The organism is Polynucleobacter sp. UK-Gri1-W3 (assembly GCF_018881595.1).
In the GTDB taxonomy this organism is placed as follows: Bacteria; Pseudomonadota; Gammaproteobacteria; order Burkholderiales; family Burkholderiaceae; genus Polynucleobacter.
Window position 1 is genome coordinate 57,672 of record NZ_JACVQA010000006.1, and the last position, 111,182, is coordinate 168,853.

Annotated in this window: 128 protein-coding genes, 1 tRNA gene and 1 riboswitch (2 of these 130 cut by a window edge); of the genes, 96 read left to right on the forward strand and 33 right to left on the reverse strand. The window is 43.3% G+C overall.

Features of this window, described 5'->3' with window-relative positions:
• Positions 1 to 387: the end of an RNA polymerase sigma factor RpoD gene (gene rpoD, locus ICN36_RS05505; RefSeq protein WP_216227381.1), read on the forward strand. It extends 2,214 nt beyond the left edge of the window; 387 of the gene's 2,601 nt are visible here — the last part of the coding sequence; its start codon lies off the left edge, out of view; its stop codon occupies positions 385 to 387.
• Between the two features lie 29 nt (positions 388 to 416).
• On the opposite strand, the gene ICN36_RS05510 is transcribed toward rpoD, so the two are convergent.
• The 3 genes from ICN36_RS05510 to ICN36_RS05520 form a co-directional block, all read right to left on the reverse strand.
• Entirely contained in the window at positions 417 to 821 is a 405-nt protein-coding gene (locus ICN36_RS05510; RefSeq protein ID WP_072582870.1) for a PIN domain-containing protein, read from the reverse strand.
• On the reverse strand, positions 811 to 1,041 hold the full coding sequence (locus ICN36_RS05515; RefSeq protein ID WP_072582921.1) for an AbrB/MazE/SpoVT family DNA-binding domain-containing protein: 231 nt from the start codon (positions 1,039 to 1,041) through the stop codon (positions 811 to 813). The genes ICN36_RS05510 and ICN36_RS05515 overlap by 11 nt, the downstream gene beginning before the upstream one ends.
• A 693-nt stretch (positions 1,042 to 1,734) precedes the next feature.
• The gene (locus ICN36_RS05520; RefSeq protein WP_216227382.1) at positions 1,735 to 2,649 is read right to left on the reverse strand and encodes a LysR family transcriptional regulator; all 915 of its coding nucleotides are present in this window, start codon (positions 2,647 to 2,649) and stop codon (positions 1,735 to 1,737) included.
• A gap of 100 nt (positions 2,650 to 2,749) precedes the next feature.
• Between ICN36_RS05520 and ICN36_RS05525 the strand changes: the two genes are divergently transcribed.
• From ICN36_RS05525 to ICN36_RS05595, 15 genes are all read left to right on the forward strand, one after another.
• On the forward strand, positions 2,750 to 3,895 hold the full coding sequence (locus ICN36_RS05525; protein WP_216227383.1) for a muconate/chloromuconate family cycloisomerase: 1,146 nt from the start codon (positions 2,750 to 2,752) through the stop codon (positions 3,893 to 3,895).
• A 12-nt stretch (positions 3,896 to 3,907) separates the two neighbouring features.
• On the forward strand, positions 3,908 to 4,198 hold the full coding sequence (gene catC, locus ICN36_RS05530) for a muconolactone Delta-isomerase (RefSeq protein ID WP_216227384.1): 291 nt from the start codon (positions 3,908 to 3,910) through the stop codon (positions 4,196 to 4,198).
• A gap of 66 nt (positions 4,199 to 4,264) precedes the next feature.
• A complete protein-coding gene (gene catA / locus ICN36_RS05535; RefSeq protein ID WP_216227385.1) occupies positions 4,265 to 5,185 on the forward strand; it encodes a catechol 1,2-dioxygenase in 921 nt (306 codons plus the stop codon).
• A gap of 44 nt (positions 5,186 to 5,229) precedes the next feature.
• Complete coding sequence (gene benA / locus ICN36_RS05540; protein WP_216227386.1) at positions 5,230 to 6,600, forward strand: benzoate 1,2-dioxygenase large subunit; 1,371 nt, start codon at positions 5,230 to 5,232, stop codon at positions 6,598 to 6,600.
• Positions 6,597 to 7,088, forward strand: coding sequence for a benzoate 1,2-dioxygenase small subunit (gene benB, locus ICN36_RS05545; protein WP_071466649.1), 492 nt, complete (start codon positions 6,597 to 6,599; stop codon positions 7,086 to 7,088). Before benA ends, benB begins: the two co-directional genes overlap by 4 nt.
• A gap of 17 nt (positions 7,089 to 7,105) precedes the next feature.
• Entirely contained in the window at positions 7,106 to 8,128 is a 1,023-nt protein-coding gene (gene benC, locus ICN36_RS05550) for a benzoate 1,2-dioxygenase electron transfer component BenC (protein ID WP_216227387.1), read from the forward strand.
• Positions 8,128 to 8,913, forward strand: a complete 786-nt coding sequence (locus tag ICN36_RS05555) for a 1,6-dihydroxycyclohexa-2,4-diene-1-carboxylate dehydrogenase (RefSeq protein WP_216227388.1) — start codon at positions 8,128 to 8,130, stop codon at positions 8,911 to 8,913. Before benC ends, ICN36_RS05555 begins: the two co-directional genes overlap by 1 nt.
• The gene (locus ICN36_RS05560) at positions 8,913 to 10,112 is read left to right on the forward strand and encodes a benzoate/H(+) symporter BenE family transporter (protein ID WP_216227389.1); all 1,200 of its coding nucleotides are present in this window, start codon (positions 8,913 to 8,915) and stop codon (positions 10,110 to 10,112) included. The genes ICN36_RS05555 and ICN36_RS05560 overlap by 1 nt, the downstream gene beginning before the upstream one ends.
• Positions 10,105 to 10,773, forward strand: a complete 669-nt coding sequence (locus ICN36_RS05565) for a 3-oxoacid CoA-transferase subunit A (RefSeq protein WP_216227390.1) — start codon at positions 10,105 to 10,107, stop codon at positions 10,771 to 10,773. The genes ICN36_RS05560 and ICN36_RS05565 overlap by 8 nt, the downstream gene beginning before the upstream one ends.
• Before the next feature lie 2 nt (positions 10,774 to 10,775).
• The gene (locus ICN36_RS05570) at positions 10,776 to 11,423 is read left to right on the forward strand and encodes a 3-oxoacid CoA-transferase subunit B (RefSeq protein ID WP_216227391.1); all 648 of its coding nucleotides are present in this window, start codon (positions 10,776 to 10,778) and stop codon (positions 11,421 to 11,423) included.
• A complete protein-coding gene (gene pcaF / locus ICN36_RS05575) occupies positions 11,423 to 12,631 on the forward strand; it encodes a 3-oxoadipyl-CoA thiolase (RefSeq protein WP_215320798.1) in 1,209 nt (402 codons plus the stop codon). Before ICN36_RS05570 ends, pcaF begins: the two co-directional genes overlap by 1 nt.
• Positions 12,632 to 12,639: 8 nt before the next feature.
• Positions 12,640 to 13,443, forward strand: coding sequence for a 3-oxoadipate enol-lactonase (pcaD, locus tag ICN36_RS05580; protein WP_215320796.1), 804 nt, complete (start codon positions 12,640 to 12,642; stop codon positions 13,441 to 13,443).
• Between the two features lie 2 nt (positions 13,444 to 13,445).
• Positions 13,446 to 14,756: an aromatic acid/H+ symport family MFS transporter gene (locus tag ICN36_RS05585; RefSeq protein ID WP_216227392.1), complete on the forward strand. Its 1,311-nt coding sequence runs from the start codon at positions 13,446 to 13,448 to the stop codon at positions 14,754 to 14,756.
• Positions 14,746 to 15,732: a tripartite tricarboxylate transporter substrate binding protein gene (locus ICN36_RS05590; protein WP_215322349.1), complete on the forward strand. Its 987-nt coding sequence runs from the start codon at positions 14,746 to 14,748 to the stop codon at positions 15,730 to 15,732. The genes ICN36_RS05585 and ICN36_RS05590 overlap by 11 nt, the downstream gene beginning before the upstream one ends.
• A 180-nt stretch (positions 15,733 to 15,912) precedes the next feature.
• Positions 15,913 to 17,154, forward strand: a complete 1,242-nt coding sequence (locus ICN36_RS05595) for a porin (RefSeq protein WP_216227393.1) — start codon at positions 15,913 to 15,915, stop codon at positions 17,152 to 17,154.
• Positions 17,155 to 17,205: 51 nt separating this feature from the next.
• On the opposite strand, the gene ICN36_RS05600 is transcribed toward ICN36_RS05595, so the two are convergent.
• On the reverse strand, positions 17,206 to 18,117 hold the full coding sequence (locus ICN36_RS05600) for a LysR family transcriptional regulator (protein ID WP_216227394.1): 912 nt from the start codon (positions 18,115 to 18,117) through the stop codon (positions 17,206 to 17,208).
• A gap of 112 nt (positions 18,118 to 18,229) precedes the next feature.
• On the opposite strand from ICN36_RS05600, the gene ICN36_RS05605 reads away from it, so the two are divergent.
• The 3 genes from ICN36_RS05605 to ICN36_RS05615 all read left to right on the forward strand — a co-directional run bounded on the left by ICN36_RS05605 (position 18,230) and on the right by ICN36_RS05615 (position 21,925).
• Positions 18,230 to 19,216, forward strand: coding sequence for a tripartite tricarboxylate transporter substrate binding protein (locus ICN36_RS05605; protein WP_215320788.1), 987 nt, complete (start codon positions 18,230 to 18,232; stop codon positions 19,214 to 19,216).
• A 12-nt stretch (positions 19,217 to 19,228) separates the two neighbouring features.
• The gene (locus tag ICN36_RS05610) at positions 19,229 to 20,398 is read left to right on the forward strand and encodes a M20 aminoacylase family protein (protein WP_216227395.1); all 1,170 of its coding nucleotides are present in this window, start codon (positions 19,229 to 19,231) and stop codon (positions 20,396 to 20,398) included.
• Positions 20,399 to 20,427: 29 nt separating this feature from the next.
• Positions 20,428 to 20,516: riboswitch (glycine riboswitch) on the forward strand.
• A gap of 149 nt (positions 20,517 to 20,665) precedes the next feature.
• The gene (locus ICN36_RS05615) at positions 20,666 to 21,925 is read left to right on the forward strand and encodes a D-amino acid dehydrogenase (protein WP_215320783.1); all 1,260 of its coding nucleotides are present in this window, start codon (positions 20,666 to 20,668) and stop codon (positions 21,923 to 21,925) included.
• Positions 21,926 to 21,943: 18 nt separating this feature from the next.
• On the opposite strand, the gene ICN36_RS12020 is transcribed toward ICN36_RS05615, so the two are convergent.
• Positions 21,944 to 22,069, reverse strand: coding sequence for a hypothetical protein (locus ICN36_RS12020; RefSeq protein ID WP_255531254.1), 126 nt, complete (start codon positions 22,067 to 22,069; stop codon positions 21,944 to 21,946).
• Positions 22,070 to 22,239: 170 nt separating this feature from the next.
• A complete protein-coding gene (locus ICN36_RS05620; protein ID WP_216227396.1) occupies positions 22,240 to 22,896 on the reverse strand; it encodes a DsbA family oxidoreductase in 657 nt (218 codons plus the stop codon).
• A gap of 519 nt (positions 22,897 to 23,415) precedes the next feature.
• Here ICN36_RS05620 and ICN36_RS05625 point away from each other — a divergent pair.
• Positions 23,416 to 23,625, forward strand: coding sequence for a hypothetical protein (locus ICN36_RS05625; RefSeq protein WP_112209613.1), 210 nt, complete (start codon positions 23,416 to 23,418; stop codon positions 23,623 to 23,625).
• On the forward strand, positions 23,625 to 23,903 hold the full coding sequence (locus ICN36_RS05630) for a type II toxin-antitoxin system RelE/ParE family toxin (protein ID WP_068949142.1): 279 nt from the start codon (positions 23,625 to 23,627) through the stop codon (positions 23,901 to 23,903). The genes ICN36_RS05625 and ICN36_RS05630 overlap by 1 nt, the downstream gene beginning before the upstream one ends.
• A gap of 335 nt (positions 23,904 to 24,238) precedes the next feature.
• On the opposite strand, the gene ICN36_RS05635 is transcribed toward ICN36_RS05630, so the two are convergent.
• A complete protein-coding gene (locus ICN36_RS05635) occupies positions 24,239 to 24,739 on the reverse strand; it encodes a hypothetical protein (RefSeq protein ID WP_216227397.1) in 501 nt (166 codons plus the stop codon).
• 515 nt (positions 24,740 to 25,254) lie between these two features.
• Here ICN36_RS05635 and ICN36_RS05640 point away from each other — a divergent pair.
• On the forward strand, positions 25,255 to 26,295 hold the full coding sequence (locus tag ICN36_RS05640) for an STAS-like domain-containing protein (protein WP_216227398.1): 1,041 nt from the start codon (positions 25,255 to 25,257) through the stop codon (positions 26,293 to 26,295).
• Between the two features lie 230 nt (positions 26,296 to 26,525).
• Here ICN36_RS05640 and ICN36_RS05645 read toward each other — a convergent pair whose 3' ends face one another.
• Positions 26,526 to 27,593, reverse strand: a complete 1,068-nt coding sequence (locus ICN36_RS05645; RefSeq protein WP_216227399.1) for an esterase — start codon at positions 27,591 to 27,593, stop codon at positions 26,526 to 26,528.
• A 232-nt stretch (positions 27,594 to 27,825) separates the two neighbouring features.
• Here ICN36_RS05645 and ICN36_RS05650 point away from each other — a divergent pair, with 232 nt between their 5' ends.
• The 7 genes from ICN36_RS05650 to ICN36_RS05680 all read left to right on the forward strand — a co-directional run bounded on the left by ICN36_RS05650 (position 27,826) and on the right by ICN36_RS05680 (position 35,816).
• Positions 27,826 to 29,139 (forward strand): serine hydrolase, encoded by a 1,314-nt coding sequence (locus ICN36_RS05650; protein WP_216227400.1) that lies wholly within the window; start codon positions 27,826 to 27,828, stop codon positions 29,137 to 29,139.
• Between the two features lie 489 nt (positions 29,140 to 29,628).
• Positions 29,629 to 30,981: a cytochrome ubiquinol oxidase subunit I gene (locus ICN36_RS05655; protein WP_216227401.1), complete on the forward strand. Its 1,353-nt coding sequence runs from the start codon at positions 29,629 to 29,631 to the stop codon at positions 30,979 to 30,981.
• Positions 30,982 to 30,983: 2 nt separating this feature from the next.
• Positions 30,984 to 31,997: a cytochrome d ubiquinol oxidase subunit II gene (cydB, locus tag ICN36_RS05660; RefSeq protein WP_216227402.1), complete on the forward strand. Its 1,014-nt coding sequence runs from the start codon at positions 30,984 to 30,986 to the stop codon at positions 31,995 to 31,997.
• A gap of 316 nt (positions 31,998 to 32,313) precedes the next feature.
• Entirely contained in the window at positions 32,314 to 32,943 is a 630-nt protein-coding gene (locus ICN36_RS05665) for a paraquat-inducible protein A (protein ID WP_216227403.1), read from the forward strand.
• A 101-nt stretch (positions 32,944 to 33,044) separates the two neighbouring features.
• A complete protein-coding gene (locus ICN36_RS05670) occupies positions 33,045 to 33,587 on the forward strand; it encodes a paraquat-inducible protein A (RefSeq protein WP_255531255.1) in 543 nt (180 codons plus the stop codon).
• Positions 33,580 to 35,199: an intermembrane transport protein PqiB gene (locus tag ICN36_RS05675; protein ID WP_216227405.1), complete on the forward strand. Its 1,620-nt coding sequence runs from the start codon at positions 33,580 to 33,582 to the stop codon at positions 35,197 to 35,199. Before ICN36_RS05670 ends, ICN36_RS05675 begins: the two co-directional genes overlap by 8 nt.
• Entirely contained in the window at positions 35,196 to 35,816 is a 621-nt protein-coding gene (locus ICN36_RS05680) for a membrane integrity-associated transporter subunit PqiC (RefSeq protein ID WP_216227406.1), read from the forward strand. The genes ICN36_RS05675 and ICN36_RS05680 overlap by 4 nt, the downstream gene beginning before the upstream one ends.
• A 92-nt stretch (positions 35,817 to 35,908) precedes the next feature.
• On the opposite strand, the gene ICN36_RS05685 is transcribed toward ICN36_RS05680, so the two are convergent.
• The 3 genes from ICN36_RS05685 to ICN36_RS05695 form a co-directional block, all read right to left on the reverse strand.
• A complete protein-coding gene (locus ICN36_RS05685; RefSeq protein WP_216227407.1) occupies positions 35,909 to 36,676 on the reverse strand; it encodes an ABC transporter permease in 768 nt (255 codons plus the stop codon).
• The gene (locus tag ICN36_RS05690) at positions 36,666 to 37,607 is read right to left on the reverse strand and encodes an ABC transporter ATP-binding protein (protein WP_216227408.1); all 942 of its coding nucleotides are present in this window, start codon (positions 37,605 to 37,607) and stop codon (positions 36,666 to 36,668) included. The genes ICN36_RS05685 and ICN36_RS05690 overlap by 11 nt, the downstream gene beginning before the upstream one ends.
• A 105-nt stretch (positions 37,608 to 37,712) precedes the next feature.
• Positions 37,713 to 37,787: transfer RNA gene (locus ICN36_RS05695), tRNA-Cys, on the reverse strand.
• Between the two features lie 426 nt (positions 37,788 to 38,213).
• On the opposite strand from ICN36_RS05695, the gene ICN36_RS05705 reads away from it, so the two are divergent.
• A complete protein-coding gene (locus ICN36_RS05705; protein ID WP_216227409.1) occupies positions 38,214 to 38,828 on the forward strand; it encodes a flavin reductase family protein in 615 nt (204 codons plus the stop codon).
• A 158-nt stretch (positions 38,829 to 38,986) separates the two neighbouring features.
• Here the strand turns inward: ICN36_RS05705 and ICN36_RS05710 are convergent, their stop codons facing one another.
• Positions 38,987 to 39,619 (reverse strand): class I SAM-dependent methyltransferase, encoded by a 633-nt coding sequence (locus tag ICN36_RS05710; protein ID WP_216227410.1) that lies wholly within the window; start codon positions 39,617 to 39,619, stop codon positions 38,987 to 38,989.
• Positions 39,620 to 39,638: 19 nt separating this feature from the next.
• The gene (locus tag ICN36_RS05715; protein ID WP_216227411.1) at positions 39,639 to 40,205 is read right to left on the reverse strand and encodes a YceI family protein; all 567 of its coding nucleotides are present in this window, start codon (positions 40,203 to 40,205) and stop codon (positions 39,639 to 39,641) included.
• Between the two features lie 190 nt (positions 40,206 to 40,395).
• Between ICN36_RS05715 and ICN36_RS05720 the strand changes: the two genes are divergently transcribed.
• Positions 40,396 to 40,776: a VOC family protein gene (locus ICN36_RS05720; protein WP_216227412.1), complete on the forward strand. Its 381-nt coding sequence runs from the start codon at positions 40,396 to 40,398 to the stop codon at positions 40,774 to 40,776.
• 47 nt (positions 40,777 to 40,823) lie between these two features.
• On the opposite strand, the gene ICN36_RS05725 is transcribed toward ICN36_RS05720, so the two are convergent.
• The 3 genes from ICN36_RS05725 to ICN36_RS05735 form a co-directional block, all read right to left on the reverse strand.
• Positions 40,824 to 42,386 (reverse strand): cryptochrome/deoxyribodipyrimidine photo-lyase family protein, encoded by a 1,563-nt coding sequence (locus ICN36_RS05725; protein WP_216227413.1) that lies wholly within the window; start codon positions 42,384 to 42,386, stop codon positions 40,824 to 40,826.
• Positions 42,387 to 42,472: 86 nt separating this feature from the next.
• A complete protein-coding gene (locus ICN36_RS05730; RefSeq protein ID WP_216862044.1) occupies positions 42,473 to 43,912 on the reverse strand; it encodes a glycine betaine ABC transporter substrate-binding protein in 1,440 nt (479 codons plus the stop codon).
• A 243-nt stretch (positions 43,913 to 44,155) separates the two neighbouring features.
• A complete protein-coding gene (locus ICN36_RS05735; RefSeq protein ID WP_216227414.1) occupies positions 44,156 to 44,482 on the reverse strand; it encodes a hypothetical protein in 327 nt (108 codons plus the stop codon).
• 504 nt (positions 44,483 to 44,986) lie between these two features.
• Here ICN36_RS05735 and ICN36_RS05740 point away from each other — a divergent pair.
• The 10 genes from ICN36_RS05740 to egtD all read left to right on the forward strand — a co-directional run bounded on the left by ICN36_RS05740 (position 44,987) and on the right by egtD (position 53,387).
• Positions 44,987 to 45,547: an Rrf2 family transcriptional regulator gene (locus ICN36_RS05740; protein WP_216227415.1), complete on the forward strand. Its 561-nt coding sequence runs from the start codon at positions 44,987 to 44,989 to the stop codon at positions 45,545 to 45,547.
• 76 nt (positions 45,548 to 45,623) lie between these two features.
• Complete coding sequence (locus ICN36_RS05745; protein ID WP_255531256.1) at positions 45,624 to 46,178, forward strand: demethoxyubiquinone hydroxylase family protein; 555 nt, start codon at positions 45,624 to 45,626, stop codon at positions 46,176 to 46,178.
• Positions 46,179 to 46,220: 42 nt separating this feature from the next.
• Positions 46,221 to 46,820 (forward strand): DsbA family protein, encoded by a 600-nt coding sequence (locus tag ICN36_RS05750; protein ID WP_216227416.1) that lies wholly within the window; start codon positions 46,221 to 46,223, stop codon positions 46,818 to 46,820.
• A 38-nt stretch (positions 46,821 to 46,858) separates the two neighbouring features.
• Positions 46,859 to 48,010, forward strand: a complete 1,152-nt coding sequence (locus tag ICN36_RS05755) for an SUMF1/EgtB/PvdO family nonheme iron enzyme (RefSeq protein WP_216227417.1) — start codon at positions 46,859 to 46,861, stop codon at positions 48,008 to 48,010.
• A gap of 59 nt (positions 48,011 to 48,069) precedes the next feature.
• Complete coding sequence (gene selD / locus ICN36_RS05760; RefSeq protein ID WP_216227418.1) at positions 48,070 to 49,110, forward strand: selenide, water dikinase SelD; 1,041 nt, start codon at positions 48,070 to 48,072, stop codon at positions 49,108 to 49,110.
• A 39-nt stretch (positions 49,111 to 49,149) separates the two neighbouring features.
• On the forward strand, positions 49,150 to 50,022 hold the full coding sequence (locus ICN36_RS05765) for a putative selenate ABC transporter substrate-binding protein (protein WP_216227419.1): 873 nt from the start codon (positions 49,150 to 49,152) through the stop codon (positions 50,020 to 50,022).
• Positions 50,019 to 50,804 carry a phosphonate ABC transporter ATP-binding protein gene (locus ICN36_RS05770; protein ID WP_370623431.1) on the forward strand — a complete coding sequence of 262 codons (786 nt, stop codon included), beginning with the start codon at positions 50,019 to 50,021 and terminating at the stop codon, positions 50,802 to 50,804. Before ICN36_RS05765 ends, ICN36_RS05770 begins: the two co-directional genes overlap by 4 nt.
• A 2-nt stretch (positions 50,805 to 50,806) precedes the next feature.
• Positions 50,807 to 51,634 (forward strand): ABC transporter permease, encoded by an 828-nt coding sequence (locus tag ICN36_RS05775; protein WP_216227420.1) that lies wholly within the window; start codon positions 50,807 to 50,809, stop codon positions 51,632 to 51,634.
• A gap of 47 nt (positions 51,635 to 51,681) precedes the next feature.
• Positions 51,682 to 52,425 carry a phosphonate ABC transporter, permease protein PhnE gene (gene phnE / locus ICN36_RS05780; protein WP_255531257.1) on the forward strand — a complete coding sequence of 248 codons (744 nt, stop codon included), beginning with the start codon at positions 51,682 to 51,684 and terminating at the stop codon, positions 52,423 to 52,425.
• Positions 52,426 to 52,454: 29 nt separating this feature from the next.
• Positions 52,455 to 53,387 carry an L-histidine N(alpha)-methyltransferase gene (gene egtD, locus ICN36_RS05785; RefSeq protein ID WP_370623432.1) on the forward strand — a complete coding sequence of 311 codons (933 nt, stop codon included), beginning with the start codon at positions 52,455 to 52,457 and terminating at the stop codon, positions 53,385 to 53,387.
• Positions 53,388 to 53,398: 11 nt separating this feature from the next.
• Here the strand turns inward: egtD and senB are convergent, their stop codons facing one another.
• Positions 53,399 to 54,355, reverse strand: a complete 957-nt coding sequence (senB, locus tag ICN36_RS05790; RefSeq protein WP_216227422.1) for a selenoneine biosynthesis selenosugar synthase SenB — start codon at positions 54,353 to 54,355, stop codon at positions 53,399 to 53,401.
• Positions 54,356 to 54,507: 152 nt separating this feature from the next.
• On the opposite strand from senB, the gene ICN36_RS05795 reads away from it, so the two are divergent.
• Positions 54,508 to 54,924, forward strand: a complete 417-nt coding sequence (locus ICN36_RS05795) for a CHRD domain-containing protein (protein WP_216227423.1) — start codon at positions 54,508 to 54,510, stop codon at positions 54,922 to 54,924.
• Between the two features lie 163 nt (positions 54,925 to 55,087).
• Here ICN36_RS05795 and ICN36_RS05800 read toward each other — a convergent pair whose 3' ends face one another.
• Positions 55,088 to 55,291, reverse strand: a complete 204-nt coding sequence (locus tag ICN36_RS05800) for a hypothetical protein (RefSeq protein WP_216227424.1) — start codon at positions 55,289 to 55,291, stop codon at positions 55,088 to 55,090.
• Positions 55,292 to 55,651: 360 nt separating this feature from the next.
• Here ICN36_RS05800 and ICN36_RS05805 point away from each other — a divergent pair, with 360 nt between their 5' ends.
• From ICN36_RS05805 to ICN36_RS05825, 5 genes are all read left to right on the forward strand, one after another.
• Entirely contained in the window at positions 55,652 to 57,097 is a 1,446-nt protein-coding gene (locus tag ICN36_RS05805; RefSeq protein ID WP_216227425.1) for a DASS family sodium-coupled anion symporter, read from the forward strand.
• Between the two features lie 86 nt (positions 57,098 to 57,183).
• A complete protein-coding gene (locus tag ICN36_RS05810; RefSeq protein ID WP_216227426.1) occupies positions 57,184 to 58,647 on the forward strand; it encodes a DUF1800 family protein in 1,464 nt (487 codons plus the stop codon).
• The gene (locus ICN36_RS05815; protein WP_216227427.1) at positions 58,644 to 59,852 is read left to right on the forward strand and encodes a DUF1501 domain-containing protein; all 1,209 of its coding nucleotides are present in this window, start codon (positions 58,644 to 58,646) and stop codon (positions 59,850 to 59,852) included. Before ICN36_RS05810 ends, ICN36_RS05815 begins: the two co-directional genes overlap by 4 nt.
• Before the next feature lie 5 nt (positions 59,853 to 59,857).
• On the forward strand, positions 59,858 to 60,166 hold the full coding sequence (locus ICN36_RS05820; RefSeq protein WP_216227428.1) for a hypothetical protein: 309 nt from the start codon (positions 59,858 to 59,860) through the stop codon (positions 60,164 to 60,166).
• Between the two features lie 400 nt (positions 60,167 to 60,566).
• Positions 60,567 to 61,457 (forward strand): alpha/beta fold hydrolase, encoded by an 891-nt coding sequence (locus tag ICN36_RS05825; RefSeq protein ID WP_216227429.1) that lies wholly within the window; start codon positions 60,567 to 60,569, stop codon positions 61,455 to 61,457.
• 86 nt (positions 61,458 to 61,543) lie between these two features.
• Here the strand turns inward: ICN36_RS05825 and ICN36_RS05830 are convergent, their stop codons facing one another.
• Positions 61,544 to 62,239, reverse strand: a complete 696-nt coding sequence (locus ICN36_RS05830) for an SDR family NAD(P)-dependent oxidoreductase (RefSeq protein WP_216227430.1) — start codon at positions 62,237 to 62,239, stop codon at positions 61,544 to 61,546.
• Positions 62,240 to 62,391: 152 nt separating this feature from the next.
• On the opposite strand from ICN36_RS05830, the gene ICN36_RS05835 reads away from it, so the two are divergent.
• Positions 62,392 to 63,081 carry a cupin domain-containing protein gene (locus ICN36_RS05835; RefSeq protein ID WP_216227431.1) on the forward strand — a complete coding sequence of 230 codons (690 nt, stop codon included), beginning with the start codon at positions 62,392 to 62,394 and terminating at the stop codon, positions 63,079 to 63,081.
• A gap of 2 nt (positions 63,082 to 63,083) precedes the next feature.
• On the opposite strand, the gene ICN36_RS05840 is transcribed toward ICN36_RS05835, so the two are convergent.
• The 4 genes from ICN36_RS05840 to ICN36_RS05855 are packed head-to-tail and all read right to left on the reverse strand — an operon-like array spanning position 63,084 to position 65,723.
• A complete protein-coding gene (locus ICN36_RS05840) occupies positions 63,084 to 63,659 on the reverse strand; it encodes a histidine phosphatase family protein (RefSeq protein ID WP_216227432.1) in 576 nt (191 codons plus the stop codon).
• A 37-nt stretch (positions 63,660 to 63,696) separates the two neighbouring features.
• Positions 63,697 to 64,083 carry a dihydroneopterin aldolase gene (locus tag ICN36_RS05845; RefSeq protein WP_216227433.1) on the reverse strand — a complete coding sequence of 129 codons (387 nt, stop codon included), beginning with the start codon at positions 64,081 to 64,083 and terminating at the stop codon, positions 63,697 to 63,699.
• A 10-nt stretch (positions 64,084 to 64,093) separates the two neighbouring features.
• Entirely contained in the window at positions 64,094 to 65,104 is a 1,011-nt protein-coding gene (locus ICN36_RS05850; protein WP_216227434.1) for an NAD(P)/FAD-dependent oxidoreductase, read from the reverse strand.
• Positions 65,094 to 65,723 carry an alpha-ketoglutarate-dependent dioxygenase AlkB gene (locus tag ICN36_RS05855; protein ID WP_216227435.1) on the reverse strand — a complete coding sequence of 210 codons (630 nt, stop codon included), beginning with the start codon at positions 65,721 to 65,723 and terminating at the stop codon, positions 65,094 to 65,096. The genes ICN36_RS05850 and ICN36_RS05855 overlap by 11 nt, the downstream gene beginning before the upstream one ends.
• Positions 65,724 to 65,803: 80 nt before the next feature.
• Here ICN36_RS05855 and ICN36_RS05860 point away from each other — a divergent pair, with 80 nt between their 5' ends.
• Entirely contained in the window at positions 65,804 to 65,983 is a 180-nt protein-coding gene (locus ICN36_RS05860; RefSeq protein ID WP_216227436.1) for a hypothetical protein, read from the forward strand.
• 12 nt (positions 65,984 to 65,995) lie between these two features.
• Here the strand turns inward: ICN36_RS05860 and ICN36_RS05865 are convergent, their stop codons facing one another.
• From ICN36_RS05865 to ICN36_RS05875, 3 genes are read right to left on the reverse strand one after another with little or no spacing between them, the layout of a single operon-like run.
• Positions 65,996 to 66,373, reverse strand: a complete 378-nt coding sequence (locus ICN36_RS05865; protein WP_216227437.1) for a DUF4149 domain-containing protein — start codon at positions 66,371 to 66,373, stop codon at positions 65,996 to 65,998.
• 18 nt (positions 66,374 to 66,391) lie between these two features.
• Positions 66,392 to 67,252, reverse strand: a complete 861-nt coding sequence (locus ICN36_RS05870) for an oxygenase MpaB family protein (RefSeq protein ID WP_216227438.1) — start codon at positions 67,250 to 67,252, stop codon at positions 66,392 to 66,394.
• A gap of 4 nt (positions 67,253 to 67,256) precedes the next feature.
• On the reverse strand, positions 67,257 to 67,898 hold the full coding sequence (locus tag ICN36_RS05875; RefSeq protein WP_216227439.1) for an LON peptidase substrate-binding domain-containing protein: 642 nt from the start codon (positions 67,896 to 67,898) through the stop codon (positions 67,257 to 67,259).
• 129 nt (positions 67,899 to 68,027) lie between these two features.
• On the opposite strand from ICN36_RS05875, the gene ICN36_RS05880 reads away from it, so the two are divergent.
• Complete coding sequence (locus tag ICN36_RS05880) at positions 68,028 to 68,177, forward strand: hypothetical protein (RefSeq protein ID WP_215391478.1); 150 nt, start codon at positions 68,028 to 68,030, stop codon at positions 68,175 to 68,177.
• Between the two features lie 33 nt (positions 68,178 to 68,210).
• Complete coding sequence (locus ICN36_RS05885; RefSeq protein WP_216227440.1) at positions 68,211 to 68,639, forward strand: DUF2244 domain-containing protein; 429 nt, start codon at positions 68,211 to 68,213, stop codon at positions 68,637 to 68,639.
• On the opposite strand, the gene ICN36_RS05890 is transcribed toward ICN36_RS05885, so the two are convergent.
• Positions 68,631 to 69,122, reverse strand: a complete 492-nt coding sequence (locus ICN36_RS05890) for a DUF4149 domain-containing protein (protein WP_215280121.1) — start codon at positions 69,120 to 69,122, stop codon at positions 68,631 to 68,633. The genes ICN36_RS05885 and ICN36_RS05890 overlap by 9 nt on opposite strands.
• A gap of 75 nt (positions 69,123 to 69,197) precedes the next feature.
• Here ICN36_RS05890 and ICN36_RS05895 point away from each other — a divergent pair, with 75 nt between their 5' ends.
• The 6 genes from ICN36_RS05895 (at position 69,198) to ICN36_RS05920 (ending at position 76,271) form a co-directional block, all read left to right on the forward strand.
• Complete coding sequence (locus ICN36_RS05895) at positions 69,198 to 69,800, forward strand: Rrf2 family transcriptional regulator (RefSeq protein ID WP_255531258.1); 603 nt, start codon at positions 69,198 to 69,200, stop codon at positions 69,798 to 69,800.
• Between the two features lie 20 nt (positions 69,801 to 69,820).
• On the forward strand, positions 69,821 to 71,221 hold the full coding sequence (locus tag ICN36_RS05900) for an exonuclease domain-containing protein (RefSeq protein WP_216227441.1): 1,401 nt from the start codon (positions 69,821 to 69,823) through the stop codon (positions 71,219 to 71,221).
• Positions 71,222 to 72,475, forward strand: a complete 1,254-nt coding sequence (locus tag ICN36_RS05905) for a DASH family cryptochrome (protein WP_216227442.1) — start codon at positions 71,222 to 71,224, stop codon at positions 72,473 to 72,475. It abuts the gene before it with no gap.
• A gap of 81 nt (positions 72,476 to 72,556) precedes the next feature.
• Complete coding sequence (locus ICN36_RS05910) at positions 72,557 to 74,752, forward strand: OsmC domain/YcaO domain-containing protein (protein WP_216227443.1); 2,196 nt, start codon at positions 72,557 to 72,559, stop codon at positions 74,750 to 74,752.
• Between the two features lie 15 nt (positions 74,753 to 74,767).
• The gene (locus ICN36_RS05915; RefSeq protein WP_216227444.1) at positions 74,768 to 75,463 is read left to right on the forward strand and encodes a nitroreductase; all 696 of its coding nucleotides are present in this window, start codon (positions 74,768 to 74,770) and stop codon (positions 75,461 to 75,463) included.
• A gap of 235 nt (positions 75,464 to 75,698) precedes the next feature.
• Positions 75,699 to 76,271 (forward strand): phasin family protein, encoded by a 573-nt coding sequence (locus ICN36_RS05920; protein ID WP_216227445.1) that lies wholly within the window; start codon positions 75,699 to 75,701, stop codon positions 76,269 to 76,271.
• Positions 76,272 to 76,344: 73 nt separating this feature from the next.
• On the opposite strand, the gene ICN36_RS05925 is transcribed toward ICN36_RS05920, so the two are convergent.
• Positions 76,345 to 76,980, reverse strand: coding sequence for an NAD(P)H-dependent oxidoreductase (locus ICN36_RS05925; RefSeq protein ID WP_216227446.1), 636 nt, complete (start codon positions 76,978 to 76,980; stop codon positions 76,345 to 76,347).
• 109 nt (positions 76,981 to 77,089) lie between these two features.
• On the opposite strand from ICN36_RS05925, the gene ICN36_RS05930 reads away from it, so the two are divergent.
• Positions 77,090 to 77,446, forward strand: a complete 357-nt coding sequence (locus ICN36_RS05930) for a DUF1622 domain-containing protein (RefSeq protein ID WP_216227447.1) — start codon at positions 77,090 to 77,092, stop codon at positions 77,444 to 77,446.
• A gap of 91 nt (positions 77,447 to 77,537) precedes the next feature.
• Here ICN36_RS05930 and ahpF read toward each other — a convergent pair whose 3' ends face one another.
• The gene (gene ahpF / locus ICN36_RS05935) at positions 77,538 to 79,115 is read right to left on the reverse strand and encodes an alkyl hydroperoxide reductase subunit F (protein WP_216227448.1); all 1,578 of its coding nucleotides are present in this window, start codon (positions 79,113 to 79,115) and stop codon (positions 77,538 to 77,540) included.
• Between the two features lie 107 nt (positions 79,116 to 79,222).
• Complete coding sequence (gene ahpC / locus ICN36_RS05940) at positions 79,223 to 79,786, reverse strand: alkyl hydroperoxide reductase subunit C (RefSeq protein WP_215391466.1); 564 nt, start codon at positions 79,784 to 79,786, stop codon at positions 79,223 to 79,225.
• Between the two features lie 289 nt (positions 79,787 to 80,075).
• Here ahpC and ICN36_RS05945 point away from each other — a divergent pair, with 289 nt between their 5' ends.
• The 12 genes from ICN36_RS05945 to ICN36_RS06000 all read left to right on the forward strand — a co-directional run bounded on the left by ICN36_RS05945 (position 80,076) and on the right by ICN36_RS06000 (position 90,384).
• A complete protein-coding gene (locus ICN36_RS05945) occupies positions 80,076 to 80,615 on the forward strand; it encodes an OmpA family protein (protein WP_304609464.1) in 540 nt (179 codons plus the stop codon).
• Between the two features lie 26 nt (positions 80,616 to 80,641).
• A complete protein-coding gene (locus ICN36_RS05950; protein WP_216154217.1) occupies positions 80,642 to 81,037 on the forward strand; it encodes a hypothetical protein in 396 nt (131 codons plus the stop codon).
• A gap of 83 nt (positions 81,038 to 81,120) precedes the next feature.
• On the forward strand, positions 81,121 to 82,590 hold the full coding sequence (locus ICN36_RS05955; protein WP_216227449.1) for a patatin-like phospholipase family protein: 1,470 nt from the start codon (positions 81,121 to 81,123) through the stop codon (positions 82,588 to 82,590).
• Positions 82,591 to 82,635: 45 nt separating this feature from the next.
• Positions 82,636 to 83,439 (forward strand): hypothetical protein, encoded by an 804-nt coding sequence (locus tag ICN36_RS05960; RefSeq protein WP_255531259.1) that lies wholly within the window; start codon positions 82,636 to 82,638, stop codon positions 83,437 to 83,439.
• 146 nt (positions 83,440 to 83,585) lie between these two features.
• Positions 83,586 to 84,077 (forward strand): hypothetical protein, encoded by a 492-nt coding sequence (locus ICN36_RS05965; protein ID WP_216227450.1) that lies wholly within the window; start codon positions 83,586 to 83,588, stop codon positions 84,075 to 84,077.
• A 25-nt stretch (positions 84,078 to 84,102) separates the two neighbouring features.
• Entirely contained in the window at positions 84,103 to 84,921 is an 819-nt protein-coding gene (locus ICN36_RS05970) for a hypothetical protein (RefSeq protein WP_216154214.1), read from the forward strand.
• Between the two features lie 45 nt (positions 84,922 to 84,966).
• A complete protein-coding gene (locus tag ICN36_RS05975) occupies positions 84,967 to 85,206 on the forward strand; it encodes a hypothetical protein (protein WP_216227451.1) in 240 nt (79 codons plus the stop codon).
• A 21-nt stretch (positions 85,207 to 85,227) separates the two neighbouring features.
• Positions 85,228 to 85,842, forward strand: a complete 615-nt coding sequence (locus ICN36_RS05980; protein ID WP_216227452.1) for a hypothetical protein — start codon at positions 85,228 to 85,230, stop codon at positions 85,840 to 85,842.
• Between the two features lie 43 nt (positions 85,843 to 85,885).
• Positions 85,886 to 86,995 carry a linear amide C-N hydrolase gene (locus ICN36_RS05985; RefSeq protein ID WP_216227453.1) on the forward strand — a complete coding sequence of 370 codons (1,110 nt, stop codon included), beginning with the start codon at positions 85,886 to 85,888 and terminating at the stop codon, positions 86,993 to 86,995.
• 127 nt (positions 86,996 to 87,122) lie between these two features.
• Positions 87,123 to 88,916 carry an amidohydrolase family protein gene (locus tag ICN36_RS05990; RefSeq protein WP_216227454.1) on the forward strand — a complete coding sequence of 598 codons (1,794 nt, stop codon included), beginning with the start codon at positions 87,123 to 87,125 and terminating at the stop codon, positions 88,914 to 88,916.
• A 110-nt stretch (positions 88,917 to 89,026) separates the two neighbouring features.
• Positions 89,027 to 89,668, forward strand: a complete 642-nt coding sequence (locus tag ICN36_RS05995; protein ID WP_255531260.1) for a hypothetical protein — start codon at positions 89,027 to 89,029, stop codon at positions 89,666 to 89,668.
• Positions 89,669 to 89,832: 164 nt separating this feature from the next.
• Positions 89,833 to 90,384 carry a phasin family protein gene (locus ICN36_RS06000; RefSeq protein WP_216862046.1) on the forward strand — a complete coding sequence of 184 codons (552 nt, stop codon included), beginning with the start codon at positions 89,833 to 89,835 and terminating at the stop codon, positions 90,382 to 90,384.
• Positions 90,385 to 90,397: 13 nt separating this feature from the next.
• Here ICN36_RS06000 and ICN36_RS06005 read toward each other — a convergent pair whose 3' ends face one another.
• Together ICN36_RS06005 and ICN36_RS06010 are read right to left on the reverse strand one after the other, a co-directional pair.
• The gene (locus ICN36_RS06005; RefSeq protein WP_216227455.1) at positions 90,398 to 91,297 is read right to left on the reverse strand and encodes a histone deacetylase; all 900 of its coding nucleotides are present in this window, start codon (positions 91,295 to 91,297) and stop codon (positions 90,398 to 90,400) included.
• A gap of 18 nt (positions 91,298 to 91,315) precedes the next feature.
• Positions 91,316 to 91,690: a DUF2237 family protein gene (locus tag ICN36_RS06010; RefSeq protein WP_216227456.1), complete on the reverse strand. Its 375-nt coding sequence runs from the start codon at positions 91,688 to 91,690 to the stop codon at positions 91,316 to 91,318.
• 60 nt (positions 91,691 to 91,750) lie between these two features.
• Between ICN36_RS06010 and ICN36_RS06015 the strand changes: the two genes are divergently transcribed.
• The 24 genes from ICN36_RS06015 to ccmI all read left to right on the forward strand — a co-directional run bounded on the left by ICN36_RS06015 (position 91,751) and on the right by ccmI (position 108,529).
• Entirely contained in the window at positions 91,751 to 92,155 is a 405-nt protein-coding gene (locus ICN36_RS06015; RefSeq protein ID WP_216227457.1) for a thiol-disulfide oxidoreductase DCC family protein, read from the forward strand.
• A complete protein-coding gene (locus ICN36_RS06020) occupies positions 92,152 to 92,700 on the forward strand; it encodes a chalcone isomerase family protein (protein WP_216227458.1) in 549 nt (182 codons plus the stop codon). The genes ICN36_RS06015 and ICN36_RS06020 overlap by 4 nt, the downstream gene beginning before the upstream one ends.
• 3 nt (positions 92,701 to 92,703) lie before the next feature.
• On the forward strand, positions 92,704 to 93,252 hold the full coding sequence (locus ICN36_RS06025) for a DUF3833 domain-containing protein (protein ID WP_216227459.1): 549 nt from the start codon (positions 92,704 to 92,706) through the stop codon (positions 93,250 to 93,252).
• A gap of 70 nt (positions 93,253 to 93,322) precedes the next feature.
• Positions 93,323 to 93,856, forward strand: coding sequence for a superoxide dismutase family protein (locus ICN36_RS06030; RefSeq protein WP_216227460.1), 534 nt, complete (start codon positions 93,323 to 93,325; stop codon positions 93,854 to 93,856).
• 42 nt (positions 93,857 to 93,898) lie between these two features.
• Positions 93,899 to 94,345, forward strand: coding sequence for a DUF2452 domain-containing protein (locus tag ICN36_RS06035; RefSeq protein ID WP_216227461.1), 447 nt, complete (start codon positions 93,899 to 93,901; stop codon positions 94,343 to 94,345).
• 28 nt (positions 94,346 to 94,373) lie between these two features.
• The gene (locus ICN36_RS06040) at positions 94,374 to 95,354 is read left to right on the forward strand and encodes a zinc-binding dehydrogenase (RefSeq protein ID WP_216227462.1); all 981 of its coding nucleotides are present in this window, start codon (positions 94,374 to 94,376) and stop codon (positions 95,352 to 95,354) included.
• Between the two features lie 84 nt (positions 95,355 to 95,438).
• Positions 95,439 to 95,849, forward strand: a complete 411-nt coding sequence (locus ICN36_RS06045; protein WP_216227463.1) for a carboxypeptidase-like regulatory domain-containing protein — start codon at positions 95,439 to 95,441, stop codon at positions 95,847 to 95,849.
• Positions 95,850 to 95,940: 91 nt separating this feature from the next.
• Positions 95,941 to 96,795, forward strand: a complete 855-nt coding sequence (locus tag ICN36_RS06050) for a metal-dependent hydrolase (RefSeq protein WP_255531261.1) — start codon at positions 95,941 to 95,943, stop codon at positions 96,793 to 96,795.
• 35 nt (positions 96,796 to 96,830) lie between these two features.
• Positions 96,831 to 97,580, forward strand: coding sequence for a transporter substrate-binding domain-containing protein (locus ICN36_RS06055; RefSeq protein ID WP_216227464.1), 750 nt, complete (start codon positions 96,831 to 96,833; stop codon positions 97,578 to 97,580).
• 1 nt (position 97,581) lies between these two features.
• Positions 97,582 to 98,553: a tripartite tricarboxylate transporter substrate binding protein gene (locus ICN36_RS06060; protein WP_216227465.1), complete on the forward strand. Its 972-nt coding sequence runs from the start codon at positions 97,582 to 97,584 to the stop codon at positions 98,551 to 98,553.
• Between the two features lie 232 nt (positions 98,554 to 98,785).
• A complete protein-coding gene (locus ICN36_RS06065) occupies positions 98,786 to 99,169 on the forward strand; it encodes a MarR family winged helix-turn-helix transcriptional regulator (protein ID WP_370623436.1) in 384 nt (127 codons plus the stop codon).
• A gap of 28 nt (positions 99,170 to 99,197) precedes the next feature.
• Positions 99,198 to 99,752 (forward strand): flavodoxin family protein, encoded by a 555-nt coding sequence (locus tag ICN36_RS06070; RefSeq protein ID WP_216227467.1) that lies wholly within the window; start codon positions 99,198 to 99,200, stop codon positions 99,750 to 99,752.
• On the forward strand, positions 99,752 to 100,297 hold the full coding sequence (locus ICN36_RS06075; RefSeq protein WP_216227468.1) for a cytochrome b: 546 nt from the start codon (positions 99,752 to 99,754) through the stop codon (positions 100,295 to 100,297). The genes ICN36_RS06070 and ICN36_RS06075 overlap by 1 nt, the downstream gene beginning before the upstream one ends.
• A gap of 11 nt (positions 100,298 to 100,308) precedes the next feature.
• Positions 100,309 to 100,881, forward strand: a complete 573-nt coding sequence (locus ICN36_RS06080; protein WP_216227469.1) for a YceI family protein — start codon at positions 100,309 to 100,311, stop codon at positions 100,879 to 100,881.
• 40 nt (positions 100,882 to 100,921) lie between these two features.
• A complete protein-coding gene (locus tag ICN36_RS06085; protein WP_216227470.1) occupies positions 100,922 to 101,497 on the forward strand; it encodes a YceI family protein in 576 nt (191 codons plus the stop codon).
• A gap of 185 nt (positions 101,498 to 101,682) precedes the next feature.
• Entirely contained in the window at positions 101,683 to 102,351 is a 669-nt protein-coding gene (gene ccmA / locus ICN36_RS06090) for a cytochrome c biogenesis heme-transporting ATPase CcmA (protein WP_255531262.1), read from the forward strand.
• Positions 102,348 to 103,013: a heme exporter protein CcmB gene (gene ccmB / locus ICN36_RS06095; RefSeq protein ID WP_216227471.1), complete on the forward strand. Its 666-nt coding sequence runs from the start codon at positions 102,348 to 102,350 to the stop codon at positions 103,011 to 103,013. Before ccmA ends, ccmB begins: the two co-directional genes overlap by 4 nt.
• Positions 103,010 to 103,780 carry a heme ABC transporter permease CcmC gene (ccmC, locus tag ICN36_RS06100; RefSeq protein ID WP_216227472.1) on the forward strand — a complete coding sequence of 257 codons (771 nt, stop codon included), beginning with the start codon at positions 103,010 to 103,012 and terminating at the stop codon, positions 103,778 to 103,780. The genes ccmB and ccmC overlap by 4 nt, the downstream gene beginning before the upstream one ends.
• Positions 103,780 to 103,968: a heme exporter protein CcmD gene (gene ccmD / locus ICN36_RS06105; RefSeq protein WP_216227473.1), complete on the forward strand. Its 189-nt coding sequence runs from the start codon at positions 103,780 to 103,782 to the stop codon at positions 103,966 to 103,968. The genes ccmC and ccmD overlap by 1 nt, the downstream gene beginning before the upstream one ends.
• Positions 103,965 to 104,399: a cytochrome c maturation protein CcmE gene (gene ccmE / locus ICN36_RS06110; RefSeq protein ID WP_216227474.1), complete on the forward strand. Its 435-nt coding sequence runs from the start codon at positions 103,965 to 103,967 to the stop codon at positions 104,397 to 104,399. Before ccmD ends, ccmE begins: the two co-directional genes overlap by 4 nt.
• Positions 104,396 to 106,315, forward strand: a complete 1,920-nt coding sequence (locus tag ICN36_RS06115; protein WP_216227475.1) for a heme lyase CcmF/NrfE family subunit — start codon at positions 104,396 to 104,398, stop codon at positions 106,313 to 106,315. Before ccmE ends, ICN36_RS06115 begins: the two co-directional genes overlap by 4 nt.
• Positions 106,312 to 106,842 (forward strand): DsbE family thiol:disulfide interchange protein, encoded by a 531-nt coding sequence (locus ICN36_RS06120; protein WP_216227476.1) that lies wholly within the window; start codon positions 106,312 to 106,314, stop codon positions 106,840 to 106,842. Before ICN36_RS06115 ends, ICN36_RS06120 begins: the two co-directional genes overlap by 4 nt.
• Complete coding sequence (locus ICN36_RS06125) at positions 106,839 to 107,309, forward strand: cytochrome c-type biogenesis protein (protein WP_216227477.1); 471 nt, start codon at positions 106,839 to 106,841, stop codon at positions 107,307 to 107,309. Before ICN36_RS06120 ends, ICN36_RS06125 begins: the two co-directional genes overlap by 4 nt.
• Positions 107,306 to 108,529: a c-type cytochrome biogenesis protein CcmI gene (gene ccmI / locus ICN36_RS06130; RefSeq protein ID WP_216227478.1), complete on the forward strand. Its 1,224-nt coding sequence runs from the start codon at positions 107,306 to 107,308 to the stop codon at positions 108,527 to 108,529. The genes ICN36_RS06125 and ccmI overlap by 4 nt, the downstream gene beginning before the upstream one ends.
• Before the next feature lie 3 nt (positions 108,530 to 108,532).
• On the opposite strand, the gene ICN36_RS06135 is transcribed toward ccmI, so the two are convergent.
• On the reverse strand, positions 108,533 to 109,294 hold the full coding sequence (locus ICN36_RS06135; RefSeq protein ID WP_216227479.1) for an SDR family oxidoreductase: 762 nt from the start codon (positions 109,292 to 109,294) through the stop codon (positions 108,533 to 108,535).
• A 115-nt stretch (positions 109,295 to 109,409) separates the two neighbouring features.
• Here ICN36_RS06135 and ICN36_RS06140 point away from each other — a divergent pair, with 115 nt between their 5' ends.
• Both ICN36_RS06140 and ICN36_RS06145 read left to right on the forward strand, forming a co-directional pair.
• Positions 109,410 to 110,711 carry a TAXI family TRAP transporter solute-binding subunit gene (locus ICN36_RS06140; protein ID WP_216227480.1) on the forward strand — a complete coding sequence of 434 codons (1,302 nt, stop codon included), beginning with the start codon at positions 109,410 to 109,412 and terminating at the stop codon, positions 110,709 to 110,711.
• A gap of 9 nt (positions 110,712 to 110,720) precedes the next feature.
• Positions 110,721 to 111,182, forward strand: partial view of a tripartite tricarboxylate transporter substrate binding protein gene (locus ICN36_RS06145; RefSeq protein WP_216227481.1) — the 5' end (the start) only. Its footprint extends 504 nt past the window's final position; 462 of the gene's 966 nt are visible here — the first part of the coding sequence; the start codon lies at positions 110,721 to 110,723; the stop codon falls past the right edge of the window.

Consider the following 111,182-nt stretch of genomic DNA (forward strand, 5'->3'; position numbering starts at 1 on the left):
ATGGAGATTCCTGAAGACAAGATTCGCAAAATCATGAAGATTGCTAAGGAGCCTATCTCTATGGAGACTCCAATCGGCGATGATGCAGACTCTAATTTGGGTGACTTCATTGAGGACAACAACACATTAGCTCCGGCTGAAGCTGCTTTGCATGACTCAATGCGTGACGTAGTCAAGGATGTACTTGATTCATTAACACCGCGCGAAGCAAAAGTATTGCGTATGCGTTTTGGTGTTGAGATGAGCACCGATCATACTCTTGAAGAGGTTGGCAAACAGTTCGACGTTACTCGTGAGCGTATCCGTCAGATCGAAGCGAAGGCGCTGAGAAAAATGCGTCATCCAAGCCGAAGCGACAAACTCAAGACCTTCCTCGAGGAAGATTGATTGTCTAGCACTTCGATATCGTGAGTCCTTTATAAAAAAGGATTCACGATCTGCAGTCTCTTATCAATTACTTGCCGGTGCTGCATATCTTCTGAGTACAGTTTTTCGCATCCTGCTTGCAAAGCCGCAGCAATAATCATTGAATCATAGTGATGGTATCCATATCGCCTGGACACCATCAATCCAGTTTCAAAAGTATCTATATCAAGCGATCTTACGTTGAATGTAGACGTAAATAAATCTAAAAATTCATCCAGCTCACTATTAGATATTTTTATTTTTCTAATGCTAGCAGAAGTAAATTCATTAAGCACCTGAACGCTTATTACGTTCGATTGCTGTAAATTTTTAGTAACCCAGTCTGCTTTTTTAGTATCCGATGATAGTAAATAAAGTAGGGTATTGGTATCAAAAAATATCTTCTTAGCGTTCATTCAATTCAGATCTATCAAAGTGAAAATCAGCGGGCATGCGACCACGAAATTTTCTCAAACTTTGAAGCCTATCCTGCAAGGAAGGTTTCTTCTTAACTTGGAAATGCTTTTTATCCGCAACATGAACCTCAATGTCATCTCCTTCTTTTAGCTCTAAAAATTCGACCACTTGAGCTGGTAGACGAATGGCAAGGCTGTTCCCCCATTTTGATACGACCATGATTTTCATCTCCTTTAGATATACATATAATAATGTATATCTAAATAAAAACCAACAATTCAGCAAGTGCATACCAATCAATCATTTGAAGAGCCCCTTCAATTACAATGAGTGCTTAGGGCCTATAGCTCAGTTGGTTAGAGCAGAGGACTCATAAGAAAGAATCCCTAGGGGTCTTGTCGCAAAGACCTCAATGATTTCAAGAGCTTAGTGGTGGTTAAGACATATAAAATTGCTTACACACCGCTTACACACCAAGGCAAAAACCGAGGTGTGTAGTAAATGTGGTTTTAGTGTGGTTTTAAGAAGTAAAACACCCGTCAAAAGGTGTGTAGTAAATGAAAGTTTTAGGGCCTATAGCTCAGTTGGTTAGAGCAGAGGACTCATAGCGAAAGTTGTGCCTTATGCGTGGAAACTGCATAAGGGATGGTGTCAAATTCGGAGAAAGCTAAAGGTAGCCAAAAGCTGCACAAGCTAACGCCGAGCCAAGCTTCAGCGTGAAAGTGCTGTTGAAGGTGTAGAGACTAGACGGCACCCACCTAAGTTCAGAAATGAATACGGTGAAGGCATAGTCCAGGGAGTAGTGAAAGCTACACAAACCGGAATCCTTTGGTCCCAGGTTCAAGTCCTGGTAGGCCCACCAGAAAAGCAAACCCTCATCAGAAATGGTGAGGGTTTTGTCTTTTAGAGTTTTTAAAGTTCTTCTCTGGTGTATGGGATGCCTTCTTCATCGTAGATGCAATAAATTAAATCAAGCATTGCCTTAATTTCTTCAGACTTATCCATTGATCTAGTGCTCATGATGATGGGGGAGTAGGCATGCTTTTCATTTAATTCTAGATAAACAACGTCATCACGTTTCATGCCCTGCAAGCTAAATGGAACAATGGATACACCTTCGCCTGCAGCAACAAGGCCAATGGCTATTTGTAATTCTCGAACTTCAATAATCTTTTTGGGATGAACATCCCTTTCTTTGAAACCATTTAATACTTGGTCTGCGTAACTAGGACGGGGATTTTTTGGAAAGACAATGAGATATTCATCGGCTAAGTCTTTTAAGTTGATGGGCTTGTTTGATTTTGATAGTGAGTGCTCATAAGGAACTGCAGCAATGAGTTTTTCCTCCCTCAATACAATCCGTCTGATATTGGCGTCTTCATGACGTACTCTTCCAAAGCCAATATCAATCTTTCCATCTTTCAAAGCTTTGAGCTGTTCCATTGTTGTCATTTCATACATCCGCAATTCAATGGAATTAAATTTGGCTCGATATTTTCGAATAATTTTCGGAAGTTTTCCGTAGAGCGTTGATGCAACAAAACCGACATTCAGAATTCGGTTGATATTGCCAACCCGTTGAGTCATGGCCTTGAGCTCGCCAGTTCTAGCTAAAACCTGTTTGGCATGCTCATAGAAAAAGTTGCCCGCGTCTGTCAGCTTGAGGGGTCGAGAGTTCCTAACAAACAGAGTTACGCCCAACTCTTCTTCGAGTTGTTGGATCTGTCTGCTCAAGGGCGGCTGTGCAATGAACAGTTTTTCAGAAGCTCTAGTGAAGTTCTTTTCTTCTGCAACAGCAACAAAGTAGCGTAGGTGTCTTAATTCCATATGTATACCTTTTAAGTATCAAAAGGATACCAAATCAGTCTTGGACTCGTCAAAAAGACCTGTTTAGAGTTCATTTATCGAAAAACTATACGAAATAGATATGATCAAATCAGTAGAAACCCTAATAGTTGATGTGCCGACTATCCGCCCACACAGGTTATCTGTGGCCACGATGAATGCCCAGGCTCTTGTTTTGGTGCGCATTCTTTGTAATGACGGTATTGAGGGATGGGGTGAGGCTACCACTATTGGTGGCTTGAACTACGGTGAAGAAAGTCCTGAGAGTATCAAGATAAACATTGATACCTATTTTGCTCCGCTCATTATTGGGATGAAGGCTGACCAGGTTGCTAAGGTCATGCATAAGTTGCGTACCACTATTCAAGGTAACCGTTTTGCAAAATGCGCAATTGAAACTGCGTTATTGGATGCACAAGGCAAGCGTTTAGGCATTCCAGTTAGTGAATTGCTTGGCGGTCGAGTTCGCGATCAGTTGCCTGTAGCTTGGACTCTAGCAAGCGGTAGTACTGATAAAGATATCGCTGAAGCGGAGAAGATGATTGCACTGCGCCGTCACAATATCTTCAAATTAAAGATTGGCTTACGTTCAGTCCAAGCTGACGTAGAGCATGTCTTGGCAATCAAAAAAGCACTGGGCCCAGATATTAGTGTTCGTGTAGACATAAACCAGGCTTGGAGCGAGTTAAATGCTGTTAAAGGTATAGCTTCACTTCAGGCAGGTGGAATTGATTTAATTGAACAGCCAGTTAAAGCAATTCATAAAGCCAGCATGGCTCGCCTGACCAATCAATTTGATGTTGCCATCATGGCCGATGAGGCATTGCATGGTCCTAGTGATGCATTAGAGCTTGCCAATAAATATGCAGCAGATGTATTCGCTGTGAAGATTAATCAATCCGGCGGCTTGTTTCCAGCGCTTCAAGTAGCAACTATTGCTGAGCTGTCTGGTATCAGCTTGTATGGTGGAACCATGCTTGAGGGTGCAGTAGGAACTGCTGCCTCTGCCCACGTATTTTCAACATTCAATGACCTTGCCTTCGGCACAGAGTTATTTGGACCCTTATTGCTTACTGAGGAAATCTTGGTTGAGTCACTGGTCTACAAGGATTTCAGCTTGCAAGTACCAACTGGCCCAGGCCTTGGTATCCAGCTCGATATAGAAAAAATAAATTATTTAAAGCGTCAACAAGGTCATTCCGATCAAGTTGATTTGATAACTGCCTAAATAGGAGACAGCATGTTATTTCACGTACGTATGAATGTAAATTTGCCACCGGACATGCCGGTAGCAGAAGCGACAGCCTTAAAGACAAAAGAAAAAGAGATTGCACAAGGCTTGCAATCATCTGGCAAGTGGCGTCACTTATGGCGTATTGCAGGTCAGTACGCAAATATCAGCATTTTTGATGTTGAGAGCGTAGAGGAGTTGCATACAGCAATTTCCACACTGCCACTCTTCCCATATATGCAAATTGAAGTAATGCCTTTATGTAGACATCCATCTTCTATAAGAGGAGATGACAGTTAATCCATTGAAAACTCAACTCAACAACATTGAAATTTAGTAAATCAAATTAATTATTAAGGATACAAAATGAAACATACAGAAATTGAAAAATTAGCAAAAGAATGGATCGTAGATGCAGCGGATTCTCCTGCCAATCCGCGAGTTCAGGCAATTACTCTTCGCCTGGTGACTGATTTATGCAAAGCGATTGAAGACTTAGATATCACCCCAACAGAGTTTTGGAAAGGTTTAGAGTATTTCTCAGAAGCCGGTGCCCGTAATGAATTGGGTCTTTTAGCCCCCGGTATTGGTCTAGAGCGCTTCTTAGATATACGTTCCGATGAGGCTGATGAGAAGGCTGGCCTGGCAGGCGGAACTCCCCGCACAATTGAAGGCCCTTTGTATGTTGCCGGCGCTCCAGAGTCTAAAGGTTTTGCTCGAATGGATGATGGCTCTGAAGTGGATAAAGCTGATCCACTGTTTATGCAGGGCACAGTTTTTGGCGCGGATGGTAAGCCATTAGCTAATGCAAAGGTGGAAATGTGGCATGCCAATACATTGGGTGGCTATTCATTCTTTGACAAGACTCAGCCTGCGTATAACTTACGTCGCACGATCATCACTGATGAGAATGGTCGTTATGCCATGCAAAGTATCGTGCCAAATGGTTACGGATGCCCTCCGGATGGGTCTACCCAAGCATTATTGAATCTATTGGGTCGCCATGGCCAGCGTCCGGCGCACGTGCACTATTTTGTGACGGCACCTGGTCATAGAAAGTTAACTACTCAAATCAATATTGATGGTGACAAGTACCTCTGGGATGACTTCGCTTTTGCTAGTCGTGAAGGTTTGGTACCGCCACTAGTTCGTGTAAGTGATCCAGCTGAAATGAAGGCAAAAGGTGTGCGTAAGCCTTATGTATCCATTGATTTTGATCTTCATTTAGTGGTTGAGAAGCCTGGAGCTGCTTCAGGAATTGTTGATAGAGCCCACTTCGCTGCGTAATTTGAATTTGGGGTGCTTGCACCCCTTTCATAAAGGATAAAAAAATGATTCCAATTCATGTAGATAACAGTCCAAAACTCAAAAGCCTTGATGAATTTCTAGTCGAGGATAAAGAGAAGGGCGACTATCGCCTCCACCGTAGTGCATTTACCGATAAAGACTTATTTGAATTAGAGATGAAGCACATCTTTGAGGGTAATTGGATTTATTTGGCGCACGAAAGTCAAATCCCAAACATCAATGATTACTACTCTACCTATATTGGTAGTCAGCCAATCTTCATTTCTCGTAATCGTCAGGGTGAACTGAATGCCATGATGAATGCTTGTAGCCATCGTGGCGCTCAGTTGTGTCGTCATAAGCGCGGCAACAAGGCTACTTTCACTTGCCCATTCCACGGCTGGACATTTAATAACAGCGGAAAGCTCTTGAAGGTAAAAGATCCAGAGGAGGCCGGCTACCCAGAGTGCTTTAACAAGGAAGGCTCACACGATCTCAAGAAGGTGCCTAAGTTTGAAAGCTATCGCGGCTTCTTATTTGGTAGCTTGAATGATGATGTTGCCCCTTTAAAGGACTTTTTGGGTGAAGCCGCCAAGATCATTGACATGATTGTGGATCAATCTGCTGATGGACTCGAAGTATTGAAGGGCGCTTCAACTTATACCTTTAACGGTAATTGGAAGCTTCAGGCAGAAAACGGTGCTGATGGTTATCACGTATCTGCTGTTCATTGGAATTACGCTGCAACTACCAACCATCGTAAAGAGCAAGAAGCAATTCGCGAGGACAACATCAAGGCGATGGATGCTGGTAAGTGGGGTAAGCAGGGTGGTGGCTTCTATTCATTTGATCACGGCCATATGCTCCTCTGGACAAAGTGGGCTAATCCACAGGACCGGCCAAATTTCCCGAGGCACCAGGAATTTTCCGATAAGTTTGGCAAACCAATTGCTGATTGGATGATTGAGCGCTCCAGAAATCTTTGCTTATATCCAAACGTGTATTTGATGGATCAGTTTGGCTCCCAAATTCGCGTGCTGCGCCCATTGGCTGTTGATAAAACTGAAGTCACTATCTACTGTATTGCTCCTAAAGGCGAATCAGCAGAAGCACGCTCTAGAAGAATCCGTCAATACGAAGACTTCTTTAACGTGAGCGGTATGGCTACTCCAGATGACTTGGAAGAGTTTAGAGCTTGCCAGGAAGGCTTTGCTGCAAAGACGATCGAGTGGAACGATATGTGTCGTGGTTCAGAGCATTGGATTAAAGGCGCTGACGATGCGGCTAAAGAGATCGGCTTGAAACCCGTATTAAGTGGCTTGAAAACTGAAGATGAGGGCCTGTACACAGTTCAGCATCGCTATTGGCTTGAAACAATGAAAAAAGCAGTTGAGCAAGAGCAGGTGAGCGCATGAAAACGATCTCCATATTAGATATCAATGCATTTTTGTATTACGAGAGTCGCCTATTGGACGATGAGCAGTGGGATGAGTGGCTTAATTGCTATAGCCCAGACGCTGAATTTTGGATGCCTTCCTGGGACGATAACGATGAGTTGGTAACAAATCCACAAGAAGAAATTTCTTTGATTTATTACCCAAATCGTCAAGGCCTTGAGGATCGTGTATTCCGCATTAAGACTGAACGCTCAAGCGCAACTATGCCCGACACAAGAACCTGTCACAACATTACTAATGTTGAGTTAGAGAAGCGTGATGGTGATATCTGTACGGTTCGCTTTAATTGGCACACCCTAAGTCATCGATACAAAACCAACTACAGCTACTTTGGTATGTCTCGTTATGTAATCGACTTCTCTGGCGATAAGCCAATCATTTTGAACAAATACATCGTTCTTAAAAATGATTACATCAGTCAAGTCATTGATATCTATCACATTTAATACATCGGCGGAATGCTATGAGCTATAACATCGCACTACAGTTTGAAGACGGGGTAACTCGCTTTATTTCCTGCAACGAAGGCGAAAAACTTTCTGATGCTGCATATCGTCAGAAAGTGAATATTCCGCTTGATTGCAGGGATGGGGCTTGTGGTACCTGCCGTGGTTTATGTGAATCTGGTGATTACGATCTACCTGAGTCTAGTTATATAGAGGATGCACTTACTCCGGAAGAAGCTGCTCAGCGTCAGATCCTGGCTTGTCAGATGAAGCCCAAGTCGGATTGTGTGGTGAAGATTCCCGCATCATCTGCCGCATGTAAGACTGGATCTTCATCATTCCCAGGCAAGATTGCACAGATTGAAAAACTATCGAACTCAACAATTGGGTTCTCAATTGAGCTTGATGATCCTGCTTCTTTAACGTTCCTACCTGGCCAATATGTCAATGTGCAAATTCCAGGAACAGACTTAACGCGGGCCTATTCTTTTAGCTCTCCGCCAGGCGCATCCATTGCATCTTTTGTAGTGCGTAATGTCCCTAATGGTCGTATGAGTCAGTATCTAGCAGACATTGGTAAGTCAGGCGATGCGATTTCATTTGCCGGACCAAATGGTAGTTTCTATCTGCGCGAAGTTAAGCGTCCGGTGTTATTTCTCGCTGGTGGAACAGGTATTGCACCATTTTTATCGATGCTGGACTCTTTGGCTGCATCGGGATCTGCGCATCCAATCAAGATGGTATTCGGTGTGACAAATGATATGGACTTAGTAGCCCTAGATCAGCTCGAAGCCATGAAAACAAAACTGCCTGATTTTGAATATCGGACGGTGGTTGCTTCATCCGAAAGTACTCATGATCGCAAAGGCTATGTCACAGAGCATATTGAAAACGAATGGTTAAACCAAGGTGAGGTGGATATTTATCTATGTGGTCCAGTAGCCATGGTAGATGCTGTACGCAATTGGTTGTCTGGCGCAGGTGTTACCCCAGCAAATTTCTTGTTTGAGAAATTTTCTCCAAGTGCTGTAGGTGCATGATGACTCAGGCGCTAAGATTTAAGAATAAAGTTGCTATTGTCACGGGTGCTGCCCAAGGGATTGGCGAAGGCGTGGCAATTGCCCTAGCTAAAGAGGGTGCCAAGGTTATTTTGGCCGACCGCTCCGATCTAGTTGATGATGTGGCAAAGAAGCTAGGTAAGCTAAAAGCAAAGTCTTTGACGGTTAAGGTTGATTTAGAGACCTATGCTGGTGCTTCAAAGCTAATTTCAGAGGCAGTAAAGGCATTTAAAAAGATCGATATTATTGTTAATAACGTCGGTGGCACTATTTGGACAAAGCCTTACGAGAACTATGATGAAGATCAAATAGAGGCAGAGATTCGTCGCTCCTTGTTTCCAACCTTATGGTGTTGTAGAGCTGTATTACCGGTGATGATTAAGCAAAAGCATGGCGTTGTCGTAAATATTTCTTCTATTGCCACTCGCAGTATTCACCGTATTCCATATGCCGCAGCAAAAGGCGGAGTAAATGCGATGACTGCTAGCTTGGCATTTGAGCACGCTAAAGATGGTATTCGCTTTAATGCGGTCGCCACTGGTGGAACTGAAGCTCCTCCGAGAAAGATTCCGCGAAACAAGAATAAATTATCCAAGCAAGAAGAGGTTTGGTATCAAGGGATCATTGACCAAACGATTGATTCCAGTTTGATGCATCGGTATGGAACAATTGAGGAGCAGGTAAGGGCGATTTTATTCCTAGCTTCTGATGAGTCATCTTATATCACTGGCACAGTATTACCAGTTGGTGGCGGAGATTTGGGCTAATGAAGCGCGCCTTTTTCGAAGATATTTCACCCTCTTCAATTACGGCTGGCTTTCTTGTTGTATTGATTTCCTATGCTGGGCCGATGCTGATATTCTTTCAGGCCGCATCTCTAGCTCAGGTATCTAATGAAGTTCTATCTTCTTGGGTATGGGCGGTATCGTTTGGTGGTGGTATTTCCGGGATTTATCTCAGTTGGAAATATAAGATGCCGATCATTACTGCTTGGTCCGCTCCTGGCGCTGCTCTCTTAATCACCTTATTTCCGCATATGTCGGTCAATGAGGCAATTTCTTCTTATATCACTGCCGCAATGATCATTCTATTGATTGGCATTACGGGTACCTTTGACAAGCTAATAAAGCATATACCCAAGGGAATAGCAGCCGGAATGATGGCGGGCATTCTATTTCAGTTTGGTATCAATATATTTAAATCTGTATCAACCATGCCTGCCTTGGCTTTATCGATGATTGGAATTTATCTGATATTTAAAAGGCTGATACCAAAATTCGCGATCTTAGTTGTTTTATTTTCAGGAATCGGGCTGGCATATCTCATTGGTGATGTTAATCCAGATAATTTCAGGCTAGCTTTGGCACATCCAACATTCATAGCTCCTGTGTGGACATGGGAATCCACATTCAGCTTTGCAATACCGTTGGTTCTAGTAAGTTTGACCGGCCAATACTTGCCGGGAATGGCAATCCTCAAGTTATCGAGCTATCACGTGCCCGCTAAGCCCATTATTACTTTTACAAGCTTCATGTCACTGGTAACCGCATTCTTTGGTGGCATTACTACTACGACTGCAGCGATTACGGCAACCCTATGTACAGGCAAAGAAGCTAACGAAGATCCAAACAAGCGATATGTTGCAGGCATTTTCAGCGGCGTTTTCTTTTTAATTGGCGGTTCCTTAGCAGGTTCAATCGTTCTCATTTTCACTAGTCTTCCAAAAGAGCTCATCGCGCTTTTGGCTGGCTTAGCTTTACTTGGCGCAATCGTCACTAGCCTCATGAGCACTTTAGAGGAACCTGATCATCGTGAGGCTGCCGCAATCACATTTTTAGCAACTGCATCTGGTATGACTTTTTTAGGTCTGGGATCAGCATTCTGGGGAATTGTGATTGGATCTATTGCATATGTTGTTTTTGATAAAGATTTATTGAAATTAAAGAGTAAAGAAAAGAATGATTGATAAAACATCGGCTTCAATACATGAGGCTATAAAACAAATCAAAGATGGCTCAACCGTCATGATTGGGGGCTTTGGGACGGCTGGTCAGCCTGCGCAGTTAATTGATGCTTTGATTGAGCATGGAGCCAAAGAGTTAACAGTAGTAAATAACAATGCTGGAAATGGTGATCTTGGCTTAGCTGCCTTATTAAAAGCTGGTCAAGTAAAGAAGATTATCTGTTCATTTCCAAGGCAATCTGACTCTTACGAGTTTGATAAGTTGTACTATGCCAAAAAAATTGAACTCGAATTAGTCCCGCAAGGTAACTTAGCGGCTCGCATTCAGGCGGCAGGGGCTGGTCTTGGTGCTATCTATACCCCAACAGGATTTGGCACCCTCTTGGCTGAAGGCAAAGAAAGCAAAGTTATTAATGGCAAAGGCTATGTGCTTGAGTATCCGATTCATGCCGACTTTGCACTCATTAAAGCATTTAAGGGTGATCGCTGGGGCAATCTTACTTATCGAATGAGTGCTAGAAATTTCGGTCCCATTATGGCGACCGCAGCTAAATGCACCATCGCGCAGGTAAATGAAGTGGTGCCATTGGGGGATATTGATCCCGAGCATGTTATTACACCAGGCATTTTTGTGAAGCACGTTGTTGCTGTGAAAGGGAAATAAAAATGGCATACCAACGTTTAACTAGAGAGCAAATTGTACAAAGAGTGGCCCAAGATATTCCGGAGGGCTCTTACGTTAATTTAGGTATTGGGTTGCCTACCAAGATCGCTAATTACCTTGATGCCGATAAAGAAATATTTTTACAAAGCGAGAATGGTGTTCTTGGCATGGGTCCAGCTCCAGCTAAGGGGGATGAAGATTCTGATTTGATCAACGCAGGGAAAGAATTTATCACCCTATTAAAGGGCGGCTCCTATTTCCATCATGGCGATTCGTTCACGATGATGCGGGGTGGGCATATTGATATTTGTGTGTTGGGAGCATTCCAAGTTGCTCAAAATGGCGATTTAGCAAATTGGCATACAGGTTCACCAGATGCCATTCCAGCAGTCGGTGGGGCAATGGATTTGGCCATTGGCGCTAGAAACGTGTTTGTCACTATGGAGCACGTAACTAAGAATGGTGAGGCAAAGATTGTTGAAAAATGCACATACCCACTTACCGGCATGGGTTGCGTAAATCGCATTTACACAGATCTTGCTGTTATTGATGTCACACCAAACGGTTTGATTGTGAGTGAAATGGTTCCTGGACTTACCTTGGATGAGTTGCAGAAGCTCACCGACGCACCTTTATCAATGGCTGAATAATGAAAAATACTGTAAACGCATATATTTGTGACGCTATCAGAACCCCTTTTGGTAGATATGGTGGCTCACTGGCTACTTTAAGGGCAGATGATCTAGCTGCCCTCCCAATTCAAGCATTGATGATGCGCAATATTGTGGATTGGTCTGCGCTAGACGATGTCATTCTGGGTTGTGCGAACCAAGCTGGTGAAGATAACCGCAACGTCGCAAGAATGGCTGCATTGTTAGCTCGTCTGCCTGTCGAAGTTCCTGGTTCTACCGTTAATAGGTTATGTGGATCTAGCCTTGATGCAATTGGTATTGCTGCAAATGCTATTAAAGGGGGCGGCAATCACTTGATGATCGCTGGTGGCGTAGAAAGTATGTCGCGTGCTCCATTCGTGATGGGTAAGGCTGATTCCGCATACTCGCGTACTGCAAGGATTGAAGATACAACCATTGGTTGGCGCTTTATTAACCCGCTCATGAAAGCACATCATGGCGTGGATTCAATGCCAGAGACAGCTGAAAATGTAGCTGAAGATTTTAGGATTTCCCGTGCTGATCAAGATCTGTTTGCGTTCACCAGTCAGCAACGTACCGCTAAAGCGCAAGAAGCGGGAATTTTTGATGATGAAATCATCCCCGTCAATATCCCTCAGAAAAAGGGTGACCCAGTTGTATTTGCAAAAGATGAGCATCCACGTTTAACAACATTAGAAACGCTAGCCTCTTTGAAAAGTATTGTGAAGCAGGGCGGTACTGTTACGGCCGGAAACGCTTCAGGCGTTAATGATGGCGCTTGCGCTTTGCTCATGGCATCAGATGTGGGTATTAAGCAGCATTCTCTAGCTCCAAAAGCGCGTGTAGTTGCAGTTGCTGCAGCAGGTGTTGCTCCACGAATTATGGGATTTGGTCCATCACCCGCAGTCAAGAAAGTATTAGAGAAGTCGGGTTTAAAGCTAAGCCAAATGGATGTGATTGAGTTAAATGAGGCCTTTGCTTCTCAAGCCTTGGCGGTCACTCGTGATCTTGGTCTTCCAGACAATACGGCGCACGTTAATCCAAATGGTGGCGCTATTTCTCTGGGGCATCCCTTGGGCGCATCAGGCGCAAGACTGGTCACAACGGCAATGTACCAACTCATACGTACCAAAGGCAGGTATGCACTGTGCACTATGTGTATTGGCGTTGGGCAGGGTATAGCCATGATTATTGAACGAGTTTAGGAGTAGTAATGAGTATTGCGCACATTAACGGTATTGACGTTTTTTATCTTACAGATGGAGACCCTCACAAACCAGCGATTATTTTTTCTAATTCCCTTGGAACAGATCATTCCATGTGGGATGGTCAGCTTGAAATATTGAGAAGAGATTTCTACTTAATCAGATACGACACTAGAGGTCATGGATTAACTCACTCTCCAAAGGGTCCGTACACCATTGCACAGCTAGCAAATGATGTTTTAGGTCTTCTTGATTACCTCAGTATTGATAAGGCTTTCTTCTGTGGAATTTCGATGGGCGGGCTTATTGGTCAATGGCTAGCAGTTAATGCGCCAGAAAGAATTGAAGCCTTGGTGATTGCTAATACTGCGCCAAAGATTGGTACGGAACAGGCATGGAAAGAGCGTGCAGCGCTCGTTAGAAAAGAAGGACTCAATACTATTGCAGAATCCGCTCCTTCAAGATGGTTTACACCAGAGTTTTATGGTTCAAGCCCTAAAGCAGTTAACGAATTACTGATTAACTTAAAAAATATGAACCCTGAAGGCTATGCAAGTTGTTGCGATGCCCTGGCTAGTGAGGATCTGAGAGGGAGTATTTCAAAAATTGGGATTCCTACATTGATTATTGGCGGGGATAAAGATCCAGTTACCACTCTTGATGATGCTCAACATATCCAAGCACAAATTAAGGGCTCCACAATCTTAGCAATACCAGCATCACATATTTCAAACATTGAAGCAGAAGTTGAGTTTAATCAGGCAATAAAGCATTTTTTTGCAAGCCAAGTAAAACAAGAATTGGAGACGTAATCATGAGTCAAATTGATGTACATAAGTTAATAGACGAGGCGAAGTTTAGTAAGTTCCACTGGGGCCTCCTGTTTTGGTGTGGTCTGGTCATTATTTTTGATGGTTACGACCTGGTTATCTATGGTGTAGTACTTCCAAAATTGATGACTGAGTGGCAGCTTTCACCAATGCAGGCCGGTACTTTAGGAAGTTATGCACTATTTGGCATGATGTTTGGTGCCATGTTCTTTGGCCCCCTATCAGACAAGATTGGCAGAAAGAAAACCATTGCAATGTGCGTTACATTGTTTAGCTTCTTTACATTTATCAACGGGTTTGCAGAGAGCCTCACCCAATTTGGCATCTGCCGATTTATAGCGGGCCTGGGTATTGGCGGGGTGATGCCAAATGTTGTTGCCTTGATGACTGAATATTCACCCAAGAAAATTCGCAGTCTCTTGGTCACTATTATGTTTAGCGGCTACTCAGTAGGGGGAATGTTATCCGCTGGCGTCGGAATCTTTTTGATTCCAATTTATGGCTGGTCATCAGTTTTCTTCGTCGCCATCATTCCGTTGCTACTGCTACCGATCATTCTTTATTTCTTGCCAGAGTCTCCAGGATTTCTCATTAAATCTAATCGCAATGCAGATGCGGCCAAAGTTTTAAAGAAAATTGCCCCTGAATATGCATCTGTAAGCTCAAGTGAGTATGTATATCCGCTTGGGAATGCCTCTAGTTCTGTGCCTTTGTTATCACTATTTAAGGATGGTCGCTTTTTTAGTACTTTAATATTCTGGACTTCATTCTTTATGTGCCTCTTGATGGTGTACGCATTAGGATCTTGGTTACCAAAGCTCATGAACAAAGCTGGGTATGAAATGGGTTCAAGCCTAATGTTCTTGATGGTTCTAAATATTGGCGCTATCTTTGGAGCGGTTGGTGGTGGTTGGTTGGCTGATAAGTTCCACCCACGTAAGGTGCTTACCATTTTCTTCATTTGTGCGGCAGCTTCAATCAGTCTCTTAGGTGTTAAGAGTCCATTTTTAGTGCTGAACTTATTGGTTGCTATTGCAGGTGCAACGACAATTGGTTCTCAAATCTTGCTATATGCCTATGTCGCTCAATATTACCCACTAAAAATACGTTCCACTGGTATTGGTTGGGCTTCTGGTGTCGGTCGTGTCGGCGCAATCTTGGGCCCAGTGCTAGGGGGTACTTTGTTAAGCTTAGGTCTGCCACTGGAATTTAACTTCTATGCATTTGCAATTCCTGGTGCAATTGCATGTGTGGCTATTGCCTTGGCTGGTAGATCTGGTCATGATGCGAAATAAAGTGATGCGCCTTTTTGCATTCTTCATAATTGGCTTGGGTGCAGTATTGATTCATTGCGAGCCTGCATTCGCTCAAGAGTGGCCTGCAAAGTCAATTCGTTGGATTGTGCCATTTCCTCCTGGCGGTGCGATGGATGTCATCGCGCGCGCCTTAGCTGATAGGTCTTCAAAGACATTGGGTCAGGCGATTATTGTGGAAAACAAGCCTGGCGCAGGAGGAAATATTGGATCAGAGCTTGTGGCACGCTCTGATGCTGATGGATACACCATGTTGATTACATCAATTGGTATGGCGACTAATAAATATCTCTATCCAAAGCTACCCTATGACCCCGTAAAAGATTTTTCACCCGTTAGTTTGGTTGCTATTGTGCCTAATGTATTGGTTGCCAATGCTACTCAGCCAAACGTAAAAACGGTAACTGATGTTATTGCCAATGCAAAAGCTCAACCAGGAAAGCTCACCTATGCTTCTGCGGGTAATGGTACGTCGATTCATTTGGCGGGAGAGGTATTTACCTCAATGGCCAAAATTGATATGCAACACATTCCCTATAAAGGAAGCGGACCCGCACTAACAGATCTACTGGGTGGGCAGGTTAATTACATGTTTGATAGCATCACATCAGCTAAGCCCCATATTGCATCAGGGAAACTGCGAGCTATAGGCCTTACAACAACTAAGCGCTCTAAATCTTTGCCGGGCATTCCTACTATTGCCGAGTCTGGGTTGCCTGGGTATGACGTCACACCATGGTTTGCTGTTTTTGTGCCCGCCAAGACCCCAAAGGCCACCGTCAAAAAACTCAATGCCGCCTTACTTTCTAGTATGGCTAGTCCAGAAATTAGGGAAAAGTTTGAGGCCATTGGTGCTGAGCCAATAGGCTCTAGTCCAGAAGAGCTCGCAATTTATCTCAATAAAGAAATTGATCGCTGGGGCAAGGTGATCACTACCAACAATATTAAATCTGATTAAAGGTTGGAATTTCATGCTTGGGATGGCGTTATTTAAAACCATTACTTTTAATTATGTTAAATCGCATAAGAATGCATTAGACATCATTAAGTAGTTTACATAGACTGAGTCCGACTGCAGTAATTACATTCGGGTGAACAAAATAAATTGAACCTTACATAAGGGAAAAGGGAGTTAAGAATGAAAAAAGTTATGACAGCGGTTGGCTTAGTGGCTGCATGCGCAGGTGCAGCACAGGCGCAATCAAGCGTTATTGTTTACGGAATTATTGATGCTGGATATGTTGGCGGGAATTCTAGGATTAGTTCTTCAGCCATTACAACTAACGGCGGTCAAACAAAGACTACTGTTAATCAATTTGGTAGCAATGCAGAGAGTTCAAGTCGTATTGGTCTTAAAGGAGTTGAGGACTTGGGTGGCGGTATGACAGCATTTTTTACAACCGAGTTTCAATTAGAGCCACAAGATCAAACACTTTCTGGTAATTCTAATAACGGACTTTTTAATCGGCAGGCTTTTGTTGGCTTGAAGAAGAATGATTTAGGTCAAGCGGCGGTTGGGCTGCAATACACTCCTATTTTTAATGCAGGTCTTGCTACTGATCCAGGTGCTTTTAATAACCTAGCGGGTAACGTGATATACGCAAGCACCAAAGGCATTGCTAGTGCCAGTGCTGGTCAAACATATATTGGATTTACAGCCCGTACTGCCAACACTCTCTCATTTAAGACGGCTTCGTTTGCTGGGGTTACAGCAAGCGGTATTTACACTTTGAACAATAAGAATGAGTCTCAAAGCCAAACAGGCAGCACGATTTCTGGCGGAAATACCAATGCTAGTGGCTGGGGTCTTGGTTTAGATTACACCTACAATAAGTTTTATATTGCAGCCGCTTATCAAGCGTTAAAGCAATTTACAACAGCAGATTCTCTATTAACTCCTTCTACTACAAATTCTCATGAGTGGACAAATGCCCAAGCAAATGGTGGAACTACGGCATCTGCGCTTCCTGGCGGTAACGCCTTAAATGTGCAGGATAACCAGTTTTATGCTGGTGCAACCTATGATTTTGGGATTGTAAAGACCTATGCCCAATATTTGACGCGTAAAGCAACATCAACTATTACCCCTAACTATTATCTCGGCCGCTCCGCTGAGCAACTTGGTGTTCGTGGATATGTCACTTCAAATATTGAAGCATGGGGTTCTGCAGGGCTAGGTCGTTACACGGCTATGGGCTTGAACTCACCAACAGCAAATTTCAATGGCTGGCAGGTTGGTTCAAACTATTGGTTTAGTAAGCGTACCAATCTTTATGCTATGTATGGACAGACAGTAGTATCAAATGCAACAACAGCGTCTGGAGTAACAGCAAGTGCCAGTATTAATAATTATGCAATTGGTATGCGCCACACCTTTTAAACTTAAATCTCCATTATTAAAAGTTTGACCCGCCTCTAGAGGCGGGTTTTTTTATTCTTTTTGAATTGTCATCTGATTTGGTCGTTCGCTTAAGTCCTTTTCAATAAAGTCTCTTACGTGACGCAGGAGGGGTGACTCAGTTCTGTTCTCAATGGTGACAAATCCAAATCGAGCAGTGGCATTTAATGGTGGCGTAAGGATAATCTCTTCCAGATCTAGTGCTGAATTTCGAATGGCTAGTAGTACTGTATTGCTTTGCTCTGCCACTTCAACTAAGCTAGATATCTCGCTGCACTTGATGTTTACAAGGTTCTCAAGGTTTGCATCCTTGCCATACCGGTCAATAATAGTTTTTTCTGTTGCTTCACTTAAAGCAGTAGATGCAATCGGATACTTCCTAAGATCATCCATGGCGATCTTCTTCATCTTCCTTAGTGGATGGCCTTTGCGAACCATAAATGCACCTGGCGTCTCATGAATAATTTCCATCTTTAAATCTTGAGATGGCTTCATGGATCGAGCATTGATAATTAGCGCATCTAATTTTCTTGCTCTTAATGATTCAATCAGCATGCCTGTTTTGCCTCTGGCAATTTCGATATGAAGATGGGGGTAGTGAACGGCAATGTGCTTTAGTAGCCGAGTCATCAGTAAGGCGCCTGGCCCAGACCCCATACCAATTCTAATTTGGCCGCTCAAGCCATTTTTGAAATTTCGATTGGTTTCTTTTATATCTTTTGCTAGGTCAAGCAATATTTGTGAGCGTCGTAGTATTTCTTCGCCGAATGCAGTGAGTATAGTTTGTCTACCTTGGCGGTCAAATAGTTTTGCCCCAAGTTCGTCCTCAAGAGATTTGATACTTCTGCTGAGTGCGGGCTGCGTTACAAAGAGGTTTTCAGATGATTTTATAAATGAGCCTGTTTTTGCTAGCTCACTCATATGCCTTAGTTGTGTCAGCGTCATATTGCCTCCCAATTTGCCATTACATTAAGTTATATTAAATCGTATCAGAATGCATTAGACATTCCAATTTGGGGTACCTAGAATAGGCTCTACATTAAAGAAGAAGGGCTTCATGATGAAATTGACCAGGTTTTTATCCTCAGTTTTATGTACTTTGACGATTGCCTCTGGGGCGGGGGCTCAAACTTACCCTAGTAAACCAGTGAGTTTGGTTGTGCCTTATCCGGCCGGCGGTGTATCCGATGTCATCGCACGCATTGTGAGCCCTGCGCTTTCTAAAAAATTAGGCGAAGCAGTCATTGTTGAAAACATTGGCGGAGCAAGCGGTGGTATCGCTGCTCAGAAAGTACTCAATAGCCCACCAGACGGTTATTTGGTGATGCAGGGTTCTCCTAATGAATTAATCTTGGGGCCGCTGGCAAATTCAGCAATTAAGTTTAAGAGTGAAGACTTTCGCCTGGTACAGATGATTGGTTCCGCACAAATTGCATTCTTAGTTAGAGGTGATATGCCGGTGAAAGATGTGGATTCATTTTTAGCGTATGCAAAAAAATCCGCTCAAGAAGGCAAGCCTTTATCTTACGCAAGTGTTGGCCCCGGCTCTTTCTATCATTTGTTAGGTGAGCAGCTCTCAAAAGAGACCAAGATCCCAATGACCCATGTCCCTTACAAGGGTGCTGGCCCAGCATTGCAAGACTTAATTGGCGGTCAGATTGATTTCTTCTTGGCGCCCTACGGAAAGTCTCATGATGAACTTGCTAAGCAAGGCAGAATTAAGTTGCTTGCGATGCTCAATGCTAAACGTCTAGATAGCGTTAAGGATTATCCGGCGATCACCGAGAGCAAAGGATTAAAAGGGTTTACGTATTCAATCTGGACAGGTTACTTTGTTAAGAAAGATACGCCTGAGCCAATCGTCCAGACTTTAAATAAAGCTTTGGGTGAAGTGCTCGAAGATCCAGCTGTGAAGTCTGGTCTGGACGCTAACAGTCTATTGATCGCCAAACCATTAACATTGAATGAGTTAAATAAGGTTTATGGTGACGGCACAGCGCAATTTAGGGCTATCGCAAAATCTATTAATCTGCAGCCACAATAAGCAACTTATCTAATGAACCAAGCACATGAATTGGCTTCTATTGAGGTTGAAGAGTTTATTTCTCTGCGGAGAGATATTCATCAGCATCCAGAGCTGGCCTTCGAAGAATATAGAACCGCTACTTTAGTTGCACAAAAACTGAAGTCTTGGGGTTATGAGGTGCACGAAGGCATTGGCGGTACCGGTGTTGTTGGCGTTTTAAAAAATGGCAATGGCGAGATGTCTATCGGTTTGCGTGCAGATATGGATGCCCTGCCAATCCATGAGCAAACCGGAGCGGAGTGGTCGAGCTGCAATCATGGAGTTATGCATGCCTGCGGCCATGATGGACACACGGCCATGTTACTTGCAGCAGCAAAAGAGTTGGCTGCTAAAAAAGACTTTTCGGGAACGGTGAATTTAATATTCCAGCCGGCAGAAGAGGGTGGCGGTGGCGCATTGCGAATGATGGCAGATGGTTTATTTGAACGCTTTTCATGTGATTCAATATTTGCTATACACAATATGCCAGGCTATCCGGTAGGTCATCTGATATTTCGAGATGGACCAGCAATGTCATCTAGCGATTATGTAACCATTGAGATTAACGGCGTAGGTGGGCATGGTGGTATGCCACATAAGGCATCGGATCCAATAGTTGCAGCATCTTCCATAGTCATGGCGCTACAGACCATTGTTTCTCGAAATGTTGACCCACAGCAATCGGCCGTAATTACAGTGGGTGCCTTTAATGCGGGCCATGCCAATAATGTTATCCCAGCTCATGCAAAATTAGAGTTGAGTATTCGCGCTTTAGATCCGCAAGTAAGAATTGATATTGAGGCGCGAATAAAATCTCTCGTTCATGCCCAGGCTGAAAGCTTTGGTTTAACCGCAAATATTATTTGGAAAAAGGGATATGCAGTATTAGTAAATTCATCTGCAGAAACTGAATTTGCCAGAAATGTTGCGGTTGACTTTTTTGGGGAAGCCGCAGTTACAAGGCAAGGCCCCGCATTATCTGGTAGCGAAGATTTTGCATTTATGCTGGAGAAGATCCCTGGCTCCTATCTTTTTATTGGCAATGGGGATACACCAGGAACTTGTATGGTGCATAACCCTGCCTACGACTTTAATGATGGAAATATTGCTATTGGCGCAACATTTTGGTCTGAGCTGGTGAAGCAATATTTGAAGACTTAGTATTTGAAGGTATAGTATTAAAAGTATTTAAATCATTCTCGGGAGAGATTGCTTTTACAGCAACGCCGAAGGAGCAACCGCCCCGGAAACTCTCAGGCAAAAGAACCGAAATGATCTTTAAACTCTGAAGAGATATTGGGTATTCGTCATCCAATAACACCGAAGGAGCAAGCAAATATTGAATATTTGCGAATCTCTCAGGTCCAGAACAGAGGGGGCCCCTTGAGCATCTGCAATGGGTAACCCTGACGTTTGAAGGATCTAAAAATGAAATCATTTGTAATTATTGGTGGCGGTATCACAGGCGTTACAACCGCTTATGTTTTAGCAAAGCGTGGCTACGATGTCACTTTAATTGAGCGCCATCGTTATGCTGGCATGGAAACATCCTTTGCCAATGGCGGCCAACTTTCTGCATCTAATGCAGAGGTCTGGAACCACTGGTCAACGATCATGAAGGGCATGAAGTGGGTATTTAAAAGAGATGCCCCACTATTAATTAACTTAAAGCCTGACTGGCATAAGATTTCATGGTTTGCAGAGTTCATTGCCTCGATTCCGAATTACAAGAGCAATACCGTTCAGACCGCACATATGGCGATTGAAGCCAGAAAGCATCTATTTGCTTGGGCAAAGCAAGAGGGTATTGATTTTGATTTAAAGCGCGAAGGTATCTTGCATATCTATCGTGATCAGGCTGGCTTTGAGCATGCAGGCAAAGTCTCTAAGATGCTTGCTGAGGGCGGGCTAGGGCGTACTGCCGTTACACCCCAAGAGATGAAAGAAATTGAGCCTACGCTTGCCGGTAAATATTATGGTGGTTATTACACCGAAAGCGATTCCACAGGTGATATTCATAAGTTCACTCATGGGTTGTCAGAGGCTGCTGCAAACTTGGGTGTTAAAACCATTTATGAGCATGAAGTGCTTTCTGTTCAGTCCGATGGCAATCGTGTGAACTTAACCCTGAGCAAAGATGGGCAAGCGAGTCAGCTTGTTTTTGATAATGTCGTTGTGTGTGCTGGGGTTGGAAGTCGTGATCTTGCTTCGCAGTTAGGTGATCGCGTCAATGTCTATCCGGTTAAGGGCTATTCAATAACGGTGAATTTGACTGATAAAGCTAGCCAAGAGGGTGCCCCGAATGTGAGCCTGCTTGATGATGAAACTAAGCTCGTTACTAGTCGTCTTGGGGTAGATCGATTCCGCGTTGCAGGGACTGCAGAATTTAACGGTATCAATCGAGATATCCGCGCGGATCGTATTAAGCCTTTGATTGATTGGGTTAACCAATGCTTCCCTGAAGTTAGCACTCGCTCGGTAGTGCCTTGGGCTGGATTACGTCCAATGATGCCAACAATGATGCCAAAAGTAGGCTTGGGTAGTAAACCTAATGTGTATTACAACACTGGTCATGGCCATTTAGGTTGGACCTTATCTGCCTGTACTGCTGAAATGATTGGTGATGTGATCCAGTATGGCGAAACCACTAAAAAGGTTAGTTCGCCAGCAAGCCTAAAGTTTTCTTGAGTAAGTAATTGATAAGCGTTACTTAAAGTAACGCTTATCAATCTTCAAAAAATAACTTTGGAGCAACGAAGTGCTAGATGGTTGTTCCAAAATTCCTTTGGTTTCTAAAACCAAAGACCGATAGACCACTTCTTTTAAATCCATGAATTTGCTTACACATTTGCTTACACACCGACACTGACCACCCGCAGACCCCCTTTTTATAGGGGTCTAACTTGGGTGTCTGCTCTCATAATCCTTTGGTCCCAGGTTCAAGTCCTGGTGGGCCCACCAGAAAAGCAAACCCTCATCAGTAATGGTGAGGGTTTTGTCTTTTAGTCCTTTTGAATTAGTTGCTCAAATGCATTTATGAATGACTCGGGAGGCTGGGCTCCTTGTAAAAGGTATTGATTATTAAGAATGATTGATGGAACAGAGCTAATACCAGCGCTTGTATAGGTAGCTTCTTCTTCACGCACTTCGTTAGCAAATTCATTGTTTTTGAGTATTTCTTTAGCTCTGTCTTTGTCTAGCCCAGCACGTATTACCGCATCTATCAAGTTTTCTTGATCATCTAAATTTATGGCAAGGCAAAAGTAAGTATTGAGTAATTCTTTTTTAAGATCAGCTTGCTTTTGCAAGTCATATTCTTTGGCAGCCCAATACAAAAGACGGTGGCAATCAAAAGTGTTGTAAACCCTTTTTCTACCTTCTGGATGAAATGCAAATCCAGCTTCTAACGCTTTAGCCCTAATATTAGATTGATTGGCTTTAACTTGGTCCGCAGTTAAGCCATATTTTTCTGTGAGATGCTCAATTGCGTCTTGTCCACCCTTAGGCATATTTGGATTAAGCTCAAAGGGATGAAAATGTACTTCAAAATTTGCCTTATTGCTTAACCCGGCTATGGCCTGATTGAGGTTGCCTAATCCGACAGCACACCAGGGGCAAGCTACATCAGATACATAATCTATTTTGATAGTAGGTTTCATCGCTTTATTCTACAGAAGCAAATTAGTAATGAAATGAAAGATAAATAAGCTTTACTTAAAGTAATGCTCATCCCTCCAACATACCTCCACAACTCGCCATTAATCCCCACTCTTAGCCATACTTTCTTTTGGCTAGATTGACTCCAGTAATTCATCCAACTTGGTTACTCTAGCTTGGACTCAGAAGCTAAAGTATGTGTACGGCAATTAAAAAAGAAAGTACACATCAACTCATACACCGTACCCAACCCTCTATCAACGCGAGCATAGTGCCGTATGGCAATGTCGCTATAAAGTGGATAACAAGTGGATACGAGCCACTATCAAAGAGACTAAGTTTGACTTGGCGATGAATAAGTCTAAAGAGCTGTTGGTGGAAGTGGGATTCGTAAAAATTCTGGGACTCCAGCGACCATTAAGGGCTTATTTGCTATATGGCAAGGTAAAAGTGGGTGATTTACATAGGTTCCCAAAAGGAACTTATTGCGCTATAATGGAACCACCTAACGGAGAACAATCATGTCTATTAACGTGAAATTATCGGAAAACCTTGTTGAGCAAGCTAAAGTGTTTGGAAGTGTCGAGCATCGCTCAGTACCTAAGCAGATTGAGTATTGGTCGCAAATCGGCAAGATCGCTCAAGAAAACCCAGATTTACCATTCTCTTTGATTCGCGAGATCTTGATTGCCGATCAAGAGCCAGTCGTTGGTGAGTACGTTTTTAACTAATGCGTTTACTAGTCACGGCCACTTTTGCAAAGGCTACAAAAAAACTGCATACACCGCAAAAGCTAGAGTTAGATGCTGCACTTAAGCTTATTTGCAAAGATCCTGAGATCGGCGAGGCAAAGGTGGGAGATTTGTTAGGCGTATACGTTTATAAATTTAGGTTGTCTCAGCAACAATGTTTATTGGCGTATCGAATTTTGGATGCAGAAAGTATCAAACTATTAACATTTGGCCCGCATGAAAATTTCTATAGAGATTTAAAACGTCAAGACGAGTAATAGGCCTCTTTAATTCAATGATTCATAGTGATAGTCGCTGTGTGAATGGTGTCAAATTCGGAGAAAGCTAAAGGTAGAAATATCCAAGCTAACGCCGAGCGAAGCTTAGTAGAGATACTTTGAACGTGTAGAGACTAGACGGCACCCATCTAAGTTCAGAAATGAATACGGTGAAGGAATAGTCCAGGGAGTAGTGAAAGCTACACAAATCGGAATCCTTGGCTCCCAGGTTCAAGTCCTGGTAGGGCCCACCAGAAAAGCAAACCCTCATCAGCAATGGTGGGGGTTTTGTCTTTTGAGCGTTACTTTAAGTAACGTTTTGCAGGATATATAAATTAATGAATTTGTCCACTCAGAGCGAATTCCCTTAGAGCATTACCAGGTGTGATTGTGCTTTTGTAGAGTGGTCCACAGGGAGTATCGGCCATCATCATTGAGAGTGAAAAGCAATTATCTGCATAATGCATGGACTGATAGCCTTCTAGATGATAAGTAAACATATTTAAAATACCAATGATGCTGCGATTGGTTGATTTGCAATAAATCACCTTATCAAGATGATCTAACTCCTGTTGCATAAAAGATTCGCTTACACCTTGAGAAAGCAAGATCTTAAATAGGTATTGTGGGAATCGCTCTACTAGGTTTGATGCTGGAGCTAGTGGCATCAACACTGGTAGTAGGGTTCTTTCATTTACAAACAACGCCACTTGAGGTTTTGAAAATATTGCCTTAGCATACCAATTGCCCAAAATATTGTCTCCCTTCCCAGCGGGTTTGTTTACGCCTAAAGAGACCCGATCTAATAATTGTTTTGAGCAGTGTAAATAAAACATTGGAAGGCGCCTCTGATTAGGTCTAAGGTCAACTTTCTTTTTACCATATGCGGTAAAAAGCTTGAATTTTATTAAAATCCATAAGCCTTGCCGTTACTTAAAGTAACGCTCATTCTCGATTTATTGCCATTAGCCACCACAACTAGCCACAAGTTCTTTTGGCTAAATTGACCCCAGTAATTCATCCAAAGAGGTTGTCCTAGCCTGGTGTCAGAAGCTAAAGTATGTGTACGGCAATTAAAAAAGAAAGTACACATCAACTCATACACCGTACCCAACCCTCTATCAACGCGAGCATAGTGCCGTATGGCAATGTCGCTATAAAGTGGATAACAAGTGGATACGAGCCGCTATCAAAGAAACCCAACTTAGTTTGGCGGTTAATAGGGTTAAAAGAGACTCAGAGTATCGTTAAACGCTATTTAAGCAGGGTTTCTTGTCAATTCCTGACTAAAAACTTTACAATGATTTCATAAAACTTTACAATAATTCCATAAAACTTTACAAAAATAGACATGAAATTTGCCAATACAAAGCGCTCCCAAGAGGTACGCCAGTTCTTGGTAAATGGCGTTAAAGCCAATCAACTCGATTTAGCTCATGCTGCAATGGCAAAGTTTGGCCTTACTAGGCAGGCTATCCATGCACATTTTGCAGCCTTAGTTAAGGATGGATTTTTAGCTTCCAGCGGAAGCACCAAGGCGCGTGTATATCAATTAGGTATAAAGCGATTTCATGACGGTCTATTTAAATTAAAGGGACTGGAAGAGTCTGAAGTCTATTCAAGTGACTTTAGTGAAATATTTAATGGCTTGCCTAAAGAAATTGCCAATATTTGTCATTACGGCTTTACTGAAATGCTAAACAACGCCATTGATCATTCAGAGGGTACTGAGGTCTATATTCATGTAGAAAGAACGCCTGATTTTGTTTCAATAGCTATTGTTGACAATGGCGAGGGAATTTTTAACCATATTGCTAGATTATTGAAGTTACATAATCCACGTGAGTCTATTTTGGAGTTGAGCAAAGGAAAGCTTACAACTGATCCAAGAAATCATACTGGGCAAGGAATCTTTTTCTCATCCCGAGCTTTTGATGAATTCTTTATTTTCTCTGGTGATTTAGTCTTTACGCATGCTGACGGTTCGGGAATAGACTTTTTACTACATAACGAAAACAGTCATCAAGGAACCAGGGTTGTCATGAAAATAGCGCTTAATTCAGAAAGAGTATTGCGTACGGTATTTGATAGTTTTAGTGGTACGGAAGATGAAGATTACGCGTTTAATAAAACCGTTGTTCCAGTGAAGTTGGCTCTATACGAAGGTGGGCAACTTATTTCGCGTTCGCAGGCGAAGCGAATTTTAAATCGTGTTGATCGTTTTAAGACTGTACTATTAGATTTTAAAGGTGTTGGATCAATTGGTCAGGCCTTTGCGGACGAAGTGTTTCGTGTTTTTATTAAACAAAATCCGCAAATTACCATTCACCCTATTAATGAGAGCTTAGAGGTTAAAAAAATGATTAAGGCTGCTCAAAGCAATTTAGGATAGAGACACTACGGCACCCAACAAAGTTCAGGAATGGATATGATGATGGCATAGCTCAGGGAGCGGTAAAGGCTACAGAAACCAGAAGCCTTTGGTCCCAGGTTCAAGTCCTGTTTGGCCCACAAGAAAAGAAAATACCAACCTACGGGTTGGTATTTTTCATAGTTACTGTAATTTATATGCTTGATGTTTTTAAGTATTAAAATTCATTTTGGAAATGGCGTAAAAGAAAACTATTTAATTGACAGACGTTTTTCAATCCAAGTACTCAGTAATGCTGCTAGCTCAATTGAATTGTCATCTTGCATCAACATATGCGTATTTCCTTTTATGCCAATTTCGGGCAGAACGAGTAATTCAGCTTTGCCGCCTTGCGCATTGACCTTAGTAACAAATTCTCTGCAAGCTTTTAGTCGTGGAGCCCATCTAGTTGAAAGTTCAACAAAATCGCCAAACATCACAAGTGAGGGTATTTTTAGATAAGGCGTTAAATCCGAATCTGCAGCGGGACATGCTGCTGGCTCAATAGAGATGATTCCTGCAATACCATCGTTACTAATTTTGGCAGAATTAAATGGAAAAATACCAGATTGTGAATGGCTTATCAACACAGTTTTTTTGAGCTCTTTTGATAGCGTTGACAATGCTATTGGTGTAGCGTTGGGTTCCTCGAGGCCATAGTACCAGTCGGCTACCATCTGTTGCCAAAGGCCTTTTTGTGCGGTAATGGGAAATCTTTGGTTCTCAAACGTCTTTGGATATTCAGCACCAAAGCGAAAGATTTGCCAGGCGCCCTCATGGCTAGCGGCAATTACAGTCGGCAATTTTTCAGGTGGCACTTGATTGGTTTTAACCGCATTGATTTGAGAGGCAGAATTGACTGCAGAGCGGCCACGTCCAACTTGATCAATGACATAGGTTGGAAAGCCCCTGCGGACAAAGTATTCGTTCCACCCCATGCGATTATCTGGAGTTGATTCCCAGGTCTTGCCTGTTAGGCAGCAACCATGTATCAGGACGATGGAGGTCGACTTGGCTTTAACGGGAATTTGATATGCCACATACATCTGATCTAGAGTGATCGTTCCTTTGGAGCCAAAGGCTGGCATGGTTGATAGGGTATCAGATGTGACATCTTGACCGCCAACAAAGAAGCTTCCCTGCTTGTTAATAATGAGCGGTGCTTTTAGAGCTGATTCTGAAAGGGGTGTTATTGGGTAGTTTTGGGAAAATGCGGAATGTGCAATAAAAGCGCTTGCTATTGATATGAATACACGTGCTGCATAAACATTGATTATCATTAAATCTCCTTTTTTAGTTTTAATTTAATTGAATGGTTCCTATATCTGAAACATCCTTATATTTTTTCTTTGCGTTATTACGATATAGCACGTCAGAGTGTTTGGGGTTAGTACTAGTTTACCCATTGAATTAGTAACCGGATATTTTTTGTGCGCTGCACTAAATTTATGCTGGGGTTGAAAAATACCACATGCTATTCTTGTTCGAAATTAATACAACAAGGAGACCGACATGCGATATCAAAAAAATCTTATTAATAAGTTACTTGTAGCAAGCTTTTTTATCAGCAACTTAGCGATTGCACAAAACATTCCAACAGCAAAGCCTGAGGATGTTGGCATGTCATCTGCGAGATTGAAAAATGTGAAGGCCTCTTTGCAGGCTGAGGTAGATAAAGGCAATATTCCTGGTGCGGTAGTCATGATCAACCGCAAAGGAAAGTTGGTTTATTCAGAGGTAGTGGGTTATCAAGATAAAAGCACCAATAAGCCTATGAGCAAAGATTCTATTTTTAGAATCTATTCAATGACCAAGCCGCTAGCATCTGTTGCAGCAATGATTTTGGTGGAGGAAGGCAAGATGCAGTTAGCCGATCCAATCTCTAAGTTCATGCCTGAGTTTGCCAATATGCAAGTTAGCGTAGGAACAAAAGATAGTAGTGGCAATATGGAGTACTCCTTAGTGCCTGCAGCAAAGCCAATCACCGTACAGGATCTATTGCGCCACACATCAGGAATTGGCTACCCAGAAATTACTTCCAATCCTAATATCAAGAAGGCATATACCGATGCTGGTCTTTATGTGGCAGGCGGTACTGACTATGATCAACGTCGTGTCACCCCGCAAGAAATGATCACGGGTATTGCAAAGGCACCATTAAGTACTCAGCCTGGGACTAACTGGGAATACGGTATGTCCGTAGACTTGTTGGGTCGCGTAGTTGAAGTAGCCTCCGGCAAACGTCTTGGGGATTTCCTACAAGAGCGTTTGTTTACTCCTTTGCAGATGAAGGACACTGCATTTTCTGTCCCTGCGGATAAGCAGTCACGTATTGCTGAGCCATTCACAACTGATCCATTTAATAAAGCTCCTATCAAGTTGCTAGATGTCACCATCAAGCCAAACAATGATTCGGGTGGTGCAGGGGCAGCAGGTACGGCTGGTGACTATCTAAACTTTGCCAGCATGATGCTCAATGGTGGTGAGTTAAATGGCCAAAGAATTTTGTCGCCAATGACAGTTAATTTGATGGCATCTGATATGTTGGGCAGTAGAACAACGGTACCGCTTTCGCCTGGTCAATTGCTGATGGGTGTTGATGGCTACACTTTTGGTCTCGGTTTTATGGTTCGCCAAGGTCAGGGCCTAGCATCTGTTGATGGCTCTCCTGGTGAATACATGTGGGCTGGAGCGGCAGGCACTTTCTTCTGGATTGATCCAAAAGAGCAATTAGCCGTAGTGGTCATGAGCCAAGTTCCAGGTCCTATTCGACCGTACTATCGCCGCATGATTAAGCAACTGGTTTCTGCAGCGGTAGTCAAATAAAGTAATTAATTTTTGACCCCAGGTTCAAGTCCTGGTGGGCCCACCAATGAAATCAACGACTTAGGGAGAAATTCCTAAGTCGCTTTTCATTCTGTGTCACTCAGTGTGTAAGCAATCTCTATACCTCTTCCACTAAAGCCCCAATAGGTATATAGACTCGCCAATGGGGCAATGAACCGCTTGGAGATTGCAACCCTATTTGCATTGGGATCACATGTGAGGCTGGTATTCAGGAAGTTGATGGAGAAAAAGATCGGTGACACTAGAGCGCAACAGATATTCGCCATTTTTGCTTTCTTGGTGGCACTCAACCTAATTTATAAAACGGTATAGATCTCACGGTAAGGTGTCTAATTAAGGGGCGCCCTTTCAAGGCTATCAGCGCCTGTATTTAAGATACCATGCCGACGGGAATGCTATCAAATGGGGCTCAGCACGCAAAGACGGTAAAGGGCATAATAAAAATATATTAAAAATAAGAGGTAAAAAATGCTTGATACGCTTATTTTGAGCAGAATTCAATTTGCTTCAAATATGACTTTTCATATTCTTTTCCCAACGATATCCATTGCTTTGGGATGGGTACTTTTCTATTTCAAGGTTAAATTTAATAAGACTGGTGAGTCGGTATGGAGTGAGGCTTATCAATTTTGGGTCAAGATATTTGCCCTAACTTTTGCTCTTGGCGTAGTAAGCGGTATCACGATGAGTTTTCAGTTTGGAACTAACTGGCCTGGATATATGCAAACGGTCGGTAATATTGCAGGACCTTTGCTTGGATACGAAGTTTTATCAGCATTCTTCCTTGAGGCAACTTTTTTGGGGATTATGTTGTTTGGCTCTAAAAGAGTCTCTCAAAGAGCTCATACTATCGCCACATTTTTAGTTGCTTTCGGTACTTCGCTTTCGGCATTCTGGATCATTGCCCTAGATTCTTGGATGCAAACCCCACAAGGGTTTGAGATGATCAATGGCCAAGCACATGCAACCAATTGGATTGAGGTTGTCTTTAATCCCTCAATGCCCTATCGCCTCCTGCACATGATGACAGCATCATTTTTGACAGTAACGTTCTTAATTGCAGGCATTTCTTCTTATCGATATTTGAAGGGCATCAATCTGTCTGGCAACCGAGCACTGATCAAACTGGCAATGACCGTGGCGGTAGTGTTAGCCCCTTTGCAAATTATCCTTGGTGATTCACATGGCCTAAATACTCTAGAGTATCAGCCTGCAAAGGTAGCGGCAATGGAGGGAATTTGGGAAACAACCAAAGGCGCCCCCGCCGTTTTGTTTGCCTTGCCCGATGAAGCTATTAAAGCTAATAAATACGAAATAGCCATTCCAAAGCTGGCATCTTTATATTTGACGCACTCATTTGCGGGTGAGGTGAAGGGTTTGGATGCCTTTCCTGGTGCAACTCCACCAGTCACCCCCATTTTCTTTGCCTTTCGTATCATGGTCGGCATCGGTATGTTGATGCTCTTAACCGCATTCGTTGGGTTTTATCTGACAAGAAAAAATAAAGAACTACCAACCTGGCTATTAAAGGTTTTAAGCGTGATGACTTTCTCGGGTTGGGTCGGCGTAGTTGCCGGCTGGTATGTGACCGAAATAGGCAGACAGCCTTACCTTGTTAGTGGGGTGCTCAAGACTGCTGATGCGGTTACTAAAGTGCCTACTAATATGGTTTTAGGTACACTCGTTATGTACCTTGCGCTTTATTTGGGACTCATTGTTTCCTATATCTGGGTTGTTTTTTATTTGGCAAGACAAACTCTTCTCGTGCATATTATTGATGGGCAAAAATCAGGCTTAACTAACAGCATTGCAGGAGCATAAGCATGATTCCTAATTTATCTGAGGCATCTGGTTGGCTGCCCCTTTTCTTTTTGGTTGCCATGGGTATTGCAATGGTGGCTTACGTTGTTCTAGATGGATATGACTTGGGTGTAGGCATCCTATTAAATCAGGCAAGCGAATCAGAAAAAGACATCATGATTTCATCAATTGGTCCTTTTTGGGATGCCAATGAAACATGGTTGGTACTCGGAGTCGGCGTACTCTTGATTGCCTTTCCAATGGCGCATGGCATTATTTTGACTGAGCTCTATCTGCCAGTGGGCATCATGTTAGCCGGTTTAATTTTACGGGGCGTCTCTTTTGACTTTCGTGCAAAAGCACATTTGAGTCAGAAGTCAGTCTGGAACTTCTTATTCTTTTTTGGTAGCCTCTTGGCCGCGGCATCTCAAGGGGTGATGGTTGGTAGAGAAGTGATTGGTTTTGACTCCGGCTACTTAGGGTGGATATTCTCGTTCATCGTGGCACTTTGTCTGCCTGCTGGATATGCCCTATTGGGGGCTGGCTGGCTGATTATGAAGACTTCTGGCGACTTACAGCTTAAGGCAGTAGGCTGGGCAAGAAGGTGTTTGTTATTAACGGCTCTAGGCGTTGGGATCATTTCTGTTGCGACACCATTCTTTAGTTCAGAGATTGCGGCTAAGTGGTTTAACTTTCCTAATGTCTTTTTCTTGCTGCCTTTTCCAGTTTTGACCCTGGCGTGTTTTGTCTTAATTGATTTGAACTTGCTAAAAATGCAAAGAGATAAGCCGGCGCCAGTTTGGATTCCTTTTGCCCTTAGCGTAGCCATTTTTGTTTTGGCTTTTTTAGGGATTGCTTACAGCATGTTTCCCTATATCGTCGTAGACAAAATGACAATCTGGGAAGCGGCATCAGCTACAGAGTCTTTATGGGTAATATTTTGGGGGGCAGTAGTTGTGCTACCAACCATCATTGGATACACAATTTATTCTTACAAAATCTTCTGGGGCAAAACCGAGCCGCTTAGTTATTACTAGAGTAATGGTATTTGCATCTGTTGAATCAAGGAAGCTTTAGGATTCGAGCTTTTGAGCATTACTTTAAGTAACGCTCACCAACATTAAGTACAAGTACATTGAAGCAACGAAGTGTTGGATGCTTGCTCTCATAATCCTTTGGCCCCAGGTCCAAGTCCTGGTGAGCCCACCAGAAAAGCAAACCCTCATCAGAAATGGTGGGGGTTTTGTTTTTTTGGGACAATTTTAGGGGTGGAGTATGCAGCTATCTTGACCCTACTGTAAGATCTTTCCATAACTTCTATAAAACTTCTTTTAGTGATTGGGTGTGTACTGTATGTCAGTAGATAGGGTCGTAGTCTGTGACCAATGCGATTTGGTGCAGCTAGAGGTTGAATTGGAGCCTGGTGGCAAAGCCTATTGCAGTCGCTGCGAGAATGACTTGTATCGCAGTCAGCCGGATGGTCTGCGACGCTGTTTGATATTTGCACTGACTGCAGCCGTTTTATTTTTGATTTCGAATTCCTTCCCGATCGTCAGCATTGATTCGCAGGGCCTAACAAATTCAACTACCCTACTCGATGCTGCGGAAAGACTTATACAGGATGGCATACCCAGTATTGCGGGACTTGTGTTTACGACAACATTCTTGATGCCTGCTCTGGAAATTATGTCAGTGATCTATTTGCTCTTACCACTTCATTTTGGACGACTGCCGCCCGGATTTAATCTCGCATGCAGATTAATGCATCTGGTAAAGCCATGGGCCATGATTGAAGTGTTTATGTTGGGGCTTCTGGTAACTGTCTCAAAGCTAAATGCCTTTGCTACAGTTATCCCAGACATTGGATTGATTTCTTTTATTTTGCTAATGTTCTCGATAACAGCTTCGGCAGCAAATTTCGATGTCCATACTTTTTGGAAGCAGGTAGATGCGGTCAAAAAAGGGCGGGGGTCGGTTTGGTAACAGCTGTTTCATGTGGAATTATTGCTTGTGAAACATGTGGCTATGCACAGCGTATCCCACAAGGGTCGGGGCATTTGGCTTGCATGCGTTGTGGAGCAAGAATGCATTCACGAAAGACAAATAGCATTAGCCGTACTTGGGCCCTTGTGATTGCAGCCTATGTTTTGATTATTCCTGCAAATTTAATGCCTGTGATGGCAACCGGCTCCCTCTTCGGAACTGAAAAAGATACGATTTTTGGCGGGGTTGTTTTCCTTTGGACCTCCGACTCGCAAATATTAGCCATCATCTTATTCTGCGCCAGTATTGTGATCCCTTTTGCAAAGCTATTTTCCTTAACCTTTCTATTGATTTCTGTGCAAATCCGCTCAACCTGGAAGCCTAAACTTCGCGCAAAACTCTATCGGATAGTTGAGGCGATTGGGCGCTGGTCAATGATTGACGTTTATGTTGCCACCATGCTCACAGCCCTCGTACAATTTGGAAGCTTGATGTCTATTCGTGCAGGCGCTGGCGCAATAGCTTTTGCAACCGTAGTGGTTCTGACTATTTTTGCTGCAAAAAGTTTTGATCCTCGGCTCATTTGGGATGCTGCGGATCGCTCAAAAGAAAACAATCATTTAGCTAAGGATTTGAATGTCTAACTTATCTCAAGGACCTGAGCTTCCTGATCTTCCGTCTGCAGTGGCTCAGGCCAAACGACATTGGGCGCCTCAGATTATTTGGATTATTCCAATTGTGGCAGTTCTGGTTGGATTGGGCTTAATGTACAAAGCAGTGATAGACCACGGACCAACTATTACCGTTGCCTTTAAAACAGGCGATGGCCTGGTCGCAGGAAAAACCTTTGTGAAGTTTAAAGAAGTCACTATTGGTTTAGTAAAGACGGTCATCTTGTCTGAAGACCATCAGCAAGTAATTGCAACCATTCAACTGAATAAAGATGCGGCGGATTTTGCAGGAGAAGATACGCGATTCTGGATTGTTCGGCCACGTATTACTGCGAGTGGAGTTTCAGGTTTAAGTACTTTGCTTGATGGGCCTTTTATCGCCGCCGATATTGGTCAGTCGACTACTAAGGCTGATAGCTTTGTGGCGCTTGAGGTTCCTCCGATTTTGACTGGCGGTAATCCGGGGCGTGAGTTCATATTAAGAGCCCCTACTTTAGGGTCACACGGCATTGGGACGCCAGTCTATTTTCGTCGCCTAAGTGTGGGTCAAGTAGTTGCATATGATCTCGACAAAGATGGCAAGAATATTTCTATTAGAGTATTTGTTAATGCACCTTACGATCAATATGTGACAAATAATGCGCGCTTTTGGAATGCTAGTGGTATTGATGTGAGTCTCAATGCATCAGGTATTCAGCTTCAAACAGAGTCTTTGGTGGCGGTTGTCGCAGGTGGCATTGCTTTTGAGGCTCCGCAGAGCCAGGATGATAGGTCTGAGCGAATTTCTAACCAACTAAGTCAAGTTGCTGCGACTGATTCTGTGCAGGCAAGTTCAAGCCTGACCGAGCGCGCAAAAGAGGATGCTGTATTTACGCTCTTTCCAACCCGCGTAATGGCTATGAAGCAGTCTGATACCCGAACTCAACGCTTTGTACTGAACTTCAAACAATCTGTTCGTGGATTGTCGGTAGGTGCGCCAGTAGAGTTTAGGGGTGTCAACCTTGGCGAAGTAGTCAGTATTGAAACAGCAATGGATCCAAGGACTTATGAAGTCATTCAGCCAGTTGAGATTTTCCTGTATCCCGACCGTCTTAAAGTGCGCTCCCTGAAAAGTGGGGCTATATTGCCTCCACCTGTGAACGAGTTAGAGCGATTGAAAGCGCTTATCAAGAAAGGCTTTCGTGCGCAATTGCAGACGGCTAGCTATTTAACTGGACAACAATATATTAATTTAGATTTTTTCCCGGACGCGCCAAAATATACTTTCAATCCCTCCAATTACCCGCCTGAATTACCGGTTATCCCGAATGCTCTTGAGGATGCTGAAAAGACAGTGGCTAATGTACTTATAAAGACGGATCGCTTAGTGACGAAGTTGGACGAGAAAATTATTCCTGAGTTTGATAAAACATTAAAAAATGTCAATGCCATTACCGAAAGCGATTCACCTTTAATAACAGATATGCGTGATTCCATGCGCGAGTTAACAAAAGCAGCAACCTCAATCAAAACTTTGACGGATATGTTGGACCAGCAACCGCAATCTCTGATATTTGGTAAGCCGGCAGAGGGAGTGAAGAAATGAGGATGCTATCTGCTTCTGTATTGTTGGGTCTGATGCTGGTTGGGTGTAGCTCACCGACAACATCCTATTACAAACTCAGCTCAGAGCCCATACCGGTTATGGCGGAGACGGATAATACAATACGGCTGATGGTCGGTCCGGTAAGTGTTCCCGGGGGTATGGATCGCCCTCAGCTGGTAGTGCAAAGCAGCGGTAATCAGGCACAGGTATTTGAATATAATCGCTGGTCTGGATCTCTTAAAAGCGAAATTGCACGTGTGATTGGCGCAAGCCTAGCACGTGATTTGGGAACTCCAAATGTGTGGAATTTTGCAGAAAGCACCCAAACAAATTTTGATTATCAAATCTTCATCGAAGTGCAAAATTTAGAGAGCAACCCTGGGGATAGCGTCTTAGTTGATGTGCTCTGGACAATTAAACCCGGGAATAGCAAGCGTAAGCCTACAGATAAAAATACAAACTCAAGTTCAGTTTCTGGTATGAATTCAAAAACGAAGATGGGGCGCTCATTGGTTCGCGAATCTGTAGCGGGTACTAGTGTTGATGCGCTGGTTGCCGCCCAAAGTCGCGCCTTTTCAAAGGTGGGTATGGAAATCACGCAATCGATTCGTGACTAGTTTTTCATTACCAAGCCTTGCCTGCGGCAAGGCATACCCACCAGCAAAGCAAGCCCTCGTAAGGAATGGTGGGAGCTTCATATTTCTTGGGATTATTTCTTAAGACGGTAACCGGTTCTAAAGATCCAAATGACAACCGCAATTGATGTTGCTAAAAAAGACAATGTCATTCCTAGGCTCACCCAAAGCGACACGTCCTCAATGCCGTAAAAGCTCCAGCGAAAGCCGCTAATGAGATACACAACTGGGTTGAGTAAGGCTACTTTTTGCCAGAAGGGTGGCAAAACAGAAATCGAATAAAAGCTGCCACCCAGGAATGTTAGGGGCGTGATGATGAGTAGGGGCACTACTTGAAGTTTTTCAAAGCCATCTGCCCATATGCCAATAATGAAACCAATCATGCTGAAAGTGATTGAAGTGATCACCAAATAAAACAGCATCCATAAGGGATGATCTATTTGAAGTGGCACAAAAAAAGTAGCAGTAGCCAGAATGATCAGGCCCAAAATAATCGATTTACTTGCTGCAGCACCAACATAGCCCATCACAATCTCTAATGGAGATATCGGCGCAGAGAGGATCTCATAAATAGTTCCGCTAAATTTAGGAAAGTAGATTCCAAATGAGGCATTAGAAATACTTTGCGTGAGCAGTGAAAGCATGATTAGCCCAGGCACGATAAATGCCCCATAGGAGATTCCCTCCATCTGGGTCATGCGTGAACCAATCGCAGAACCAAAAACAATAAAGTACAAGGAGGTCGAGATAACAGGAGCAATAATGCTTTGCATTAACGTGCGCCGCGTTCTTGCCATCTCAAATTTATAGATGGCTCGTACGCCATGGAAATTAAGCTTCATTGGTATCTTCTTCTGAGTTAACGAGATTTACAAAGATTTCTTCTAGTGAACTCTGTTTTGTATGGAGGTCCTTAAAGATAATGCCAAGGCTAGTGATCTTTTGTAACAGCTGTGCAATATTGATATCTTCGTCTTTGGCGTCAAAGCGATAAGTAAGCTCATATTTATCTTCTGAAAGACTTAGGCTGGGTAAATCCAACTCCTTCGGAAGACTCTGGAGCGGACTTTGTAGCTGAAGGGTTAACTCCTTTTTACCCAATTTATTCATGAGGGCTAATTTGTTGTCTACCATGATGAGTTCGCCGCTACGAATAATGCCAATACGATCTGCCATTTCTTCAGCCTCTTCAATATAGTGAGTCGTGAGAATGACGGTAGTGCCGTTGTCTTTCAGAATTTTGACCAAATTCCACATATCTTTTCTGAGGCTGACATCCACTCCAGCAGTGGGCTCGTCCAGAAAAAGAATGCTGGGTTCATGAGAGAGTGCTTTTGCAATCATCACTCGGCGCTTCATACCACCAGATAGCGTCATGATCTTGTTATAACGTTTATCCCATAAGGACAAGTCCTTCAGAATCTTTTCAATGAAGGCCGGATTAGGCGCTTTCCCATACAAGCCCCGGCTAAATGTTACGGTATTCCAAACAGTTTCAAAAGAGTCGGTAGCGAGCTCTTGAGGTACGAGGCCAATTAATTCTCTAGCCTCGCGGTAATCGCCAATGATATCTTTGCCATCTACTAAAATCCGACCACTGCTGGGGCTCACGATTCCGCAAATAATGCTGATGAGAGTGGTTTTTCCAGCGCCATTTTGTCCAAGCAGAGCAAAGATCTCACCTTTGGATATCTCTAAATTAATGTCTTTTAGGGCCTGGAAGCCAGACTGATAAGTCTTATTGAGATGGGAAATAGAGAGGATGTTAGTCATAAGAGCTAATGATATTAGAAATCAAGCCACCGTAAGAAATCCCAATCATTAGATTGAAGGGGAATACTTAAGATGTTCAGAGGACTTGTAGTCGAGTGCTGAATTTGGAGGCGGAAACCTGGAATCGAACCAAGGTAGTGAGATTTGCAATCTCATGCATAGCCACTCTGCCATTCCGCCATCAGTAGAAGGATAGCTTAAGAATTCGAATCATTTATTAAAGTAGCCCCATTAAAAAATTGTTTACAAAATTCCGGAAATTTTTTGCCTACTTAATTTTTGAGTAGAACTATAGTTAAAGTGAGCTGAATGGCGATATCCCCTTGCTTTGATCCCTGATTTGATTGTTTTTTAGGAAGTCGGCCAAAATTTGCCAAATCCCATAGAATTGCTTGACTAGTCAACTTATTCTATGAAAAAGCTGGTAAATAAAGAATATGTTGCTGGTAATGAATATACGATTGCTGATATTGCTCACTTTGGCGGGATGTAGCAGGCTATCCAAATGTAAAGCGTTAGTACGATCAGGTTGCTAGTCGCTCAGCAGTCAAAGTAGCTATTTCAAAATTACAGGCTTTAGTGCCTCCAACCGCTTAAGGAATTGTGATGACGGATATGTATTCATATGAGCCGAAGAACGGACATGGCTTACCGCATGATCCATTTAATGCCATTGTGGGTCCAAGGCCGATTGGCTGGATCTCAACCCAAAGTAAGACTGGTGTTGTTAATCTAGCACCATATAGCTTTTTCAATGCCTTTAACTATGTTCCACCGATTATTGGTTTTTCTAGTGTTGGCTATAAAGACACTCTAAGAAACATTGAAGAAACTGGTGACTTTGTATGGAATTTGGTAACAATCGATTTAGTAGAGGCAATGAACCAATCGTGCGCCCCATATCCTCCTGAAGTCAGTGAGTTTGATGCTGCCGGACTTGAGAAAGCGAAATCAACATTAGTTCTGCCCCCAAGAGTTGCTAAAGCCAAGGTCGCATTTGAATGTAAATGCACTGAGATCATTCAGCTCAAGGGTATTTCAGGTGAAAAGGCTCAGACATGGTTGGTACTTGGGGAGGTGGTAGAAATCCATATTGCTAAGTCGTTATTAAAAGAAGGGATCTACGAAACCTCAGAGGCTGGTCATGTCCTTAGAGGCGGCGGTCCAGGCGATTACTTCACTATTGGTAAAGAGCAGCTCTTTAAGCTGTATAGACCATAATAATTTTTAAATGACCTACAGGTACTGAGTGAGCCGATAAATATGAATAAAGTAGCTTTAATCATTGGAGCTCTGGCCTTGTGTAAGTGCTGTCTTTGCTAGGGAACCTGTTAATGTAGGTCATACCGTTGCATTGGCATCGCGAGATAATTAAAAGACTATTTTTTCCAAACGCTTGCTAACCATGGTTGTTGTTCAATAGGTAGTCCACTTGGCCTATAGTAATGTTCAATTTCAGTGAACTGTGCATTTGCCATAAAAGATCTCCAAGCCGCTAGATCATGATAAGAACCAAAGCGTTCTCCATACCAAACTTCTTCGTTATTACCCCGAGGATTTGAGCTAAAAAGAATGCCATTGTGTTTTAGGCTTGCCCATAAATTACTTAGTACTTTGGGCAATAGCTTATTGGGAATATGAAATAGTGAAGCGTTCGCAAAAATACCGTCAAAAGTATTTTCCGGCAAAGATAAGTTAAAAAAATCCTGGACTAGGATTTCGCAACCGCTTTTCGTTTTAGCTATTTGAGCCGCTTCTTTGCTGCCTTCAAGCCCAATAGCAACATGACCAAGCCTGGTAAAGGTCTGTAGATCTCTTCCCGGACCACATCCAAAATCCAGAATATGAAGCGGTGGCTTAGTCTTGATTGCGCGTAATAGGGCATCGATATTTTGACTGACATCATGATCTTTTGTGCCCTCATCATAAGAAACAGCATGTTGATCATAATGCGCAATAGTTTTTTGCGAGATTAAGGCAGACTCATTTGTGAGATTTTTAAATGTAGACATAATGAGTTTGAAACTAAGACTATTCTTTTGACGCCTCAATTACTATATTTAGGCTTATTTCATCGCCAACAAAAGGTACATATTTTCCCAGATCAAATTCTGAGCGACTTAACTTCGCGCTTGCGTTAGCGCCACACATATATTTCAAAGTAATCAAGTTACGACTGCAAGCGAAGTTACTTACTTCAATATTGACGGGTTTGGTAATGCCTTTAATGGTCAGCTCGCCTGAGAGTGATGTAATAGTCTGATCATTGAATATAACCTTATCAGAAGTGAATTTGGCTACAGGAAATTTTTCAGAATTAAAGTAATTTTCGGATCTAAGTAGCTTATTAAAAGTATCGGAGCCTGTGCTGACTGAGCCAGTCTCAATTGCAACATCTATAGTGCCGCCATCCATTTGATCATTCAGTGTAATAGTTCCATTCACCCTATCAAAACGACTAGTTTGAATTGAGTAAGCTAAATGTTTGTAGCTAAAGCTAACAAAGGTATGCTCAGGATCGGTTATATAAATTTCTGCTGCTTGTGCCGAGGAAGTCACCAAGGTCAGGAGCAAAGCAGCTATATAAAAAAAGTTCATTAGATATTTTAGGTGTTGATATGGGTATGTGCTAAATAAACGATCCCATCCTCAGTACAGGCCTAAATACCTTGTTTTTTGGCCTTTCCGACGGTTAGGGTATCAATTTGGTCTTTAAGGGGCAAGCAAGGGTGAGCATAAAGTCAATTTATATGAGTTAATTCATTTAATTAACTTAATAGGAAGAATCATGTTTAGTCACATTATGTTGGGCGCAAATGACTTAGAATTTTCAAGGGGCTTCTATGATGCTGCTCTAGGAGCTTTGGGTATCAAAGCTGGGAGCTTTAGTCATGACAAATACTTTTATCGCGGTCCTGGTGGAGTCTTTGCTATTACTAAGCCTATTGATGGTAACGAAGCTACTCATGCCAATGGCGGCACAATTGGCTTTAGCGCTAAATCAATTGCTGATGTAGATGCATTCCATGCCATCGGTGTTGCTCATGGTGGCACTTCCTGTGAAGGTGATCCAGGCTACCGAGAGGGTGTCGCCGGCACTATATATATTGCTTGGCTCAGAGATCCTGCTGGCAATAAAATCTGCGCAATGCATAGGCCGCCGAAATAAAAGCTTGCTTCGCTTTGGGGTGGGTTCGGTGGATTTGGCGAGATTAGCTAAAACTCAAGGGTAAGTTGTGAGCTTGCCTCTGTAGTTTTAGCTGTAGATTTTTTACGTACGTCCCTGCTTGCTCGAGAAGCATGTTTATCGACAACTGATTTTTTTCCAGCCTGAACCTCCGATAGGTTGCGTCTAGCATGCAAGCGATCTTTAGATAGCTTTGTGGCAACAGCAATATCTACTAATGGCTGGGGAATGTCTCTACCAATCTCAATGCCAATGCTGCTTTGTACTTCTTGAGGTATATTCCAAGGCTCAAAAAGCCATGTGTCGGGTACTTGACGCATATGGGGAAGCCATTTTCTAACGAAAAAGCCCTTTTGATCATGGTCTTGTGCTTGCTTGATCGGGTTATAAACACGAGTTACATTGATCCCGGTTGTACCCGATTGCATTTGCAATTGACTCCAATGGATTCCGGGCTCATAGTCTAAAAATTGAGTGGCTAACCAATCTCCTACTGGTTTCCAGTGTAGCCAAAGTGGATAGGCCGCAACCGAGACTAGCATCGCACGCATTCTAAAATTCAGCCATCCTGTTTCACGTAGCATCATGACGCAGGCGTCCACCATAGGCCAACCCGTCTTACCATCCTTCAAGGCATTGAAGTAATCGTCATTAAATTCATTCTCACGTAATGCATCATATCCACGGTGCATATTTCGCCACTCGATTTCAGGCTCACTCTCCAGCTTTTGAATAAAGTGACAATGCCAATACAAACGACTCATAAAGGCAGTTAAACCTGATTTTCTTCTACTGGCATCGGGTGGCATTTGCAGTAGTTCTTCATTTGCTGCTTGCACTACTTCTCTGATGCTAAGACATCCATAGGTCAGATACACAGATAATCGGGAGCATGCATCTGGCGCTGATAAAGGTGATGAAATTCCACCTCGGTACCACATGCTGCGCTGCTTTAAAAAACTATTCAGTATTTTAAGTGCAAGCGATCTTCCGCCGCGTTGCCTCAATGGTGGATTATGTCTTAGGTGTGCCGGTGCCTTCATAGTAGACGGCGTCAGATAATGAGCGCTGGGGTTCGGCACTGGCATGCTAGAGAGCGGGGCTTTCCAAAATCGAATGGGTGGCAGTTCACATAAAGGCGCTTCCATGTGCTTTTGCCAATGAGCATGCCATTCATTACGATTTTTTAGTCCTCTAATAACTCCAAACTGGGCATGTTGACCCCAATAAATGCCGCGAGACTGACACCATTTGCCAACGTCTCGATCTCTTGAATAAGTAAATCCATTGCCAGTTTCCTGATGAGAATGCAAACCCTGAAAAGGATTAGCTTCCCAGATGTTATTTAGCACTTCAGTAACTTCACCTACATGGATTTCGATAGTGCCGCCGCGTAAACGAAGCTGGGTATCGAGGTCGTGAAGGGACTCCCGAATAAACTCAAAATGTTGGAGGGCAACATCAGGCTGCATCCATAACGTTGGCTCAAGCACGTAAATGCAGCGAATTGGCCCTATCTTTGCAGCCTCGAGAAGAGCGGTATGGTCCTCACAGCGCAAATCACGCTTAAACCATACCAGTTGATAACTCATAATTAATCAGTAGAGAAGATGAATTGATATTGATGTTAGACGATTAAGTTAGTTTTTTCCTTGTAGCGCAAAGTTAAGGCAATCAATTACTTATTTAAAGCTTTGCGTTTGGGGGTCAGGACAGCTTGTGCGAGCAGGGCTAGAATAGCGGCCGGTATGGCGCCAGCAAGCATTAGGGCTTGATCATTCACAGCAAGCCCGGCTACTATACGGTCGCCAAAGCCACCAGCGCCTACTAATGCTGCAAGAGTGCAGGTACCGACGCCAATCACAGTAGCTGATGCTAAGCCGGTCATGATGATTGGCTTAGCAGAAGGTAGCTCAATAAAAAGCAATAATTTTCGCTCATTGCAACCAAGAGCCAAGGCTGCTTCTTTTAGGGTGGCTGGAACCTCCATTAAGCCAATGTGGGTAGCACTCACAATTGGTAGAAGGCCATAAATAAATAAAGCCAGAACGGCTGGTACAGCCCCTATTTGATCTAATGCAGCAATCAAAATAGTTAGTAATGCAAGAGAGGGTATCGTTTGTAAAATGCTAACAGCCCCTAGGATCCATGTCGAAAATTGGGGTCGACGGTATGCAACAATTCCAAGGGGAACTCCAACGAGAAGAGCCATAACTGAAGAAATCGAAACCAACAGAACATGATCTCGGAGTGCGGTAAAAAAATCTGGGCCAAAAAGTAACTTAAAAAATCTTGAGAGCTTTCTAGGACTCGGTTGATCATGGGTAGATTGATTTAAAAATCCACGGGCAATAATTTCAAAGCTGATGCCGGACTCAGCCGCATTATTGAGTTTTGCTATTGTTGCTTCATTTAATGTTCCCGCTAATTTTTGTAGAGGCCTCTCATCAAAATCAGAGCGCATTAATAAGATTGCGTCATATCGTGGAAATGCCTGTCTGTCATCCTCCAATAGAGTCAGATTATTTTTCGTAATTGCTGCATCGGTCGAGTATGCATCCACAATGTCGACGTCCCCACGAACAAGGGCATCATAGGCCAGGCCATGCTCCAGCACTTTTTTAGGTTTTATTTTGAGATCGTAAGTCTGAATAAGTGCAGACCAACCATCACTTCTGGTTTTGAATTCTGGAGATAAGGCAATTCGAAGTGTGGATTGCTGCTCAGTTGATAGATTTGTGATGTCACTGATCCGTTTTATGCCTAGCTTACTCGCTTGTTCTGGCCTGATGGCAAGGGCATAAGTGTTGTTAAATCCAAGTGGTATCGCCGCTTTTAAACCCATAGGCTTGAGCCATGTATTAAGCTCATCTATTGAAGCTTGGGTTTCTGGGCGCTTTAGTATTTCTCGTAAAATAGTACCGGTGTATTCTGGGTAGACATCAATCTGACCTGTCTTTAGCGCTTGAATAACAATCGCAGTATTACCAAGGCCTTGGCGATGTATAGCCTTTATTCCTGCATCGTGTAATGTGAGATTCAGAAGCTCTCCAATGACATAGCTTTCTGTAAACCGTTTTGAGCCAACTACGGTTGTTTTTTCTAGAGGCTGAGCCAATACGCAGCAGCTTATAGTTAGACCAAAATATAAGCTGAGCCTAATCCAAAAAGAGAGGATGTACTTAGTGAAATACAAACGAGATTATTTCCATTAAAAATGCAAAATTTCATCATATAAGCCTTTAGCTTATTATGCTCAGCCGGTAATTCAACAGATGACAGTTTTGAATCAGGAAAAATATCATCTTTGTCAGGGCCAGGTATTAATGAAGCAGTAACTCTGACAACTTTTGTTAATTTGTTAAGTATTCATCTTCGAGTCGACCGAGAGACAGGATTTCATGGCTTTTAATTCAATTGTCTTTAGCCACTCAGGCTTAGCCTTTGGGTTCATTACTAATTCGTTTACTTGTGACTTGCTAGCATTTTTAGAGATAAATTCTGCCTGGCAGGCGCAGTAAGCTGAAAAGTCCTCTTCAGTAAGGGCTTTACCTTTTGTACCTTTATGCTCTGCCACTTGTTCAACTGCACAATTCTTTTGATAGTCTTTTGAAATTGCTTGAGCATAAGTCGAGTTAGCCGTTATCAATAGAAAGGCTAAAGAAAGAGCTTTACGAAACACTGACATACTATTTTTCCTTTTCATTCAATCTGGTTATTGACTATTCTTTCATGAATAACAAGATATGGTTTATTGGCTTCTAAATAAGCGCCTTCAATGAGAGTTGCACCCTCTAACTGTTTAATCTTCCTGGATGGCATATCGTTAAGGGGTAGGTTTGACGGCCTTCAAGAGGCTAACTAGGAGCCTAAAAGGTGTTTTAAATAACGCTTAGCGTAAGCCCTGTGAGCATCTTGTGAAACTAGGATCAAATTTCTTATTAATTGTTTGAGTCGCAACATTGAAAACTCCTTTGACTAAGCATTAGGGTTAATACTTAGTCAGTATGCGCCGCCTTTATTCACCTTGCAGGCTGGTAAAAACCCCTTTATTAGTAGTTTTATACGTAAAAACCCTAATAGGTACAAAATCAGATTTGTCTCCGACCTGCATTTAAGGTCCTTAAGTCGCCTCCGGGCGACTTCTTTTTAAGCTGTCCTTATTGAATTGCCTATCTAAGTGGGGGTTGTCATGCTGAAGTACATCAACAAATCTCTTGAACAAACCATTAACACCTTAATTGATATTACGGCGTATTCACGATTTGGAGTGCCCGTCAGAGCCATTGATATTGCCAAGCGTCAGCATCTTTCGTTAAGTCGGACTGAGATCCTACTCTCTACTCTCAGATCGGCCTGCCTTATTCGTGCTGCCAAAGGTCGCAGGGGAGGTTATTTTTTAGCCAAAGACCCGAAAAGTATGACAATCAGAGATGTGTTTTCAGCGGTTAACCATACAAGGTCCAGAAAAATTTCTATGAATGATTTGGCAAAAGAAATGATAGATTCTTTTGAGATGTATCTACGAGATTGTTTATCGAAAATTACCGCTAATTCGGTAGGGAAAAATATTAGAACTCAGCCTGCTCCAATGCAAATTTTGCCAGTATGGGACTCACAAAAATATCAAATTAAGCCCTTGCTGGAAAGAGCCAAGTGGGATACGCAGACTGTTGTGATTACAAAAGCAGAGATGCAAGTAGCAGAAAAGCTGGGACCTAATTCAATTTTCGACTTTAGTAATTACCTTTAATAATCAACATGCGATTTATCAAGCAGATCATACGGTTTTACGATGAAGTAATCAGTTACATCAAGGCCTACTTGAGATGATTGCTAAGATTATGCAAAACCCTCCGGTTTATTCAAAATACTTAGAGCGAGAATTACGCTCTGATCACGCTGGTGAGACAGGTGCGGTTTATATCTATAAAGGAATCATCGCGGTAGCTACATTTCGTAAAGAGCAGGAGCTTATTGACTTTGCTCGGCACCATGGCGCTACTGAGGCTGAGCATTTACAGTTGATCGAATCGGTTCTACAGAAAAGGTATCGCAGTCATTTGCTAGTTCCTTGGCGTATTGCAGGTTGGCTTACTGGTGCAATACCGGCACTATTCGGCAGAAATGCGGTCTATGCAACTATTGACGCAGTGGAGACATTTGTAGAACGCCATTATCAACAGCAAATTGACTATCTCCGAAAGCAAGGTGAACATGAGAAATTGCTGGAGCTATTGGTACGATGCCAGGATGATGAGATTGCTCATAAAAATGAGGCAAGATTAAAGAGCTTAGCCCCTGTGTCAGTAATTTTACGATTTTGGTGCGCTTTAGTTAGTAGCGGTTCTGCAAAGGCTGTTTTATTGGCTAGGCAGATTTAAAGAATATGATTGCAATAGTTGATTAGCCGAGGTAGCGAAGTAATGATTCAGATCCAGATTTGGGCCGACTTTGAGTGTCCATATTGTTATTTTCAAACCATCGTTCTGGAAAATCTACAAGCCAAGTATCAAGGCAGATTAGAAATTGTGTGGCGAGCATTCGAGTTAATCCCAGTAGAGGGACAAGTGACACCCTCGCAATCCTATAAAGATAACTTTGAGACAGCAAAATCTGAGCCTATCGTTTTAAAGGAGGGTCTTGAGTTTTTAGTCCCAACTTTTTTAACATATACCTGGCTTGCACAGGAGAGCGTTTACTTCGCTAATTCTCAGGGCTTATCTTTAAAATTGGCTAGGGCTTTATTTGATGCATTTTTTCTGGGTGGACTTGATATCAGCAGTGAAGAAGTAGTGATGAAGATTGCCTCTAAAGTAGGATTAGACATCCAGCAGCTGAGGCAGGCACTCGATAATGGTAAATTGACTAAGCAGGTCATGGCCGATGAGCAAGAGTTTAAAACGTATGGGTTTCAGGGATTACCGGCAATGCTTATTGGTGAGAAGAATTTTTCACCTCGAAGTTTCATGCCTATAACGGGGTATAAAACCCTTGAAGAATTACTTGAGATCTTGCCTAAGTAGTGCAGGCGATATTGATGATCTTCATTTTCTAAATCTAAATGACACAGTTTGACTATCTGTGCTACGAGCCTTGGCCATTGCCAAGTAAGCTTCTAATGGATTTAGAGCGCTCGACTCACATGACACAAACCATCATTGGTAAGCTTGATCATGGCCAGGAAAAGGTCGCCTTATTGCCCGGATTAAATCCCCCGCATTGGGAGTTTGGCCATCTGATTTGGTTTCATGAATTTTGGGTTCATCGCAAAGGGGTGAAATCTAATCCTTCCTTTTTAGCCCATGCAGATGCTTTATTTAATTCTTCTGAAATGATTCATGATGCTCGCTGGCAGGTACAAATACCTTCTATCGATATCTTGATGAATTACTTTTCGGATGTGGTGGAGCGTACACTTGCCATCCTCAGATCTGGAATCTTGAGTCCTGAGCAGGCTTACTTTATCCAGTTGGCTCTTTATCATGAAGATATGCACAATGAAGCGTTTGCTTATATGTGGCAATCTTTAGGTTACGTCTGGCCTCTTGAGCAAGGTCTGAAGGCTAGTCAAGACCAACATAATGATGTTGAGTCAAGATATATCCATGTTCCTCAGTGTCAATTTAAACTTGGGTCTGCACCAAATACAGGCTTTATTTTTGATAATGAGAAATGGCAGCATGAGGTATTAGTACCCAATTTTTCAATTTCAAGTCATGCAGTTAGCAACGGTGAATATTTAGAGTTTTTAAGATCTTTAAATGATGCAGGAATAAGCTTTATAGAGCATCAACCTGCGTATTGGAAAAAAGAGGGTAATACTTGGTTTGAGCGATTTTTTGATCAGTGGCGAGAGTTGGATCTCAATGCTTCAGTAAGAAATATCTCTGCCCATAATGCTGAGCGGTATTGTTTATGGAAGGATGTTCGGCTCCCTACTGAAAATGAGCTTAGCGTCTTAATGACAGCAGCGCGTGAGTCATGGCAACCATCTAGCTTATGGGAGTGGACTAGCAGTATTTTTAAGCCTTTTGAGGGCTTTAGCCCTGATCCTTATCAAGATTATTCGGCCCCATGGTTTGATAGCAGGCATCGGGTTTTGAAGGGCTGGAGTGTATATACCCCTGACTATCTGCGTCGCTCCCAATTCCGTAATTTTTACATACCTTCCCGCAGTGACTTTTTTTGCGGCTTTCGCACCTGTTTGGCATAAATTAGGTAAGCTCACATACTTAGCTGCCATCTTCTTACTTTTAAATTGAGTTCTTCAACATGACATATAACGGTCGTCTTACTTCCCTCTCTCATGGCGGGGGCTGTGGTTGCAAAATTGCTCCAGGTGTCTTGAGCGATATTCTGAAATCTTCCCCTATTCGCCAGATACCTGCTGCACTACTGGCAGGGTCTGATAACAATGAAGATGCCGCTGTTTATCAAATCAACGAACATCAAGCGATCGTGGCGACCACAGATTTCTTTATGCCGATTGTCGATGACCCGTATCAATTTGGGCGTATTGCGGCAACAAATGCGATTTCAGATATTTACGCTATGGGCGCGCAACCTCTATTTGCACTGGCGCTATTAGGTATGCCAATTAATGTTCTTCCTTTGGAGGTGATTCAGCAGATCACTGCTGGTGGTGAATCGGTCTGTGCAGAAGCCGGCATCATGATTGCCGGTGGCCACTCGATTGATACTGTAGAACCGATTTATGGCTTGGTTGCCATTGGCGTAGTAGACCCTAAAAAACTAAAGCGTAATAGTGGTGCAAAGTTAGGCGATAGCATCATCCTTAGCAAGCCCTTGGGTGTAGGAATTCTTTCTGCTGCGCTGAAAAAAGAGCAGCTTTCTGACTCTGCTTATCAGGAGATGATTGCCTTAACGACTAAGCTGAATAAACCTGGCGTCGCGCTATCCCAACTCGATAGTGTGCATGCGCTTACGGATGTGACAGGGTTTGGCTTAGCAGGGCACTTATTGGAACTGTGCCGTGGAGCAAAGCTTTCAGCTCAGATTCAGTGGGACTCTATTCCAGTAGTTTCTGAGGCGGTCAAGCTGGTAAAAGAAGGTATCTTTACTGGCGCATCACCGCGTAACTGGCTGGGTTATGGTCATGAAATACAGATGGCCTCTCATTTGAATGAGTGGCAGCAAAACCTCTTGTCCGACCCCCAGACTAGTGGTGGTTTATTAATCTCTTGTAGCCCAGAAGCGACTGAGCAGGTATTAGAAATTCTCAGAGCAGATGGATTTGCACATGCTCAAAAAATAGGTCAATTTGTACAGGGCTCAGGCGTTTCTGTGGCCTAAGCTCTACTTCTTTAATTCAATAGAAAGTATCCAAACAATATGAAACTAAACACTTTGAAATTTTCACTCGGCCTTGTTTTAGCAACGCTTTGCTTTAGCATGTTCACGCTTCCAGCTCAGGCGCAAGCCGTCTTACGTGTCTCCGCGATTCCGGATGAATCACCAACTGAGTTACAAAGAAAATTTCTTCCTTTAGGCGAATATCTTTCTAAAGAGACGGGTATGAAAGTCGAATTCACGCCTGTAACAGACTATGCCGCAGTTGTTGAAGCACTGGCAACAAATAAAATCGATATGGCATGGTTGGGCGGGTTTACCTATATTCAAGCAAAAATTCGTACGAATGACGCCGTCAAGCCAATCATTCAGCGTCTTGAAGATGAAAAATTTACGAGTAAATTTATTGTTCCTGAGGCTGGTTCGGCAAAGACTTTGACTGATTTAAAAGGTAAGACCTTTGCCTTTGGTTCACCATCATCTACCTCAGGCCATTTAATGCCGCGTTTTTATCTAATGAAGGCAGGCATTAACCCAGACAGAGACTTTAAGAGCATTGCTTTTTCTGGAGCCCATGACGCAACAGTCGCATTTGTTGCTAGCGGTAAAGCAGATGCTGGCGCTTTAAATGCATCCGTTTGGGATAAATTGTCAGATGCTAAAAATCCTAATACCGAAAAAGTAAAAGTTCTTTATACAACGCCTCCGTATCATGATTACAACTGGACCGTACGAGGTGGTTTGGATGCGGCGGTAACTAAAAAAATTAGCGATGCTTTTTTAAAGCTAAATGCTAACGATCCTGCTCAAAAAGAATTAATGGACCTTCAGAGGGCTAGCAAATATATTCCTACTAAATCATCTAACTACGATGAAATTGAAAAGGCTGCAATTGGTGCTGGTTTGATTAAGTGAAAAAAATAGCATTTGCATTTAAGCAAGTTAGTTTTAGTCATAGCAATGGCAAAGAGGCTCTAAAAAATATCAACATTAGCGCCTCAGCTGGTGAATCCATTGCGATTATTGGATCATCTGGCTCTGGCAAAACGAGCTTGCTTAACTTGATAGCGACTTCACTGCGTCCTAGTATTGGATCGATATCAGTATTAGGTATTGATCCATGGGCGATTTCAAAAGGGCAATTACGCCGTTTACGCTCTCAAATAGGCTTAGTACATCAAGCAGCTCCGATTCCACCAAAACAAAGAGTGATTACCGCAGTCTTGGCCGGCCGTCTTGGTCAATGGCCGCTCTGGAAATCTCTTCTGTCATTAATCTATCCGGTAGATATTACGGGTCCGCAGTTGTGTCTGCAAAAACTCGATCTCGTGGATCGCCTCTTTGATCGTTGTGACCAGCTGTCTGGAGGTCAATTGCAAAGAGTGGGTGTCGCACGTGTGCTGTACCAAAAGCCTCATTTATTGCTGGCTGATGAGCCAGTCTCAGCTATGGACCCTGTCCTTTCTGATTTAACAATTCAGCGTCTATTAGAGGATGCTCGTACCAGAGATGCTTGCTTTGTGGCAAGCCTTCATGCGGTAGATATTGCCCTACGGTGGTTCCCAAGAATCATTGGGCTGAAGTATGGAGAAGTCTTTTTTGACTTACCGGCATCTGAAGTGAATGAAAGTTTGCTACAGCAGTTGTATGCATCTGAGCATGGTGTTCTGCCAAAGCAAGGTAGTGTAAATACATAGCCATGGAAAGAGTGGTCTATTTTAGGGATCCAGATGCGCTCAAGCGTATTTTGGTGACGTGTATTGCATTAACGATTTTATGGCCAATGATGCAATTGGCGCAGTTTGATGTATTTGCATTATTTGAAGTTAGCAACCTCAAAGTTTTTACCAACTTCTTAATTCAGTTTTTTCCGCCCAATCTTCAGGCATCATTTTTAGTGCTAGTGCTTAAGGCTACTTTAGAGACTTTAGCCATGGCAACTGCAGGCATTGCTCTGGCAATGCTGATGGCAATTCCACTGGGCCTCATCATCACTTATAGTCTATCGATTTCGCGTATTGGCCCTGCCTCAGGTCACCGCGTTGCAAAACTTGGTAGATATCTTGCCCGAATGCTGATGTTATTACTCAGAGGTATTCCAGAAATTGTATGGGCCTTGCTGTTGGTGAGAGTGTTTGGTTTAGGCCCAATCGCAGGCGTGCTAGCAATTGCTATTACCTATGGTGGCATGCTCGCAAAAGTGTATTCCGAAATCTTAGAGACTGAAAACACCCTACCCGCTAAAGCGCTAATAATGTTAGGTAGCGGCCGTATCAATGCATTTTTATATGGGTTATTGCCAGGCGCCTCACAAGAGCTAGCCTCTTACACAATCTATCGCTGGGAATGCGCAGTTAGGGCCTCGGTTGTCATGGGCTTTGTAGGTGCTGGTGGCCTAGGACAGCTTATGGACCAGTCAATGAAGATGCTCAACGGTGGTGAAGTATCTACCATTCTCATCGTATTTTTGCTGCTTGTTTTACTCGCTGACTACATCAGTCTCATTATTCGTCGGCAACTCGCATGAACCGCTATCCTGCTCGCGAATTTTGTCTAAAGTGTCTCATTACGCTTATGCTGATTGCGCTATTTATTGTGGTGAGCTTTGTGTATCTTTCATTTAATCCTCTAGCTTTGTTTACTAAACAAGCTATGAGTGATGTTGTTATTTATACAGCGCGCTTTTTTCCACCAGATCTCTCGCCATCTTTTTTGCAGAAGGTGTGGAGTGGTGTATTGCAGACCTTGGCCATCTCTGCCTTAGCCACTTTATTAGCGGCAATTGTGAGCCTTTTTCTAGCGCTACCTGCAGCTGGACAGTTTGGTCATAGCGCAAAAGTGGTGACCCGTTTTTTCTTAAATTTTTTGCGCTCGGTGCCAGAGCTTGTTTGGGCGGTATTAATGGTACTAGCAGTAGGTTTAGGACCATTTGCTGGAACCCTAGCGCTCGCCTTGCACACCACAGGAGTGCTAGGGCGTTTATTTGGCGAAACCCTGGAAAATCACTCTCCCAAAGCAACTCAAGCGCTGAGATTGGCTGGGGCAAGTAACACTCAAGCATTTATTTATGGGGCTTTGCCAGGGATCTATTCTCAACTACTCTCTTATAGCCTTTATCGTTGGGAAATGAATATACGTATGGCTACGATATTGGGATTTGTCGGTGCAGGGGGTCTTGGACAAATTCTGTACTACGAACTCTCTTTATTACATGAGCAGCAAGCCTCAACAGTCATCATAGCAATGCTGGTATTAGTCATTGGTGTAGACATGATTAGCAATAAACTCCGTAGAGTACAAATGCACAGTCTTGGCTAAATTAGGTAATATGAAAAAGGAATATTGAAGTGAGTCAAGAGAAATTGTCCGGTCAAAAATTAACTGATGAAATTATTGCTGGTCTTTTGCAAGAGCAGCCAGCGATATCACCAAAGTTTTTCTATGATGAGATTGGCTCTCACTTATTTGAGGCAATTACTTTTTTGGAGGAGTATTACCCAACCCGAACTGAAAAACAAATCATGGCGCAATATGGCGAAGCAATGGCTTTGACGATTGGAAAGTGCGATGTTTTATTGGACTTAGGGGCTGGTAACTGTGAAAAGGGTAGTGCATTATTTGATACCTTATTGCCCAAAGAATATCGGGCGCTAGACATCTCAAAAGAATTTTTAGAGCAAGCAATCTCAGGCTTGCAAAAAGAATTCCCACAAATTCAGATGCAGGCACAAACCTGTGATTTACACGAAGAAATGGCGTTTCCTGATTTGGTAGGTCGAAAGAAAACTTTTTTTTATCCAGGCTCTTCTATTGGAAATTTTGACCCAGATGCTGCGCTAGGGCTATTCAAAAATATTGTGAAAGTTTGCCAGGGTGATGGGGGTTTATTGATCGGCGTTGATCTAGTTAAGGGTCACGAAGTTCTATCTCGAGCTTATAACGATTCTCTTGGAATTACTGCCGCTTTCAATAAAAATATCCTCTTGCACCTGAATCGTCTTGTTAAAACCGATTTCAATTTAGAGTATTGGGAACACTACGCAATTTTTAATGAGCAACTTGCTAGAATCGAAATGTATCTTCGATCCACTCGGAGTCAATTAGTTTCGTTCCCCGGTGGTGAAAGGCGTTTTGATAGCGGTGCGTTTATTCATACTGAAAATAGCTATAAGTACACGCAAGAAAAATTTGAATCTCTTTTAATGAGTGCTGGTTTTAAAGCTGTACATTCCTGGACTGATTCAAATTGCTACTTTTTAGTTGCTTATGCGACAGCATAGGGCCTGATTGATTATTTAATCAGGCTTTTAATGAGCTTTTGAATAGATTTTTGCTCTAATTCTGGCTTAGTGATCTTCTGTCGCAAAGCAATCGCCCTACTTAATTTTTGATAAAAGGCTGGATTGGTTTCAGCCTTGGTTAGTAGTTTGCTTAAAGCAAGTGTATCGCCTACTGGATAGTAAGCGGGGTAGGTATCTCCTAGTAAGCCGCGATTACCTGGAATATCTGATGCAATTACGGGGATGCCAATAGAAGTGGCCTCAGACACCACATGGGCGCCACCTTCCATAACGCTGGAGATTATCATCACGTGTGAGCGAGAGAGCCACTGTAGTGTCTTAGAGTGACTCAGCTGGCCTAACCATCGATAACGCTTCACGTTTTTTTCAATAGAGAGTGCTTGCTTTTTAAACTCCGAACTCATTGCCTTGCCGAGTTGTACCAGCTGAATCTTGCTGTTTGAGGGCAAGTGGGACAGACATTGCGCAGCACAAAAAGGATCTTTTTCTGAGCGCAGGTGGCCAATGATGCTGGCTAAAAAATGACGTTTTGGTGGCGATTTTCTAGTGACACCTTTTACTGACTGGTAAATCACTTGGACTTTATGATGAAATTGCTTAGGCAAGGATTGAATAGCATCTGGTTGAAGAACCACAATCGCATCAGCCATCTCCATTGACTTGATAACTTTAGTGGAGTTTTTTAGGTCTCGGTAGATGTCTGTTCCGGTCATGATTAAAACGACTGGATGATTGGGGTAAGCTTTTTTAAACCCTTGAATAGAGTCATGACTTCGTAGCCCATGCAGTGCAATCAGAACATCACATGGCTTTTTAGACCATTGCTCTGTAATAGCGCTTTGGTAATTGAGGCGTAACAAGAATTTATTCCACCGTAAAGCAGTAATACGGTTTCCGTGAAGGGTGCCGGGGGGTGCAGGCGTTACGATTTCAATACGCAGTTTCAAGTCAATAAATCCGGGTTTGCCTAGATATAAAAGTTATGTACTAAGTGATTCTAGGGCAAATGGTAAAGATACGTATAAAGCGAATCAATTGTCATGATTTATGCCTGTGGGTATGATAGTCTGAGGATTCGCTAACCCGATTGGAGATGTAGATGAAGATTAATTATGTTTTTGCTAAAGCTGCTTTTTTATTAGGTGTTGGGATTGCCTCATTTGGTGTGTCAGCCCAGTCTATGAAAGTAACTCTAACCGGAGCCCAAGAGGTGCCGCCAGTCATGACTTCCGCATCTGGAGTGGGCTCAATTATGGTTGCTCCAGATGGCGCTGTATCCGGAACCATCACTACCATGGGTATGGAAGGGACTATGGCGCATATTCACGAAGCCCCTATGGGTCAAAATGGCCCGGTAATTGTTCCATTTAGTAAAACTGCAGAAAATGTGTGGTCGGCTCCAGTAGGTGCTAAATTAACCGAGGCTCAGATCCAAAGCCTGAAGAGCGGAAATCTTTATCTCAATGTTCATAGCGCTACAAATAAATCTGGTGAAATTAGGGCGCAGCTTAAGTAATGAGAATATAGCTGCATCCTCAGCCTCATGTAACTAAGAATTGTATAAGCCACCTTCGGGTGGTTTTTTTGAGCGCTACTTTATATAGCGCTCACGACTTAGGGATCTCGTGATTAGATAATTAAGCGTCCAGTCGCGCAGAAAGTGTCAATTAATCAGAGCCCTAATATCTCCGACGTTTTTTCCATGTATAAGGCTCACCATTTGGGAATTTACCGCTAGTGATGCCGTCTACCCCAAACTTGCCTGCAATCTCCAGTCCATTGAATTTAATCGTCACAAACTCACCTAGCTGCTTAGCCCATCCCATGGCTTCATCCAGTGTCTTAAATTCATGAATTTTCGAATTATGTTCTATCGTTATCACTTTAATGTCGCCGATGTTAATTGGATCTAATTGCTCAATAGACTGCAGCGTAACCTGCTTTAGGAGAATGAAGTAATAGTATCTTCACTTATGCTCCGGAGGGTTCAGGATGAGTTCTTTTGCGATGCAAAAGTTACACACCAATAAACAGGCAATGTGAGCTCTTGAAATTCTAGCTATTTTCTTTGGATGTCTACTCTCACAATCCTTCGGCCCTAGATTTCAGTCCTGGTAGGCCCATCAGTAAAGTAAACCCTCATCAATAATGGCAGGGGTTTTGCCTTCGTACTAACGCTTATATACCGATCAATAGCCATCCATATAATGGGATATCAACGAATATAAAAAGGTAGGGGCACAATGAAGCAAAATTGGCGATTCTGGCTTCCGTTCGTTGTAGGTTTTTCATTGTATTTTTGTCCCACTCCTGCTGGGCTTGAGAATAATCAATGGCATTACTTCGCCATTTTCGCTGCTGTGATTGTTGGTTTGGTTGTGGAATCTATGCCGGTGGCTGCAGTGGGGCTTATTGGCCTAACGCTCGCTGCAATTTCTGGTTTTATTGAAAAAGATCCCAACAAAGCATTGCGCTGGGCCTTATCAGGCTATTCTGAAAGTACTGTTTGGTTAATTGTTGGCGCATTTATTTTTTCTATAGGCTACAGAAAGAGTGGTCTTGGTAGGCGCATTGCCTTACATCTCGTCAAGGCTATGGGTAAAAAAACGATTGGTCTTGCATATGCTGTCACATTAGCTGATGCATCTATTGCACCTGCTACCCCTTCAAATACGGCACGAAGTGGCGGAACTATTTATCCGATTGTCAGCAACATCCCCCATATTTATGGCTCAGAGCCAGGGCCTACAGCAAAGAAAATTGGTACTTACATCATGTGGTGTGCCTTTGCCGCGACTGCTGTCACGAGTTCGATGTTCTTGACTGCTTTAGCGCCAAATATTGCAGCTCTAGGTATAGCTAAAAAAACGATAGGCCTTGATATTCAATGGTCGCAATGGTTTTTTGGATTTGCACCATTAGGTATCTTGCTACTCATTTTGGTTCCGCTTCTAGGATATCTAGTTTGCAAACCAGAAATCAAAGAGAGTCCAGAGGTTCCGGCTTGGGCGCTTGGCGAGCTCCAAGCGATGGGCTCACTATCTCGGAATGAAAAAACAATGTCAGTCTTGGTCATATTGGCCATGCTTCTTTGGATTACAGGCTCTAATCCTGACATCACATTACCCTTTTTAGGTTCCAATTTTATTAACCCAACGATGGTTGTTTTTGTCATCATCTCCCTGATGCTTCTTTTGAACGTCATTACATTTGACGATATCGTGAGCGAGAAAGGCGCGTGGGAAGTCTTCTTTTACTTCACCTCATTGCTCACTTTAGCCTCTGGACTCAATGAAATTGGTTTTATTAAATGGCTTGCGACAGGAGTTTCTCAGCACCTAGATGGAATTTCCCCAACGATAGCTACCTTGCTTTTGGTGAGCCTATTTTTTTGGATTCATTACGGATTTTCTAGTATCACGTCTCATGCAGCCGCTGTGCTGCCTGTCGTGCTTGCGGTAGGACAAGGAATCCCCGGTATAGACATGACGGTTCTTACCTGCTTGTGTCTTTACTCCCTGGGTTTGATGGGGGTAATTTCCCCTTTTGCAACGGGTCCTGCTCCTTTGTACTACGGTAGTGGTTACATTGGTAAAACTGACTTCTGGAAGTTTGGCCTAATTTTTGGAATGGTTTTTTTCCTCGGGTTGATAGGTATTATTTATCCGTGGCTAGTATTTTTACGTTAGTAATTTCATTAAATTGGGTGGTAATGGAATTACTAAGCCGTGTTTTATTGCATACTGAATTGTCCGTTTGTAAAAAGGCGCCGTAATTGAATATTGATATCAATCAAGTGCTTCTTCGGGAGCGCTATCCTGCAGGGAAATTTAGGGATGGTAGAGACTATCCTGCGGTTGATGAATTAAAGCCGCTCACTTTACTAAAAGCGAGTATTCCCACTTTATTTCAATACACGGGTAAGGACGAATTAATGCCTCCACCCGAAAGATCTCGCCCCAGAAAAGAAGTCCAGGCTGCAGCATTGCTAGGAGCGATTCAAGCGAAAAGCTATTGGGAAGAGGAGTGGATTGGTTTTTGGAGAGATCATTTCTCTGTTTATGGTTATGAGCAAAATGTAGGTGCTTTTTTGCCTCACTGGGAATATGAGGTTATTCGTAAGAATGCCTTTGGTAATTTCCGACAATTTCTTGAAGTGACCGCAACTCATCCTTGTATGTTGTATTACTTAAATAACAAAAGTTCTCGCGCAGGGAGTGCAAATGAGAATTACGCAAGAGAATTATTTGAGCTTCACACGCTAGGACGAGGTGCTTATTTAAATAATCTATATGCCCAATGGCGAGAGGTTCCTGGGGCATCTCAAGGTAAGCCTAAGGGTTATATAGATCAAGATGTATATGAAGCTGCTAGGGCATTTACTGGTTGGACGGTGGAGGACGGCACTGGTATTGGTGGTGGACAAAATCTCCCGAAGACGGGACAGTTCATTTACCTGGAATCATGGCATGACAACTACCAGAAAAGAATTCTGGCTACTGAATTTGATGCTTATAGCGGCCCCATGAAAGATGGTAAAAAAGTATTGGATTTATGTGCCTTTCATCCCGCTACAGCACATCATCTTATGCGTAAATTAATCAAACGAATGATTAATGATGAACCCTCAGAAAAAATGATTCAAAGTGCGCAAGCGGTATTTATAGAACATCGAAATGCGCCGAATCAATTAAGTCTTCTTTCTAAACATATTGCAAACCTTGCTTCATCCATTCCCAAGGAGGGTCGCCAGAAAGTTAGAAAACCCATGCGCCTTGCTGCAGTTTTCATTAATGCAGTAAATCTGCCATTTGACATCTCTGAAGGAAAAATCATGGCTCAAGTGGAATCTGCGGGGCCAGCCCTATATGGTTGGGTTTCGCCTGAAGGGCCACCAGATGGATTGCAATGGAATTTATCCGCCGCATACCTGAGGCAGAGAATGGTGTTGATTCAGGGACTCTCTGAAAATTGGTGGGGAACTGGTGAATGGAATCCATTTAATAATCTTTCATCAAACCCTTCATATAGTCAGCTTTTATCTCGCTGGGAGATCCCATTATTTGGTCAACCTAGGCCAGATTTATCCCAAGCTCTGATTCGATCCCAGGGATTGACGAACTCAGATCGTGTTGGCGATATAAAAGTAGCAAGGCGAATGGTTGGTTATCTCGCTTGTGCCCCCTCCTTTCAAACTGAGGCAATTGAGCCTGATTTTTTTGCGGGGGAGCGGATATGAACTTTCATTCCATTGACCGACGTGAATTTTTAAAAATTACCTTAGCCACTTCATTTGCTGGAATTGGCAATGTTGCTTTTTCTCAAGATCTAAAAAAGTCAGGCGGTGTATTGACTGCCCCACAAATGTCTCATCCCTTCATTGTTGTATTTTTGCGGGGAGGCGCCGATGGCCTATCTATTTTGTCCCCGCTTAATGATACAAACTTCTTAGCCGCAAGACCGCCAGAAATGCGGTTTTCAACGGAGGTTAGTGGCGGACGAGTTGAGTTGGCTGGTACTACTTTGTATTGGCATCCTGAGGCGGCGCCCTTAAATGATCTGTTTGTAGATCGCAAATTGATTGCGTGGCCAGCACTCGGAATTCTGGATGAAACTCGCTCCCATTTTGAGGCCCAAGAAATCATAGAGCGCGGGGTTAGTTCTTTAAATACATTGCCTGATGATTTGGGTTGGATGGCTAGACAAGTTATTTCGAAAAATCAATTTCACAAAAACTCACTACCTTTATTTGCAGGAAATAATAATTCGCCAAGATCGATGCAGGGTGCCCATAGAGCCATTGCGGTGCGAGATATCCAAAATGGAATTGCGTTACCAAATGGCACGGGGGGATTTAACGCAGTTAGCGCATTGTGTAATGTAGATTCTGGCTCAGTTTCTGCTCCCTGGATGAAAGACCATTTGAGTAATTTGGATTTTATTAACCAAACCCTTGGTAAGGGGCTTGCTAAGCCATTGCCATATGAGGGCGCTGGAAAAACATCCTATCCAAATGCCGATCCTGGTGTCGGCCTACGTTCTGTTGCTAGGTTAATTGATGCTAATGTTGGTCTTCAGTATGCATGGGTAGATCAGCCCGGTTGGGATACTCACGAAAATCAGCCCGGAAGATTAAATGGGCAGATTAAGAATCTCAGCACAAGTCTTAAGGCATTTGCTGAAGATATGGAGGCAAAAAGACAGCCCTATACCTTGGTGGTGATGACAGAATTTGGAAGGCGTTTGCGTAGCAATCGAAGCAATGGAACTGATCACGGTCATGGATCACTGGGGCTCATATTGGGAAGCAATGTTCCAGGTGGTCAAGTTCTGGGTGAGTGGCCCGGCCTAAGTACTGGCGCATTAGATCGAGGGGTGGATTTGGCGGTTACAACGGATTATCAAAAGTTTTTAAATCAAGCCTTTAGTTATCAAAAAGTGTAATAACTATGATGATTAGAATTTTAGCGACTATATTATTTCTTTTTCAACTCACCCAATTTGTATTGGCAAATGATGAAGTAGAGGGTATTGATAAAGCACGAGTATTTCCTGTTCAAAAAAATAACACTGTGATACACAGCGCTTCTAAGAATGAAGAAGATGCTAATGCAAACCAGACTACTTTACCTTCTTCAAGTCCTCCTAACAAATCACCACCAAAAGACACTAGTTTATTAATCAATGGAAATGGTGGTTCAACCAATCGTGCGGCTGGTGGAAATGCGACCTTGCGAAAACGTTTTACATTTGATTAGCTAAATTACATAGTTTTCTTTAGATAGCTACTCTCATATTCATCTGATCCCAGGTTAAGTCCTGGTGGGTTCACCAGATAAACAGACTCTCATCATAAATAATGGAGGTTTTGTCTTTTGGGTCACGTCCAGGGCGTGAGTGTGCAAGCATATTGGCCCTAATGTAAGATCTTTCCATAACAAAAGGAGACTTATGAAGATCAAATTACATTTTCTTGGCGTATGTTTAGCGCTGACATTTTGCTCTACCAGTTTATTTGCGCATAAAGATGCAGAGCCGGTTCATCAAACCTATTCTGAGGGCAACTTTCCTCTTGAGAATGGATCAACAATCGAGAATTTTAAAATTTCCTAAACAACGCAGGGAACTTTAAATGTAGATAAATCAAACGCTATTTTGATGGTGACCGCGATTGGCGGCAATCACCATCGGATTGACTACCTCATTGGCCCTGGTAAGGCATTGGATACTGATAAATACTTTGTCATTTGTACTGATGCTATTGGTAATGGATTGACATCCTCCCCTTCCAATAGTCAAACACAGGCAAATGTGAGTTTTCCGGAATTTAACATTCGGGATATGGTCAATAGTCAATATCGCTTAGTCACTGAGTATTTTGGAATTACCAAGTTAGTGACAGTAGTAGGTGCTTCTATGGGTGGTATGCAAGCTTTGCAATGGGCGGTTTCTTATCCCAATGCAATGCAGTCAGTCGTTCCAATTATTCCGCTAGCAAAAACACATGCCTGGACTACAGGGGTGCTTGAGATGCTTAGGCAGAGCATCATGACTGACCCAACTTACCAAGGAGGTAAATATGACAAGCCGGTTGAAAAGGGGATGCGCCTATGGGCAGGATGGTTGAGTGGCGTGATTGTCAGAACACCTACTTATCAGAACCAGCAATTCAATACACCTGAGGCAGAAATCAACTTTCTGAATAAGCTTCAAGACGCATCTTGGAAACGTATGGATGCAAACGATTGGATTTGGCAATCACGCGCATATGACCGCCATGATATTGGTCAAACAAAAGGTTTCAACGGTGATACGATCACTGCTTTAAAATCCATTAAAGCAAGGGCGCTGATTCTCGCGGGTACTGGAGACTTATTAAATCCAGAGTCTGATGCAAAAGAATCTGCAAAATACATTCCTAATGTTAAGTATGTCGCGATTAATGATGTGATGCCTATGGGTCATTTATCAGGAGCGGGTGCAACGCTAAATGAAAATGAAGTTCAAAATAAATCAATTAAGCAGTTTTTATCGACACTCAAGAAATAAATTCAAGGAACGCCTCGGTCTTATAGAGGCTTGATAGAGTCACCAATGAAATCATAGGCTTAGGGAGAAATTTCTAAGTCGCTTTTCTACCAAGGTAATTTTTCACCGGAATAAGTCAGAAAGCTACCTGAATCTTCTTTCTTCACATTCGCAAGGACATTAAACATGTCGTTCACTGCCTCTAGAGGATCCCTGCCGATTTGCTGCCCACGAAAAGGTTGTGATAACCCAGAGTTGACGGTACCGGGATGAAGGGCAATCAAAGCAATATTGGGTTTCGTTCTTGCAAACTCGATCGATGCTGTTTTGATGATCATATTAAGTGCAGCTTTAGAGGCTCTATAGCTATACCAACCGCCGAGTCGATTATCTTCAATGCTGCCCACCTTGGCGGATAGTGTTGCCATGACACTGTGCTTTGGATCCAAGATTTTAGAAAAGTACTTAATGGTTAATGCAGGACCAATGGTGTTGGTATTAAACATTTCAGTTAATTGGGTCGGATTTAAATCATCCAATTTCTTTTCAGGCATCCATTGCTCTGAGTGCAATGCCCCAATAGTGTTAATGATCAATTGAAATGGGCCTAATTCAGCCAGACTATTTGCAGAGGCTTCAATAGTCTCGGGATGATGGTAGTCAATTGCATTGGGAGAATTACGATGAATGCCAATGACTTTGGAGCAAGATGGATTGCCCCCCAGAAGTTTTACAAAATGGGAGCCAATAGTTCCCGATGCTCCAATGATAAGGGCGCTAAATGGATTGGGAAGTAAGCTCATGGTCTCTTTTCAAAGCGATCAGTAATTTCAAGGTATTTAAGAGACTTTAGCGCAGTTCGCACAAAAGGGTATGCACACATCCTTGTCTTTTAGCACTTATCTCATTAGCTTGCTATGCTTAGGGATGTTTGCATATATATGAAATAGTCCAAGTGAATATTAACTCCGATTACAGCAAGAGAATTGTCATAAACCACCATGACTTGCCTTGGGCCCCCAGTCCTGAGCCAGGAGTTGAGCGACGCATGCTTGATCGTATCGGTGATGAGGTTGCAAAAGCGACTTCAATCGTGCGCTATCAACCGGGAACTCAATTTAAAACCCACACCCATGAATTCGGTGAAGAGATCTTGGTTTTAGAGGGGGTATTTAGCGATGAGACTGGTGATTACCCTGCCGGTACTTATCTGATGAATCCCCCAGGTTCTTCTCATGCTCCATTTAGTAAGTCCGGCTGCACTCTTTTTGTGAAGTTGCGTCATCTTGGCTCAGATCAAGTGGTGCGAGAGGTCATTGATACCAAAACTGCTCCTTGGTACCAAGGTATGGTTCCGGGTCTTCATGTGATGCCACTCATGCAGCAGGGTAGCGGCTCAACCTTAGTGCGTTGGGCGCCTCAAACGTATTTCAATCCCCATAAGCATTATGGTGGTGAAGAAATCTTTGTAGTGGATGGAGTCTTTGAAGATGAGCATGGGCGATATCCGGCTGGATCTTGGATCAGAAGCCCTCATATGAGCTTACATCAACCGTTTAGTAAAGAGGGCTGCATTATCTTTGTAAAAACTGGGCATCTACAAGAGGGTAGTGATAGCAACGGTACTAAGCGAGCTTCTTACTAGAGTTAGGGGCTGGGATAAATCTGGTGAGATAAGTACTGCCCATTCTTGTTAACCTTTACCAAAACCATATCCCCTACGTTAACAACTTTCCCTGTGTAGGCTTGTATGTTGACATGATGGGTTACTAGAATCAGCGGTGCCTTGTTATTGCTATTAAGCTTGGACTGAATCAATTTCTCCAGCTCTTTTGTTTGCTGTTTTTCAAGACTCATGTCATCGAAGAATGAGCCCAGGACTGGAGAAATCTGTACAGGCCCTATATTCAGGAGCTTGGCCGTATCCATGCATCGACACCACTGACTGCTAATAACGTTTGCGGAAGTAATGCCCTGATTTTTTAACCAATCTCCTATCAGAACAGACTGCTTTTTCCCGTAGTCCCCTAGATTTCTCTGGGTAGAGCATTTATCTAGTTGGTAGCCTTTAGGATCACCGTAGCCCGGGGCATCTGCATGTCGCATGAGAAGCACATGCTGCCCGTCATTTAAGTCACTCGCTAAATTAGCGTTTGCCAGCAGGGGAAAAAGACCAAACGCAATACTCCCTAATGTAGAGATCAAGATATTGATGAAATTCATGGCAAATGTCTCGCTGATTTTTTGTATTGAATAAAGCCTAGTTTCTTAATCTTGTTAAGGCTTCCTGGTCAAGACTTAACCTCACGCCAAGTGAGCCAGAGTGATTGTTAACGGGTGATTTTCTAAGGCCGATTTCTAGTGATTGAACTTCAGGGTAATTAGCACAGGCTTCAACGATTCTGCTCATCAACCTTTCCTGAGTTTCATAACGGCATTCACCAGCTAGCCTGGAAATCTCAAGGACAAGAGGATCATAATCAAAGACCTTGCTCATCTTATCCTCGGCAATCAGCACGAGATTCGAGTCAATCCAAAGGGTGAGATCTAGCAAATGACTGTCGGGGATGATGTCACCGGCCTTATAGGTTCCGATCTGAGTTTGCAGTTTGAGATCTCGTAATTCGATAGATGCTTTGCGCGACATAATCTAAGCCTTATGGGTTGAATGCTGCTGAAATATGGATTGCACTTGCTAATTTATGGCCACTTAACCACGCTCCCTCAACTCTGCCACCATTGAGCCAGTCTCCACACAGACTAAGCTTGTTGTCTGTATTCAGAATAAAGCCTGCCTCTGTATTCGTTGCTCCACTTGCGTAACGCCAGCGATGGATAGCGATTTCAGCATTCTGACAATTGAGTCCAAGCTGCTTTGCGGACTCTAGAATCAACTTGCCAGCCTCTTCTTTATCCAACTCAATCCACTGCTGGCTCCATTGGGGATTAGCATGTATTGTCCAGGTTTCTTGACCTGTACGTCCAGGCTTGGAGTTATTTTGAGAGATCCAGCTAATGATTTCATTATTAATAAAGGCGGCATCAAAAGGCATATCAACTTTTTCTGAGAATCGCGCCATCACTGTCCAACAGCCTTGCATATTTACGCTAGAGCAAAATGCTTCAATAGAGTGATCTATTAATTTGGTAAGAGCGTAGCTCTGGGGTGCAGGAATTGCTAATACTAAGTAGTCAAATGATTGGGTAATGTCGCCATTCTCTAGACTGTGGAGATGCCATTTCCCATCTTGCTGGTAAATCTTATCAATGGTCTGATTGCACTCTATCGATAAGTTTTTGGCTAAATATTGACCGGGCGAATTCATGGCGGGTACGCCTACATAGCGGCTCTCTTTAGAGCTGCTCTCTTGCCATTGACCGCTTTCATATACAGATAGATGTGGATGCCAAGCGGCTGCTACACCTGCCTTAATCCAGGTATTGAGTTCTTCAATAAACACCAGATCTCTTGCTGTGAAATATTGAGCTCCATGATCCGCGGACCAGCCTGCACCATGGCGAGTACTCATCCGTCCGCTTGGTCCGCGACTCTTTTCGTATACCCGAACTTCAAAGCCATGAGCTTGCAAGCTCGAGGCGCAACTGAGACCTGCTATACCTGCGCCAATGATGGCCACAGTGACTTTTGGTTTGGTCTCATTTGGCATAGGTATTGATTTTTCTAAACGTTAAATTCATGCGGATATCAGTCACAGTTTTGGTTTTCAGCAAAGCATGCTGCCAATATTTTTGAGTGGGTGCATACATGATCAGGGCGCTACCACTCTCTAAAAACAGAGATATGGTCTCTTTGTCTTTTTTATGGCGAAAAGCAAATTTGCGCTGCGCCCCAAGACTTAGCGATGCAATGGGTGATAAGGGGTCAAGCTCCTTTTCATCATCACTATGCCAACCCATGCCATCATTTCCATCGTGGTAGAGGTTAAGCAAGCAAGAATTAAACTCTGCCTCTGATATTTTTTCTAATTGTTCTTTAATTAGAATGAGATGAGGTGTCCATGCTTGCGGGATCTTTTGCACCCCTGAGTACGTATAGCTACACTGAGGATCTCCAACCCAAGCAACCTTACGCCGAGTGGTTACCAACTTTCCAAACATCATGAGTTGCTCTGGCTCCCACTTGAGCGAGGCTTGAAGCTGGCCCATTAATTTAATGGAGTCTTGTTCAGTAAAAACCTTGGGGTAGTAGTGAGCGCCCCCATCCTTTGGCAGAATATTCACAGCCGTGTCGCCAAGGGGGGTTTCAAATAAAGTGCTTTGCATCATTTATTAATTGCAAGATCAAGCGCTAGTTTCATAAAAACCCTAGAATAGTCTTAATTTCAATTTCTTGATTAGGCTAATTTATGAAGACCCCAGACAAACGCTGCTGCGGCTCAGGCGTATGCATTATTAATGATGCAGGTGAGTGTTGGTGTGGACAAGTTTGGGATGGCGAAAAAATGGCCGCCCCTAGCTTGAATTTACCCATCAAGCAGAATAAGGTTGAGGAGTTGGATTCAAGCAAGGTAAAGCCTGGCTCTTAGCCACTTGTCTATTTATGACAGTTTGACCAAAAGGTAGATAAAAGTAATTAACTGAAATAAATTAATCACAACGCTTGCGCCATGCAGGATGTGAAAACGGCGATTTTGACCTTGATCTTTGGCCTCATTAATTTTCCCGGTCAAGTAGAACAAGGTAAAGGCAAAGAGTAGTGCGCAGATCGCTAGTAAGCTCTTACCGACTCCATCGGGCACAGTGAAAATGCAAACAGTAGTAATTAAACCTAGGCAGGCATAGTACTTTGGAAAAAAGTTCCGAACGTATTTGCTAGACCATTCGACAGGGAGCACCTTAAAAACAGTCGGTGCTACGACTACGGTAAAGAAAAGCATGATGCCAACCATGCCCGATAGAAGGTAACTAGTAATCATGACGTCTTTCTAAATGAATCATCCGTAAACTCTACGGAGTGAGTGGGCGGCCACCCCATCTTTAAGGGCCTCACGAATCGGTACTGCAATTAAATCGACACTCTTTTTCACTGCTAGGCGCTCAAACAGGTTGGGTGTTGGCCTATTGATAAAGGGATAGACCCAATCTGGAAGATTCAGATAGCCGGCACGAGTGATCAGTTTGATAAAGGGCTTTGCGGCGAGCTTACTTGGAAAGTTTTCTAGTAGCTCAAGGATGCTTTTTGCACGCTCCCCAAAATAAAGTTCAGGAATGTAGCCCTTAATCGCGTCATCTGTTTTGGCGTAGGTAGTAGGTAAATTATGAGCACCCATTCTTTCGCCAAGAGATTTCATTTCAATAAAGTATTGATCCTTATCCTGTGTACTTAATTTCTCTTTTCGATAATCTTCGAAAGCTTGCATGAAGCTATGTGTTTCTGTGAGATGAACCCAGGCTAGTAAATGAGGGTCTGTGGCTGAGTATGGTTTGCCGAATTCATCAAAGCCACTAATCTTTGCATGAATCTGGTTAACCCTTTCAATGATGTTATCTGCCATCTCGGTTGATCCATAAGTAGTAGCTGCGATGAAGAATGCTGTTCTTCCTAGTCTGCCCTTAAGATCCTCTCTAAAGCTGGAGTGATCCCATACTCCCGCTAAGGCTTGTGGATGTAAGGCTTGCAAGATTAGCGAGCTGATGCCGCCAATCATCATCGAGATAAAGTCCGCATGTACTTTCCAGGCAATAGATTCTGGGCCAAAGAGGCCGCGATCGCCTGGTGGCGTTAGAAAGGCAACCGGAGGTCCACTACCCCCAACCATTTCACGAATCGTTTTACGAATAAGCTCATCAAGCATGGATTTAATGCAGCATGAGATTACTTAAGCCATCATCCTCGATAATTTCCGTAACCAGATCAAGTCTGATTCTGGGATTGGTTTGGGCTAGCAAATGGTTCTTTTGAGCTAGTGAAATGGGTAAGAGTTCTGCAAGGCGATTGGAAACCCAGCCGCAGTCATCTATCTTGAAGGGCCTCTTAAATGGGGATTCACCTAACAGATCTTCGCTTTGAATGACTGAAATAATTTCATTTAACAATTGAACTATCTTTTGGTGTTCTTCAGGAATGGGGGTAGCAGGATCATTCGGCAGAAGCTCAACTTCACCAATCCACAGGCCATTAAGTTCTTGCTGGCTATTCAGAAGATTAAAGCGCTGCGTTCCAAATGATTTAGTCATGTACAAGGCAGGCTGAATAGGATCAAAATCTTCTATTTGGGCCAGAGTTCCGATTTGAGAAAAGGTAGGGGGTGAATCTTCTTTGGAATCCTGATCCTTCATGATGCTAACAACGCCAAATTCTGTTTTTTCACGCAAGCATGTCTTAATCATGTCGAGGTAGCGTGCCTCAAAGATCTTCAGGGCAATTACGCCATCCGGAAACAGAACGGTTCCCAGTGGGAAAAGGGGTATTTTTCGTGTAGAGGAGTCTAAATTAGTCATTCATCCAATGTAATGGATTTGAATAATTTCTGCTGATGGCTAGACCGCATTAAATCCCCCATTTTGATCTCAGCTCAGCAATAAATGCCATTTCCGTTTACATTTAAGGGTCACTAATAAGGGGTAAACATGATCCAAAAACTTCGTATCAAGCTTGCTCGCTGGATCTTGGGTAAGCATTGCCCTTGCTATCAAATGGGATACCACTCTATGGTCGATTTTCAGCAAAGAAGTGCTGACCAGTTGGCAAAATCTCAAGAGCGCAGTAAAAGCCAATAAACTTTCGTTTGTCATGTCAAGACTTGCATAAACATGAAGCGCTGGCAAATGCGCAGAAACTGCGCGCTGACTCCCAAGCAGCTTCTCCAGTTCTACATAGTCCTGGTGTGCCTCTCTGTAACGGTTGGAATGGGATTCTTTTTGGCGGGGGTATGGGTCATTCCCATTTTCACAGCTTTAGAGTTATGTGCGGTAACGCTCGGATTTTTAATCTACTGTAGACATGCTTTAGATTGCGAAACAATTGAGATAGATGGTAATTCTTTAATTGTTAAAAAGTTCATTGGCTATAAAGAGACTGTGTACGAATTTAATACGCAGTGGGCCAAGATTGAATTACCTTCGGAAGGGGCGAAAGTCTTTCATATAAGTCAATCCAACCAGCGTGTAGAGCTTGGTCAGTTTTTAAGGCAAGAGCAACAGATGCCCTTGATTGCCGCTGTTCGGGCGCGCTTAGGTTGATTCTGAGTTACACAGGCGCCAGGCAACTACTGCACTAGACACTATTTGCGTTAATAGCAACATCAACACCAAGATATTCAATACCTGGAAATAGCCGGCAAAGGGCGAGAGCATGACTGGCATACCATCTATGAGCGCTGTTTCTCGTAAGTAATCCATGCGGGGTATTAGAAGAAAGCTCGCCACTGCCACTGCCATCATCAGTATTAATAAGGGAAGGCGGATATTTTTAAGGGGGCTTGCACCTCTTTTAATGAGAATGTTGGCAATACTCAAGATTGCGAACGCGCACCCTAAGAAATAATATGAAAGATGCTGAACTACTATGTTCGCTACCATACCAGCGGCTTGTGAATCAGTAATGATCAAATAAGCTGCTAAGCAGCCAAAAGCTTGAGAAATAACTCCGCCGGCCAGAATACAGGCAAGAAAGCGCAGTAGTCGATGGGTTAGGGGGTGCTGGAGTTTAGTTGCTTCAACCATAAGTTAGATAGGGTTAATTAATGCGCCGCAGCACATATTTGAGATCAGTTTCATACTAGCCCTAATCTAACTTTTATGCCGAAAGTCCCAATGGAAGTCACCAAAGCAGTCAGAGTAGCTCTCAATACCCTCGTAGATATTGCCAGCCATTCAGCCAATGGAGAGCTTGTTCCCGCTCCAGAAATAGCGAAAAGACAGCATATATCGATTAGTCGTATCGAGCTGTTATTGCGCCCTCTAAGAGAGTCGGGCCTTGTTACTGCAGTCAAAGGTCGGACTGGCGGATATCAGCTTTCAAAGGATCCTCAAGTCATCACCATCAAGGATATTGTTCTCGCAATGAACAAAATTAAAAAGAGAAAAGTTGAGGTATCAGACATTGCCAAAGAGCTTTATCAATCACTTGAAGCTTATATGATGAGCTGCATTTCTAATGTGACACTAGCCTCTGCAATCAAAGATTACATTCCACGTTTTAGTGACGTGCAGACTGCTCCTGAGAGAAAACCTTACTTGCCATTAGAAAAAAAGATCACTATTAAGCAAGAAAAAAAGAAAAAAGGGGAGACTCAAAGGGTGATCAAAACAACATTCAAAAAAGTGGAAGATACACCTCGTGGACCAAACTCTATATTTAGTTTTGCTGACTATCTAAACAGAGGTCCATCCGCAAACTAAGTGGATTTAATGTTTCTAGCGTGAATAGTCAGCTTGGCCCTTACCCCGATTTAGCTTTTGTTGATATTGAAACTACAGGGTCTCATTTCGACCGCGATCGCATTACTGAAATTGGTATTAAAACCCTAGCAAGTAATGAGCTTTACGTATGGGAAAGGTTAATTGATCCACAAACTTATATCCCGCAAAATATTCAAAGACTAACCGGTATATCGCCAGCAATGGTGCAAGGTCAGCCTTGCTTTTCTGAGCTTGCAGAGGATTTAAAAAAAGAGCTTGAGGGAAAAATATTTGTTGCTCACAATGCTCGCTTTGATTATGGCTTTATCAAGGCCTCTTTTAAGAGGATTGGCATTGACTTTAAACCTAAAGTTTTATGCACCGTAAAGCTCTCTCGATTGCTGTTCCCAGATCAGCCACGCCATAATCTCGATACTATTATTAGTGCGCATGGACTGAAAGTCAGTGCCAGGCATCGCGCCCTAGGGGATGCCGACTTATTGCTTCAATTTTGGCGTTTGTGTGAGTCAAAGTTTGGGCAAGCTAAATTAAATGAAGCGATCAACCAACTCATTGGTAATGCTAGCCTTCCCCCAAACATAGATCAGAATTTAATCGACTCTATACCCGATGGTCCTGGTTGTTATATCTTTTATGGAGATAACAAAATCCCTCTATACATCGGTAAAAGTATTTCTTTACGCAGTAGGGTGATGGGGCACTTCCAGGGCGCTTTAACACAGCGTAAAGAAATGAAGCTGTCTTTACAGATTCGCGATATTGATTGGATCGAAACCAGCGGAGAGTTAGGTGCATTAATTCTTGAGTCGAGATTGATAAAAGAGCGCATGCCTTCTATGAATATTAAGCTGCGTAGATCCAAGGATCTTTGTGCTTGGAGCTTGGAAGAGGATGCTACTGGTGTTCTGGCGCCTTCTTTGGTGACTCATCATCATTTAGAGCCTGGGTTGCAAGATAATTTATACGGTTTGTTTTATAGCAAACGAGAGGCGCACGCTTATTTAAAGGCAATTGCTAAAAAATACCATTTATGTGAAGCATTGCTTGGTCTAGAGAAGCGTATTGAGGGTAAATCTTGCTTTGGCTATCAAGTAAAGCAATGTAGCGGGACCTGTATTAATCTTGCATCTACTACGTTGCATAACTTACAACTAAAAACGGCTTTGGAACTTTTTAAGGTTCAGGTGTGGCCATATTCAGGAGCTATCGCAATTAAAGAGGGTGGTGAGATGATCGTGATTGATAAATGGTGTTATCTAGGTACTGCCATTAATCAGGATGAACTTTATGAGTTGGCGCAGTCGGGTGATGCAGAATTTGATCTTGATATCTATAAGATTGTTAAAAAAGCCCTCTCAGGCTCCTATAAGAATCAAGTCATTCCGATTGGGATGGAATAAATGACATCTGTCTTTTATTGGTTTAGAAATGATCTTCGCCTAAAAGATAACCCAGCGTTTTTGCAAGCGTGCAAGTCTGCGGATCATCTGCTACCAGTCTATGTTCATCAGCCCAGCTTAGAGCAAGATACTGCATGGGGATTTCCGAGAATAGGTGAGCATCGTCAGGCATTTTTAGAGCAGTCTCTTCAGGAACTCCGCAGCCAATTACGAGACTTGGGATCGGACTTATATGAGGTGGCTGGTGATGTCGTGGATGTGTTTGAGACATTAAAAGCCCAGACTCAAGCAGATCTTATTTATTGTGAGCAAATTCAGGCGCCTGAAGAGTTGGAGCAAGTGGCGTTATTAAGCAGTGCTGGTTTTAAGGTAAATCCAGTATGGCAGTCCAGTATGTTGGATGTTCAATCTTTACCATTTCCATTGGAAGGGATGCCGGATGTCTTTACCCAATTTCGTCAGCAAGTAGAAAAGAAGGGCTTAAGATTTGCTTCTCCCGTAGATGCCCCCAAGATCATCCCACCACTGCCTGCCATCGAGATGCCCTCCATCCAAGCATTGGACGCAATTCATTTATCTAGTACTAGCAAGTTTCAAGGTGGGGTGCAGAGTGCTCAAACCCATATTGAGCAATATTTTGAGCGACGCCTCCCTGATACCTACAAACAAACTCGTAATGAGTTGATTGGTATGGATTACTCCAGCAAATTCTCTCCATGGCTAGCGCAGGGTTGTCGCTCTGCAGGATCCATTGCAAAGCAACTGTCAGATTATGAAATTTGCTATGGAGCAAACGATGGGACCTACTGGCTTTGGTTTGAATTGCTTTGGAGAGACTACTTCCGGTTTCTACACTTTAAGTATGGCAAAAGGCTCTATCACTCCAAAGGCTTAAGTAAGGTGCCTAGCAATCAGTTTGATAGTGAAAATTTCTTCAAATGGTCATCTGGTAATACCGGGCAATCGCTGATAGATGCCGGTATGCGTGAATTGAAAAAAACGGGATATTTATCCAATCGTATGCGACAAATTGTGGCAAGTTATTGGATTTATGACATGAAGGGTGATTGGCAAGCAGGTGCTGCTTGGTTTGAATATCAATTGGTTGACTACGATGTTTATAGCAATCAGGGTAATTGGCTTTATATTGCTGGCAAAGGCACTGACCCAAGAGGGGGTCGGCCTTTTAATGTGGCTAAACAAACCCAAGACCATGATCTGAATGGCATATATCGCCAAATTTGGCTCGCATAGTCATTAAGACATGCTGTAGATAGACGTTGGGATGGATAATGATGATCACATCATTTTTAGTGCTAGTTTGGAACCATCCTCATGGAAATTAAGGTCAACTTTCTCGATAAGCTTCGTCTAGAGGCAAAGTTCGATGACTTTACTATTATTGCTGACCAGCCGATCCGCTACAAGGGTGATGGATCTGCCCCAGGACCATTTGATTATTTCTTGGCTTCATCAGCTTTGTGTGCAGCTTACTTTGTGAAGCTGTACTGTGATGCTCGCAACATTTCTACCGAGAATATCCGCCTCTCACAAAATAATATTGTTGATCCAGAAAATCGTTATCAGCAGATTTTCAAAATTCAAGTTGAGTTACCAGAGGATATTTCTGCAACGGATCGCCAGGGCATCTTGCGCTCAATTGAACGATGTACAGTGAAGAAGGTAGTTCAAGCTGGTCCAGAGTTTGTTATTGAAGAAGTCAAAAACTTAGATGCCGATGCGCAGACCTTGCTAAGCCTTAAGCCAGTCTCTGATGCCAGTACTTATATTGCGGGAAAAGACCTGCCGCTAGAGCAAACCATTGCCAACATGTCCGGTCTATTGGCCAATCTGGGAATTAAGATCGAAATCGCCTCATGGCGTAATCTCATTCCGAATGTTTGGTCATTACATATTCGTGATGCGCACTCCCCGATGTGCTTTACCAATGGCAAAGGCGCCACTAAAGAAAGTGCTTTAGCTTCTGCGCTTGGTGAGTACATCGAGCGACTTAGCAACAACCATTTTTATGCTGGAGCATTCTGGGGTGAGGATATTGCCAATGCAGAGTTTGTACATTATCCAAACGAGCGTTGGTTTAAGTCGGGTAAAAAAGATGCATTGCCGACAGAAATTTTGGATGAATACTGTCTCAATATTTACAACCCTGATGGAGAGCTTAAGGCTTCACATCTAGTAGATACTAATTCTGGAAATGTCGAGCGCGGCATCTGTTCATTGCCATATGTACGTCAGTCTGATAGTAAGACAGTGTATTTTCCATCCAACCTCATTGAAAATTTATTCGTTAGTAATGGTATGAGTGCTGGCAATACCTTGGCCGAAGCTCAGGTCCAGTGTTTATCGGAGATTTTCGAGCGAGCAGTGAAAAGAGAAATTCTGGAGGGTGAAATTGCATTGCCTGATGTACCGCAGGAGGTACTCGCAAAGTACCCGGGTATTTTGGCTGGCATTCAGAGTCTAGAAGAGCAAGGTTTCCCGGTATTGGTGAAGGATGCATCGCTCGGCGGTATTTATCCAGTCATGTGCGTTACCTTGATGAATCGACGCACAGGCGGTGTCTTTGCCTCTTTTGGTGCCCATCCAAGTTTTGAAGTTGCGCTAGAAAGAAGTCTGACTGAGTTATTACAGGGCCGTAGCTTAGAGGGTCTAAATGATTTGCCCCCACCTACCTTTGCCAGTGAAGCAGTGACAGAGCCTAATAACTTTGTAGAGCACTTCATTGATTCCAGCGGTATTGTCTCCTGGCGGTTTTTCAGTGCGAAATCAGATTATGAATTCGTGGAGTGGGATTTTTCTGGTGACGGTGAAAATTCCAATGCCCAGGAAGCGGAAACTTTATTTGGCATTCTGAAAGACATTGGCAAAGAGGCCTATGTGGCTGTCTATGATCAGTTGGGCGCAACTGCATGTCGTATCTTGGTGCCTGGCTATTCTGAAATCTATCCGATTGAAGATCTGATTTGGGATAACACCAATAAGGCGTTGCTATTCCGTAAAGATATTTTGAATTTATCCCAGCTTGATGATGCTAGCTTGGCTGCACTCTTGGACCGCTTAGAAAATAACGAGCTAGATGAGTACGGGGACATCGCCACACTCATTGGTATTGAATTTGATGAGAATACCGTTTGGGGTCAACTCACGGTGCTTGAATTGAAGTTGCTGATTCAATTGGCATTAAAGCGATTTGCAGAGGCGCATGAACTGGTAGGCGCTTTTCTGCAGTTCAACGACAATACAGTAGAGCGTAAATTGTTTTATCAGGCTTTAGATGTCGCCCTTGAGGTTTTGCTTGATGATGAGTTAGAGATGTCAGACTTTGAGGTCAACTTCCGCCGTATGTTTGGTGATGCTAGGATGGATGCAGTCCTGGGATCAATCGCTGGAAGTGTTCGCTTCTTTGGTTTAACACCAACAAGCATGAAGTTAGAAGGCCTAGATAGGCACCATCGTCTAATCGATAGTTACAGAAAATTACACAAGGCGCGAGCTGACAGCCTTAGATAGAATCAAAGGATATTAATGAAATCATTAACTCCAGCCCAAGCTATTACATCTCGCATGTCCGTGCGGGCATTTACCAATGAAGTTGTCTCAAAAGAGGTCATCCTCAAGTTGCTCGATATCTCTGCGCGAGCTCCCTCAGGTACGAATACTCAACCCTGGAAAGCATATGTTGTTGAAGGCAATGCACTTAAGGAATTATGTGAAAAAGTGTGCGCTGCTTATGACAGCATTGCACTCAATCCTGAGTTAGCAAAAGAATATCAACCAGCATATGACTATTACCCAACTAAATGGTTTAGTCCCTATATCGATAGGCGCCGTGAAAATGGTTGGGGCTTGTATGGCTTATTGGGAATTACTAAAGGCGATAAAGAGAAGATGCATGCACAGCATCGAAAAAACTTTCAGGCCTTTGGGGCACCGGTATCTATATTTTTCACGCTCGATAAAAAGCTTGGTCGAGGTTCTATGCTCGACTACGGAATGTTCTTGCAGAATATGATGGTTGCCGCAAGAGGTGAGGGCTTAGATACTTGCCCGCAAGCCGCTTGGAATGATTTCGCAAAGATCATCCTGCCGGCTATTGGTGCCAAAGAGAATGAGATGCTTGTGTGCGGTATGGCACTAGGGTATGCCGATAAAAGCGAGATTGTGAACAGCTTTCATACCTCCAGAGTGAGTGCAGAGGAATTTACTACCTGGGTAAAGTGATGACCCCAAAATTGCTTTTGCTATTGATTTTTGGAAGTTTATATCTAGTAACCCTAAAAACTATATAGGAAAAATAGAATCTAATTAACCAATAAACCCCATTTAAACGCTTGAAATGGGGTTTTAGGAAATATATGTTGCTTTGCAACAAAAATATCTTGCTTTTAGAAAATGGGACTCTTAAAATGGTGCATTGCAATAAAAAACCCTCATTTACTTAAAGTTAGGATAAATCATGTTTCAAACTCAATTAAACGACCAACTCGTTTCTGCACAAGCTAAAGCTATCGAAACTGCTAAACATTTGGCACAAGTTGCTGTTGAAAGCGCTCAAGAATTAGCTGAAATCAATCAAGCTGCTGCTAAAGATGCTTTGGCTGCTGCTCAAGATTCAAGCTCACAATTGTTAGCAATCAAGGATCCACAGCAATTGGCTAAATTAGCTCAGCCAGAAGCTGCTCAAGAAGCTGTTAAATATGCTGCTGCTTACCAAGCTAAAGTTAACCAAGTAGTTCGTAACGGCAACAAAGAAGTCGCTCAAGTAGTTGATGCTTCTATTGATGATGCACGCGCGGATTTGGTTAAGTTTGTTAAAGAAGCTACTAAGACAGCCCCTGCTGGTTCAGAGGCTTATGTTTCTGCATTCAAAACTGCATTTGAGTCTTCACTCCAACAGTTTGATCAAGTTCGCGCAAATGCAACTGACGCATTTGCTAACTTTGAGAAGAGTGTTGATGCTGCTTTGGCAAACATTCAAGGTCAATACGCTGTTGCTAAGCCAGCTGCTAAAAGCCGCAAAGCTGCTTAATTAACTGATTAGTTAATTAGCTGTTAAAAAAGCCACCTTCGGGTGGCTTTTACTTTTTCTGCACTTCTATTTCTTATTCAATCCAGGTAATAAAGTCTTCCTTAGGCTTTCTAACCTTTTTCAAGTTGACTAGCCAGTCCTCATCAGCCTTCCTGTATCCAAGCGGCATCATTACAACGCTGCGCAAACCTTTGGCTTTAAGGCTAAGGATTTCATCAAGAGCCGTAGCATCAAATCCTTCCATGGGCGTAGAGTCTACTTGCTCATAAGCGGAGGCAATGAGTGCTGTACCAAGCCCAATATAAGCTTGCTTTGCGGCGTGCGTGAAATTGGTTTCAGCATCTCTTGCGGTGTAACCACTTAGTAGCTTTTGACGATAGATATCACCAGATTCACTTTTGAAGTTGCGTAGCTTCTCAGTCATATCAAAAGCATGATTGATGCGATCGGCCGTATAGGTATCCCAAGCTGCAAAAACAAGTAAGTGAGAAGAGTCGACTACTTGTGATTGGTCCCATGCGATTGCTTTAATTCTCTCTCGAATAGCTTTATTAGTGATCACTAGTACTTCATAGGGCTGCAAGCCACTGGAGCTGGCAGTTAAACGAATAGCTTCAAGTATTTGCTCCACCTTCTCTAGGGGCACAGCTTTTGTAGGGTCCATTTTCTTGGTTGCATAGCGCCACTGCAGTTTGTCAATTAAGCTCATTCTGATTTCCTTGGATTTAATAAAGCAATAGATAATTAAGTGTAATTTATAACGGGATATCACGCTAAACGGGTTAATATGAGCTCGTTCAATCTATGAAGATAACAATATGAATCAAATTGAAATTATTCGAGATGTCAGCGATGTGATGGATGCGCTAGGGGTAGCGGTGGTATCTATTGGCGTTTTATGGGGCCTCTTCTGTTTTGCTAGGGGCTTAGTGACGCAGACTGCGGATATTGCCTATAAAACCTTTCGCATACAAATTGTGCGCTCTCTTATTCTGGGCCTCGAAGTCTTAGTAGCGGGAGATGTCATTCGTACGGTAGCTATTAGCCCAACCTTGACTAGTGTGGCCGTTTTGGGCGCCATTGTATTGATTCGTTGCTTCTTAAGCTGGTCTCTGACTTTAGAGATCGATGGCCGCTGGCCATGGCAAGCGCCTAGGTCTGCTCAATCAGAATAAATGCCATTTATCTTTGTAAAAAATAGGGAGCCTTTTGGCTCCCTATTGCTTTACTGCTGATTGCTGATGCTGGTTGCTTATTGTTTATTGCTTAGGCTGCAACAGCTTCTTGTGGTTCGGTAACAGAAGAACGAATCAAGTAGTCAAATGCCCCAAGTGAAGCTTTGGCACCTTCGCCCATAGCAATAATGATTTGCTTGTATGGAACTGTAGTGCAGTCACCTGCTGCAAAAACGCCTGGTAAGGAGGTTTCACCTTTTGCATCAACGATAACTTCGCCATGCTTTGATAAATCAATGCTGCCTTTGAGCCAATCTGTATTTGGCAGCAATCCAATTTGCACAAAGATGCCTTCAAGATTGATGGTGCGCTCAGTATCGTTAGTGCGGTCTTGATAGCGCAAGCCGCTAACCTTGCCATCTGCACCCAAAACTTCTTTGGTGAGTGCACTCATAATGACAGTCACATTAGGCATGCTAGCCATCTTCTTTTGCAAAATTGCATCGGCACGCAACTTGCTATCAAATTCAATCAAGGTAACGTGGCTAACGATGCCAGCTAAATCAATAGCAGCCTCAACCCCAGAATTACCTCCACCAATAACAGCAACACGCTTGCCTTTGAATAAAGGGCCGTCACAGTGAGGGCAATAGGCAACGCCCTTGCCACGGTATTCTTGTTCGCCAGGAACATTCATTTCTCTCCAGCGAGCACCGGTACTGATAATCACAGACTTGCTAGCAAGGACTGCGCCATTGGCTAGTTCGACTTCAATACCATTGTCTGTTTTGCGCAATGCATTGGCACGCTGCAAGTTCATGATGTCTACTTCATAGCTTTTCACATGCTGCTCAAGTGCTTGGACCAATTTAGGACCTTCAGTTTCTTTTACCGAAATGAAGTTTTCAATACCCATGGTATCCATTACTTGACCGCCGAATTTCTCAGCAACAATGCCAGTGCGAATTCCTTTACGTGCAGCATAAATCGCAGCAGCTGCACCAGCAGGGCCACCACCAATCACTAATACGTCAAATGGATCTTTAGCAGTAAGCTTTGCAGCCTCTTCCTTAGGGCTGGATGTATCCAGTTTGGCAACAATTTCCTCGACGCTCATGCGACCCTGGCCAAATGCTTCGCCATTCAAGATCACGGTTGGTACGGCCATGATTTGGTGTTGATCGACGAGACCCTGGTAAAGGGCGCCATCAATCATTTCATGGGTGACGTTTGGATTGAGGGCAGCCATTAAGTTCAAAGCCTGCACAACATCCGGGCAGTTATGGCATGACAAGGAGATAAATGTCTGGAAGCTGAGTTTTGTATCTAACTTGGTAATGCGGTCAATCACCTCTTGCTCAACTTTTGCTGGGTAGCCACTCGCTTGCAAGATGGCCAAGATAAAAGAAGTCATCTCATGACCCATTGGTAAACCGGCAAATGTAATGCGTGCTTCTTGATCTACCTTGCTGACAGTAAAGCTTGGCTTGTGTTCAGCTTTGCCGTCTGTTTTGACGGTAATCTTATCGGACTGCTCAGCCACTTCATTTAAGAGCTCGAGCATTTGCTGGGAGCTATCGCTTCCGTCTACGCTAGCCACTAAAACGATTGGGCTAACAATCTTTTCAAAATATACCTTTAACTGGGATTTGATATTGGTATCGAGCATGATGATTTCCTTGGGTATTTTTTAGGTGAGTCTATTGGGCAGGATCTTGTCCTCTCCAATAGACTCTCTTAAAGAGAGTCTATGGATTAGCTATTTAACTGAGCAACTTAGATCTTGCCTACGAGATCCAAAGATGGAGTCAAAGTTGCAGCGCCTTCTTTCCACTTAGCTGGGCATACTTCGCCTGGGTGTGCTGCTGTGTACTGAGCGGCCTTCAACTTACGCAATGTTTCAGAAATATCGCGAGCAATTTCATTTGAATGAATCTCTGCTGTCTTGATGATGCCTTCTGGGTTGATGATGAATGTGCCGCGCAATGCTAAGCCTGCTTCAGGAATATGAACGCCAAATGCATTTGTCAAAGTATGTGTTGGGTCGCCAACGAGTGGGAACTTTGCTTTACCAACAGCAGGAGAAGTCTCGTGCCAAACTTTGTGTGAGAAATGAGTATCGGTTGTTACGATGTAAACCTCAGCACCCATTTTTTGGAATTCAGCATAGTTCTCAGCTGCATCTTCAATTTCTGTAGGGCAGTTAAAAGTAAATGCTGCTGGCATGAAAATCAAAACTGACCAATGACCCTTGAGGGTTTCATCAGTAACAGTTACGAACTTACCGTTGTGGAAAGCTTCGGTTTTGAATGGTTGAACTGCGGTATTAATAATGGACATACTGTGCTCCTAGTGTTGGTTAATCAATTTCTTTAGTAACTACTGCAACTGGTTGAATTTTGAACCTCAGTTGTTTATTTGTCTAATGAATAAATTTGATATTTATGATCGAATTAATAGATAAAGAGATCAAGGGGTGCCATTGGGGGTGAAAAAGGCCTTAATTGCCCTAAATAAGGCAATTTTTGAGTTTTTTGTAGGATTTTGAAAGGTTTGCATTAGCCTATAGGCTATAGTTACTGCTTATTATTTGAATTACTTTACTTTTACCCCTCTACGGAGAACAAACATGAAATTAATGAAACAGGGATTTATAGCGCTATCGATTGCTGCAATTGCTCTTTTGAGCGCTTGTGTAACCGAAAATAAATACAACCAATTGGATCAGGCTTATACCCAGCTTCAACAGGCTTACCAAGGTGACGAAGTAGAAATTCGTCAGTTGCAAGGTGAATTACGCATTACGATTCGCGACAAAATTTTGTTCCCAGAGGGCGGCTATCGCTTAAATACAAAAGCGGAGCAAGTATTGGCAAAAATGGCTCCAACATTATCTGGTTTCAAAAATACCAAGGTAGTTGTTCGTGGCTATACAGACAACCTCGGAATTGGTGCTGAGTTGCGTAGAGAAGGTATTACAACCAATCTCGATCTTTCTTCTAAGCGTGCTGATAACGTTGTTGACTATCTTATTCGCAAGGGCGTAAGTCAGAATTTGATTTCAGCACAAGGTATGGGTGAAAGCAATCCAGTTGCTTCAAATGACACTCCAGAAGGCCGTGCTCAGAATCGTCGTATTGAAGTTACCTTGGTTGGTCCAGGTAATTAATTCATAGCCCATTTAAAGGATAGAGAATGAAACATTTATTAAAACTTTGTGCAGCAGCTATTGTTGCCATGACATTGGCAGCTTGCAGCACGCCTGATATCAAAACATCCTCAGCGGATTTTGTAAAAGTAACTAACGGTATTTTGACAAGCAGTTATGGCAAGACTGTTTATACCTTTGATAAAGACCAGGCTGGTTCAGGTAAATCTGAATGCGTATCTACCTGTGCCACTAATTGGCCCCCAGTCTATGTAGAGCCAGGCATCATGCTCTCTGGAGATTTTTCTACTATCACTCGTAACGATGGCCAAAAGCAGTTGACATACAAAGGCAAGCCACTGTACTTCTTCGCAAAGGATAAAAATCCTGGCGATAAGACCGGTGATAACGTCAATAATGTGTGGCACGTTGTAACGCAGTAATCCATTGCTAATGAAGTGAAGATGAAACCACCTACGGGTGGTTTCTTTTCGTGAAGAGCCTTGGTTCGAACAATTGAAAAATCATGAAGCCATTTGATGCATCGGGAACCAATGTGAGAAGTCAATTCTTGTTCATTGGAATGGCATTCTTGCTATTGACCCTGGTGGGTTGCGCTAGTAGACCAATCAATCCTCCTATGGATAAGATCGATTTAGAAACGGGTTATCGAGGCTTGAGCCATACCCGTGGTCAGGACGAAAATAATAAGCTGCCGGAGAATTTGGTTGTTTTGGCGTTTTCTGGCGGTGGGACTAGAGCTGCTGCCTTTTCTTATGGCGTACTAGAAGCGTTGCGCGAGATGGAGTTGCAGGAATCTAGCGGTAAAAAGGTTCGCGCGCTTGATCAAGTCAATTTAATTACTGGCGTATCTGGTGGCAGCTTTACCGCACTCTCCTATGGTTTGTATGGGGAAAAGCTCTTTGATTTTTATGATGCGGATTTTCTAAAACGGGATGTTCAAGGGGAGATCATCGCTCGAGCGGCCAACCCTTTTAATTGGACTCGTTTAAGTTCAACAGCTTGGGGCCGATCAGAATTGGCTGCTGAGCTCTATGATGAAATTCTATTTCATGGCGCTACCTATGCGGATCTCAAGAAAAATAATGGGCCATATATATTGGCGTCTGGCACCGATATCTCATCTGGTGGAGGCTTTACTTTTGATCAGTCGTTCTTTGACTACCTTTGCTCTGACTTGCTTGGTGTCCCGTTATCGCGCGCAGCGGCATCCTCCTCAGCAGTTCCATTTGTTTTATCGTCTGTGACTTATAACAATTACGCCGGACGATGCAAGTTCATCGAACCCGATTATCTAGAACGTTTTGAGAATTCCGCTAATGCACCCAGGCCTGCCGCTCGTCTCATTAAAGAGATGAATGATCTCAAGCTGTATCACGACCAAAAAGATAATCCTTATATTCATGTGGTCGATGGAGGGGTTGCAGACAATTTAGCAATGCGTCAAATGTTGAATTTTTTGGAGGGGTTAGAGGCAATGCACCTCTCTGGAAAGGCAACCCAGTTTGATAACGTGAAACGTATCATCGTTGTCGTAGTCAATGCTTTATCTTCACCAAAAACTACTTGGAACGAATCGGTTGATGGGCCTGGTGCTATTGAGTTGCTGGTTAAGGCAGCGGGGGTACCAATCGATCATTACTCTTACGAAGAGGTGGAGACTTTAAAGGATACTCAAGCCCGCTGGAATAGTATGCGCACTTTACGAGACTCTCCATTATTTAAGTCCAATAAAAATCCAGAGTTGGCAAAAATTGTAAATACCCCGAATATAGATTTGTATGCAGTGAATGTGGCTTTCAATATGCTGGAAGATAAGGCAGAATTCGAGTACCTTAATAACCTACCAACCTCATTTGCTCTGCCGCCTGAAGCGGTTGATCGCTTGAGGGCTGCAGCTAAGAAGATTATTTTTGACTCACCAGAGGTCAAAAAAGCGATGACGAGTTATGGTTCAAAAATCATTAATAAATAAAGAAATAGATAAATAAATAGATAGATAGGTAGATTGTTATTTGGTATGAGATATTTTTTATTACTTCTTTTTAGTTTTTTTATTTCAGCAGCCCATGCTGAAGATTTATTGGTGCCCATCTCGAAGTTTGACAATGACTCTCAACAATTGACAGACAGTAAAGTGCTGGAGTTTTGGGCTTATCACAATTATGACGGTAGTGATAACTATCAAAATACTTTGCGCTTGCGTTATTACAATCCTTTAGCAATAGGCGACTGGCGTGGTCGTTTCCGGCTGGACACTGCGTACACATCAAATTACAACTCTATTTCGTCAGCCAATAATTCAGGCCAGTACAGTGCCGGCAACACGATGATTACCGTCTGGGGTCAAGACCTCACTGTTTTAAAACCATTGGGAGCGCTCATAGGTGGTCGAGTGATTTTTCCATTTGGTAACAATGGCCAGTGGGCGGTTGGCCCTCAATTGGGGTGGTCCTTTCAGCCGAATATAGATACCTTATTGCACGTGACTGATTTTTCACCTTTGTTGCGCTATATGTATGGCTTTGATTCTAAAAATAACAGCCTTAGCGTGAATCCGAGTCAGCCAGCATTGGCTAGAAATCTTCAGATATTTCCAACAGTGGGTTTTCAGCTATCCCCAAATACAATGCTGCGCTTTTGGGATGAAAACGGCATGGTCTACAACTCTGCTGGAGGGGGATGGTTTGTGCCTATCGATGCGATGGTGACCCATCGTCTTGATAAGAATTGGGTTGTTGCGGTAGGGGCTAGTAAGCAGCTAGTGCAAACCTTCAGCCAATACGATTGGTCAACCTACGCCAAGATATCATTCAATTTCTAATAACCTTTTTATATTCTAGTGTTGTGCAATTTCCACAAGATCATGTAGGAAATTGTAAGAATGACAAAAGTTACGGCTATTCTGCTTAATTGAGCCCTGTTAAGGGCATAATTTGGGGTTATCTGATCTGAATTGATCCTAAATCTATGATTTCAACCGATACGCTCGAGCTTGTTTACCAAAATGCAATTCCGCAGACTGCATTTGGCCTTGCCATCATGAGTTTGGTACTCATCTTTGACGGCATTGGATTCATTGGCACGATGCTCTTTTTTAAAACGAATATTGGATCAAGCTCCTATCCCTCTATGCTGAAGGCAATATTTTTCTTTGTGCTTTGCATTCAAATGCTGGCGCTCACACAATTGGCTTCAATGTGTATCTGGGCTGGGGCGCTCCTAATTCTTGGAATTTGCCCAAATTGGTTGACGGCATTGCGCTTAAGTGCCAGTAGCTACACTACTCTCGGAAATTTCACCTATACCTTGCCTGGTGGATGGCATTTGGTTCCATCTTTTATAGCATTCTCAGGTTTATTTTCTTTTGCCTGGGCATCGTCCTCTACGATTACGATGGTGGGCATCTTAAATAAGTATTTAGACACTTCCAAGAATTCAATTCCCAAATCTAACTTTTAATTCACCCAACATTAATGACACTCTTATGAAACAGAAAATCCTTTCTTCTTTGCTTTTAGCTTTCGCCTCATTGACTTGTGCAAATGTGGCCTATGCGGATGAGAATCTATCGCCAATTCCTCAAGTCTCCAATGAGTGGCGCTTTGAGGTGACCCCATATGTATGGGTGCCAGCAGTAACTGCTAGCACTTTCTTTAAAGATCAATATATTGATACTGCTCAACTGACACAAACAAATTTAGTTAGCAATTTAAAATCCGGCGGCATGATTGCTGCTGAGGCTCACTATGGAAGCTGGGGTATTTTTGGCGATATCGTTTCTGCAACCATACAAAAAACGGGTGGAGCTAACGTTACGCTTGCTACCAGATATGGCCCCACTCCTACACAAATTGCTGATAAGGCTACCCTTCAACATAATCAAATTACTGGTGGGGTTTCTTACACAGTATTTAATAATCAAAATGCTTATGTTGATGGCTTAATTGGTGTGCGCTATATCTCCGGAACAACTACGATTTCATTGAAGGCGTCTGCTGGTGGCCTTTCACAAAGTATTGTTGATTACTCAGCAGCCTCTATCACGGATCCTGTTGTTGGTTTTAAAGGCCGCTACCGTATTGCTGATTCTACTTGGTATGTTCCATTCTATGGTGATATAGGAAGCGGTGGAGGAAGTAACAACATGACTTGGCAGGGAATTCTTGGGGTAGGCAAGACCTTTGAAAAATGGATTGATGCATCACTTGCTTATCGTTACGTTTACTACGATTTGAAAAATGGTAATGGAACTGAAAAAGCTACTTTCAAGGGTCCTCAGTTAGCCGTTACCTTTAAGTTTTAAGTTAAAAGTCCTAATTTTGAATCCTCAATCCTTTAAAGATATTTTATGAACCTTATTTCAAAAATTGCAGCTATTGCCGTTGCTACTTCGATTTCTTTCTCTGCCTCTGCACAAGAAATTCCTGCTCGTGTTGGAACTGTTGCGGTTGAAAATTCTGGAGTATTAGCGACTACTAAGCCAGCAGTAGATAGGGTAGATATCGCTAAAAAATTGGCAAACCCAATCGCCAATATGATCTCAGTGCCATTTCAGTATGAATTCAGTCGTGGTCTAGGTAAAAACTAAGGCGGCTCTGAACAAACTCTCTTGTTCCAGCCGGTAGCCCCATTCAACTTGGGTGGTGGAGATGTATTTATTGTTCGTCCAATCGTAGCTGGCGTTCGTGAAACTAGTATTCAAGGTCCTACTGGACAGGCTTATTCTGGCTACGGTATTGCTAGCGTCACTCTAGAGTCTTTCTATGCCCCTAATACCAACTCATCCTGGATTTGGGGTATTGGTCCATATGCACAATCTCCATCTGGTAATAGCGGTAAGTTTGGTTCACAGCAAACCGGTGCAGGTGTGACTGCTGTAGTGCTGAATCGTGATGGTCCATGGACATACGGCGCTCTTGCTTACCAGTCATGGAATATGGGCGGTAATCCTACTTATGGCACGCAAAATAATTTGTATGGACAACCTTTTGTTACTTACACTACCAAAGAAGCCTGGTCATTTGCCGCAAATATGGAGGCATCGTATAACTATGATGCGCACCGCACTTCTAACCCGCTGTATGTAGGTGCTTCTAAGTTGATGGTTATTGATGGCGTACCGTTCTCCTTTGGCGCAGGTCCGATCTATTATCTGAGCAATACTCCAGGTGGCCCATCTGGTTGGGGTGCTCGTGCAACAGCAACCTTGGTTATCTTGAATTAATTCGCAGTAGAAGTACTAACTTATAAGAGATGGGAATTCAATCATGAAGCAAAAGATGATCAAAAAAGTATTAGCTGCATCAGTTTCATTATCCTTGGCATTCGCGCCATTGGTGAGCGAAGCCTGTACCAGTTTCTTACTCAAGGGTAGTGACGGCGGATATGTATATGGACGCACAATGGAGTTTGGCTTACCTTTGAATTCGCAGCTGACTACTATTCCAAGAGCTTATTCCCACCAGGGAATTGGTGTTGATGGTAAATATGGCTCAGGTCTGAATTGGACTGCAAAATACGCGGTAGCTGGTATGAATGCGCTTGGCTTACCTGAGCTAGTAGATGGCATGAATGAGAAAGGTCTTGTTGGAGGTGTTCTGAATTATCCCAATAGCGCGGCTTACCAAGCGGTTACTCAAGCTGATTCAGCGAGCAGTATTAATTCAGTACAGGTACTTACATATGTACTAACTAATTTTGCTAATGTTGACGAGGTTAAAGCTGGTTTACCAAAGATTAAAGTGAATGGCGCTAAGTTAGCTGTTTACGGAAATCAGACCCCACCAGTTCACTATACATTGCACGATGCCAACGGCAAAAGTATCGTAGTTGAGTACTCCAAAAATGGACTATCAATTATCGATAACCCAACCACTGTTTTGACAAATGATCCTCCGTTTCAGGATCACCTCAATAACATTGGAAGTTATATCAATCTCTCTAAGGTAGAAAAGCCACCCCTCGTCATTAATGGCGCTACTTATGCAGCTCCAAGTTCTGGCAATGGCTTGCATGGCCTTCCTGGCGATTTTCTGAGCCCAAGCCGTTTCATTCGCGCACTATTTTTATCTAACTCGGTACCTACTAACTTTACTAACGCTCAGATGGATGGCGCTGCTTGGCATATTCTAGGAAGCTTTGATATTCCTCCTGGATCAGTGACCTTGCCAGCTAGCAATCCATACGGTGGTGGTACGGGTGGTTACGAGACAACTGAATGGACTATTGTGGCAAATAATAAAACCATGGTCTACAACGTTAAGATGTTTGAAAGCAATAATATCTATGCATTTGATCTGAAAAAAATGGATATGAATGCAAAAGAAATCAAATACGTCAAATTGGCTCAGCCTAAAATGATCGTGCCAGTGAATTAATTGATTTAATTTAATGCATTTAGTATTGAAAAGAAGCTCGCTAGTCGAGCTTCTTTTTTAATGATTCAAAGATTGATCATTCAGTAATCAGTAATATTTTGTATATGAAGTTTTATAGAGGCCTCCAGTGAATCTAAAGTCTAAAATTATTTATGCGGGTGTAGTAGGTCTATTCTCTGGCCTAGCATCAGCAGTCCAGTTGCTTGATCCGCCATCAACACCAAAGGTCACTAATATCACCGTATTTGTGGCCAAGAAGATTGTCACAATGGATCCGGCGATTCCAAATGCAACTGCTGTAGCTGTTGCTGATGGGCGTATTTTGTCAGTTGGCTCCTTGGAGGATATGAAACCTTGGACGGATAAATATCCAACGATCATTAATAAAGATTTTGCTAATAAGGTGATGTATCCGGGATTTATTGAGCCGCATGCGCACCCTTTGCTAGGCGGTATTTTATTTAATAAGCCGCTTCTGACGCCTTCACCAATGCCTAATCCCTGGGGTCCTGCATTTCCAGGGGTTGCTAATTTACAAGCAGCCATGGCACAGCTCAAAAAATACTCTGATGACATCAAAGACCCTAATAAGACTTTATTAGCATGGGGCTTTGATGTAGTGGCTATGGGAAAGATGCCTGATCGTCAGCTTTTGGATCAAGCCTCTAGCACCAGGCCAATTATTGTGTGGGATGCTTCTGGTCATGACATGTATGTCAATAGTGCTTTTATCAAGTCCTATGGCATAACGCCAGAGAAGGTAAAGGATGTCAAAGGCGTCGGCCTCGATAAGGATGGCCAATTGAATGGTCAGTTTTTAGAAATTCCCGCCATCACCTATATTCTGGGGGTTGCCGGTAAAGACGTTTTGAGCCCAAGTGAAATTCCTACCGACTATTTGTATATGAGCGATCTAATGCAGCAGGGCGGAATCACTACTTCGGGTGATTTAGCTTTTGGAACTTTGAATATTGATATGGAATTAAAGGTTGCTAAGGCATTTAGTCAATCTGCTTCTGGCTCTTTGCGTATTGTTCCTGTTGTTTATTCTGAGCCGTTTATTCAGAAGTATGGCGATCAAGCTATTGCACAAGCTCAAGCACTAAAACAGCAAGACAATGACCGTTTGATTTTCCAAGGGGTGAAGTTCTATAGCGATGGCGGTTACTTGCCTGAAACGATGCGCATGGAGCACCCCGGCTATACCGATGGCAGCGTAGGTTCGACAAACTACAAGTCAGCACAAGACTTTGCTACTGCAATGAAGCCATGGTGGGATGCGGGATATCACATCCATATACATAGTAATGGCGATATCGGTAATCAAAACTCAATCAACGCTTTGCAATTAATGATCGATGCTAAGCCACGATTTGATCATCGTTACACAATTAATCACTTTGGTATTCCATCGACAGCGATGGTTATGAAGATCAAGGCACTGGGCGCTGTAGTCAGTGCGAATATCTCATACATCTCTGAGCGAGCCAAATTGGAATACCCAGCCTTAGGTGTTGATCGTGCGTCATATGCAACGCGACTAGGTACCTTAGTGCGTAATGGCATTGTCACCTCTATTCATTCAGATGCACCCGTATCTGCTCCAGTGCCGTTAAAAGAGGCATGGTCTGCAGTAACTCGCAAAGACGTTTACAACGATGGCAAGGTGTGGGCTCCGGCTGAGGCAGTAACGGCTTCTGATGCGATGAAGATGATTACTATTAATGCTGCTTACACATTAGGTGTGGAAGATAAAGTGGGTAGTATTGAGGCAGGTAAGTTTGCTGATTTCGCAGTCCTGGATGCTGACCCGCAAACTATTCCAGCAATCAAGATTAAAGACGTGGGCGTGTATGCAACTGTCTTGGGTGGCAAGGTGATTCCGGCATCAGAAACCAAGAAGCCTAGATCTTTGGAGTAATGTCCTGAACTCAGGAACGTGCTCATATTAAAGTTAATCCTGGAGTTGAGGCTGATGCATCGATCTTGCTGCCTCTTATGACCATTTAAACCGTATAAATTAATTTAAAGATGACTATTTCATTCAAATCTATATCAAGGCATGCCACTTTGACTTTGCTAGTGGCCTCATTTCTGGCCGGCTGCCAATCTACTGGCCAAGATGGCAAGCCGCTGACTTCCGCAGAAATTATGCAAAAGCGCGACGCTACTTTGAAAATGGCTAAGACAGGTCTTGATGCCTTAATTAAACAAAAACCAGATGTTCAAAAAGAGATTGACCAGGCTGCTGGCTATGCGGTCTTTACCACCTCTAATTTCAATATTGTTTTGATAGTCTTAGCGCGTGGTGAAGGCGTTTTATTTGATAAGCGACGTACGGATCCCATTTTTATGCAAGCGCTCAAAACTGGTGAAGGTCTAGGTGCTGGCTATCAAGATCAATATCAAGTGGCGATCTTCAAGACCCCTGGTGCGATAGATCAGTTTTTACTAACTTCCGTTGATGGGCATCGTGGTGGTTTTGATGTAGATGCTAATTTCTCTGCCGGATCTGGTGGAACCATTCGTTCGTTTAATCCTGAAATTACCTTTTATACGGTAGGCCTCTCCGGGTATGATCTACAGGCTAATTACGGGGGTACTCTCTACCTGGTCGATCAGCAGCTAAATAGCGCTTCAACCCTGAATAACTTACCAAAGAAGAAGCAATAAACAAAGTAAAGAGTTTGAATAAAGAGTTTGAAGTCAGGGCCCCAACTAGTGGTAGTTGGGGCTTTTCTTTTTGGGTAGAAGGCTCATCTACTGGTATTTCTCTATAGCAACAAGGCTGAACGAGAGTAGATTGGTAAATGACTTTACCTATCTGAAAGGCTGATATGAGCAAGGAATCATTGGATATGAATGCAATGCCGGGGCAACAAAGGGCTATAGATGCCACTAAGGCTGCTGGGCGCGTAGCGATTGAAAGTGCACAGGCCATTGCACAAATTAATCAGCAGGCTACACAGGAGTTGGCCACTATGATTCAAAAGCGAGTATCTGAGTTGATGAAAACCCAAGATCCTCGCTCTGCTTTCGAGTACGTTCATGCCGAGGTCTTGCAAGATGCTGCTAAAGAGATATCTCAATATCACAACCAATTACTTCAGGTTCTGAAAAGTGGCAACCAAGAGTTGGCTGATATTGCAGAAACCATGATCCAAGAATCCAAGGCGGATTTAATTCACTTTGTAAATGATGCGACAGATAATGCACCGATTGGCAGCGAAGCTTATGTATCTGTGTTTAAAACCTCATTTAATAATGCGCTGCAAAATTTTGAATTGATTCGAGCTGCAATGGCTGACTCGTTTACCAATTTCGAGAAGAGCGTAGAGAATATGGGTAATCTAGCAAGCCCAAAAGGTGCGGCCAAAAAGAAGGGCTGAAGATTTAAGTTTGCTAATACTGCTTCTGAAATTGCAGGGCGGTTTTAATGGTCTGAAAATGAATATCCACAGTAGATTCAATTTCTTTGCCGTAGCCGCCTGCCATTGAAAATGCCACTGGTAGCTGGCGATCTAACGCATACTGAAAAACCATTGCATCTCGTAAGCGCATTCCCTCAGTACTTACATTTAACCTTCCTAGGCGATCGCCCTCATGCGGGTCTGCTCCAGCTAAGAAAATAAGGCAATTTGCCTTGAAGCGCGTATCGAGTTGGTCTAGGCATTCCCCAAGGGAGTGCAAATAGGTTTCATCGTTGCAGCCATCAGCAAGACCCAAATCAAGATCACTTTGTTCTTTTTTAAATGGGAAATTATTTTCGCCATGGATTGAGAGGGTAAAGATGGATTCATCGTTTTGCAGAATGGACGCTGTGCCATTGCCTTGATGAACATCCAAATCAATCACAGCAATTTTGAGAGATGAGCTCACTTCCTTTTGGAGTGTACGCGCGGCAATAGCTGAATCATTAAAGACGCAAAAACCACTACCCGTATCTCGATAGGCGTGATGAGTGCCCCCGGCTAGATTGGCACCAATACCTTCTTGCAAAGCAGTTTTTGCTGCAGCTATTGTGGCTCCGGCTGATCGGCGTGATCGCTCAACCATTTGCTCGCTCCAGGGAAATCCAATTTCTCTTTGCTCTTGTGGGGATAACTTTCCCTCAATCACTTTAATCAGATAGCTTGGATCATGGGCATATAAGATTTGAGTGTCTGTTGCTGAGGGTGCTTCAACGAGTTCTATATTTTCTTGTGTGCCAACCAAATCACGTAAGCGAGAGTATTTCTCCATTGGGAAGCGATGTCCCGCCGGAAGGGGCAATACAAAATGATCTGTGTAAAAGGCCTTCATGCTTCTCTCACGCTTTTGTCACACTTCTCTCGCATATTCCTTTAAGGTATCCAGGGAGACTGTTTTTAGTGCCTTGATATGGGTGCTTTCGAGCTTAATAAACGGAGCGCAATTAGCATTGAATGCCTCTACCCAGCGATTGATGCATAAGCACCACTGATCTCCCGCAACCAATCCTGGAAACTGATACTCTGGTCTTGGGGTAATTAAGTCATTTCCTTTTTCAAGGCTAAATTGCAAAAACTCATTTGTGACAATGGCGCACACTAAATGGCTGCCCACATCCTCATCATTGGTTTTGCAGCAACCATCCCTAAAAAACCCTGTTAAAGGATCAAAAGAACAGGGAATGAGAGGTTCCCCAAATACATTTAACGCAATCTCTTTTTGCATGGCAACCTTAAAATGAATGTGTCAGCCAGTTTATTGAATAAGCCGTAAACTTGCTGGGCAATGACTTATTTAGAAAAACTCACCTTGTTTTACGATGGCGCTTGCCCTTTGTGTCAGGCTGAGATTCTGTTTTTATCTGGACGAAATCAAGCCAATCTTTTGGACTTTGTCGATATTAATTCAGAGCAGTTTGACCCCCAAAAAGTGGGCGTCTCCTGTGAAGCTGCTTTAGCTGCTATGTATGGGCAATTTGCTAGCGGTAAATTAATTCACGGTGTTTCGGTATTTCCTGAAGCCTATCGTCGAGCCAACTTGCCGCGCCTTGCCTGGCTTTTTTCCAGAAAACCCCTGCAACCATTTTTGAAGTTGGGTTACCGCTTTTTTGCCAAGAATAGACATGCTATTTCTAGTCTCTTGGGACCAGCAGCATTACGTTTAGTGAAATCAAAGTCAACATCGTTATGAAGATGATTCGATTATTTCTAATGGTTGCTTTGCTTAGCGCATTAGCTCCAGCTAGCTTTGCTCGCGATCCACAGGAACTGCCACCCTATTTAAGCTCGGCAAAACTTCAGGGTAGTGGGCGATTGACTTGGTGGGGTCTGCATATTTATGACGCATCCTTTTATCGAGTGGGCTCCCTGGCTTCCTCTGAATTTGCCCTAGACATGCGCTATCAAAAATCATTTTCTGGAGCCTCGATTGCCAATCGCAGCGTGGAAGAGATGAAACGCATTGGCGTTTCAGAGGCTCAGGCGGCACAATGGGGTAGGGAGTTAACTGCTTTCTTGCCGAACGTAGAGTCAGGACATACTTTGACTGCTATCTATTCTCCAAAACAAGGAACAATTTTTTATCACGATGATAAGCAGATTGCGCAAATACCAGGTGCTGATTTTCCGAAAGCATTTTTTGGGATCTGGCTTGACCCCAAAACAAGCGCACCAAAGCTTCGCACAGAACTACTTGGACAATCTTGTCCGCCACCACTTTTTACTGAGGCTTGCTAATTTATGAAATCACTTTTTAATCGACTTATCTTGTTGGCATTCTGCAGCTTATTTTTAGCGTCTTGCTCTACACCACAAGTTTCTCAATATGCTTCCGAGAAGCCTGCTCTAGACTTAAGTGAATATTTTTCAGGAACGATTGATGCCTATGGCATCTTTACAGACCGCAGTGGCGAGGTGAAGAAGCGTTTTACTGTACTAATTAAGTCCAATTGGACTGTGGTTGATGGTAAGAAGGTGGGCACATTAGACGAAAGCTTTGATTATTCTGATGGCGCAAAGCAAAAACGTATTTGGACGCTAACTGAGCAGTCTCCAGGTAACTTCATTGGCAGGGCAGATGATGTGGTGGGGGATGCCCAGGGCCAACTAGCTGGAAATGCCCTGAATTGGACCTATACCCTTGCCTTACCGGTAGATGGCACCATTTATAACGTGCAATTTAACGATTGGATGTACCTTATTACCCCTAAAGTAATGCTCAATAAGGCCAAGATGAGTAAGTTTGGCATTGAGCTAGGTGAGGTCACTCTGACCTTCTATAAACGTTAAGCAAAAGGGCTAGATTTGTGTCACACTTTCTTGCAAGGTGTCGCTGAGCGCCCAATCCAAGGAGATTCAAATGAATATGAAATTAAAGCAGGCTTCGATTGTTTTATCAGCAGTTGGGATCTTATCTTTAGTAGCCTGTCAATCGATGGAGCAGGGCACAGGACAAAAAGCCAGTGCAAGTCTAGATTCAAGATCAGGATCACAGGTCAAGGGTGAAGTGACATTCACTTGGCAGGGTAACGATGTTCTTATCAACGGCAAGTTCTCTGGTTTGAAACCAAATGCAGAGCAAGGATTCCATGTGCATGAAAAGGGCGATTGCTCAGCTCCAGATGCAATGAGCGCAGGTGGCCATTTTAATCCCGAGACAAAAGCGCATGGCATGCCTGATAGTGGTATGAATCATGCCGGAGATATGCCAAACATTAAATCAGATGCGAGTGGTAACGCAACTTACACAGCTAAACTACATGGCTTTGCTGTAAACACTGGACCAACTGGTATTGTTGGTCGCTCAGTTGTGGTGCATCGTGATCCAGATGATTACAAATCTCAACCTGCTGGAAATTCTGGACCACGCATTGCTTGTGGTTTGATTAAGTAGTCGAGTTTATTTAAATACATTAAAAGAGATACAGGGCATTTCATGAGAATCGAAGATACCGATCCAGCACGTCACGCAGGGATTGAATATCCAATGGAAGTGGGTGCCCCTGTATTTGCACCTATCAAGGTCACCGAAGAAAAAGACAAGGCTGTTAATGTAGCGCGCCAGAATGCCAAGCTTGAGTATGACCGCATTATGGAGCAGGCCGAAGTCTTAATGAAGCAAGCCAAGGCCTTGCAAGCACGGCTAGATGCAACGGAAATGGTACATAGCGCTAAATTTAGCTTCAATCCCATTCATGGGAAAATTTACCATCTGTACTATGACAGCAGAAATAGTGTCAACGTACTTATTCAGAATGGTCCAAGTGGTTGGAGCTGCGGTATTCCAGATGGTTGGACATATTCAATGGCGGTAAAAAAGTTGGGCGATAGTACATGGGCGGTAATTGAAGAGGATTCCTCTGACGCCCTTACTGTTTTATGATTTTCAATAAAAAATATATAGGTGACATGTGACAAAAGCGCGAGTAGTTAGTCTTTCTGAATTAGGAAGTGCAGACGTAATCAAGGTAATTGATAAAGAGTTACCTCCACCAGCAAAAGGTGAAGTGCAGATTCGTCAAACTGCAATTGGATTTAATTTCATTGACGTATATCAGCGCTCTGGCGTTTACCCATTGGATATGCCTACTGGGCTCGGTCATGAAGCTGCTGGTGTTGTTGAGCATATGGGAGAAGGCGTCACTGACTTTAAGGTTGGCGATCACGTTGTGTACATGAATGCTGGGATTGGTGCATACGCAAGTGCGCGAAACGTAGCGGCTGACAAATTGGTTCACATTCCTAGCAATATTTCTGATGAAGTAGCTGCAGCTGTTTTCTTTAAGGCAATGACTGCGCAATATCTGGTGCAAAAGACTTATAAAGTAAAAGCAGGCGATATCGTTCTAGTGCACGCTGCTGCCGGTGGTGTTGGTCAAATTTTGGCTGGCTGGGCAAAAGCTTTGGGCGCGTTTGTTGTTGGTACCGTGGGATCACCTGCAAAATTCGCAGCCGCTAAAGAGGCGGGTTGTGATGCAGTAGTGGATTACTCCCAACCAACTTGGGTTGAGGATGTGCTTAAGGCCACTGGCGGTAAAAAAGCAAATGTAGTTTATGACTCAGTAGCTAAAACTACTTTCTTGGGATCGTTGGATTGCACTGCTCCATTCGGTACAGTTGCTTTGTTTGGAGCTGCCTCTGGACCGGCGCCAGAGATTCAGCCAGAAATTCTCAACAAGAAGGGCTGCTTGTTTTTGACAAGACCTTCTGTATTTCCACATAACGCAACTTCAGCTTTATTAAAAGAAAATGCCAAAGCAGTATTTGATGCAATTGCTAAGGGTCATGTCAAAGTGCAAATCGGTGCTAAGTTTTCTTTGGAGCAAGCTGCAGATGCGCATCGTGCTGCTGAAGGAAGAAAAGTTTCGGGTGCTATTGTGATGACGCCTTAAGCTTGAGTGTTCTAGCGTACACAAGCCCCGCTGTTTTTTGCAGCGGGGCTTTTTTTATATCTCAATCAGTCGTACTATGAAGGTATGAAAACACTACTTAAAATAATTATCTCCGCTCATCTAATTTTGATGAGCTCTTGGGCTTTGGCGCAAATTCCAGAGACGCAATACTCACAAGGGATTTCTTATGTCACTGGTGGCGTGGGTGAAGGCGAGGCCGTTGCCATTCTTGCCCAAGCAAAGCAGTGGCCTTTGTTATTGGAAATGTCTCAAATTGAAAATGGCAGGGGCGTTTGGATATTTGGAGCATCCATCAAAATCACCAATTCAAAAAAACAGGCTATTTTTGAGGCTCAAGCAGACGGCCCTTACATGCTGATTAACTTAGTGCCTGGTGATTATGCAATTGAAGCAACATACCAAGAGGTAGTCCAAAAGAGATCACTTTCTATTAGGGCGGACTCACCGCAAAAGATTTCCCTATTCTGGAAGTAGCCGCTTACTAAATGACGCAATGCGTCATATGCCTAAACTACTAAATTGGTCTATAGTTTCTTGATTATTACGATAACGAGGAGACGTTCCAATGAAGGGCTTTTTAACTAAGGGTGGCTTGGGTCTATTGCTCACAGCAGTTCTGGCTTCAGTATCGACAATGAGTAGTGCGCAAAATGACCCGCCCGCAGGCGTTCAGGGCAAGACCGAGGCGCTGTGGCTAGGGCAAGCAGGTTTTCGTATCAAAACTCCTCAGGGAAAAATGATTTTGGTTGATCCCTGGATTACTGGGGGCCCTAAAACGCCACCGATGTATAAAAATGATCTAGCTGCAATTGGTCCAATTGATGTATTGCTTGTGACGCATGCACACGTTGATCACATTGGTGATGCTCCGGCTTTGGCTAAGATGAACAATATCAAGCTTTATGGTCCCGCAGATATGATCACACCCCTAACTACTTTAGGGGTGCTACCAGCAGACTTAGGTCATCGCTTTAATAAAACAGGTCGTGTTACACCTGCTCCTGGGATTAAGGTAACTGCGGTACAAGCTGAGCATTCATCCTTGTTGGTTTGGAAAAATCCTGCAACAGACAAGATGGAATCTCATCCTGCTGGAGAGCCTGTGGGCTACATCATCGAGCTGGAAAATGGATTTAAAATTTGGCATATGGGTGATACCGGCTTATTTAGCGATATGAAATTTATTAGCGAGCATTACAAGCCGGACTTAGTCATGATTCCAATCGGTGGAAATTTCACGATGGCACCAGACGATGCTGCATTTGCACTGCGCACTTGGATTAAGCCAAAGATGGTTATTCCAATGCATTACAACTCCAATCCTATGACCAAGGGAACATTGGCTGAGTTTCAGGCGGCTATGAAGGGCAGCAATATCAAAATCATCCCGATGACTGAAGGCGAAACGGTTCAGTTCTAACTGTCTTTTGCTTTTTAATTCCGGAAATTCTTTTGATGCCAATCTCTACTGAAGTGAGGGCGCAGCTTGCCCCTCACGGTGTTCTTTCTTCTGCCGTTTATCTAGGCAATTTTTTATTGGTCACTGGCCGCACCTCTGCAGGGGAGCCTACCGGTATAGCACCAGATATTTGTCGTGCTGTAGCAAAGCGCTTGGAAGTTCCGCTAGATTTAACGGGTTATGAAACTCAAGAGGAAGTGGTGGACGCCGCTGCTAGTGGAAGATGTGGAATTGTTTTGGTGGGTTCTGATCCGGCACGCGCTCAAAAAGTCACCTTTACCCCTGCTTATACAGAGTTGGAAGCGACTTACTTAGTTTCCGATGATTCACCAATTCAAGATATTTCCCAAGTGGATCAACCGGGAGTTCGAATCGCATCCTTCTTTAAGAGTGCATACGATCACTGGTTGCAGCGAAATTTAAAGCATGCCACGCTAGTTCATGCGGATGGCCTCCAGGCAAGTAATGAACTTTTTCTGAGTGAGCGCTTAGATGCACTAGCTGGACTTAAGACTGGCTTAGTTGCTTTTGCAAAAAAACATCCAGGCTTACGGATATTAGAAGGTCAGTTCACTGGCATTCAACAGGCAATTGCTACCAAGAAATCTAATCTAGAGGCAATCACATTTTTAAGTGCTTGCGTTGAAGACTTCATTCGCAGTGGTTTAGTGACTGATTTGATTCGACAGTATCAAGTACAGGGTTTGGCTGCTGCACCCATCAATCAAAAGTCTTTAGAAAAATAATATGAAAAAAATAGTTTTCATATTGAGTGCGTTGCTTGGGTTATTAGTTTACCAAATTGCAAATGCTCAAACTGGCACGTACCCCAATCGACAAATTAAAATTATTTCCCCATTCGCTACTGGTGGTATTGCTGATGGATTTTCCAGAATCATTGCGCAAGGATTAAGCGAAGCTTTTGGCCAGCCAGTGATTGTGGAAAACAAAACTGGCGGCGGCGGAAATATTGGCGCAGACTTTGTGGCTAAATCCCCAGCAGATGGTTACACCTTAATTATGGGCAGTATTGGAACCCATGCAGTAAATCCCTATTTAGTTAAGAGCATGCCCTATGACCCACTAAAAGATTTTGTACCAGTGGTCTTTGTGCTGGATGCTGAAGGTTTGCTAGCAGTCAATCCAAATCTGCCGGTAAAAAATGTGCCTGAGTTAATTGCCTATTTAAAGGCTAACCCTGGAAAGGTGTCCTATGGTTCAGGCGGTATTGGTACTGCTAGCCACTTAGCGGGCGAATTATTTGTAATGACCGCAAAAGTGGACATGACGCATATTCCATATAAAGGTAACGCTCTTGCAATTACGGATTTGATTGGTGGACAAACTCAAGTGATGTTTGCAACGATGCCCACCATTCTTCCTTATGTAAAAAGTGATAAGTTGCGAGGTCTAGCGGTAACTGGCGCAAGTAGAGATCCATCCATGCCAGATTTACCTAGTATTAGCGAAACCTTGCCAGGATTTGATGTGAAGAATTGGATTGGCCTATTTGCACCAGTGGGCACACCACCAGCTATTGTTAAAAAGTTACATGATGAGGTCAGCAAAATCATGCAGCAGCCGGCAGTGCAAAAGAAGCTTGAGTCAGAAGGGGCAAAGTACTATGCAATGACTCCGGAGGCATTTGGGGTATTTCAAAAGAAAGAATCTGCCCGCTGGGGCAAGATCATCAAAAGCGCAGGCATTAAGCCGGAGTAGGTTGCTTAACAAGGGTAAAAGTTTCCCCCTTTGTGCGCTAACCGCTATTCAAGGCATATAGCAGGGGTTAATCTCATCAGTAATTTGCTGAATTACGTGTCCAAAGCGCTTTAAACCCTCTGATTGAGTGGTTTTAAGTTTATATTGCAATTAGTTCGTATTAGTACTAATATAGTCCTAGCTAGTACTTTATAGGTCAACAATGAACTTTTTACCCTCCCTAAGAAACTTGGTGTCAAGCTACCAAGCATTTGAGCGCTATTCGGCTCCTCATATCAAGGGCTTGGGTTTAACGTTGACTCAATTCGATGTGCTTGCTACCTTGGGTAATCAGCCGCCAATGAGCTGTAAACAGTTGGGGGAGAAAACCTTGGTAACCAAGGGAACGCTCACTGGAGTGCTAGAGCGATTAGAGGTGAAGGGTTTAATTCAGCGACAGTCAAATGCTGAGGATGCACGTAGTCAATTAATTGGACTGACTCAAGATGGTCAGGCTTTATTTGAAAAAGTCTTTCCAGTCCATTTGGAGTATTTAAATCAAGCTTTCAAAAAATTATTACCCGAGCAATTAAACCAACTCGAAGAATCGCTGAAATTGTTGAAAGACATCTTTTAATTAATGTAACTATGACAAGGAAAAAATAATGACTAAAGTAGCCGTGGTATTTCATAGTGGTTATGGTCACACCGTAAAGCAGGCCGAAGCAGTGGCTAAGGGCGCTAATGGTGTTTTGATAGCAATTGATGCTGAGGGCAATATTACTGATGCGCAGTGGGCAACATTAAATGATGCTGATGCCATCGTATTTGGCTCTCCTACATATATGGGAACTGTGAGTTGGCAGTTTAAGAAGTTTGCTGACGCCAGCTCTAAGCAGTGGTTTTCTCAGCAGTGGAAAGACAAAGTATTTGGTGGCTTCACTAATTCTGCCACCATGAATGGCGATAAGCATTCCACTTTGCATTATTTCTTCACTTTGGCTATGCAGCATTCTGGTTTGTGGGTTGGCACTGGATTAATGCCTTCAAACTCAAAGTCTGCGAAACGAGATGATGTGAACTATGTTGGTTCATCTGCAGGAGCAATGATGCAAACCCCTTCAGATGCGAGCGCAGATGAAGTGAACGTAGGTGATCTCGAAACTGCTCGTCTGTATGGTGAGCGTATTGCAAAAATCACTAAGCAGTTGCGCGGATAATGAATCAATCACGTTACTCCAGTATTGCCATCCTATTGCATTGGGTGATGGCATTACTGATCATCATGACTTGGTCCATTGCTATCGCCATTGATGATATGCCCTTGAGTCCAGCCAGAATTTCTTGGCTCAGCTGGCATAAATGGCTTGGCACTACGATCTTTTTTTTAGTCCTATTTCGTTTGATGTGGCGTGCTACTCATCCAGCTCCACCGCTGAATTTGGTAATGCCGGTATGGCAAGAATGGGTGATGAAGTTGACGCATCTAGCCTTGTATTTATTAATGCTAGCAATTCCCCTGGTAGGTTGGTTAATGAGTTCAGCCAAAGGCTATACCGTCAATTACTTTGGTTTATTCGAATTGCCTGATTTGGTCGATAAAGACAAGGCATTAGGACATCTTTTAAAAGAAATTCATGAGCTGTTGGCAAATGGATTAATGATCTTGGTTGGACTGCATGTGTTAGCGGCACTTAAACATCAATGGATTGATAAAGATGGTCTCTTAAGTCGCATGTCTTTTTACAAATCTAAAGATTCTTAACTGGAGAAGTGATGAGAAAACATTATTTAATGAGTGTTAAATGGGTTGCTGTAGTTTTGACGTTTGCTTTTGCAAGCGCAACTTATGCAGCCGAATATTCCACTATAGATGCCAGCAAAAGCAAGATTACCTTTACCAGTAAGCTGATGGGCTCAAAACTCTCTGGTGGCTTTGGAAAATTTTCAGGCAAGGTATCGTTCAATCCTGATCAACCCGATAAAGCAAAAGCGAATATCACCATAGATATCGCCAGCTTTAATGCCGGTGGTGATGAGTTGCAAGAGGAGGCAAAAGGCAAGGATTGGTTTAATACCAAGACTTTTCCAAGTGCGAGCTTTGTGAGTGACTCAGTTAAGGCTGTCGGTAGTGATGGCCTTGAAATTCACGGAGTGCTCACGATGAAGGGTAAATCCGCGCCAGTGCTGATCGCTGCCAAATACCAGTCCCAAGGCAAACAAATGGTTTTTGATGCCACCTTCCAGTTGTTAAGGTTGGATTTTGGTTTGGGCGCGGGTAACTGGGCGGATACCTCAGCAGTGGCAAACGAAGTACCTGTCAAAGTGCATTTAGTTTTAAATCCATAAACATTTTTATTTAGTTTTATTTTTCATCACGGAGAAACACATGAAATCGAAGTTACTAATTGCCTTGTTTGCAACCTTGGGATTGACTGGAACGGCATTTGCAGCTCCAACTACTTATACGACAGATGCAAACCATACATTTGCTCAGTTTGAGTACAACCATTTGGGCTTCTCAAATCAGACCAGTCGCTTTAATACTGTTAATGGAACTGTAACGATTGATCCTGCTGCCAAAAAAGGAAGCGCGGATATCACGATCGATACCAAATCGATTGATACGGGATCCACTATATTTAATAGCCACATTCAAGGCGAGGATTTTTTGTCTACAACTCAATTTCCGACTGCTAGCTTTCAGTCAAGCGATATGATTTTTAAAGGCGACAAGCCAGTTGCTTTAAAAGGCGTGTTGACTTTGAAGGGTGTAAGCAAACCAGTGACCTTAAAAATTACGAACTTTGATTGCAAGAAGCATCCAATGACGGGTGTGGAGTATTGCGGCGCTAATGCAGAAACTAAAGTGAAGCGTACCGAATTCAATATGGGCAAATATGCGCCTAACGTAGGCGATGATGTCACCATCATGATTGCCATTGAGGCGGCTAAAAAGGAGTAAATCCTTTGGTTGGTCTTTTTTCATGGGAAAACCACCTTTGGGTGGTTTTTTCTTGCTTGGCCGGCATTTTACATACACTCGGTTTATAATTTCATAAGTAATTGAATTGAAAGGGATTATTCTCTTAATTCCACTTTTGCCGGTTTGACAGCCCCAATAGGCTCTTGGACAATGTCTGGGGTGGTTTGAATCAAGCCATTGCCTACATGACAGCCGATACCTCCTTCTCCTCCAGCAAGCCACATCTAATGCTCCAAGCTCGCGCTCTTTGCTGTGTTCGGGGCGAAAGAACGTTATTTCAGAATCTGAATTTAACGGTCTCAGATGGTGAGTGTCTGCATGTTCGCGGTGAGAACGGTGTTGGAAAAACGAGTCTATTAAGGCTGTTGACGGGTTTATCTAAGCCAGAGGCCGGTGAAATTCTGTGGGGCGGTCAATCAATCTCTAAAGGCATCGCTTCCTATCATCGCGCGCTTTTATTTCTGGGGCATCGAGATGCTCTTAAAGAAGATCTTACGGCGCTAGAAAATTTGCAACTGTATGCAGCTCTAGATGGTGTTGAGCTCTCGGATGAAAAAGCGTTATCTGCTCTTTGGCGTTTTGGTTTGCGCGGACGTGAATATTTGCCGGTCAATTGTTTATCGGCAGGACAGAAGCGTCGTGTCTTAATGGCTCGCATGCTGACACGTCAAGCTAAGCTGTGGATCCTAGATGAGCCATTCAATGCACTCGATATTCATGCGATGCAGGCATTACAAGGATTAATTAGCGAGCATGTAGAGCAGGGTGGGTTAGTGGTATTCACTAGCCATCAAGAAGTGGGTCTTCCTCGTGTGAGGGTGCTTGACCTATGAATGCCCTGTTAGCAATTATCCGCCGAGATTTACTCTTGGTTATGCGCCGTAAAAGTGAGGTTCTCACAGCACTATTCTTTTTTGTGGTGGTGACGAGCCTGTTTCCATTGGGTATTGGTGCGGATACGGCGTTACTACGCAAAATTGCCCCTGGCGTTCTATGGGTCGCGGCCCTGTTGTCGACCTTGTTGGGCCTGCAGCGTATGTTTGCAGCAGATTATCAAGATGGCGCTTTAGAACAGCTTGCTTTATCACCCCAGCCTATGGTTTTGCTAGTGACCGGAAAAATTATTGCCCACTGGATTGTGTGTGGTTTACCGCTTGTGCTCTTGGCCCCGATTATTGGCATTCAGTTTGATCTAGATGCCAGCTCCTTATATGTGCTGATGGGAACTCTATTGCTAGGTACCCCAGTGCTATCCTTGCTGGGCTCAATAGGCGCTGCATTGACCTTGGGAGTAAGGGGTGGCGGTGTCTTATTAAGCTTATTGATTTTGCCTTTATATATTCCCGTACTTATTTTTGGTGCCGGCGCTGTTTATGCAAATAGTGTGGGCCTAGATACATCAGGCCATTTTTCATTGCTAGGCGCGTTATTGATTTTGGCTTTAGCATTTGTTCCTTGGGTAAGTAGCGCCGCTGTCAAGATTGCGATTGAATGAGTCAGACAAATAATTTTTCTAATCACCGCTTAGTTAACTGGTTTAAGTTATCAAGCCCTGGTACCTTTTATCCGGTAGCGGGTAAGCTCATCCCATTCTTTTGGGTTCTGACTTTTTTATTTGGCGCTGCTGGTTTGTGGGTCAGTTTTTTTGTTGCCCCGGTGGATGCTGTTCAGGGACAGGGTTATCGAATCATTTTTATCCATGTGCCCGCCTCGTGGATGTCGATGTTCATCTATTTAGTGATGGCTGCATGGGCAGGTCTAGGCTTAGTCTTTAATACCCGCTTGTCTGCCATGATGGCGCAGGCACTTGCCCCAATAGGCGCCTGGATGGCATTTCTGTCTTTATGGACGGGTGCTTTTTGGGGTAAGCCGATGTGGGGCGCTTGGTGGGTTTGGGATGCCCGTCTAACCTCAGAGTTGATTCTCTTGTTTCTGTATCTGGGATTTATTGCCTTGCGAGCGTCTATCGATGATCCGCGTCGTGCCGATAAGGCTAGTGCTATTTTGGCTTTGGTAGGGGTAGTCAACGTACCCATTATTTATTTTTCTGTGAAGTGGTGGAATACCTTGCATCAGGGCGCATCTGTCTCCTTAACCAAAGCCCCGGCCATGGCTCAAACCATGCTGTGGGGAATGCTTTTGATGGCTTTGTGTCTCTGGATGTATACCATTGCAGTCACCTTAATGCGAGTGAGGGCAATCATTTTGGAGCGTGAAGCCCATGCCGATTGGGTGAGACAATCAATTGAGGTGAAAAGCTGATGTGGAATAGCCCTTCTGAGTTTTTTGCTATGGGCGGCTACGCCTTGTATGTATGGAGCAGTTTTGGTGTTTGTGCGCTAGTGTTGATATTTGAGCCCCTATCTGTGCGTGCTCGTTTCAATGCAATCGTACGCAGGTTAAAGCAAGAGCAATTAGCAGAGCAGTTTGATAAAGAGATTAGTAAGTGAAGCCCAGACATAAACGCGCATTGATCATTGTTGCTGCACTCGTTGCTATTGGAGTAGCTGCGCTTTTAATCTTGAATGCGCTTAACAGCAATATTGCTTTATACGTCACCCCAAGTGAGGTTATGGCTGGTAAAGCTCCCCAGGGACAGGCCTTCCGAATTGGTGGCATGGTCAAAGACGGTTCATTAAAACGTGATGGACTAACAGTGCACTTTGTGATTACAGATCTCGTTAAAGATATTCCGGTTGCATATACCGGCATCCTGCCTGATTTATTTAAAGAAGGTAAGGGCGCAGTCATTCAAGGTCGCATGAATGCCAATGGTGAATTTATTGCCAGCGAGGTACTGGCTAAGCATGATGAGAATTACATGCCGCCCGAGGCCAAACATGCTTTAGAGCAAGCTCAAAAAAATGGAAGTAATAAATGATTCCTGAGTTTGGGCATTACGCATTAGTCCTGGCGCTTTGTATTGCACTCATTCAAGGGGTTTTACCTTTGTTAGGTGCGCACTTTGGCCGCCGTGACTGGTTGGTTCTGGCGCGACCTGCTGCACAAACCGTTTTCCTGCTCTTGGCGATTGCCTTTGGAATACTGGCTTGGAGTTTTTACGTCAACGATTTCTCTGTGCTCTATGTTGCTGAGCACTCCAATTCGCAACTGCCGATCATCTATCGATTGGGTGCGGTATGGGGTGGCCATGAAGGCTCACTATTGTTGTGGATCTTCTTGCTGACTACCTGGACTATTTTGGTGGCGCAACTCTCTAATGCATTAGATGACTTCATGGTGGCGCGTGTCATTGGCGTCTTGGGCCTAGTCACCAGTGGCTTGTTATTGTTTGTTTTAACAACCTCAAATCCTTTTGAGCGTTTATTACCTGCTGCTCAAGATGGCCGCTCCTTGAATCCACTCCTACAAGATCCAGGTTTGGTATTTCATCCGCCAATGCTCTATATGGGTTATGTGGGTTTCTCAGTGGCCTTTGCATTTGCGATTGCGTCTTTACTTTCGGGTAGGTTAGATGCTGCATGGGCGCGCTGGTCACGTCCTTGGACTACTGCCGCATGGGTTTTTCTGACTCTGGGTATTGCTCTTGGTTCATGGTGGGCCTATTACGAATTAGGTTGGGGCGGCTGGTGGTTCTGGGACCCTGTTGAGAATGCTTCATTTATTCCTTGGCTCGTAGGCACCGCCTTATTGCATTCTTTGGCGGTTACTGAAAAGCGTGGCGGCTTTAAGAGTTGGACCGTACTCTTGGCGATTACTGCGTTCTCGTTGTCGTTGTTGGGTACCTTCTTAGTACGCTCTGGAGTATTAACTTCAGTTCATGCATTTGCAACTGACCCACGACGCGGTATTTTTATTTTAATCTTCTTGTCGCTAGTGGTTGGATCATCTTTAGTGTTGTACGCATGGCGTGCGCCTAAGAGCACGATGGGTGGCAAATTTAATTTAAGCTCTAGAGAAACATTTATCTTGCTCGGCAATGTCTTCTTGGTAGTTTCTGCAGGATCTGTATTGTTGGGAACCCTATATCCATTGCTGATTGATGCTTTACATCTCGGTAAGATTTCTGTCGGCCCTCCTTATTTCAATAGCGTATTCGTACCCATCATGGTTCCGTTATTGGTATTGATGGGCATTGGTCCTTGGTCGAGTTGGAAGCAAAGCAATTTACTCTCCATCATTAAACGTTTATGGCTTGCTGGTCTAGTTGCTTTGATCGCGGGCATCTCTATTCCTCTGATCATGGGGCAATTTACCTGGCTGGCAGGCATCGGTTTCATGCTCGCTTTCTGGGTTATTGCTTCTGGCTGCATGCAAATTGTTCGCCAAGCTAAAGCCGGTAAGCCCACACGCTCTTTTATTGGCATGCAAGTTGCGCACTTAGGTATTGCGGTTTTTGTCATTGGCGTCACGATGGTCGGTGCTTACCAAGAAGAAAAAGATGTGCGTATGTCAGCGGGCGATACCGTAACGGTTGGTGGTTATCAAATTGAGCTGCAGGGTATCAATGCAGCTCGTGGTCCAAACTACCAAGCAATACGCGGTACATTCGTGTTGTCGAAAAATGGCAGTAGTCAGATCAGTCTTTATCCTGAGAAGAGAAGTTACTTTTCATCGACGATGCCAATGACAGAGGCAGCGATTGACGCAGGCCTCACCCGTGACATTTATGTGTCTCTGGGAGAAGAGCTGGGGGATCAATCCTGGGCAGTACGCGTTTATTACAAGCCTTTTGTTGACTGGATTTGGGGCGGTTGTTTGCTGATGGCTTTGGGCGGTGTATTGGCCATGTCCGATAAGCGTTATCGCATGAAGTTAAAGAGCAAGTTCGCATGAAGGCTAAGTTTTTAATTCCACTCGTACTATTTATTGGTTTGGTAGTCTTTTTAGCTATTGGATTAAATCGCGATCCACATGAAGTTCCCTCTCCTTTAATTAATAAAGCAGCGCCAGCATTTGAGATTGCTCAATTGGCTGAGCCCAATAAAATATTTTCACCGGCTAGCATGAAGGGTCAAGTATGGATTCTGAATGTTTGGGCATCTTGGTGTGTGGCATGCCGTGAAGAGCATCCTGTTTTAGTGGAGCTGGCTAAATCTCAAATGGCGCCAGTGATTGGTTTGGACTATAAAGACAGGCGTGAAGATGCCATGGCGATGTTAGCTAAACAAGGTAATCCATATGCCCTCTCTGCTTTTGATGGTAATGGTCGTGTTGGTATTGACTATGGTGTCTATGGCGTACCAGAGACTTACATTATTGATAAGGCGGGCGTGATTCGCTTTAAGTATATTGGCCCTCTAACCATGGACTTATTGAATCAGAAAATTTATCCCATGTTGACCGAGCTTAAGAAATCATGAAAAAGATTTTCTTAATTGCTATTTGTGTATTCAGTCTGGGTAGCGCCATTGCTAATGAAGCGGCGCCACTAGCGGATGACCCCTTGACAGAGCAGCGTTTGATTAGTATTTCTGAAGAAATGCGCTGTTTGGTTTGCCAGAATGAATCTTTGGCTGGTTCGCGCTCTGATTTGGCCAATGATTTGCGTCGTGAAATCCGCACCTTAATTAAAGAGGGTAAGAGCGACGATCAAATTCGTAACTTTATGGTTGAGCGCTACGGTGATTTTGTACTCTATCGCCCCCCAGTTAAACCAGTGACATGGCTGCTCTGGATTGGCCCATTTGTAATTTTGGCTATCGGTATTGCTGGCCTATTGATGTACCTGCGCCGCAGAAACACTAGCGTGCCTACTGTCGCTCTGACTGATGCTGACAATCGGAAGATTGATGACATGCTCAATGCGGCCAATAAGAAAGAAGGATGAATTTAGTGACTAGCTTCTTGATTCCTGCTTTTCTGCTTCTGATATTGGTGCTGGTGTTGCTACTGCGACCTTTTATATTTCCTGCAAAGCGCAAGGCAACTTCACGTCGTCAGATGAACGCCACTATTTACCGCGAGGAATTAGATAAATTAGAGGCAGAACATCAATCTGGCGTAATTAACTCGGTTGATTATGAAATTGCCCATGCAGAAATGCGTCAAAGGCTCTTTCAAGACACGATCGAAGAAGATGATCAAGAAGTTGCTGGCTCAACCAAGAAAACCACTATTGGACTCTGCATTTTTATCGTGCTAGTTTCATCGGTGCTCTACTTTTCTTTAGGTGATGTGGTTCGTATAGCCCAAAGAAATTCTGAGCAGCCGGTCACGCAAGAGGGTGTTGAAAAAATGGTGGCCGAGTTTGCCGTCAAGATGGAAAAGGATCCTACAAATTTGAAGGGCTGGGCGATGTTGGCTCGCTCCTATCGCATCTTAGGGCGCAATGAAGATGCTGCTAAGGCTTATGCGCGTGCAGGTAGCTTTATCGATTCAGATCCGCAGTTACTGGCAGACTACGCAGATGTATTGGCTGCAAATGCAGACGGCAGTTTCGCTGGTAAGCCCTTGCAGTTGATTAATCAAGCCCTCAAGCTAGATCCTAATAACTTACTGGCGCTCTGGCTTTCTGGAACTGCTGCTTACAACGCTAACAATTACAAGGCAGCCATTCAGACTTGGGAGAAGCTAGCAAAACAAATACCGCCTGATACTGATGAAGCGCGTGCTATTCAAGGATCGATTTCTGAGGCTCGCTCTAAGGGTGGCCTAGCAACTACCGCTGTTGCTCCTACTCCTACCTCAAAACCAATTGCATCTCCTGGAAAAGAAATCAGTGGCAAGATTGAAATATCAGCAAACCTCAGATCCAAAATGAAGTCTGGCGATATTGTGATGGTGATTGCTCGTAAGCCGGGTGAACGTATGCCAGTTGCAGTCTTAAGAGTGCCTGCAACTGATTTTCCGATGAGTTTTACCTTGAACGATGCCTTGGCCATGAATCCTAGTGCGCCTCTCTCACAGTTAACAGAGGCAAGCATTGAAGTGCGTATTTCAAAGACAGGCATGGCTAAGCCAGAAGTTGGAGATCTGATCTCCTCAGCGCAAACAATTAAAGTTGGCGCAAATAATGTCCGGCTGCTAGTGGATCAAGTCCGCCAGTAAAGCTTAGCCCCTGCCGACAAATGGCATATTGGTTGCCATAATAGTCATCGAGAGAATATTGCTTTCCAGTGGGAGCTGAGCCATGTGCAGCACGGCTTCTCCAACATGATCAACATCCATACGTGGCTCTACCTTAATGGATTGATCGGCCTGCATAATTCCGGCAGCCATGCGTTCGGTCATCTCTGTAGCAGCATTGCCGATGTCGATTTGACCGCAAGCAATATTGAATGCTCGTCCATCTAATGCAATGGTTTTAGTCAAGCCGCTGATAGCATGTTTTGTAGCGGTATAGGGTGCTGACATAGGGCGCGGTGCATGTGCGGAAATCGAGCCGTTGTTGATAATTCTGCCTCCTTGAGGAGATTGGGCTTTCATCATGCGAATCGCTTCTTGTGAGCATAAGAATGCTCCACACAGATTAGCATTCACCACATTCATCCATTGCTCATAACTTAAGTCTTCCATGGGAATGGCTGGGGCACCCATTCCGGCATTATTAAAGAGGACGTCAATACGGCCAAACTTATTACGAAGAGCTGCAAATAGATTTTTGACTTCATTAGGCTTGCCAACGTCGCAAGATACGGCAAGACAGTTATTTTGATTGCCGCCGATATCAGCGATTGCCTTTTCTAATTTATCTAGATTACGCCCGGTCAGAACCACTTGATAACCGCCTTTAAGAAGGGCTTTGGCTGCTGCCTTGCCAATGCCAGTTCCTGCGCCAGTGACTAGGGCTGCCTTGGTTTTTGCTGAGTTCATAATGGTCTTTGGGGCCTCTAAAAAGCCTCATCTTATCTCTATTTAGATGATCGGTTTTGAAACCTTTTCCTAATGCCATGGTCGGGGCATAATGCAAAAAACATAAGAGGCTTTAATGAATTTAATTAGAAGGCAAATTTATAACCCCCTGGCTCTAGCGGCGACCTTTTTTGTGCTGCTCATCATCCTTTTTGGTGTGCTGTGGATATTGGTTCCACCGCCACCAAAATCTATTGAAATGGCCACAGGCTTTCCTACTGGCCTGTATTACCAGTTTGGAGAGCGGCTTAAGGCGGAGGTATCTGGCGAAGGTGTGGATCTTAAGGTTCGCTCAACTGGTGGAACATTAGATAACCTGCGCCTCTTAAACGATCCAAAATCTGGAGTTGATTTTGCGATGGTGCAAGGCGGTGTTGCCAATCTCAGCGAATATCCTAAGCTGGTATCTATAGCGGGAATGTTTTATGAACCAATTTGGGTTTGGTATCGTGAAGGCGCTTTTAAATCCGAAGGCGGTCAACTGAAGATATTGAGTCAGCTAAAAGGCAAGAATGTCTCAATAGGTAATGAGGGGAGTGGTACTTTAGCGCTAACAAAGGATATCTTGCAGGCTAGCGGTATTTCTGAAAAAGAATTTAATACGCAGAAGTTAAGCCCTGATCAAGCCATAGCGAAGTTAAGTAATGGTGAGTTAGATGCTGTATTTATTGTGGCGGCAGCAGAAGCACCTATTCTGAGAAAGTTTTACTCTGTTCCAGGGATTCGTTTGATGAGCTTTGATCAAGCAGATGCATATACCCGCAATCTTCCTTACTTATCCAAAGTCATGGTACCTAGAGGGTTGTTGAGCATTCAGCATGACCAGCCGCGCCAGGATATTCAGGTAATGGCCGCTACTGCTACTTTGGTGGCGCATGACAATGTAAGTCCAGCATTGGTCTCACTCTTGCTTGGTGCTTCGTACGATATCTTGAAGTCGTATTCTCGCTTACAAAAAGTGGGCGAGTTCCCCTCTGGTTCTGGTTTAGATTTCCCTTTGCATGTGGATGCGGAGATTTACTTAAAAGATGGGCCTTCATTCTTGCATCGTCATTTGCCGTTCTGGACTGCGGTTTGGGCTGGTCGCTTTGTTAAGATTGTTATTCCATTATTAGTAATTTTGATTCCATTATTTACTTACATTCCAACGACCAAAAATTTCTTATTACGCTTGAAGCTGGCTCAAGTGTATGAAGAGCTCAAAGTCATTGAGAGAAATGCTCAAAATCCAGCTCTAAAAGAAAAGAATTTCAAGGACCTTGAGGATATTGAAAGACGTGTTGGCAATATGAAGGTATCCATGTTGGATGCCAAAGAGTTATATGACCTTAAGGGCCATGTGGGTGAAGTGCGTGTACGCTTGAACTTAGTTCACTAAGAGGTTTAGATGTACATAACAATTCAAAAAGTGTTGCTAGGGCTGGGTGTTGCAATTTCCTTGGGCGTCCAGGCGCAAGGTTATCCCAGCAAGCCGATTTCGATGGTTGTTCCTCAGGCAGCGGGCGGTACTAACGATATCGTTGCGCGTTTGATTGCGCCTGCATTTGGGGAATCTCTTGGCACCTCAATTGTGGTTGAAAATAGACCTGGCGCTGGCGGTAATATTGGAACTCAAAGCGTTGCTCGCTCGGCTAAAGACGGCTACACCCTATTACTTACTATTAATAGCGCGCAAGCTATTAATCCCTCTCTTTATAAAAATCCTGGATTTGATCCGGTCAATGATTTTGTGCCTTTGTATTACATTGGCGCTACTCCGTATGTATTGGTATCACCGCCAGGGTCACCATACAAAACATTGGCTGACGTTATAGCTGCCGCTAAGAGAAAACCCGGCGAGCTATCCTAT

Bases quoted from the DNA above. Each gene is read 5' to 3' on its own strand.
- ICN36_RS05510 (WP_072582870.1), bottom strand. From the start codon at position 821: ATGAACGCTAAGAAGATATTTTTTGATACCAATACCCTACTTTATTTA.
- ICN36_RS05515 (WP_072582921.1), bottom strand. From the start codon at position 1,041: ATGGTCGTATCAAAATGGGGGAACAGCCTTGCCATTCGTCTACCAGCT.
- ICN36_RS05520 (WP_216227382.1), bottom strand. From the start codon at position 2,649: ATGGAATTAAGACACCTACGCTACTTTGTTGCTGTTGCAGAAGAAAAG.
- ICN36_RS05525 (WP_216227383.1), top strand. From the start codon at position 2,750: ATGATCAAATCAGTAGAAACCCTAATAGTTGATGTGCCGACTATCCGC.
- catC (WP_216227384.1), top strand. From the start codon at position 3,908: ATGTTATTTCACGTACGTATGAATGTAAATTTGCCACCGGACATGCCG.
- catA (WP_216227385.1), top strand. From the start codon at position 4,265: ATGAAACATACAGAAATTGAAAAATTAGCAAAAGAATGGATCGTAGAT.
- benA (WP_216227386.1), top strand. From the start codon at position 5,230: ATGATTCCAATTCATGTAGATAACAGTCCAAAACTCAAAAGCCTTGAT.
- benB (WP_071466649.1), top strand. From the start codon at position 6,597: ATGAAAACGATCTCCATATTAGATATCAATGCATTTTTGTATTACGAG.
- benC (WP_216227387.1), top strand. From the start codon at position 7,106: ATGAGCTATAACATCGCACTACAGTTTGAAGACGGGGTAACTCGCTTT.
- ICN36_RS05555 (WP_216227388.1), top strand. From the start codon at position 8,128: ATGACTCAGGCGCTAAGATTTAAGAATAAAGTTGCTATTGTCACGGGT.
- ICN36_RS05560 (WP_216227389.1), top strand. From the start codon at position 8,913: ATGAAGCGCGCCTTTTTCGAAGATATTTCACCCTCTTCAATTACGGCT.
- ICN36_RS05565 (WP_216227390.1), top strand. From the start codon at position 10,105: ATGATTGATAAAACATCGGCTTCAATACATGAGGCTATAAAACAAATC.
- ICN36_RS05570 (WP_216227391.1), top strand. From the start codon at position 10,776: ATGGCATACCAACGTTTAACTAGAGAGCAAATTGTACAAAGAGTGGCC.
- pcaF (WP_215320798.1), top strand. From the start codon at position 11,423: ATGAAAAATACTGTAAACGCATATATTTGTGACGCTATCAGAACCCCT.
- pcaD (WP_215320796.1), top strand. From the start codon at position 12,640: ATGAGTATTGCGCACATTAACGGTATTGACGTTTTTTATCTTACAGAT.
- ICN36_RS05585 (WP_216227392.1), top strand. From the start codon at position 13,446: ATGAGTCAAATTGATGTACATAAGTTAATAGACGAGGCGAAGTTTAGT.
- ICN36_RS05590 (WP_215322349.1), top strand. From the start codon at position 14,746: ATGCGAAATAAAGTGATGCGCCTTTTTGCATTCTTCATAATTGGCTTG.
- ICN36_RS05595 (WP_216227393.1), top strand. From the start codon at position 15,913: ATGAAAAAAGTTATGACAGCGGTTGGCTTAGTGGCTGCATGCGCAGGT.
- ICN36_RS05600 (WP_216227394.1), bottom strand. From the start codon at position 18,117: ATGACGCTGACACAACTAAGGCATATGAGTGAGCTAGCAAAAACAGGC.
- ICN36_RS05605 (WP_215320788.1), top strand. From the start codon at position 18,230: ATGATGAAATTGACCAGGTTTTTATCCTCAGTTTTATGTACTTTGACG.
- ICN36_RS05610 (WP_216227395.1), top strand. From the start codon at position 19,229: ATGAACCAAGCACATGAATTGGCTTCTATTGAGGTTGAAGAGTTTATT.
- ICN36_RS05615 (WP_215320783.1), top strand. From the start codon at position 20,666: ATGAAATCATTTGTAATTATTGGTGGCGGTATCACAGGCGTTACAACC.
- ICN36_RS12020 (WP_255531254.1), bottom strand. From the start codon at position 22,069: ATGGATTTAAAAGAAGTGGTCTATCGGTCTTTGGTTTTAGAAACCAAA.
- ICN36_RS05620 (WP_216227396.1), bottom strand. From the start codon at position 22,896: ATGAAACCTACTATCAAAATAGATTATGTATCTGATGTAGCTTGCCCC.
- ICN36_RS05625 (WP_112209613.1), top strand. From the start codon at position 23,416: ATGTCTATTAACGTGAAATTATCGGAAAACCTTGTTGAGCAAGCTAAA.
- ICN36_RS05630 (WP_068949142.1), top strand. From the start codon at position 23,625: ATGCGTTTACTAGTCACGGCCACTTTTGCAAAGGCTACAAAAAAACTG.
- ICN36_RS05635 (WP_216227397.1), bottom strand. From the start codon at position 24,739: ATGTTTTATTTACACTGCTCAAAACAATTATTAGATCGGGTCTCTTTA.
- ICN36_RS05640 (WP_216227398.1), top strand. From the start codon at position 25,255: ATGAAATTTGCCAATACAAAGCGCTCCCAAGAGGTACGCCAGTTCTTG.
- ICN36_RS05645 (WP_216227399.1), bottom strand. From the start codon at position 27,593: ATGATAATCAATGTTTATGCAGCACGTGTATTCATATCAATAGCAAGC.
- ICN36_RS05650 (WP_216227400.1), top strand. From the start codon at position 27,826: ATGCGATATCAAAAAAATCTTATTAATAAGTTACTTGTAGCAAGCTTT.
- ICN36_RS05655 (WP_216227401.1), top strand. From the start codon at position 29,629: ATGCTTGATACGCTTATTTTGAGCAGAATTCAATTTGCTTCAAATATG.
- cydB (WP_216227402.1), top strand. From the start codon at position 30,984: ATGATTCCTAATTTATCTGAGGCATCTGGTTGGCTGCCCCTTTTCTTT.
- ICN36_RS05665 (WP_216227403.1), top strand. From the start codon at position 32,314: ATGTCAGTAGATAGGGTCGTAGTCTGTGACCAATGCGATTTGGTGCAG.
- ICN36_RS05670 (WP_255531255.1), top strand. From the start codon at position 33,045: ATGCATTCACGAAAGACAAATAGCATTAGCCGTACTTGGGCCCTTGTG.
- ICN36_RS05675 (WP_216227405.1), top strand. From the start codon at position 33,580: ATGTCTAACTTATCTCAAGGACCTGAGCTTCCTGATCTTCCGTCTGCA.
- ICN36_RS05680 (WP_216227406.1), top strand. From the start codon at position 35,196: ATGAGGATGCTATCTGCTTCTGTATTGTTGGGTCTGATGCTGGTTGGG.
- ICN36_RS05685 (WP_216227407.1), bottom strand. From the start codon at position 36,676: ATGAAGCTTAATTTCCATGGCGTACGAGCCATCTATAAATTTGAGATG.
- ICN36_RS05690 (WP_216227408.1), bottom strand. From the start codon at position 37,607: ATGACTAACATCCTCTCTATTTCCCATCTCAATAAGACTTATCAGTCT.
- ICN36_RS05705 (WP_216227409.1), top strand. From the start codon at position 38,214: ATGACGGATATGTATTCATATGAGCCGAAGAACGGACATGGCTTACCG.
- ICN36_RS05710 (WP_216227410.1), bottom strand. From the start codon at position 39,619: ATGTCTACATTTAAAAATCTCACAAATGAGTCTGCCTTAATCTCGCAA.
- ICN36_RS05715 (WP_216227411.1), bottom strand. From the start codon at position 40,205: ATGAACTTTTTTTATATAGCTGCTTTGCTCCTGACCTTGGTGACTTCC.
- ICN36_RS05720 (WP_216227412.1), top strand. From the start codon at position 40,396: ATGTTTAGTCACATTATGTTGGGCGCAAATGACTTAGAATTTTCAAGG.
- ICN36_RS05725 (WP_216227413.1), bottom strand. From the start codon at position 42,386: ATGAGTTATCAACTGGTATGGTTTAAGCGTGATTTGCGCTGTGAGGAC.
- ICN36_RS05735 (WP_216227414.1), bottom strand. From the start codon at position 44,482: ATGTCAGTGTTTCGTAAAGCTCTTTCTTTAGCCTTTCTATTGATAACG.
- ICN36_RS05740 (WP_216227415.1), top strand. From the start codon at position 44,987: ATGCTGAAGTACATCAACAAATCTCTTGAACAAACCATTAACACCTTA.
- ICN36_RS05745 (WP_255531256.1), top strand. From the start codon at position 45,624: ATGATTGCTAAGATTATGCAAAACCCTCCGGTTTATTCAAAATACTTA.
- ICN36_RS05750 (WP_216227416.1), top strand. From the start codon at position 46,221: ATGATTCAGATCCAGATTTGGGCCGACTTTGAGTGTCCATATTGTTAT.
- ICN36_RS05755 (WP_216227417.1), top strand. From the start codon at position 46,859: ATGACACAGTTTGACTATCTGTGCTACGAGCCTTGGCCATTGCCAAGT.
- selD (WP_216227418.1), top strand. From the start codon at position 48,070: ATGACATATAACGGTCGTCTTACTTCCCTCTCTCATGGCGGGGGCTGT.
- ICN36_RS05765 (WP_216227419.1), top strand. From the start codon at position 49,150: ATGAAACTAAACACTTTGAAATTTTCACTCGGCCTTGTTTTAGCAACG.
- ICN36_RS05775 (WP_216227420.1), top strand. From the start codon at position 50,807: ATGGAAAGAGTGGTCTATTTTAGGGATCCAGATGCGCTCAAGCGTATT.
- phnE (WP_255531257.1), top strand. From the start codon at position 51,682: ATGCTGATTGCGCTATTTATTGTGGTGAGCTTTGTGTATCTTTCATTT.
- ICN36_RS05795 (WP_216227423.1), top strand. From the start codon at position 54,508: ATGAAGATTAATTATGTTTTTGCTAAAGCTGCTTTTTTATTAGGTGTT.
- ICN36_RS05805 (WP_216227425.1), top strand. From the start codon at position 55,652: ATGAAGCAAAATTGGCGATTCTGGCTTCCGTTCGTTGTAGGTTTTTCA.
- ICN36_RS05815 (WP_216227427.1), top strand. From the start codon at position 58,644: ATGAACTTTCATTCCATTGACCGACGTGAATTTTTAAAAATTACCTTA.
- ICN36_RS05820 (WP_216227428.1), top strand. From the start codon at position 59,858: ATGATGATTAGAATTTTAGCGACTATATTATTTCTTTTTCAACTCACC.
- ICN36_RS05825 (WP_216227429.1), top strand. From the start codon at position 60,567: ATGGTGACCGCGATTGGCGGCAATCACCATCGGATTGACTACCTCATT.
- ICN36_RS05830 (WP_216227430.1), bottom strand. From the start codon at position 62,239: ATGAGCTTACTTCCCAATCCATTTAGCGCCCTTATCATTGGAGCATCG.
- ICN36_RS05840 (WP_216227432.1), bottom strand. From the start codon at position 63,659: ATGAATTTCATCAATATCTTGATCTCTACATTAGGGAGTATTGCGTTT.
- ICN36_RS05845 (WP_216227433.1), bottom strand. From the start codon at position 64,083: ATGTCGCGCAAAGCATCTATCGAATTACGAGATCTCAAACTGCAAACT.
- ICN36_RS05850 (WP_216227434.1), bottom strand. From the start codon at position 65,104: ATGCCAAATGAGACCAAACCAAAAGTCACTGTGGCCATCATTGGCGCA.
- ICN36_RS05855 (WP_216227435.1), bottom strand. From the start codon at position 65,723: ATGATGCAAAGCACTTTATTTGAAACCCCCCTTGGCGACACGGCTGTG.
- ICN36_RS05860 (WP_216227436.1), top strand. From the start codon at position 65,804: ATGAAGACCCCAGACAAACGCTGCTGCGGCTCAGGCGTATGCATTATT.
- ICN36_RS05865 (WP_216227437.1), bottom strand. From the start codon at position 66,373: ATGATTACTAGTTACCTTCTATCGGGCATGGTTGGCATCATGCTTTTC.
- ICN36_RS05870 (WP_216227438.1), bottom strand. From the start codon at position 67,252: ATGCTTGATGAGCTTATTCGTAAAACGATTCGTGAAATGGTTGGGGGT.
- ICN36_RS05875 (WP_216227439.1), bottom strand. From the start codon at position 67,898: ATGACTAATTTAGACTCCTCTACACGAAAAATACCCCTTTTCCCACTG.
- ICN36_RS05880 (WP_215391478.1), top strand. From the start codon at position 68,028: ATGATCCAAAAACTTCGTATCAAGCTTGCTCGCTGGATCTTGGGTAAG.
- ICN36_RS05885 (WP_216227440.1), top strand. From the start codon at position 68,211: ATGAAGCGCTGGCAAATGCGCAGAAACTGCGCGCTGACTCCCAAGCAG.
- ICN36_RS05890 (WP_215280121.1), bottom strand. From the start codon at position 69,122: ATGGTTGAAGCAACTAAACTCCAGCACCCCCTAACCCATCGACTACTG.
- ICN36_RS05895 (WP_255531258.1), top strand. From the start codon at position 69,198: ATGCCGAAAGTCCCAATGGAAGTCACCAAAGCAGTCAGAGTAGCTCTC.
- ICN36_RS05905 (WP_216227442.1), top strand. From the start codon at position 71,222: ATGACATCTGTCTTTTATTGGTTTAGAAATGATCTTCGCCTAAAAGAT.
- ICN36_RS05910 (WP_216227443.1), top strand. From the start codon at position 72,557: ATGGAAATTAAGGTCAACTTTCTCGATAAGCTTCGTCTAGAGGCAAAG.
- ICN36_RS05915 (WP_216227444.1), top strand. From the start codon at position 74,768: ATGAAATCATTAACTCCAGCCCAAGCTATTACATCTCGCATGTCCGTG.
- ICN36_RS05920 (WP_216227445.1), top strand. From the start codon at position 75,699: ATGTTTCAAACTCAATTAAACGACCAACTCGTTTCTGCACAAGCTAAA.
- ICN36_RS05925 (WP_216227446.1), bottom strand. From the start codon at position 76,980: ATGAGCTTAATTGACAAACTGCAGTGGCGCTATGCAACCAAGAAAATG.
- ICN36_RS05930 (WP_216227447.1), top strand. From the start codon at position 77,090: ATGAATCAAATTGAAATTATTCGAGATGTCAGCGATGTGATGGATGCG.
- ahpF (WP_216227448.1), bottom strand. From the start codon at position 79,115: ATGCTCGATACCAATATCAAATCCCAGTTAAAGGTATATTTTGAAAAG.
- ahpC (WP_215391466.1), bottom strand. From the start codon at position 79,786: ATGTCCATTATTAATACCGCAGTTCAACCATTCAAAACCGAAGCTTTC.
- ICN36_RS05945 (WP_304609464.1), top strand. From the start codon at position 80,076: ATGAAATTAATGAAACAGGGATTTATAGCGCTATCGATTGCTGCAATT.
- ICN36_RS05950 (WP_216154217.1), top strand. From the start codon at position 80,642: ATGAAACATTTATTAAAACTTTGTGCAGCAGCTATTGTTGCCATGACA.
- ICN36_RS05955 (WP_216227449.1), top strand. From the start codon at position 81,121: ATGAAGCCATTTGATGCATCGGGAACCAATGTGAGAAGTCAATTCTTG.
- ICN36_RS05960 (WP_255531259.1), top strand. From the start codon at position 82,636: ATGAGATATTTTTTATTACTTCTTTTTAGTTTTTTTATTTCAGCAGCC.
- ICN36_RS05965 (WP_216227450.1), top strand. From the start codon at position 83,586: ATGATTTCAACCGATACGCTCGAGCTTGTTTACCAAAATGCAATTCCG.
- ICN36_RS05970 (WP_216154214.1), top strand. From the start codon at position 84,103: ATGAAACAGAAAATCCTTTCTTCTTTGCTTTTAGCTTTCGCCTCATTG.
- ICN36_RS05975 (WP_216227451.1), top strand. From the start codon at position 84,967: ATGAACCTTATTTCAAAAATTGCAGCTATTGCCGTTGCTACTTCGATT.
- ICN36_RS05985 (WP_216227453.1), top strand. From the start codon at position 85,886: ATGAAGCAAAAGATGATCAAAAAAGTATTAGCTGCATCAGTTTCATTA.
- ICN36_RS05995 (WP_255531260.1), top strand. From the start codon at position 89,027: ATGACTATTTCATTCAAATCTATATCAAGGCATGCCACTTTGACTTTG.
- ICN36_RS06000 (WP_216862046.1), top strand. From the start codon at position 89,833: ATGAGCAAGGAATCATTGGATATGAATGCAATGCCGGGGCAACAAAGG.
- ICN36_RS06005 (WP_216227455.1), bottom strand. From the start codon at position 91,297: ATGAAGGCCTTTTACACAGATCATTTTGTATTGCCCCTTCCGGCGGGA.
- ICN36_RS06010 (WP_216227456.1), bottom strand. From the start codon at position 91,690: ATGCAAAAAGAGATTGCGTTAAATGTATTTGGGGAACCTCTCATTCCC.
- ICN36_RS06015 (WP_216227457.1), top strand. From the start codon at position 91,751: ATGACTTATTTAGAAAAACTCACCTTGTTTTACGATGGCGCTTGCCCT.
- ICN36_RS06020 (WP_216227458.1), top strand. From the start codon at position 92,152: ATGAAGATGATTCGATTATTTCTAATGGTTGCTTTGCTTAGCGCATTA.
- ICN36_RS06025 (WP_216227459.1), top strand. From the start codon at position 92,704: ATGAAATCACTTTTTAATCGACTTATCTTGTTGGCATTCTGCAGCTTA.
- ICN36_RS06030 (WP_216227460.1), top strand. From the start codon at position 93,323: ATGAATATGAAATTAAAGCAGGCTTCGATTGTTTTATCAGCAGTTGGG.
- ICN36_RS06035 (WP_216227461.1), top strand. From the start codon at position 93,899: ATGAGAATCGAAGATACCGATCCAGCACGTCACGCAGGGATTGAATAT.
- ICN36_RS06045 (WP_216227463.1), top strand. From the start codon at position 95,439: ATGAAAACACTACTTAAAATAATTATCTCCGCTCATCTAATTTTGATG.
- ICN36_RS06050 (WP_255531261.1), top strand. From the start codon at position 95,941: ATGAAGGGCTTTTTAACTAAGGGTGGCTTGGGTCTATTGCTCACAGCA.
- ICN36_RS06055 (WP_216227464.1), top strand. From the start codon at position 96,831: ATGCCAATCTCTACTGAAGTGAGGGCGCAGCTTGCCCCTCACGGTGTT.
- ICN36_RS06060 (WP_216227465.1), top strand. From the start codon at position 97,582: ATGAAAAAAATAGTTTTCATATTGAGTGCGTTGCTTGGGTTATTAGTT.
- ICN36_RS06070 (WP_216227467.1), top strand. From the start codon at position 99,198: ATGACTAAAGTAGCCGTGGTATTTCATAGTGGTTATGGTCACACCGTA.
- ICN36_RS06075 (WP_216227468.1), top strand. From the start codon at position 99,752: ATGAATCAATCACGTTACTCCAGTATTGCCATCCTATTGCATTGGGTG.
- ICN36_RS06080 (WP_216227469.1), top strand. From the start codon at position 100,309: ATGAGAAAACATTATTTAATGAGTGTTAAATGGGTTGCTGTAGTTTTG.
- ICN36_RS06085 (WP_216227470.1), top strand. From the start codon at position 100,922: ATGAAATCGAAGTTACTAATTGCCTTGTTTGCAACCTTGGGATTGACT.
- ccmB (WP_216227471.1), top strand. From the start codon at position 102,348: ATGAATGCCCTGTTAGCAATTATCCGCCGAGATTTACTCTTGGTTATG.
- ccmC (WP_216227472.1), top strand. From the start codon at position 103,010: ATGAGTCAGACAAATAATTTTTCTAATCACCGCTTAGTTAACTGGTTT.
- ccmD (WP_216227473.1), top strand. From the start codon at position 103,780: ATGTGGAATAGCCCTTCTGAGTTTTTTGCTATGGGCGGCTACGCCTTG.
- ICN36_RS06115 (WP_216227475.1), top strand. From the start codon at position 104,396: ATGATTCCTGAGTTTGGGCATTACGCATTAGTCCTGGCGCTTTGTATT.
- ICN36_RS06120 (WP_216227476.1), top strand. From the start codon at position 106,312: ATGAAGGCTAAGTTTTTAATTCCACTCGTACTATTTATTGGTTTGGTA.
- ICN36_RS06125 (WP_216227477.1), top strand. From the start codon at position 106,839: ATGAAAAAGATTTTCTTAATTGCTATTTGTGTATTCAGTCTGGGTAGC.
- ccmI (WP_216227478.1), top strand. From the start codon at position 107,306: ATGAATTTAGTGACTAGCTTCTTGATTCCTGCTTTTCTGCTTCTGATA.
- ICN36_RS06135 (WP_216227479.1), bottom strand. From the start codon at position 109,294: ATGAACTCAGCAAAAACCAAGGCAGCCCTAGTCACTGGCGCAGGAACT.
- ICN36_RS06140 (WP_216227480.1), top strand. From the start codon at position 109,410: ATGAATTTAATTAGAAGGCAAATTTATAACCCCCTGGCTCTAGCGGCG.